Here is an 82,898-nt window from a genome sequence, read left to right as displayed (position 1 = left end):
GTATTGACGAATTCGTCAGGTATAATCCAATATGTGTCACCCGTGAATGTGATGAGTATAGCGAATGTAAGTGCTAATACTTACCAAGCCGTGGCGGTGACGTATACCAATAGCGTTTCTCCGAATTTAACAGTAGGAGGTGATATCAACCTTGTGAGTTCATGTAGCAAAACAGTAGCCGTCCCTATCTCGATATGTGATTGTAACAATGCAACAGGCGTGTTCACGGTTGGTCAAACAGGGAAGACGAATTTACCAGGACAGACTAACGTATATGTTTTGACAGATGGAAAAGGAAGAATACTCTCTATCTCGAATAGTCCAAGTTTCAGTGACAATGGCAATGGAGTCTACAATGTGTATGGCGTAAGTTACACAGGAAGTGTATCAGGGCTAACAGTAGGAGGAACCATCAATGGTGTTAGTGGAAGTTGTGTAGACATCACCAATGCAGTAGGCTATGTGGTATGTGTACCAGAATTAGCGATTGTTAAATCAGGACCAAGTGTAGCAGAGAAAGGTACCAACTATAACTATACCTTAACAGTAAGCAATAGCGGAACGACAAGTACCTTTGGAACAACCGTGGTGAGTGATACCTTGGCTACGGGATTGAGTTTTGTATCAGGCTCAGGCTCAGGTTGGAGTTGTAGCAGTAGTACGCTAGCAGGTGGTAGAGTGTTGGTAAGTTGTACAACTACGACAGGTATCGCCGCAGGTGGTAGTAGCTCATTGAACTTGACAGTGGTAAGTTCGGTGACGGGTACCGTCGTGAACAAAGCTTGGGTAAGTGGTGGTGGAGACATCGTAGCCAAACGACCATCGAATCCAGTAACGACAGTGATTAATGAACCAGCTAAACCAAATCTAGTGATAGCTAAAGCAGGACCATCGTCAGTAACCGTGGGTAGTAACTTTGATTATACTTTAACGGTAAGTAATAATGGTACAGCAGGTACCAGTGGATTAATCACCGTAACAGACAATTTACCAACAGGCATAGCCTTTGTAGGCTCAAGTAGTGCGGGTAGCGTTTGGAGTTGTAGTGCGAGTGGTCAGTTGGTGACTTGTACGAGTAGTGCATCCATCATTGTGAATGCCAACTCAAACATCATCTTGACAGTACAGGCAGTAAGTGCGGCGAGCTCACCAGCCATCAACACAGCTTATGTGAGTGGTGGTGGAGACCCAAGTACGACACCAAAACCATCAAATCCAGTAACGACAACGATTAACCCAACACCGAAACCAAGTATTTCGATTGTGAAGTCAGGTCCAGTAACGGCGACAGTAGGCACGAACTACAACTATACCTTGACGGTAAACAACACCGGAAATGCAGCGACGAGTGGTACGATAACGGTAACGGATGTTTTGGCGACGAACTTACAATATGTAGGCTTCAGTGGAACAGGTTGGAGTTGTAGTGCAGCAGGTCAAACGGTGACGTGTATGACGAGCAATGTTGTAGCGGTGAATGGTAGCAATGTATTAACCTTAACAGTGAAGGCATTGGATGCAGCGAGTGGATCATCAGTAGTTAATACGGCAAGTGTGATCGGAGGTGGAGATCCAAGTACGACACCAAAACCATCGAACCCAGTAACGACAGATATCACCCCAGCACCTAAACCAAACTTGTTGATTAGCAAGTCAGGTCCAGTAACAGGAATTGTGAATACGAACTATGATTATACTTTGGTGGTGAATAACTCAGGAACGGCATCAACTGCAGGAGTAATTACCGTGACAGATAATCTACCAAATGGTTTACAGTTTGTGAGTGGTGGTGGCAATGGTTGGAGCTGTAGTGCTTCAGGACAATTGGTAACTTGTACAAATAGTGGAGTGATAGCAGTGAGTGGCAGCAGCTCGATGAGTTTGACAGTGAAACCAACGCAAGCAGGAACTTACACCAACGTAGGTAGTGTAGTAGGTGGTGGAGACATTAGCACTGAAACGTCCAATAGTGTAACGACGGTGATTTCGAACCCACCAACACCAAACTTGGTGGTAGTGAAAACTGGACCAAGTGTAGCGACGGTAGGTACGAATTTCAACTATACTTTGACGGTAAACAACACAGGATTAGCAGCAAGTACAGGTACGATAACAGTAACGGATAACTTACCAAGTGAGTTGAGTTATGTGACCTTCAGTGGATCAGGTTGGACTTGTAGCGCATCAGGTCAAGCAGTGACTTGTACAACAACAACTTCGATAGCAGCGAATGGTAGTAGTACGATAGTCTTGACGGTAAATCCAACGACAGCACCAGCTTCGGGCTTACCAGTGAAGAACACGGCTTATGTAACAGGAGGTGGAGATCCAGTAACGACCCCTAAACCATCGAACGAAGTACCGACGACCATCAATGCTTTACCGCAGGCAAACTTAACAATCACGAAGAGTGCTCCAGTGGTAGCGACAGTAGGCACGAACTTTGCTTATAGTTTCAATATTGCCAATGGCGGAACGGGAGCTACGACTGGTACAATAACAGTAACAGATAACTTACCGATTGGCTTACAATTTGTGAGTGGACCAAGTACAGGCGGCTTTACTTGTAGTGCAGTAGGTCAGGTGGTGACTTGTACCAACAATGGCTCAACGCAGATTCCAGCAGGTCAGAGTGTAGGCTTGAGCATCAATGTGAAGGCTAACTTCAGTGGTGTGTTCAAGAACACAGCAGTGGTAAGCTCAAATGGAGGAACACCAAAAACCTCAAATGAGACAACCACAACAGTGAACTGTCCAACAGATATTAATCCAGGGGTGCTTGGATTCTAAACAAAGTCTAAGGGGAAGCTTAGACTTCCCCTTTTTTCTTTACTTTGAGTTGGCTAGAAAATTTGCTAAAAATAATCTTATGAAAAATTTAATACAGAAATATTTTGTCACAGTAAGAGCTTTACAAATAATCTTATTTGTAGCTGTAACAAGTGCTGTCTCACTTGGACAAAATTTAGGCTGTAATTTTAAGCCAGGAACAATCACATTGAACTTGACAGGACAGAGCCAAGGAACGAATATTGTAACTTATATTGTGCTGGTTGATGGAGGAAATATTATTAAGTACAAATCGGCATTAAATGCCACCACCATTGATAATGTAGCAGTTGGAAGTTACAAGGCTGTGGCTATTACATGGGACAATTCACAAGCAAATGCCCCAGTGGTAGAGGTAGGTTTGAACCTAAACAATGTTGATCACTGTTGGAAAAGTACTGCGGTAGATATGTCAATTTGTGATTGTAATACCACTACCAATAGTATTACAGTACCTATTTCAGCAGGAGTAAATCCTCAATATGTATTAACCAATGGGAGAGGAGTAATTCAATCTATTCAATCTTCAACAACATTCTCTGGTTTAACAAACGATGTATATAATGTGTATGTAGCTTGTGGGATTGGAACAAAGCCCAATTTGTTAGTAGGTAGCAATATTAAACTCGTCACAACAAGTGACTTGTGCGAACCTATTCCGTTACCTTATGTAGTATGTGTAGCCGAATGTGCCCCAGTGATTTGTATGCCAATGACAGTGATGAAGCTAGTCAAATAGCGTTCAGTTTTGAAAATATACCTTACTTAAAGTTAACAAATCAAAACTTCTGCAAAATGTTTATTCTGGTTCAGAACTACACAATCTGATAGGCTATCAAAAAATATCCCAAGTTGTACATGAAAGGCATCAGCTCATATCTCTTATTGATTCTTCTTTTAGTCATTAATACCAAAGGTTTTTCACAACAAAAAACACAAGTAAAATGGTTGACCGTAGAACAAATGGATAAACTATATACCAAAAGTCCTAAAAAGATTTTGTGGAAAGTATATTCAAAGGATTGTCATTATTGTCATGATTTTGAAGAGAAAGTTTTGAAAATACCAGCCATTGCAACTTATATTAACCAGAATTATTACCCCGTTTTATTAGATGCTTTTGATGCTAGCCCTGTTACCTTTGCAGGTCATACTTACGAGTCAAAAGACAAAATGAACCCGATGGCAACACATTTACTAAAAGGGACTATTAAATTTCCAACATTAGTATTTGTAGATGAACAGCTCAAAATGCTTAACTTTCTCCAAGGGTATTATGAAGCTCCAAACATAGAGATGGTACTTCATTATTTTGGAGACAATGCTTATAAAACTGTTTCTTGGAATGATTTTCAAGCGAATTTTGCCAAGAAAAAATAAGCCCCAAATTAGAAATTTCAATTCGAGAGAATTAAAGATATATACAGTATTAGTGCTAAATGATAAATGTGATTTTCACGATCAATATTTTACATTCAAAATATTTTACACGAGTACTAAGAATAGAATTTTCTTATGTCAAAATCTGAAAATTAAACAAGGTCTAAAGTAGGTAAAGGAGTAAATATAACTTAAGTAAGAATTATAGAAAACATTTACCGTATCTCAACGCATTGAAGTCATCGTAAACTGAAAATAGTGAAAACTAATCAGTGTGGGATATTCGTTTACCTTTATGATTCTCTGTATTATATTACTCACTCATTATTCAATTATGACCTATGAGGCAATCAACTGGCCTAATCTTGCTATTTTTATTGAGCTATACCAGCTTTACACAGTATAGACCACCTTTTAAAAAATATACCTCGATTGAGTTTGGAGGTGGCGTTTCGAGTTACTATGGTGATTTGGCACCTATGAATCAATTTGTCAATTCTACGGCAAATGCTTTACGCTGGACTGCTACCGTTGGAGTAAGCCGACAAATCACGCGCCAATTAGAAGCTAGCATAAACCTTTCATGGGTTGCCCTAGGAGCTGATGATTACTACTCCAATAATCTATCAGATTTTCTAAGAAATTTACATTTTAGAAATAACGTAAAAGAAGTTACGCTACAAGGAAGATGGACACCCTTTAACATTGCCAGCACACCTCAAAAACGTGCTACTTTCGAACCATTTATTGGTATAGGAGTGGGAGCTTTTTTACATAACCCACAGGCAAAATTACCTACATCGATGGGCAATGAATGGGTTGATTTAAGACCCCTGACAACAGAAGGACAAGGAAGCCCTAATTATCCTGATATAAAAGAATATAAAAATTGGGGAATTAATATACCCATTAGTGTAGGCTTAAAAACAAAGCTTACGAAAAACTTAGATTTAATCGCAGAACTCAACTATAGAATGTTGTTCTTTGATTATATTGATGATGTGAGCGGCTTTTATGCACAACCACTTGTAGTATATAGTCGTTTTACCGAGCCAACAAAAAGTATCGGTATTGCCATGTCTCAACGTACAACTGAACGTATTGCTGCCTCCACAGGAGGAGATAGATTAACAAAATTAAACACCTTTGTCAACGACCCAACTGGTATTGCAATTAGTCAAAATCCAAGTGTTAATTCACCAAGAGGTACAGTCGACGGGAATGATTCGTATGCAACATTTACAATTAAACTGAGGTATATCTTCATTCCAGGGATTCAATGTCCTAAGATTTATTGAAAGAAAATAGAAAACTCAGTTACATTATTCCATAATGAAATACAACTTTACATTCCTACAGAATGTCCATTACTAAAATATAGATACAATAAGTATAGGAAGGAATGAACCATGCGAGCGGAGCGTCCTTCAAGTCCGATGATAAAGCCTCTGATTTCTAATTGGGGGCTTATTTTAGTAAGAGTAACAACATGAAAATAATTATTCCTTTACTAAATCCGTTAAGTATAAGTTGAAGGTTTAAAAATGAACAAATCATGACTAATCTCATGAAAATAGTACTCAGTTGTATGCAGTAGGCTAAAATTTTAAAATATATTCCTAGGGAAATAATGAAAATATTTTTGCCAAATGCCTATAGTTGATGACCAAAAGCGAAACGATGTAAAATATTGATAATTCAAAATTTACATGCACAGTTCGCCACTCATAAATCAGCACTAACACTAAGTAGTCCTTCTTTATAAAAACTCGGAACGAGTACATTGCAATAGCTATGATCACTAGGTTTGATGTACCATTTCTAACAGATTTGTCTGAATTACTCCATTTGCTAAGACACAAAAGTCAAGGTAAGGTTGGAGCAAATATTTTCCCCTTCCAAACAAATACCATGTTTGGGCAGGTTACTTATGAGCAGCAAAATACACAATATGAATCATGGGAAGGAAAATTTTTCACTTCAGATTCGGTCGTATTGACCCACCCCAATCGAGTAAACCATCGAGCATTCACGATGATATTTTTTCAGTCGCTTGCGCCGATGAAACTTCGAATGAATCATCATTGTCTTCACGATATTACCCTAGATTCTGAGGGAAAAGAGGGTGTGCTTTTTTTGAGTTCATTTACGAATCTCTCCATCATGATACCTCAGAATGCCTTTGTACAATTTAAGGTAGTGACTATCCGAAATATTCACTCTTTAGATCATTGGATAAATCAATGGCCATTTGGCAATATCGTGCAAGCAAGAATGCCGTTTTTCTATTATTGGCCACAAAGAATTGCTTTTCACGAAAAAGCTAAGCTTTCGCATATAGATGTGTTTTATCCCAATGCCTACCAATCACCTTTAAAAATGTTAGACGATTTGTTTGCTAATGCAGCGAGAGGCCGTAAAATGAAACAGAAAGCGATTAATCTTTGGCAAATGTATTGTTTGCTCAGAGCAGAAGGGCTTTTACGAAATACCATAACGATGTCTCCACATCAGTTGAGACCTATTATTGCTCAATCAAAACTATCACCTGTTTTGTTTTTTCTACGATTCAAACAACTGTTTGGTTTTGAAATAGAACAATATCACGAGTACGCCCGCAACGAAAAAATCAAGGCTTTACTCTACGATTTGAGATTACCTATCGAAGAGGTAAATAGTATCTTTTACAAGTAGGAAGACGTTATTAGTTAATAGAATATCGGTTATTGGATTGTGCTCATAATCTGCATCCTTGGTCAGAATTTCACTGACCAATTGACGCCAGCAAAAACTCATATATGAATTTTGAAGTATCTTTGGAGTTGAAAAAGTAGATTGTTGTACGGACGTAAGGGGTCGAAGGATTTTCAATAATTTCAGATTTTGGATATCGGATGTTAGATTTCGGAAGTGTAAATTGCTATATTTTTTTAAAAATAAAAGTTTTACTTTATTTCCGAAATCAGAAATCCCAAATCAGCAATAGTTTGGAATCCTTCGTACATTACTGATTAGTAATCATAAAATTATACTCAAAACTCTGCATTCACAATTCAGCACTCATAAGTGCCTAATTCTTCCTCAATGAAACAATTTATCATCCTAATTGCTTTAGCTACTTTGGCATGTGCCAATCGTGAAAGTAAGCTTGAGCAGAACGAACCTATTCAGCCCTGTTCTTGTGACGGAAAGCCTTTTTTTAAAGTGCTAAAAGTGCAACAAGTTTATAACTCTAATTTTGTTAATATTTACTTTGGTTCCTGCGAAGCGTATCAAGTCAAATGGGAAATCCTGAAAGAGGGAAAAGTACTTTTGACTGGCTCAGTAAAGCCAATAACTTCGGCAGTGGGAGCCTATTTGGGTACATTACCCGAAGGAAATTATATTGCCAGACTTAGTGGCGTAAATTGTAGTGGAAAAAGCGAAATACCTTTTCAATTTCGTCCTATCAATGATAAAAGAAGCTTGTCACAGCAATCGCTGGTAGTGTATGATAGTTATCCTAATTTCTTCGAAAATGTTCCTGTCGAGACACAAACAGACACTTATTCTCCTGAAAAGTTTCCTGCAACACCAATCACCTTATCACCAGACTCATTAATGGGAGGGATGCCTACCCCAGCTTTTGCTGTAGTTTTCGATAAGCCTATTGATGTTTTTCAGAAAAAAGGAATCGACCATCGCACAAGAGGAATATATGTGAGCTTGGTTCACCCAGAATATCGTCCTTGTCAAGAGCGGTACCCCAATATTCAGTATGAAGCTCCCTGTAAAGATGCAACAGGAAAAGAAATTTCTTATGAAGATTTTATTTCAACTATCGAGCCTACACGTCGTGGCTTTTTTGGGTACCCACCTAAAGGGAATTCTGCTGAAGGTGAGCAATATTTTCTCAACGAGTCTGAACAAAAGCTATACGAAGCGGGACTAAATTATCATGGAGCATTTGGTAGGGGTGATGCTGTAGGAGGCAAAACTCAAATGATGTTCCAAACAATGGACACAGAGATGAATATCTCGAATGGACCAGATAATAAATCGAAGAACAAGTACATGGCCTTTTTAAAGGGAATGGGAGATGCCATTACAGGATATGCTCTCATTATGTATTCCAATACGTTCCCTGGTTTTGGTAACTTTCAGCAAGAGCGTTATCCCATTGACAGATCTGAATACTCAGGAATTCGACAAAATCCAATTTGGACTGAAGCTGGTGATGTAGGTTTAATAAAAGGATGGCGTGTATCTGATAATAAAAGAATTGTAGAAACCGAAGAAATTTCTTTTCATGCAGAAGATGGTTACGATCAAAACCTTATTTTGAAGGATAAGTCTGGAAGAGTATTAAGAACCTTAAATCATTTCGGTACCCAAGCGAACACAGGTCACAATCTGGCGAAGGTAATTCATTTAGTAGAAACAGGTGCCTATCGGGCACATCTAGATCAAAGAAAATACTGTTCTCAAGCCAAAGTGATCGCTGACAGAAATCCACCATTTCCCAATACCTCTGGAGGCTATTTATTTAATGATTATATAGGCTACGACCCTCAAGGATTCGGCGCTTTTCTGCCTCGTCATTTAGCATTTATGCAAGGTATGATGATTTTTTTTTCTGGCGCAGATTATTGGAATATTTGGGATAGACCCAAAGATGGTCTCAATCAAGACGCCTACAATGGAACGATTGGCGCTTTGACTTATTTGGGAGCCAAAATAAAAGTTGCTAATTCAAATATCTCACTATTAGACTTAAAACCGACACTTAATTTTACCCTGTGGGATACAGAAGTTTCTTATAATAATGGACAAACGTGGCAAAAGCACAAAGGCATAGATTTTAAAGACTCTCCAAATATCTTACCTTTACGTATAGGCTATACAAATGAAGGAAGAGTTGCTATTTTTGCTTGTAGACCTTACGGTGTAGAGCCAATCAATTGTCAATGGCGTGTAAAAATTAATAATCGTTGGATTACAGGTCGAATCACAGAAAAAGATTGGAAATCATGCTATCCTGCACAAAAAGAAAGGAAGGATTTCTATTTGAAAATAGAGTAAATTGATAGTAATTTATATGATTTTAGTTATGATTATACAGAAGAAGATTCATGGTGTCTTCTTCTGTATAATCATAACTAAAAAATCGTAAAAAGAAATGAATTCAGGAACTTACTATGAGAATCAAAACTATCCACTAAATCACTAAATCACTAAATCACTAAATCACTAAATCACTAAATCACTAAATCACTAAATCACTAAATCACTAAATCACTAAATCAATAGCTCGGACATCTAACAGCATTAGGAAGATGATAAATCAAATGAATGCTTAGTGTCATATAGCTGTCTTTGAGTTGAGAACTTCCTCTTAATTGTCCTGTACGACCATAACTCTGCATAGTAGTAGAGGTGAATGGATCTTGGGCAGGATCAAAATTAGGTTGTTTGTCTAGAACATACTCTCGGACACCTCCTGTACGATTTTTTCCTGTATATGCATCTACTACTTCTCTCGAACGATTAGCCATTGTTACACTCAAACTTCCATAAACTGCCAAATCATTAGGGTTTGCGTAGCTACCTTTAATATCATCTAAATAATCAGTAAAAGTATATTGTAATAAACCTTCTAATCCTAGATCCCACTGCTCATTGAGTCTGAAGCGTACACCTGCCCCAGCTACTCCAGCAGCGGCCCATGCCTTGTAAGGACTGTCATAGCCTGGCAATCCCTGTCCTTCGGTATTGAGTGGGCGTAATTTGACCCATTCACCTGTAGGTGCTTTTGCCATTGGATCATGTAAAAAAATAGAAAGGCCTCCCAGCAAATAAGTACTAAAAATTTGACGTTTGCTGTAGTAGCGTGGACTTGGATTGAGATTATAAATTCCTACAGTACTTAGTTCCTTTAAATCATTTCTAAAATGAAGATTGCGAGCAAAACGATCTAATTTTCCATCGACACCCTGCATATTAAAATCATTACCTGCTATACGCACATATCGTAGTCCTACACGTGCTCCCCAACGACTGGTAAAATAATGGGTATAATAACCACCCACATTCCAACGAATTTCATCGAGGGTTGATTGAACAGGACGGCTATAACTTGACAAATCGCCATAATAACTACTTGTACCAATACCGAAAGTGAGGGTATTATGTGGTACAAAAAACTTATTCTGCGCCCACGAGATATTAGGTAGTAATAATAATAGCAGAATGTACTTACAGATACTATTCTTTGTACGTGGCAACATATACATAAATGATAAAGTCTTCAAAAAAAAGCAAGAGCCTATACGACCAAAATGAATTCAAATATAATCACAAACATTAATAAAGCAGATAATATGGCTTGTCTTCTACATTACCGTTGAATCACTTATCCTGTTATTTGCTCAATAATCTAACAAAGGTATGACTTTTTATGTGTACTTTCGTTTGATAAATCGCAAAGAGTTTTAAGAAAACCAAAGAGTTGGATGGCCATAAATCATCTATATTTTTTTATTCTAAGTACCTCTAAATAGCTTAGGTATTAAATTTTTTTTAGTTGATAACGTCAATACTCAATAGCATAGTGTAAGAAAATAAATATAAAATATTCGTTTTTGCACTTTACCAATACTATTTAGACTTTTGTAGATAATGTATTGCCGTTTAATAAATATGCGTAGGAGTTGTAGTTGAAAATTAAAAGTGTATTCTTAAATTTGATTAAAGAAAAACAAAATAAAGCATTAGCAATCTATTGATTTGATGATGTTTTATTTTGAATATAATCAGCCATACAATAGAATATTGTTAATAAGGCAAAATTAGGTTTTTTGAATTATTTCAAGAATATTGCACAATATTTAATCACAATACAACCGAAAAAATCGAAGTGATTGGCTTCTTAAACTAAGATTAATTAATAAATCCCTAAAAGCAAGGTATCTTTGAGGGTAAATTACATCTCCTTTCCACAAATTGCAAAATTAAATTTATTCAAAACAATATTTAATCCTGAATCTCAAAAAGTATTATAAGGTTACTTTCGAATACTTTATGGCTTCTTAACAAACGTTCGTTTGAGTAATGTAATATAAGTCATATAATCTATCCATAAATTCATTAACATAAAAAAGCTCTAATAAACGTATGCAGTGGTACAAAAAAGCTCTAGGCATTTTGTTATGCTTAACCCTCACATGGAATACCCACGCACAAGTGGTTTATGAGCCTACCTACCATACCGTTTACCCATACCTTAGCCGTTTGGCACAAAAAGGAGTGATTGAGTTAAATGATGTTTCGTTGCCACTATCCAAAGATTATATCTATAAAAAGCTCGACGAATTATCTAAAAATATCACAGCTTTAACTCCCTTAGAAAGAGAAGAGTTAGCTTTTTATCTGAAAGAATATACCTTATGGTGGCGCAAGGATCCTAAATCTGGTTTCGAAGGAGAATATAAAAGTATTTTAAAGTCCAAGATTGGAGACCGCTTTAGATATGCAGCGTTTCAGGATGAGAATTTTACCATGAACGTGCAACCAATTATTGGCTACGAAACAGAAAGTTCTAATAGATATTCTACTACCAATTTCTATAAAGGTATTTGGGCTTACGGCTACATTGGTAAATCAATAGGTTTTTCTGTAGATTTTAGAGATTATGTTCTTAGCGGTCCATTAGATTCTTTAGATTATAAAAAAGATTTTAGCCCAGAGCAAGGACGTGTTGGAATACGTTGGGACAACAGAACTTATAAATACAATGTTTTGAATGCCCAAGTGACAGCTCAGTGGAAATGGGGGCATGCCTCTATGGGTAAAACACCTGTGGTACTGGGATATGGCGAAGGTGGTAAAGTAATTATGTCCGAAAAAGCACCTTCATACCCAAACTTTAGGTTAGAGCTGGCACCCGTTAAATGGCTAAGTTTAAGTTATGTACATGGATGGTTGAATTCTGATGTGGTAGATTCTACTACAATCCGACCTACTTCGGTAAAAGGAATGAATGATTATGAGTTTCGTCCTAAATACTTGGCTATGCACGCGCTTACATTTAGACCTATCAAGGGTTTGTATATTACGGCAGGCGAATCGGTTATTTACAGTAATAGTCATTTTAACCCTGTATTTTTTGTTCCTCTTATAACTTACGTTGGTATAGATCATTACTTGGGAGGGAATAAAAACAACACAACCTCTAACTCTCAATTGTTTTTTCAAGTAAGTTCTAGAAATCATTTGAAGAAAACGCATTTGTACGGAAGCTTTTTTATAGATGAAATTCGCTTGGGTGGAATCGCTGGAGACTCAGCAAATACACGTAACCAAACAGCCTACCAAGTAGGTATGAGTGTGGCAGATTTCCCTTTTAGAAATATCTCATTAACGATGGAATATTCTAAAATTAGACCATTTGCGTACGAAAACTTTTTTAATGTACAAACCTATACCAATAGTAGTTATAATTTGGGACATTGGTTAGGGACAAATGCCAGTCAAGTATATATGAGTGCACTTTGGCGCATTAGAAGAGGTTGGCATTTGAAAACCACTTATCAATATGTACAAAAAGGAGACAAAGGAACAGGGTATATGCAACAATACGAAAGAGCTACTCCTTTTCTCTGGGGTAAGGTCAAACGGTACGGTGAATGGAGTGTAGAAACTTCGTACGAAATTATTCATGATATATTCTTAAGAATGTCATACAAAAGCAGACAACACCAGTCAGACGATTTTCCAAGTTTGAACTACAAAGAAAACATATTTAGTATGGCATTGAATATCGGTATTTAATCTTTGCTATTTATTTCACCAATTAATTATTGATCCAAGCTAATGAAGACAAATTCATTTAAACGCTTATTAACGATTTACCTTTTAGTGATATTTGGTATTATTTCTACTTTGACATCTTGTGTCCAGACTAAACAGATTGTGTATTTTCAGGGGGATACAACAAGATATATTTCATTGAAAGGTTCTGCCCCATCTATCAAGACAATTCAACCTAAAGATATTTTAGCGGTTATGGTGAGTAGTTTAAGTGAAGAATCGAATGTTATCTTTAACACACCTAATATTAATAATTTGACGGTAATGAACTACTCTGTCTCAGCGGGTGTTGGGAGAAATCAACCAATTGGATACTATGTAGATTCTTTGGGGTTTGTAGCTATGCCTTTAATTGGTAAAGTCTATTTGAAGGATAAGACCCTACAGGTAGCAGCTGATACAATTGAACGACGACTTGAAATGTTTTTGAAGGAGCCAACTGTGAATGTTAGAATTCTGAATCATAAATTCTCAGTATTAGGAGAAGTGAATCGTCCAGGTGTTTTTAACCTTTTAGAAGAGAGATTGACTATTCCTGAAGCTTTAGGAATGGCAGGAGATTTAACCATTTTCGGAAAACGAGATAATATTCTTTTAATTAGGGAAAAGGTTAAAGGACAAAAAGAACTTGTTAGAATAGATTTAACTTCTAGAGAAATACTTTCTTCCCCATACTACTATATTGAACAAAATGATGTAATCTATATCGAACCATTGAAAACAAAGGCAACTTCCACTGATCAAAATTATCAGCTAGTTCCCATATTTACAGGAATAGTTTCTGCATTAGGTATTCTAATCTTGAACTTAAGAAATTAGATTCATTTTACAACTTGGATTAACAATTATAATTATGTCAAACTCATTTAATATTAAAGAATTAGAAACAGAAGAAAATATAGATGTAAGAAAGATTTTAGGGAAATATATTCACTATTGGTACTTATTCTTATTTAGCTTCCTCTTGATTGGATTAGGTACACTTGCATACTTGTGGTATGTTAGACCTGTTTTCGAGGTGTCCTCTGTGATACTTATCAAAGACGAAAAAAAAGGGCTTGGAGCTGGGAATGATGTTTTAAAAGATTTGGCATCTTCTTTTGGTGGAAATAAGATTGTTGAAAATGAGATAGAGGTATTAAAATCTAGAACCTTAATGGAAAAGGTTGTTGAGGATCTAAATTTAACAACAGGGTATTACAGAGATCTAAAGTACAAAAGGGATGAGGAATTGTTTGGAAATTCTCCAATTTGGATACAAGCAGAACGACTTACTGAAGATGCGTTCTTGGACCCGTTAATAATTGAAGTTCTAGATAATCAGCATTTAAGGATAGAAAATAAGTCTAATTCGATAAAAGGAACTTTTCTATTTAGTCAACCAATAAAGACTAATTTTGGTCAATTTAGGGTTTTTTTTAATTCAAGATTTTATGTAAAAGGTCAAGAACCTACCAAGGTGGCTTTTTATAGAAAAGAAACCATAGTCGATAGATATCTTGGCTTGTTAAAAATAAGTCAATCAAACCCCAAAAGTACAGTTTTAAGCTTATCTTTGGAAGAAACCTCTCCTCAAAAGGGCAAATTAATACTAAAAAAACTCATAGATGCTTATGTTGCAACTTCCCTAGAAGACAAGAATAAAGAGGCTGCAACTACTTTGAGATTTATAGAGGATAGGCTTAAGTTAATTACTGGTGAACTTGTCAATGTTGAAAAGGATGTAGAAAACTATAAAAGTGAAAAAGGAATCACTGATTTGAGTGCTGAAGCCAACTTATTCCTGGAAAAGGTGAAAGAAAATGATACTAAAATGAACGAGGTCGATATCCAGTTAAAAGTACTAGACAATCTGGAATATTATGTAAATAACAGCTCAAATACTATTGCCCCAGCAACGTTCATTAATACAGACCCTGTATTAATTGGTCTAGTAACTAAACTTTCAGAGTTAGAATTACAAAGAGAAAAATATGCAAAAACAATGCATGCTAGTAACCCTTTACAAGAGACAATTTTAACTCAAATAGCACACACCAAACAGGCTTTAAAAGAAAATATTCAAAATCAGAAGAGGAATATAATTGCTACCAAAAGAAGTCTATCTTCAATCAATACGCAAATTGAGAGTGCAATTAAAAAGATTCCACACAAAGAAAGAGAATTTGTAGGTATAAAAAGACAACAGGTGATTAAAGAAAGCTTGTATCTATTACTTCTGCAAAAAAGAGAAGAAACTGCTATTTCTTATGCTTCCACTGTGTCTGATAGCCGATTAGTTGATCAACCATATGTATCTACAACTCCCATAAAACCTAAGAAAAGTATTGTATATACAATATCATTACTATTGGCATTTGGCCTTCCAATAGGTCTTATAAATCTATTGTTTTTATTAAACAACAAGGTAATGTCAAGAATGGAAATTGAGGAATTAACCAAGGTTCCAGTGCTCGGAGAGATAGGTCAAAAGCCTAAAGAATCATTGTCTCCACTGATAGATATGAAAGGAAAAAGTATAATTTCTGAACAGTTCAGAATGCTTCGTACTAATCTACAATTTTTGGGTGGAGGAGCTAATCAGCATAAGGTAATTTTATTTACGTCTTCTGCTTCTGGGGAGGGAAAAAGTTTTATTAGCCTAAATTTAGCGTCAAGTCTGGCGATTCTAAACAAAAAAGTTGTGATTTTAGAGTTAGATTTAAGAAAACCTAAAGTATCTGAGTATTTAGGAATTAATCGAGATTCAGGTATCACTAACTACCTAATTGGTTCAAAGTCTAGGGAAGATATTATTAAAATGACCAATATTGATCCAAATTTGTTTGTCATAAGCAGTGGACCAATACCGCCAAATCCTGTTGAATTATTGTCGATGCAGAAATTCAAAGACTTAATCGTATATCTGAAAGAAACCTTTGATTATGTTATTTTAGATACTCCCCCCATTGGATTAGTAACCGATTCAATCGTAATTGGTGAGAATGCAGATTTAGCAATTTACGTTGTTAGGCAGAATTATACGTTTAAAGGCCAGCTCAATATAGTTAATGATTTAGAAAAGCAGGGGAAGATTAGATCATTGAATATTATTTTTAATGGAGTTAACTTTAAATCAGGTGGATATTACGGCTACGGTTATGGTTATGGTTACGGCTATGGTTACGGCTATGGAGATTATGCCAATGATGCATCTAACAATTAGAACTCAATTATTCCAATAATCCTATTAACATTATAAGAAATGGCAAAAATTCTTGATTGTACTTTAAGAGATGGTGGATATTATACCAATTGGGATTTTGATAAATCTCTTGTTAATCAATATCTTGAATCTACGAATAATCTACCTATTGACTATTTAGAAGTAGGTTATCGTAGTATTCCAATGAAAGGTTATTTAGGTAAGTACTTTTACTGTCCTATTTATGAGCTTGAGGACATAAGAAAGAGATCCCTAAAAAAAATCGTAATTATTCTTAATGAAAAGGATATTAGAGTAGAGCATATTAAAGATTTACTTGGGCCAATAGTTGGATTAGTGGATATGGTTAGAATTGCCATTGATCCTGAATATTTAGGAAGAGCCTTAGTATTGGCTGAGGGAGTGAAAAAGTTAGGGTTTGAAGTAGGATTTAATGTGATGTATATGTCGAAATGGAAACAATATGGAGATTTTATAAAAGAATTGAAAAATGTTGATGGAATAGCCGACTATTTCTATATGGTTGATTCATATGGTGGTGTTTATCCTGAGGATGTAATTGAAACAATGAATCTAGTTAGAGAGAATACAAAATGTAAATTGGGTTTTCATGGGCATAATAATCTTGAACTAGCACTAATTAACTCTCTAACAGCAATATCTCAAGGAATAGATATCATTGATGCTACAATCTGGGGTATGGGACGCGGTGCAGGAAATTTAAAGACCGAGCTATTGTTAACAGCACTTAATTCAAAGGAGGGGCTGGATGTAGATTTTAATGCACTTGGGACTGTTGTCAATTCCTTTGATACATTACTAAAAAAGTATGAATGGGGAACTAATTTGCCTTATATGATATCTGGTTCAAACTCTCTGCCACAAAAAGATGTGATGGATTGGGTAACAACACGTTTTTATTCTTTCAATAGTATTATTCAGGCTCTTCAGAATCAAAAGGCAAAAGTTGAGGACAATGAAAGACTACCTATTTTTGAAAGTACAGAAAGTATAGATGAGATATTAATTATAGGTGGTGGTAAAACTGCTGTGGACCATGCCGAAGGGGTTATGGAATTTATTCTAAGTAATCCTAATATGACAGTAATTCATGCAAGTTCTAAAAATGCTTCTCACTACAACACAATCCCCAATAAGCAGGTATTCTGTTTAGTAGGAAATGAGGGACATAGAATGGAACAAGTTTTTGATAACTTTGGTAATTTTGAAGGAATATGTGTTTTACCTCCTTTCCCTCGCAAAATGGGTACTTATATACCAAGCACTGTTAGAGAAAAATGCTTTGAGCTTCCCAGTGTTGAGTTTACGGATAAATTTAAGGACTCACATACGGCATTAGCCCTTCAAACGGCAATATTCCTTAATTCTAGCAAAGTTTTTATAGTAGGATATGATGGCTACCAAGATGTGCAGCTTTCTCAAAAAGAACGTGATTTAACAGAGGAAAATGAAACACTTTTCTCCTTATTTAACGATAATATATCTCCACTAACCTCTTTGACTCCAAGCGTGTACAAAAAGTTGAAGTTTGATTCTGTATATTCTTACATTTATGAAAAATAAGATATCCTTTTTTTTACCTACCAGAAAGGGTAGTGAGAGAGTAATAAATAAAAATACAAGAGATTTTGCAGGTATAAGTGGCGGAATTTTAAAAATAAAACTAGAACAATTGCTCAAAGTTGAATCCGTACATGAAATCATTGTATCCACAAATGACCCAGATACAATTTCAGTAGCAGATAGTTTCAATTCTCAAAAGATTAAAATTGTTGAACGTCCTGAGCATTTGTGTTTATCTTCTACTAATATTGAAGAATTTATTAATTATATCCCAAGCATTATAAATTCTGAACATATTTTTTGGGTTCATGCTACAGCACCATTTGTTACAGAATACGATTATGAGCTTGCAGTGAAGCAATATTGGAATGTTTTGGCATCTCAAGAATTTGACAGTTTATTTAGTGTAACTAAAATACAACAATTTTTATGGGATGAAGAATCTAAAATGTGTATTAATCATGATAGATCGCAGGTTAAGTGGCCAAGAACTCAAGACTTAAAACCACTATATGAAATAAATCATGCATTTTATATCAACAGTGTTTCCAACTACTACAAGTATAGTGATAGAATCGGTTTGAACCCGGCTTTTTTTGTTTTAGATAAAATAAAATCATTTGATATTGATTGGGAAGACGATTTTAAATTAGCGGAGATAATCTATGAAAAGTATTTTAAAGTTTAAAGTTTTATTGTGGGATTTTGATGGAGTAATCATGGATTCCATGCCTATTCGAGGTAGAGGTTTTGAAGAGGTTCTTTTAGAGTATCCAAAAGAGCAAGTCAAGAAGCTAATGGCGTTTCACAATAGCAATGGAGGACTGTCTCGTTATGTTAAGTTTCGTTATTTTTTTGAAGTCATTAGAGGTGAGGTAGTTAGTGAAGAACGGGTTTTACAACTAGCAGGCTCATTTTCTAATATCATGTTTGACCTACTATTAGACAAAAGCTTGCTTATAAGTGACAGTGTAGAATTCATCAAAGACAAATCGGATAAATTTCAAATGCATATTGTTTCAGGGTCAGATGGAAAAGAATTGACCTCTATCTGCGAAGCAATTGGTCTAGCTAATTTTTTTAAAACAATAAACGGTTCACCAACTCCCAAAACAGAACTTGTAAAAAATATTTTACAAAATTTCAATTATAATCCACAAGACGTTGCTTTAATTGGGGATTCCATTAATGACTTTGATGCTGCAGTAGCTAATGGTATAACATTCATTGCCTACAATAACATTGAGTTATTTAAGATGACTGATAATTATATCAAAAGCTTTAAAGATCTTGATAGCTAAAAATTGATAGTTTATACTATTTAACGAAATAAAATATGGTACAACAGAATAATGTAATAGTTTTTGATATTGATGGTACAATTTGTGGAAGTCCTAAAGCAGGGGAAACATATTTAGATGTTGAGCCTTTTCCAGATATGATTCAAAAATTAAAGGAGTATAAAGATAATGGGTATTATATTATATTGAGCACAGCGAGAAATATGCGTACCTACGAAGGTAATTTAGGCAGAATTAATGCTAATACTGGTAAAACATTATTTAAATGGTTGGAAAAACACGATATTCCATTTGACGAAATATTTTTTGGTAAACCTTGGTGTGGGCATAATGGTTTTTATGTTGACGATAAATCTATTAGACCAGATGAGTTTTTAAAGTATAGTCATGAAGAAATTAATGAACTTTTGAAAGCTAAAATATAGTTATGGCAAATATTTTAATTATTCCATCTGCTCGTTTTATTGCTGCTGAAATGCAATTAGATTACGGTCTAATACCCCCTGTGTTATTACCACTTGGAACATCAACCTCTTTGGATTATATTCTTAGCTCCTTTTCTTATGATAGATGTTTGATTGGTTTACATGACGAGTTTAATAGAGTTGATGATTATATCAAAAATAAAAATATTGAAGCTGAATTAGTATATATTGAATCAGATAACCAATTGTTAAGTAATCAATTAGGTTTTTCTATCCTTAAAATATTAGAATCATGTAAACTTAAAGATGGTGACAATCTTATCATTAATTTTGGAGATACAATTGTCTTTAACAGGTTAAACTTAATATCAGGTTTTGAAGAACAAACCGATTTTATTTTTACTTCAAGTATTGAGGATCAATTTAGATGGACAACAATATCTGCTGATGCAAAAGTTCATATTTATGATAAAAACATTATAAATCGCCCTCAAGTTGGAAATGTTATAACTGGTGTTTTACATATTTATGATGCATTTCTTTTCCAGACAATCTTAAGAAAAGAGTTAGAGAACGAATTTGTAGTTTTTACGCAAACAGACTCATTTTACTTAGCTTTAGAAAAATACTTAAATTATCGCTCCAAATTGGAATTGGTACCAATTAATGATAATGATTGGATTGATTTGGGGCATTTAGATACCTTTTATAAATCAAAGGCAAGATTTCTTAACGCAAGGCATTTTAACTCTTTCGAAATCGACCTATTTTGGGGCAAAATAAAGAAACTTAGTAACTATACAAAGAAATTTATCGATGAAATAAATTGGTATGTGAATTTGCCAGCAAGATTGAAGTCTCTCATACCAACTATATATTCCTACTCAGTTGATGTCGAGCCTTTTTTTGTAGAGATGGAGTATTATAGTTATCCGACACTAAATCAGTTATATCTATTTAGTAACATATCAATATCTCAATGGCGTGAAATTTTTAAAAAGCTTTTATCCATTCAAAGAGAATTTAGTAAAATAGAAAGACGTGTTGATGATGTTTTTATAAAAGCCTTTTATTTTGACAAAACGAAACAGCGACTATTAGAATTAAAAAAAGATTCTAACTTTCTACGTTTTTTTGAAAGTAATATAGTTTTGAATAAAAAGGAATATCCATCCTTAACCACTTTACTTGAAAATTTAGAATCGTTTATTGATTCTAATATTACCTACTTTACAACTACTGCTGGGGTGATACATGGAGATTTTTGTTTGAGTAACATTCTATACGATATCAAAACAGGAGTAGTAAAGTTAATTGACCCTAGGGGTAGTTTTATTGATTCCTCAGTATTTGGAGATCCTCGCTATGATTTAGCAAAAATATCGCATAGTGTACATGGTTTCTATGATTTAATCTTAAACGATAGCTATTCTTTACTTGAACATGACAATGCAATGTCGTTTGAACTAACTATATATAAATCATCTCAACAAGAGGAGTTATCCTCGTTATTTTTAAACTTAATGGCCGAAAATGGTGTAGTTAATAGGCAAATATTAGCTATAGAAAGCTTACTTTTTTTAAGTATGGTTCCCCTACATTCTGATGATTTGAAACGTCAAAAAGCATTTTTGATGAGAGGCTTAGAACTTTATTATTCTTTGTAAGATGAAAATTGTTATAACTATGGCTGGGCGAGGGCAACGTTTTCGTGACGCTGGATACAATTGTCCCAAATATATGATACATGCATTAGGAAAAACTCTTTTTCATTGGTCGATGTTATCATTGGATGATTTTTTTACTGATGATTTTATTTTTATTGCTAGAAATGAGGATGAGCCAGTAAGCTTTATTACTGAAGAGTGCAAATTGATTGGTATAAATAACTTCAATATAGTATTAATAGACCATACAACTGATGGACAAGCAACAACTGTATTAAAAGCAAAGGAGTTTATTGGAGATTATGATGAGTTAATGATATATAATATCGATACGTTTGTCAAGCAACATAATATTCTTAGGAATCAAATTAAAGGTGATGGTTATATTCCTGGCTTTTATGCTGAAGGTGATAAGTGGAGCTTTATAAAGCTTGACGACAAGAATAAAGTTATAGAAATAGCAGAAAAAAAACCAATATCAACAGTAGCTACTTTAGGATTGTATTATTTCAAATCTTTTGCCGATTACTATAAATATTACATCAAAACATTTCAAGATGGGAGAAATTTAGTAAATGGTGAAAAGTACATAGCTGAAATATATAATATAATGCTCAATGATCATAAAGATGTTTATGGTACTGTTCTTCCAAATAGTGCAGTATGGGGATTGGGTACTCCAAATGATTTAAATTATTTCATGGATAATTATGAATAAAGTAAAAGCGTTTTTAATTCCTGAGGAATGCAGCTTACAGTTTTCGTCAGATTTTGTGAAATTGAATACAGAGTTATTTGTTCCATCTAAGAGTATCGTGGGCGACTACGAAGGAAGTAAATTTGAAGAGATTTTCACATTTGCTTTTCTTGAAAGAACTGATTTTTTAAGAGATACACTTAAAAAGTTAGATTCACTTTTGAAAGTTGGAGGTAATCTTGTAATAGACTATTATACTGTCGGGCAGTTATATTCTGGAGGTCATTATGTAAGACCATTATCATTTTTTTTGTATGAATTATCATTGTCTTTAGGTAAGAGATTTAAACTTATTTCGAAAGATCAGAAAGATACAATAACAAAGTTTATTTTTGAAAAGGTATCTGATGGTGCAAATGTGGGAGGGAGTATTTATTCTTGGAGTTTCGGTATTGTGAGTGATGGAAAGAAAGATGATAGAATTTTTAATATTGTTAGGCAAATTCGAGAATTCAAGATTCCAAATTATGAAATTTTAATTTGTGGACCACAACCAAAGTTTGATTTAGGAAAAGATATTGTGTGGTTAGATGATTCGGATTTATACTGGGATTTAAGAATACCCATTACAGCCAAAAAGAATCGTATAATATATAACGCTAGTTACAATAATTTAGTATTACTCCATGATAGGATTTCTTTCTCAGAAGATTGGTATGAAAAAGTTAAGAAGTACGGGAATACCTTCGAAATTTTAGCAAACAAAGTTTTTGATGAAGAAACTCAATCATTAAGAGTCCAAGATTGGATGCATTACGAAAGGGATTTTACTGATTTTTTAGGCATTAAAGCTGGCGCATTATCATATTTAGAGTGGAATCCTACAGTTTATGTTGATGGTGGATTTATTATAGCTAAAACATCAATTTTAAAATCTATAGATGGTTATAATGAGTCACTTCATTGGGGAGAGGCTGAGGATGTGGATTTGTCGAAAAGATTATATCAAGCGGGATATATGACAAATATAGATACTAATAACATAGTTTTCACTCAGACGCATCGACATGTAGGCATTTCTATTAATCGCAAGAAAAAGAAATTTTTTTATAAGTTATATAATTTCATCCGTTTCTATTTGAATACTCAGAAGCAAAAAAACAAATATTTGATTGATATAAATAACTTATTTAAGAACAACTAAGAAATTACAAAACAATATGAAAATTTTCAAGAAAATATGTAAATTTTTATTGCTAATAAGGGATGTAAATATTTTATCAAGTTTAAATATATCGCGTATATCAAAAGGTAAGCTTTTGATTGGCAAGAATTCATATATTAATTTTCGTAAAACCGCTAAAATTGACGTTGTTTCTGGAATCTTTATGTTTAATGCCAAATGGTTTCATAATGAACCATTTTCGTCCTTTTTTTATCTGGGGAATAATGCAAAGGTAATTGTAGAAAATGGATTTAGAATTTATTCGGGGAGTAGAGTTTATATCAATGATAACGCTTTGTTAAAACTTGGTGGAGGCTACATAAATAATAATTTAAATTTAAGCTGTTTTGAGAGAATAGAAATTGGAAATAATGTAGTGATTTCTGAGAATGTTTGTATTCGTGATTCAGATAACCATGACATCTTAAATATTTCACATGAGAAAACAAAGCCTATAATTATAGGTAATCATGTTTGGATTGGAATGAATGTGACTATACTCAAAGGAGTACATATTGGAGATGGTGCAATTATTGCAGCGGGCGCTGTTGTAACCAGTAATGTGCCTGAAAAATCAATCGTGGCTGGTGTCCCAGCTAAGGTTATTACTCGGAATATCGAATGGCAGTAGGCATAATGAAAGGCTTTAGATATTAAAATATTATCCCTATAACTTGAAATACCCTATTAATAGGGTACTTCGTACTAGCATATTCGAAACTATTTCAAAGTATGATCCAATTTATTAAAAGACTTTTAGCAAAGTCACTTGTAAAAAATTTTTCAGTATTAGCTATTTCTAATATTCTTATACAATTCTTGACAATACTTAGTAGTATTAAAATTGCGAAGTTTTTGCAACCCAATCTTTTTGGATTGTACAGCCTAATTATATCTATTGGGGCAATAAGTGTAGTATTATCGTCTCTTGGATTAAGGAATGTAATCATACGAAATATTGCACAAGGGATGGCTCCCATACAACTTTTGATTAATGGTACTCTCAGCAGAACCTTAATGTTTTTATTAGTATCTATTTGCATTTTTTTTTATATAAGGTATTTCAGTGAGATAAAATTAAATGATACGAATATTACATTATTATATGTTTACATCTTTATGATGCTGCATTGGGATACAATGGAGTCAATATCATTTGGCCTTCAAAAAATGAAGTTTTCAGCCTATATAAATGTGACTTTATCTTTTGTTTGGACGTTTGTAATAATTTGGAGTGATGAAGTATATTTGACTTTGGATAATGTTTTTCATTTTACAGTTATTATTCAAATATTGAAAACGCTTAGCTATGCTACACTATTATCAAGAAGTAATGTTTTAGTAGGTTCTATAAGTTTTTCTTCTAAAAGTGTATTAACCTCATTGAAAGAGGGTTTTCCATTTTACATTCTTGCGGTATTTACGCTGTTTTCGTCCCAATTCCCAGTGATGTATTTAGAAAAACTATCCACATCTGATGAAATTGCTTTTTTTAACATAAGCTTCAGAATACTATCTCCAATACAATTATTATTAATGACTTTACTGAATAGTCTTTACCCTAACTTGTCTAGATTATTTGTAAAGGATACAACTAAATTTAACCAACTCATAAAAATATCTTTTTTTCTAGTTTTTATTTTGGGTATTTCTGGTGCGTTAGTAATTAGCACTTTTAGAGAAGAAATGGTACAGTTATTATATGGCGTAAGCTATAGAAGAGCAGCAGATGTTATATCTTTACAGTGCTGGTTTACGGTATTATTCGGACTTTTTTGTTTAATAGGTACTATATTAAGTGCAGCAAATAAGCAAGTTTTACTATCAAAGTTATCATTACTGTACGCATTTGTATCTGTTCCTTTCCTTTTATTTGGGGCAATGTATGGAGCAAAGGGATTGTCTATTGGATTTATTGTTTCTGGAATTCTTAACATAATCTATCATTTTTATTTCCTCGAAAGAGCTATAAGTATTAGGTTTAAAAACAAATACTATGTTCTAGCTTTGTTGATTTATATCACAGTATTTGCTTTTTCATTTTATTCTTATTTTTTAACTATATGGATACGAGTGGGGTTACTTTCGATTGGGGCTGTGATAGCCTTGCTTGTTAGTATTAAATACAAGGATAAAGTCTTGAAATTTACAAACTAAATTAATTATTGAGAATATGCAACTTACAAATACGAGAAATGCTATGACTGGGAAAATGAAGTATGTATTCATTTTTCTATATACATTCTGCTCTGTTAACTTTATTTCTCCATCATTAATTGAGATGTCAGATATTAGTAAATATCTATATACTATTTTGAATCTTGTTGTAATTGAGTCGACAGTATACTTTTTTTTGAAACAAAAATATCAACTTTTATTGAGCAAGGGAGTTAAAATTTTAATAATAAGTATAGTTATTTCTTCAATTTCTTCTTTTTTTTTTTGGGAGCAATCCTTCTCCGATTCATTATACGCATCTCTGTTCCCTGTTTTGGGATACAATCTTTATTTCTATTTACTAAGGAGCCGAATAGAAGTTAATCAAATAGAGTTTCTAATAAAAGTGTTAGGGATAGTTTCTGTTTTTGCATTTTTGATAAGTTTTACAATCTATCCAGTTGAAATATTTAGAAATTCATTTTCTGAGCATGATCTTTCCAGAGGGTTTCAACGAATTCAACTTAGAGGGTTCGGCTTTATTTATTTGTTTTATTTTATGTCATTGAATAAGATTAGTAATAAGGAAGGTTCCTCATGGTTCATCTGGATGGGACTTTCTTTAATTTGTATTATACTTAGTCTCACTAGGACATACATTATCTTTACATTGCTTCTTTCTGGAATCTATATTTTGAGAAACTCCAGCATTTATATTAAAATTATACTGGTTATTGTATTGTATTTAGGAGGTCAAACCATATCTGATTCAAAAATTTTTCAGAAACTAAGTGAAACAACATCAAAAGACTTAGAATCTGCGGAGGATTATATTAGAATCAAAGCTGCAACCTATTTCATTGGGGATTTTCAACCATCACCATACACTAAAATATTAGGAAATGGATTTCCTTACGGTACAAAATCTAAATTTGGTAGATTTACTGAAAATTTAAAAAAAACAGATTGGTTTTTTATTGATGATTTGGGGCTTCTAGGGTTATATATCTATTTAGGTCCATTAGCTATAATTGCTTACCTCGTTATTTTTTATAAAACATTTAAAGTAAAATTACCATCTGAGTTTTTATACCTAAAGCTTTTTATGGTATTTATATTCCTTATTGGGTTAAATTCATATGCGACATATAATTCAGACTTTTTAATAGCAATTGTTTTTGTATTCTATCTGTATGAATGTGTTTACGTTGAGAAGCAAATATCAAAGTGAAATATCGAAGGTTCAGAAACCAATTAATAGATTCAATGTTATGAAATCATCAGTAAAAAAAATATTAGTAGTATATCCTGCTTCTTCTCATCCAGCCCATAATGGTAGTAGAAGTATTTTGTTGGATTATACGTCATACCTAAAGTCGTTAGGACATGATGTGTTTTTCATGTGTGTTAGTGATAGTGTTTCTCCTGAAGAGGTAAAATTAATGCAAAATTATTGGCAGGATAATCTCCTAATTTACAAGCCACCATATTACAAACTATGCAAACGTTTCTATAAATTTTTAAGAAGATATATTTTACTCACTCATGAATATAGAGTTGATGATTGGTTTCCTATTGGTTTGGGAAAAGCAATTTCTAAATATCAAAAATTATACAATTTTGATATTGTTTGGGTAAATTATATTTGGCTTAGTAAACTCTTCAATGTCCTAGAACAAGTAAAAAAAGTATTATATGTTCATGATGTATTTACCAATCGATTCAAAAGAACAGGAGTGGACTGGTTTTCTACTACAAAATTGGAGGAACAAAAAGCATTAAATAGATCAGATTATATCGCCGTATTGCAGGATGAGGAGGCTTCTTTTCTACAGACATTAACAACAAAACCTGTTTTAAGTGTTTTTGGGAAATTTGATATTAGGCAGAGTACTATTGTGAGAAGTAAAAATGTATTATTTTTTGGAAGTTCCAATAATCATAATATAGAGGCTATAACTTGGTTTATAGAAAATGTATTAGGAATGATCAAATCTTTTGACAGTAGTATCAATTTAATCATTGGGGGAAGTATTTGCAATGCACTTGGAAAGTATTCAAATGTTGTGTCATTAATTGGTCGCATTGAAGAAATTGAAAGCTTTTATGCTCTCGGAAATATCACAATAAATCCCGTTTTTCACGGAACTGGTTTGAAAATCAAGACATTTGAAGCATTAGCTCATGGTAAGCTATTAGTAACGCATCCTCACAATGTAATTGGTGTTCCTTATAAAAATGAGATTCCTGTACTTATAGCGGAAAGTGCCAAGGAATATTGTGATCTAATTCTGAGGAATATTTCGAATTACAGTTTTTTCGAAGATAATTTGATAGCAACAAGGATTTATATGGAAAAATTTAACTCGCTCTTTGAAAAGAGCTTTAATACAATATTAACGTCATGAAAAAGAAAATAATATGGGTTACTCCGGATTACTTCATTGATTGCGATATAGATATTATCCCTAAATTACTAGAAAAATATGATATTTATTGGACAGTAATGATTCCTTCGAAAGATGCGCGTTATAATAGAGCTGACTTTGAAAAATTTAATGGTATAGATGGACTTTCTGTAAACTATATTTTTTGCAAATATAGATATAGAGATCCAAGATATTTATTCACGTATTTCGCTGTTTTTTTTAATTTAATTAAACAAAAGGGAGATTTATACTATCTTAATTATGTACCAACCCCTTATTTTTCTATTTTAGCTATACTATTTTTCAACAGAAAAAAAACTATCTTAACTGCACACCAAGGAGAAGTTCATTCAGGATTTAATCTTCAGCTGATTTACAGAGTAGTTTATTCTATAACCTACAATTGGTTTAGAATTAATAACCTATTTTCACTATCACAATCTAAGCTTTTTCAAAATAAATATCCCAGTAATAAGGTATTTATGATTCCGCTAGCATTAAAATCTTTTGGTAAGGCAACGTTACCGAAAGACAATAATGTTGTTTCTTTTTTTACTTTTGGTAGCATTAGACCTAAGAAAAATATTGATTTATTAATTGATGCTGCATGTCTCGTATATGAAAAAGGGTTTGAATCTATAAGGGTTGTAATAGCAGGTGCATGTGAGAACTGGGATTTCTATCAAAAAAGAATAAAATATCCTGAGATTTTTGATTTAAATATTAGGGCTATAGACAATAGTGAGATTCCAAATTTATTCTCTGAGAATCACTATTTAGTATTACCTTATACAGTTGTTACTCAAAGCGGGCCGTTGAAAATAGCATTTAATTATAATGTTCCAGTGATTGCCTCTGACCAACCTGGATTTAGTGATGAGATAATAGATGGAGTTAACGGATATCTATTTAAAACTGGTGATGTTAAAGACCTTTCAAGAGTATTGATAAATGTTATCCAAACACATAATGAAAATTATGAAAGGTTAAGAATAAGTCAAGATAAATGGGTTCAAGATATGTATTCGGATGATGTAATTTTGAATAAATATGTTGAAATGTTTGAAAAAATAATGCTAAATAAATAGATAATGCGACATTTATTTTATATCCATTCGCATACAACTTTCTTGACAGCTTTGGGAACTGTATCATTTCTCAATTTGAAAAATGAGGATGTTGTATTTGTATATTCAAGAAATTATAAGAATACGATTATCCCAATCACCTTTGCTCAAGTTGATTTTTCTGATCTTTTTGCCAGTTCAATGAAAAGAGGAGAAGAATTTTTCTTTTGGAAACTTAATAAATTAGTTGAGCAAGTAGATCACAAGCTATCAACAGTGATTAACAATGATTATGTTGCTTATCTCCCACATGTTGGTGTTTTTCTCCTTCAAGCAATTGCAACAAACGAACATTGTAAAGGAATTAAGTTTATTGAGGAAGGTATAGGGTGTTATTCATCTTCAATAGGTCTCAATAAATTAACATTCAGAGAGTCCCTGAAAAAACTTTTTACTTATTTTACCTCAGGATTCAGGCGTTATTGGTTTACAGACAATATGTTCAATGTTTCAACATTAAAAAAAGAATACAGAAATCATGTTGAAACATTTGGCATTTCTGCAGAAACATTTAGCGCTTTGCCACATAAATCTAATATCATTACTTGGCCTAGTATCGATGTTGAAGTTCACATCGATACTGATTTCCCTGTTTTTATATTTGATGCAGCTATAGAGCAGAAATTTGCCTCTAAAGAAGCGTATTTAAGTAATACTAAATTGATAATTGAAAAATTTGCTAAACATAAAAATTTTGTAAAATTTCACCCCGCACAAAGTGAAGATAATAAACGCATAATAAAGGACTATTTCTTCGTTAATAATTTTGTACTAATAGAGCTACCTGGAAATATCCCTTTTGAGTTAATCCTGTTGCAAGTAAACAAGTTTAATATTATTGGTTTTGGGAGCTCATTATTATATTATGCTAAAAGACTAGGGCATAGTGTGATTTCGTGTGAATATTTGTTGATGAAAGATCCAAAGTATATTCGATATAAGAAATTAATAGATTTTAGAATAGATTAATTTTAGAACTATGCTTATCTTTTGGTTTTAGAAATTAAAAGGTACACTTAAATTCTTAGTTTAATGACTGAATATATAAGTTATGTCATGGAACTTATTTGTCACAATATATTTTTGTAGAACAAAATCGTATCCAGAATTATTTTGAGGTTGGTTTATAATTTCCTTATACATAGTTATCCATACTTCCTAATTTAGATTTTTAGAGATTGATAATGCGAATGAGAACATTGTTTCATTTTTAATCTCTGAGAACATATCTTTTGTATTATTCAGTCCTTAAGAATGTAATCAACTGATATAAGATCTTATAATGTGTAAAAGTTAAATAAAGCGAAATGAGTTTTAAAAATCTATCAACTCAAGCCATAGCACTAATTATTCCAGACTTTGATTTTGGAGGTGAGGAGAAGCGTGTACTCTTTTTTGTAAATAACTATGTGAACCATTTTAAAGAGGTTTTTTTATTTGCACCTAATGGTAAAAGTGCTGCTTCGTTGGATAAAAGAGTGAAACATATTATAGTTGAGACGCGTAAGTATAAAAATATATTTCGGATAATAAAATCTTTGAAAGATAATAATATTACTTTTTTACAAGGACATAAAAGAGCCACTTTACCTTACTTGGTTGCAGCAGAAAAGCTGTTAGGGATAAAAAGTTGTTTTAATTTTGACAACATTTATCTTAATAACGGTGTTAGTAATCTTCTAATGCCCAAAACTATAATTTATCTATCTGATATTTTAAAGGCGCATTATCTTCCATTTTTCCCAAACCACGATAATAAGGTTATTAACATGGGAGGTGATTTTCTGACTCCGATTGAAGGAGATGATATAGAAAATGTAAAAATAGAATTAGGCATCAAGAATAAATTTACTATTCTTAGTTTGGGGCGCCTGTCTTCGCAAAAAAATCAAAAAATGCTTGTCGAAGCTTTAACAATTATCGCTGACATCGATTTTAAAGTATTATTTGTTGGAGAAGGCCCTCTGGAGAATGCGTTGAAAAATATGTGTCTAGAAATGAATTTATTGGATAAAGTTCAATTTTTAGGGCACCGTAAAGATGTAAATGTTTTACTAAGTATATCCGATGCTTTAGTGCAGTCATCAATATTTGAGGGCTTTCCTAATGTATTCATAGAAGCTACATCCCTAGGTATTCCGATTATTGCAACCAATGTAGGATCTTCAAAGACTCTTGTTCAGGATAATGGTATTCTGATTGAATCTGGAGATACATCTGGATTAGCGAATGCTATTAAGAAAATGGCTCAAAATTTAGAGCGCTATAAATTGAATGCTATTTTAATGAAAGAGAGTGATTTCTTTAAACAATTCCATAAGTCAGTAATGCTAAACGGGTATCTATCTCACTATGCCTCAAGTGCTCTCTAATTTTCGATAGTTAACGTGTAATTGATACAAGAAGCTTCAAACAAATTATATGAAGGAAATTAAAATATTAAAAACAAAGGTTAATGCTTTGACATTGAGTGAGTTACATGATAAAATTAAAGGGCTGATTGTTAATGAACAAAAGGCTACTATAGACTATTTAAATATTTATTCTGCAAATATTGCTTATGAAGAAGAGTGGTTCGCCAATTTTTTGAACTCCTGTTCAATTGTACTTTGTGATGGAAAAGGAATACAGATGGGTGCTTATTTTCTTGGAAAAGAAATACCTTCTCAAATTGCTTACAATAGATGGTTATGGGACTTTTTTAGATTCTGTCAAACGGAGCATTACTCGATATTCTTACTTGGGTCAAAGCCAGGTGTTTTCCAAAAGGCAATTGAAAAAATCAATGAGAATGGTTATAAACTAATTCTCGATGGTTATCATGGTTATTTTAATAAATCAAACCATGAAAATGACAAGGTTATTGATATAATTAATGAATTCTGTCCTGATATTTTGCTGGTCGGCTTTGGAATGCCGATTCAAGAAAAATGGATAATAGAGAACCGAGAGAGGCTAAATGCGAAAGTCGTTATTCTAGGTGGAGCATTCCTTGAGTGGATTAGTGGTTCAGTAAAACTCCCTCCTAAATTTGTAACTAAATTTGGTTTAGAATGGCTTTATCGTCTTGTACTAGAACCAAGGAGATTGGCTCATCGATATCTGGTTGGTATCCCTTTATTTTTTATTAGAATTTTTTTTTATAGATTCTTGAAAAATAGATCTAATTTTCCATAACAATCCTCTAAAAGTTTGATATTCATGTTACTTCATACCAGACTTCATTCTTGCGCATAACTTTTTAATGTATAAAACATGTATTTCCTAATAATTATATTAGGAAGAGTCGTCTTACTGAATAATCTTATTCATTTTCAAAAAATCATGAAAATCGCTGTAATTGGAACGGGCTACGTGGGTCTTGTAACAGGGACTTGCTTCGCCGAGACAGGAAACCAAGTAACCTGTGTGGATATCGACGAAAAGAAAGTCGAAAAAATGAAGAATGGCATCATCCCTATCTATGAGCCAGGCTTGGACGTATTGTTCAACAGAAATACTGCTGAAGGGAGATTGAAATTCACGACCAATTTGGCAGAAGGAATCAAAGATGCTAAGGTAATCTTTTTGGCATTGCCAACCCCTCCAGGTGAAGATGGCTCAGCAGATTTAAAATATATCTTGAAAGTTGCTGATGATTTAGGTCCAATCCTAGACCAATATGTAGTGGTTATTGATAAAAGTACTGTACCAGTAGGTACAGCCGAAAAAGTACACGCTGCGATTGCTAAAAATGCTTCAGAAGAACTTTTTGATGTAGTATCCAATCCTGAGTTTTTGCGTGAAGGTGTGGCTGTAGAAGACTTTATGAAGCCTGACCGCGTGGTAATTGGTACTCGTTCTGAGAAAGCAAAAGCTGTGATGAACAAGCTATATGCACCATTGGTTCGTCAGGGTAATCCTGTTATCTTCATGGATGAGCGTTCGGCTGAAATGACTAAATATGCTGCAAATGCGTTCTTGGCTACTAAAATCACGTTTATGAACGAGATTGCCAACCTTTGCGAAAAAGTAGGAGCCAATGTAGACGATATTCGTCGTGGTATTGGTACGGATTCTCGTATCGGGAAACGTTTCTTGTTTGCAGGTATTGGTTATGGCGGTAGTTGTTTTCCTAAAGACGTTCAGGCTTTAGCAAAAACTTCTTCTGACAACCAATATGACTTCCAGATTTTGAAGGCTGTCATGAACGTAAATGAAGGTCAAAAGACGAAGTTAATCCCAACCATTAAAGAACACTTCGGTGGCGATTTGAAAGGTAAAGTATTTGCGATGTGGGGCTTAGCTTTCAAACCATATACCGACGATATTCGTGAGGCTCCAGCCTTGTACAATATCGAAGAATTATTGGCAGAGGGCGTAACTATCAAGGCATTTGACCCAGAGGCTATGGAAAATGTGAAGGGTATTATTGGCGACAAAATTACCTACACAAAAGGTCCTTATGAAGCAATCAAAGATGCGGATGCAGTATTGATTATGACAGAATGGCCACAATTCCGTACCCCAGAGTTTGAGGTAATGGATGTGTTGTTGAAAAACAAAGTAATCTTCGATGGTCGTAACTTGTATGAATTAGACCAAATGAAAGAATTAGGCTATACTTATTACTCAATAGGTAGAGACGCAGTTAAATAATGGTGAATTGTGATTTAGTGAATGAGTAAATTATAAAGATATTCGTTCACTAAATCGCGAAATCTAAACAATATGAAACGAGTATTAATCACAGGTGGAGCAGGCTTTTTAGGCTCTCACCTTTGCGATAGATTTATCAAGGAAGGTTATCACGTTATTGCAATGGATAACCTCATTACAGGTGACTTAAAGAACATTGAGCACTTGTTCAAATTACCCAACTTCGAGTTTTATCACCACGATGTATCGAAGTTTATTCACGTTCCAGGTGAATTAGATTATATTCTTCACTTTGCTTCACCAGCGTCTCCAATTGACTACTTGAAGATTCCAATTCAGACCCTTAAAGTAGGTTCATTGGGTATCCACAACTGTTTGGGGTTGGCTCGTGTTAAGAATGCAAGAGTATTGATTGCTTCTACTTCGGAAGTTTATGGTGACCCAACGGTACACCCACAAACAGAGGAATATTGGGGTAATGTAAACCCAGTAGGTCCACGTGGAGTATATGACGAAGCAAAACGTTTCCAAGAAGCAATGACGATGGCATACCATACGTATCATGGCTTAGAAACTCGTATCGTTCGTATCTTCAATACTTACGGACCTAGAATGCGATTGAACGACGGACGTGTATTGCCAGCATTCATTGGTCAAGCGTTGCGTGGAGAGGATTTAACGATGTTTGGTGATGGTTCACAAACACGTTCATTCTGTTTCGTTGACGATTTAGTAGAAGGTATCTATCGTTTGTTGTTGAGCGACTATGCTTATCCAGTAAACATTGGTAATCCAGATGAAATTACAATCAAAGAATTTGGTGAAGAAATCATCAAATTGACAGGTACAAACCAGAAGTTGATTTCGTTACCATTACCAAAAGATGACCCGAAACAACGCCAACCAAACATTACGAAAGCGAAGGAGCTTTTAGGTTGGGAACCAAAAGTAAATCGTGCAGAAGGTTTAAAGATCACTTACGAATACTTTAAGTCATTACCAAACGATGAGCTATACAAAATGGCAGATCACAGAGGTTTTGAAGATTACGAGAAGAAATAACCAACTACTTTTATGAATTATGTAATAATATAATTTATATATATAATATTTTTTTGATTGGACCAATACAACATAAGATATATCGAATATATTACTGTTAATCTATCAAGTGTGATATACTTTTAAGTTATATTTGATTTTATTTTCAGACCTAAATAGAATTTTCATCAAATTCTATCATTCCTGTATGGCCTTATAGTAGCGCTTAATTTCAGATACAACGTAGTTTATTAGCAAAAAATTAATGTAAATTCTAATCTCTATAAAACGCTTAAAAATCACCACTAATGAAACTCAGACAATTATTTATCCTTTCCGCAATTGTAGTTGGCTTCATAATAATATCGTGTAATGGTTACAATGGGACTGTAATACCAGTAGATATAGATGAAAAATACAGTAGTATTCTTATAGATTCTTCTTCAAAAGCACTTTTTTTATACGATTCGAAATCTAATCCTAATGGTAAAGTTAGAGGTTATCAGGGATGTTCGTCAATAGGATATGATAAAGGTATAATATATGCAGCATGGATATCTGGCGTTAAGGATGAAGAAATCGGAAACTATATTTCGGTGGCAGCGAGTAAAGATGATGGTAAGAGTTGGGATTTAGATAAATTAACAATAGCTCCAATTCAAGATAGTGTAAGGCATTTTGACCCTTCGTTTTGGTCTGATAGATATGGAGTACTAAGAATGAATTGGACAACCTCTACTGGTATGTGGGATGGAGGAATTGGAGGTACTTGGAGTATTCGAATGAAATATGAATTAAATGAGATTAAAATTTCTTCACCACAAAAAATGTTTAACGGGGTAATGAATGTAAAACCTATACATCTAGGTGTAGATAGTTCATCAATTTTATTTCCAGTTTCAGGGTGGAACATAACAGAGGGTATTTATAATGGTGAATTTTTTAAACAGACTTTACCTCAATATAATGGAGTGTTTCTATACAAATCAGTTTATCGGAATACTCCCAAGCTTTTATTGGCTCCTACAAAATTTGTAAAAATACCAACTAGCCAGCCACGAGTGCATGATGAGGCCATGGTTCTAGATTTAGGTATGAACACTCTAAAATGTTTCTTTAGAACACAAAAAGGTATTTTTACGAGTGTAAGTACAGATGGTGGTTTGAACTGGTCTAGCCAAATTGCATTCAAAGATTTAGGGCCAACAGCTGTAAGTCGTTTCTATGTTGGTAGATTAAAATCAGGAAATATATTACTAGTAATGAATGCAAGTACAGAAAGAGAAATGTTGACGGCTTTTTTATCTAAAGATAACGGTGAAACATGGCCATATAAATTATTAATTGATCGAAGGAAAGGGGCGTCATACCCTGATATAATTCAGAAAGAGAATGGGGTGATTTGTATGATACATGATTATAAAAGATACCCTAATGGAGAAATTAAATTTACACAATTCACTGAAAGTGATATTATTTCAGGTGACGTAAGCAAAGTGGTTTCTACTACTATTAGTTCGTTAAGGTAGGCTTAGTCTCAATGTAATGCTTATTTATAGAACTAGTAAAAAACCAATTGAACATTAATCGAAAACATGAATATACTTGTATTTGGAGGCGTTGGACAATTAGGACAATGCATACAGAAAGTTGCAGAGCAAAAGAATATCAGTGACTTAATTTACTTAGATGAAAAAGAGGGAAATATCCTTGATTTAGAGCTGTTAAAGGCATTGTTCCAACAATATACCCCAAGTTATGTAATCAACTGTGCAGCTTATACTGCGGTAGATAAAGCTGAAGATGAAGTAGAAATTGCTCGAAAAGTCAATAAAGACGGTGCTGCAAATTTGGCTATATTAAGTGCTGAGTTTGATGCTACATTGATACATATTTCTACAGATTTTGTCTTTGAAGGTAATCAGACAGGCTTGTTAACAGAAGAGGACATTGCAAATCCAGTTGGTGTTTATGGTTTGACGAAGTTGGAAGGGGAAATAGCTATTCAGGAAACAACACAAAAATATTTTACGTTAAGAACTAGCTGGTTGTATTCAGAGTTTGCCAATAATTTTGTTAAAACGATGATCCGTCTGGGCAAAGAGCGTTCGGAGTTAGGCGTAATCGTTGATCAGGTGGGTTCTCCTACTTATGCAGTTGATTTGGCTGAGGTTATAATCCATATCATCGAGTCAAAATCTGAAGCGTATGGCTTATATCATTTTAGTAACGAAGGGGTTACTTCATGGTATGATTTTGCTACTGCCATTTTTGAATTGGCTGATTTAACGGTAAAAGTGAAAGCTCTAAAAACCTCAGAGTATCCGACCAAAGCGAGAAGACCTTTCTATTCTGTGATGGACAAAACTAAGATTAAACAAAATCTAGGGGTGGCAATTCCATATTGGAGAGATAGCCTTAAGGTTTGTTTAGAAGAATTAGGTAATTAAATTGTATTTTATTGTGATTGATATTTTTTTAGGGTTTCAAGAAAATTTAAACTTTCTTGAAACCCTATTTTTTTAGCGTTCTCTAGAATTTTGAGCATACCGTTTACGCATTTTCACCTTCAATTAAATAATTAGGAAAGTTAAGTATTTGTACAATTCTAAGAATTAGCCTATCTTTGATTAACTCAAATACACATAATATTCTTGCTACTAAATAGCCTTTCCAATAACAAGTAATTGTATTAAAACAGATTTTAAGTTCATTTATCAAAAAGCCTTACTTATGATGCCTAAAATGAATCAATTTTCATTGATGCTAATATTTTGTCTTTTAAGTACCGTGATGGTTAATGGGCAAAAGTTTACTCAAGATATAGGGTTAGGGGTATCTGCATCGACCATGGGAGTTGGACCGGAAATCTCGTACTATCCAGAAAAGTACCCTCATTTTGGAATACGTTTTCACTGGGTGCAGTTTGGTTTCAATGATTCTGTACATATCAATTTGGCTGACAAAAAAAGCTTGGATATAAAACCAACTATTCAAAAGCAAGTAGGAGCATTTTACTTTGACTACTTTCCCTTTAAGAAAAAGCGGTGGCACTTATTTGCTGGGGTATCATATAATCTAAAACAAGATTACCTGTTCAATGTAACTACCAAAACAGGAGTGTCGTTAGGAGGAATTGATATACAAGCAACAGATTTTGGGAGTATCAATCTCGGAATTAAATGGTCTGATTGGATGCCTGCGATGGGTTTTGGTTATTTGGGGAATATATACAAAAATAGAGTATTACTAGGAATAGATTTTGGATTGAGCTATATGGGAAGTCCAAAATTACAAGTGAGCTATGAAGGTTTTTTAGAGACTACTACTTTAGACCAGCAAATTCCTAAACTAGAGCGTAATATTCGAAATTATTCGTACTACCCCAATTTGAATTTTCAATTGAAGTACTTATTAGGAAAAAGCGAAAACTCCAAAAAGGAATAAATATGAAAAAGATATTCATCTTATGTATGATAGCCTTGGTTGGTTTTTGGGCTTGTCAATCACCTCTGGAGGGTTTTGAGCTAGGTTTTAAAGATCCCATTGAAAAGGCTAAAATTGAGATTCATTTTTACAATCCTTCTGGCACATTGCCATCGGATTTAAAAATTAGTTTTGCAGGACAAGATTCAAATTTGGTGGTGACCAATTTGAATACCAAAAAATTTAAAGTTAGCCCAGAAGGCCTCTTAATAGTGGCAGTATCCCCTGAAGTAATTCCTAGTATCGATAAACCGATTAAGTTTACGATAGTGGCAGATGCCAATGGATATACCAAAGCTACTCGAATGGTTGTTTTTAATAGTCAATCAAATCAAAGCGTTTGGATTCCTATATTTAATGAAAACACCCCGCCATCTGGTGTAACTAGTAAAGAGGTAAGCATTCCGAACGTACAAAGTGGTGGATTATCCGCTAATCAGACAATATCTACTGGCACACAGAAAGCAGAGAATGCCAGTTTATTACTACAAGCAGGAACGCAATTTACAGATATAGATAACAAATCAGTGTCGGGTAATATTAATTTGTCAATTCAACACTTTGATAACAGAGGAGCTACAAGAGGGTTTCTACCAACCAACGGCATTGCGACTAATCCTGTGGATGTAAATGGGAAATCCTTACCTAATCCTTTTGATTTACCTTACTTGGCTGGCTTTGTTTCGATGGTGATGAGTAATGAGCAGGGGCAGATTGTAAAGTATCTTTCAAAACCGATTACACTAACTTTAGAGTTGAATTCTGCGACTTATAATCCAAGAACAAAAGTCAATATTAAAGCGGGTGATGGGATTCCTATATTTAGTTATGATGCGGATAAATACCTATGGAAGGTGGAGGGGGAGGCAAAAGTAGTGCAAGAAGGAAATAAGTTGGTAGCAAAGGTTAATATCACACATCTTACTGACTGGGTGCTTGGCTGGGATAGAGAAATATGTAGACAAGGACCTACCTTCGTATTTAAAAGTAATTTTAATGATGTAGATATGGGTTACTATTGTCAACTTGTCGATTCAAAAACAAATCAAGTATTACGAGAGTATTATCCGGGTATTGGTAATGGCTGGTCATTTGCGCTAACTTATCTACCCAAAGATGCAGAATTTATACAATTGAAAGTGTATAACTATAACGGGTATTGGGGCGGAAATAAGACGACACCAGTAGCTACTACCAAAGAATTGGAGTTTTGTAATCCGCAGTCGGTGGAAGTAGATGTTCGTAGTATTCCGACACCACCGTCTGTGGAAGTGGCATTTGATATAGTCTGTTCTGCAGGTAAATCAATTGATGTGGAGGCTCTGCCAGCAACTTTTAAAATTCAATATTCTGCTGTGGGTAAAAATAATTGGCAAGACTTGATTGAGATGAGAAGACCCAATACTAAAGCCAAAACCTATAAGGTAAGAGAAAAAAACACGTATGACTTTAGAGCCAGTACTGATGGAGGAGTAACATGGCCATACAAACAGTTGAATAAATACTTGGAATCTACTCGAATTGCTTATAGAATCGAAGATAAAGGCTTTTGTAAATAGAGGTTAAAGAATACTTATTAGTTATTTACCTATAAATAACTAATTGAGCTTAAATTTGTTCCAAGTAAAGGTTATATATAAATTAGTGGAATATTTTTGTTGGATGTTTTCCAGAAACATATTCAATCCAGCAGTTTAGAATTATGAAAAGTTTAGGGCACTATCGGTTATTTTCAGACATACTTTTTGTTGCAGTGTCATTTGTAATGGCAGCAACGATTAGTGGTCGAGAGCCTAGTAAATTAGATGGGGGAATTGTTATTTTTTTGATGGTTGCTTGGTATTTTTCAAGTAAAGCAACTAACCTCTATGATGATTTTCGTACAGTTAAGTTTATTGATGAATTTCTATTGGTATTACCTAACATCATGGTACAAATGATGGTGTTGGTTACGTCTTTCTTTATGTTGGATGATCGTATGCATGCTCGTAAAGTGGTTTTACTTTTTGTTGTAATCGCTACAATTGTCTTAACAATCAAAAAATATTTAGCAAAAAAAATAGCACAGTTTCGTAGAATCAATGGCAAGAATGTTCGTAAAGTAGTTATTGTTGGAGCTAGTGATACAGGAATGTCTTTTTATGAAATGCTTAACAAAACCTCACATTACGGCTATAAAGTAGTAGGTTTTGTAGATACTTTTAAGCCTGTGCATCTCAATGGAATGTATAAGGGAACTCCAGATGAATTAGAAAGAGTTTTACATGATACAGATGCCGATGAGGTAATCATTACTCTAGAGAAGTTTGACCAAGAGCAGTTAGATACTATTATCAAAACTAATGATAAATTAGCAGTACGTACTCGTATTATCCCTGACTATTTCCGCTTTAACTCAAGCCGATTTAGTGTTGAGATGTTTGGTAAGTTTCCGATTGTTACCGTACGTCATGAACCTTTGGATTATTTACATTGGAGAGTCCTCAAGCGAGGTTTTGATATTGTTTTTAGTTTATTGGTATGTGTATTGGTATTTTCGTGGCTGTTTCCGATATTGGCTATTCTGATTAAATTGAATTCTAGAGGACCTGTCTTTTTCATTCAAGAACGTTGGGGAAGAGGAAGTAAACCAATCAAATGTTTTAAGTTTAGATCTATGTTGGTAGATGCCCCAGATATGGATAAATCAGGTAAGTTTATGCAAGCAGGGCAAGATGACCCACGAATCACAAAGATTGGAAGATTCTTGAGAAAGTCAAACTTTGATGAGTTACCTCAGTTTTTAAATGTTATTATGGGTGATATGTCGGTGGTTGGTCCACGACCACATGCCGTAAAACATAATATTGAGACCATGGGTAAAATCGATAATTATTTGGTTCGTCACTGGGTAAAACCAGGCATTACAGGCTTAGCGCAGGCTAATGGATACCGAGGAGAAACGACGGACTTTAACTTAATGAGAAAAAGAGTACATTTTGATATTTGGTATATCGAAAACTGGAGTTTTTGGTTAGATATCAAAATCATTTTTATGACAGCTTATAATATGATTAAGGGTGAACCTAACGCCTATTAGTAATAAATATAAATGGATACTCTTAATTTTAAATATTGAAATTTTTAAGGTATGACCAATAATAATTATGTAATCATCATGGCTGGCGGAGTAGGAACAAGATTCTGGCCTTTCAGTCGTATTACTAATCCAAAACAGTTTCATGATGTACTTGGTACAGGTAGAACATTGTTGCAACAGACAGCAGATCGTTTTGAGGGAATATGCCCTCATGAGAATATTTATGTAGTAACCAGTGAAGATTATGTAGATTTGGTATTAGAACAGTTACCATTTTTACGTAAAGAACAAGTATTGGCAGAACCTATTCGTCGTAATACTGCCCCTTGTGTAGCTTATGCTTCGTACAAAATTGCCAAAGCAAATCCTGATGCCAATATTGTAGTCGCGCCAGCCGATCATATTATTCTCAAGGAAAAAGCCTTTGAGTCTAAAATCGTGACAGCGCTTGAGGCTTCAGCAAAAGGTGATGTATTAGTAACTTTAGGTATTAGTCCAACTCGTCCTGATACAGGTTATGGGTATATTCAATATACTCAAAACGAAGGAGAGGTAAAGAAGGTGAAATCCTTTAGAGAAAAACCTAATTTAGCGCTAGCACAAGAGTTTTTATCTAGCGGAGAGTATGTTTGGAATGCGGGAATTTTTATTTGGACAGCTAAAAGTATTTGCCAAGCGTTTCAAAAGCATTCCCCTCGTTTGCATGAAATTTTTGAGGCTGGTAACGATGCCTATTTTACAGAACAAGAAGAACATTTTGTCCATAATGCCTACCAAAGTTGTGAGAGTATTTCGATAGATTATGCCATTATGGAAAAATCTGACAACGTACATGTAGTGTTAGGAGATATAGGTTGGTCTGATCTGGGAACATGGAAGTCATTGTATGAAGTGTCTGAAAAAGATGATTTAGGTAATGTAATAGATGGAAATACTATGCTTTATGATGTGAAAGATAGTATTATCAAAACGCCTCAAGGTAAATTGGTTGTGATTAAAGGCTTAGAGAACTTTATTGTAGCCGAATATGACAATGTTTTAATGATTTGCCCTAAAGATCAGGAACAAAAAGTAAAAGACTTTGTGGCAGATGCAGGAGAAAAAGATAGCTGCTTTATATAGGTATGCTAAAGAAGGGCTGATTTGAGGCATTTAATAGGCTTGCAATATTAATTTTGCTTAAAGAAGGGCGATAGATTTATATTTCTATCGCCCTTTTTATTCTATAATAACCTTTGAGCAACTTCCTTCCAACGACGTTTTGCAATTGGAACAATGGTGCCATCAGATAGCATCAAAGAGGTTTTATTGTAAGAGACCACAAATTTTAGATTAATGATAAAGGCTTTATGAACTCTAATAAATTGATTAGACTTGGCTACAAGTCTGGGTAATAATTCTTTTAAAGTAATTGAGAAAATCTCAGGAGGACGCTCAATTTGCTTAATGATTGAATAATTAATATTTGCCTGAATATAAATGATGTTTTCGAATGGAATAGTTACATCATAACGCGGTCGATCTTTAAACTCAGGAGGGCAAGGATCTAGTAAGTATGGGTAACAATTTTTAGTCATATAATATTAGGTGTTAATGAGGTAGAGCTGGATATTCTAAAGTAAAATTAGTCTAGACATCCATAAATAATTGTTTGTTTTTAAAGTTGTAGTTTTCCAAAATTTGCATTTCCTTATTTAGTTCTCCAAGTTTTTTCAATCTACCTAAATGGCGCTCATGATGTAAATCGGTACCGATTAAATCATACAACTTATTTTTAAGTAGATATTTGGCACAGTCTTTAATATCTGGTCCATAATAGCCCTCTATGGCAAGTATGTTTAATTGTAGGAGACATCCCAAATCCTTTAACCTTTCAAAAGCTTCAGGTGTTTTATGCCAATATCTATATCGTTCTGGATGAGCAATAATGGGTGTGTAGCCTCTTTTGGTCATCTCAAAAACCCTCTGTTCGAAGTTCATTAAGGGCGCAATCATAGGATATTCAGCCAAAATATATCGAGGTTGAGGAAATGGTATAATTTCTTCGTTTTGAAGTAATTCTGTGAAATTATCATCAATGTAGTATTCTGAAGAAGCATCTAGTTCGACATTTAAGCCTTTCTGAAGAGTTGCTTTTTTTACATCAGCCAATTTTTCTCGAATAATAGTTGGGGTATTTGGATACACTTCCATTCGAATATGAGGCGTTGTAATGAGCTTTTTAAATCCCATATTTTGAAGCCCTTCTATCAATAATAAACTAGTTTCAATATCGGGAGAACCATCATCAATGCCAGGCAAAAGATGAGAGTGAATATCAACAGCCACCTGATTGGATAGAAATTCGATAATTCGATTTTGTTTACTTTGTTGGGATTTGAAAAAAGAGAACATAAATTTAATGAAAAGGAAAAGTTTACTTAGTATTTTAATCGTCTGTATGGTAATCAAAGATAAAGCAATCAGAGCAGAAATATCTTACCTATGGCTAATTGAGCAATGGTTATGGAATAATAAAACTTATTAGTACCAATAAAACTGTAAAATTAGTAAAATATCATTTTTGTCACTAAGATAAAATATTAGAAGCTAATTAGAATTTAGGGGCTTACTGACGAATAATAAGTGTTGATACGTTTTTATAAAAGTTAAAGGAGAATTTTAAATTAGAGATGAAATATGGTTTTGAGTCGATAAAATTATCCTAACTATAGGGCTTGCAAGTATTTTTTTACACATTTATCCTCATGATTACCAATATTATAGGGAATATTCTTCGATAGCATAAGAAATATTGCAAATATCAAATAACTAATGGCAGACTAAATATCATCATTATCAAATAAATATTTTTTTGTAATATTGTATGAAATATTTGTACAATTTGATTTGAGAAAATTCTTGCTAGATTTATAGATATCCAAGTAAATAATCACTAAATAATATTTTAAATAATCACTAAATAAAATGACCACAGTAATTGTTTTACTTTCAGCTATTGTTGCTTCTTCATGTATTGAAGCGATTATAGAGACAAGCGATTTGTTTACATCTCGTCGCTCTAGATAGTGAAGAAAATTTCAGAAAGCCAATCGGGAGTGATGGTGAAGTATGAAATGAAATTTTGACGTAAACGTTCCTTAGTATTTAATAAACGCCGCCTTCGTCAGTATTTCATATAGCACGCAAACGAGCTAATAAACATCAAGGCTTCCTTCATGTTTAATAGCTCGTTTTTATTTTGAGAAATCTCAAATGATTGAAAACCATAATCACTATTAATAGAACTCCTAACTTCTTGCAAAATCGTCGTACCGTGTCGTGCTATCGACTAATTGACGAATATTCTTCCAATTTTTTTTCTCAGATGTGTATCTTTAACTTTCGATGAAGAGATAGGGGATAACCACTGATTACCATGAGTTTACTTGCTAAAAAATTAAATATTCTAATTGTCGAGGATCATGACGAGGAGTATAATCTTTTATTGGATTGTATTCAGAATTCTGGTGTTCTGACTGAGCATATTGTACATGCTAAAACTGTTGCAAAAACCAAGGATTTTTTGCTCGGTGAAATGAAGTTCGACTTGGTGTTTGTCGATTTGAACTTGAAGCATCATCAAGATGCAGAATTTTTCTTGCAAATTATGGACTGGGTCGATCACAAATTACCCATTGTGGCTTTGTGTGAAGTGGCTTCGCCTGAAACTACCTTGTTGGCGTTGATCAATGGTGCCAAACATTATTTGATAAAGGGCGATTATGATGAGCAAGGTGTTGAGAAAGTGATTAAAGATTGTTTTTCTATTGTTGATTCTACAGGAGGATATTTTGAAAATAGAGAGTTTTTAGGTGATGGCCTTGCCCTTGGTGCTGTATGGGATATAGATTTGATTCATCACCAAGTTAAGCGCTCTGGGAAGCAATTTTATGAATCTTTAGGATACAACAATGATGAATATAATAAAGAATTTGATTTTTGGGAAGCAAAACTACATCCTGACGATTCTCAAAGGGTAGTTAGTACCATTCAAAAATCATTGGCCGATAATACCAAACGCTATTGGGAGGTTGAATATCGTTTTCGTAAATCAGATGGTTGTTATACTTGGGTCAACGAGAGGGGTTATATATTAAATGATTCGTTTGGTAGACCTTTTCGCATCATTGGTGCGATTATTGATATAAATGATAGAAAGGAAAAGGAGGGGCAAATCCAATTCCTCGATCACCAACTGGGTGCGTACTTTTTTCATAATCCTTATCCTATGTGGATTTATGATAATGAAAGTTATGCATTTTTGGAGGTAAATACGGCCGCTATTCAAAAATACGGCTATACTCGTGAAGAGTTTCTCCAAATGACCTTAAGGGATATCCGACCAGCACAAGATTTGGTGCAACTCAAAAATCTTCCGAAAGACATTGTTTCATCAAACCCTGTCAGACATTGGCAGGTAAGACACCTGAAAAAAAATGGTGAAATCATAGACGTGGAGGTTACCGCAACGGATATTCAGTTGACCAATGTAATGGCAACCAAAGTGATGGTTATTGATATTACAGAGCAGTTGCGGGCTCGAAATGAGCGTACGTTTGTGTTGGAGGTGGTAGAAAAACTTCGACAAGAAGCTCATTTATTGGATGGACTCAACGCCATTCTCAAATATGTAAGAGAATATATTCAGTGGCAATACGGTGAGATTTGGCTTACTGATTCTTCATGCGATAGTATCAAAATGATAACTCATGATTTTGATACCAATGCTCCTGTTGATTTACAAACTTTTGCTACCCCAGTTGCATTTACTTCTATCCCTATCGAACAAACGGTGTTTAGACGCAAATCTAAGCATCAGAAAACGTATTGGATTGAAGATTTGAATACAGAAGAGTTGTTTCAACGAAAACAACTGGCCAAAGAACTGGGATTACGTTCTGCGTTTTCGGTGCCCATTAGTTATAAAGATAATTATGTGGCTTGGGTGGTTTTTTTTAGTGATAAGTTTAGTCGGAAAGATATTGCGTTAATCAATTTAGTCGAAAGTATATGTCGCCAATTGGGCTACGAAATCCGCAGACGTAACTCCGAAGAGCAACTTCAGTATATCTTCAAATTTAGTCGAGATTTGATGGGTATGGCCAATCCTCGTGGATTTATGACGCAGGTCAATAATGGTTTCAAGAAGGTATTGGGTTACGATGAGCATACTTTGACCACCAAACCGATTCATCGATTTATTTATCAAGAAGATTGGCCGATTTTACAAAACGCCCTAGATGAATTACGTAATGATAGGGTCAGTTCGCCGTTTGAACTACGCTGTGTGGCGGTGGATAATAGTATTAAGTGGATTAATTGCACAGTGACTCAAATTCCAGCAGAAGATTTGATTTTTATTTCGGGTAGAGACATTACTCGTAGAAAAACAAGCGAAGATGAACGTGAAATGCTCATTAAAGAGTTGCGAGAAAGTAATAAGGACCTAAAGCAGTTTTCCTATATTACGTCGCACAACTTGCGAGCACCGTTGTCTAACCTTTTGGCAATATTAGACCTCATTAATCCTAATAATGTCAAGGATGAAATGACTTTATTTTTACTTGAAAAATTTAAAGAGTCAACTCATGCCTTAAATCATACGGTAAATGATTTATTGGACATATTAGTTATCAAAAATAATGTTAATATTGAGCAACAATCCTTAGATTTAGAAAATGAGCTTCATAAATCGTTAGAAAGATTGACTTATTTGCGTCAAGATAAAGAAGTAACGATCACAATGGATTTTTCGGGTGGAAAAGAAATCTATTTTAATGCTACTTATCTGGAATCCGTTTACCAAAATTTGATTACGAATGCTTTTAAATACCAATCGCCTGATCGTAATCTTGAGCTAAGAATCTTTACTAAAGAAACAAAGGGCTTTTTAAAACTTTATTTTGCTGACAACGGAATAGGTATCAATTTACAGCGCCATGGCGATAAAATCTTTGGTTTGTATCAACGATTTCATCATCACCCAGACAGTAAAGGCTTAGGGCTATACATCATTAATTCGCAGATAAGAGCTTTAGGAGGAATGATCGACGTACAAAGTGAAGAGGGAGTTGGGACTACGTTTATTGTTTCTTTCAAGAAAAATTAATTGATATTAGTGTTAAATGAGAATTACCTTTTTTGTGATTAATTGATTAAATAAGATAAACGAAATCGCTTTACTGTAAGACATGATTTTGAGATAAATGAAAATCTGGTTTATACACGAAAATCCTTCGCTTATACGATTTTGTATGAAAGTCTAAAATAGTATTAGTTAATTAGTAATTCAGAATAAAAGTTAGGTTTTATTGATGTAGATATAACAGCAATATTTCATAAATAAGTATTGATAAAATACCTTATTAGAAGTGGGTACTTATTTTGCGCTGGAAAGACCTTCATTTTACCCTAACTTAATTATTTGAGGTTCGTAAATTTATAATTTAAAATGATGATTGAAAGTGTACTCGTTGTAGATGACGATTTGATAGCACTCTCACTTTGTGAGTTTGCCATCAAGAATAGTGGCTTTTCGAAGAAGGTTCAGACAGTAAAAAATGGAAGAGAAGCACTAGACATATTTTATGCACTAGAAGATGGTACATCTCCAGACGGAATTGTTCCTACACTGATTTTTTTGGATTTGAATATGCCCGTAATGGATGGATGGGATTTTTTGAAAGCTTATCTTCAAAAATTCGCTACTCAATATCCCGAAACTAAGGTGTGTATCCTTTCTTCGACTATCGACCCAGAAGACTTTGTAAAGGCTGGAAAGTATAAGATTGTACTTGAGTTTATTAGCAAACCTCTCACCATGGAGATTTTGAATGAGCTCAAAAAAAGCAGCCAATTGAAGAAATACTTTAATTAAGTTTGCCCGCAATAGGCATTAGGCTTTATGCTGTACGCAAAAAGAATCAAAGCTTCTTGCGAAATTATTAATGCATTTTTGCTTAGTGCCTATGGCTTTTACCAAAAGAGTAATAATACAATTTAATTTTTCATTGTCTCTAATTGAATACCATATCAGATGTGTTATACTGAAGACTTGAAATTTTCTTTTTGTTGGAAATTCCAAATCATAAATCTGAAATTGTCCTACTCAATCGGAATACACAAGGTAGCTATAACCATACCTTCTTGTTCGCTAAAAAGCAATTTCGCTTTGCCATTATACATGTGATTGAGCCTTCTTTCAAGATTTTTTAGGCTTGTTCCATAAAAATTATCCTTCTTTTCAAGAACTCCCGTATTTCTGACGATAATATACAAATGAGTTTCTTCGCTTCGGGTGTGAATAAAAAGCTCACCGCCTTTTCTCAACTTACTTACTCCATGCTTAATGGCATTCTCTACAAGCAGATATAAGGACATGGAAGGAATACGAAAATTCAAGGATTGATTTTCGAGCTTGAAATGATAGGTAAGTCTTTTATCAAATCTAATTTTTTCTAAATCAAGATATTGTTGCATCATCAGTAGCTCATCCATGAGCTGTATCATTGGCGTTTCGCTGATGGTTAGCGACTTTCTGAGAATATCCGATAATTGAATAATGGATTTTTGAGCTAAGGGAGGGTCTATTCTAACTAAAGCTTTGATAGAATTTAAGGAATTGAATAAAAAATGAGGATTCAATTGACTTTTCAGGCTATCTAATTCGGTGCTTCGGATGAGATTTTGAACAGTTGCTTCTGTACGTAGATCCACGTAAAACTGTTTTACTGTACGAATAGACAAGTATAAAGAAAGCCAAATACCTGCGCCTAATAGACCAATAGCTGATGTTTGGGTCCAAGTAATGCTATCTAGAGAAGGTAAGATAAGAGTCAAACATCCTTTGTAGGCAAGCGAAAACAGTAACGCAGAAACAATCAGAAAGCCAAAACTATACTTGATATTGCGATTGAGCAAATGTAAGCTGAATTGAAATTTGGCAAGAATGCTATACAGTGCATAGCCAATAGCATGCCCAATAATATTAAAAGGTATGACAAGCATCATCCATTCCCAAATCGTAAGTGGCGATTGGAGAATAGCCAAGAGCATACATACGCTAAAACCTAGCCATCCAAAAATTTGGGCAGACCAGTAAAGGCGGTTCATTTTCATCGAATCAATTAGTTGTAACTAAGAGCGTTTCTTAATGGGTTTGATAAAATGCGGTATCAGTGCACCAGAAACTCGTCAATAGAATTGCTTCTATGACTCATAACAAAATAGCATAAATCAACTCTGGGTTTGGAAACCAAGAGTAAATTCTTTGGTTAGAGATAAAAAACCGAGTGAAATGTCATAATTACATTGCACTCGGTTACAAAAATAGAATAAGTATTGAAATATCCGAATCCTTAGAGAAGGAAATAAAATCAAAAAAAATCTGTAAAATACTTCTGTTAACAAGAATTTTATGACAATAGTCTAGTTAACAATCTGTAGTATAGAGAAGTATAATGACAAGTCGGCTATCTTGGTTTTGTAATATTTAAGAGAAATGTGGAACTAACACAGAGTGCTGTTTGATCTCTTTAATCACTTTCAAGGTAAGGGGCTTGCTGATAAATTCGATAATGATGTCGTAATTGCTGGCTCTCTGTATATCTCTTGGGTCGATACTCGATGAAAGAACAATGATGCGAGTTTCTGGAAAAAGTTTATTAAATCCTTTACGGATAAATTCATCTAGAAAATCCCAACCATTCATAACAGGCATATTCAAATCTAAGAAAATGATTGCAGGCACACTAATATTCGTATTGTTAGAATCATCTACAATATCGTTGAAATAATCGATTGCTTCCTGCCCATTTTGCGCTTTATCGACCTCTTCGGCAAAGGTAAAGCGTTTTATGACCATATCACAAAGTGATAAAGTGACAGAGTCATCGTCTACAAGTAAAACTTTCTTCAACATGTTGGTAATCATAATTTGACAGTGGTATATGAGGCTGAAGCGCTCTTGTAACAAATTAAAAGGTGTTAGCAATCACATCTTGCCTTATATACGAAGATTTTTGTTGGGCGGACTTTTCGTAAGAAATTTAATATCAATGATTTTATGGGTATGGCTGAAAACCACATAAAGATATTAATTATTTACAATAAACCAGAAAAATTTTAGTGGTTATATACAGATTGTTTTGCTAACTGAGTAAATGGTAACACTAAAACCTTGCCAAAGTGTTAATGCAATATAATTTTTCGTGAATTGGGCAAGAATAACGGTTGGCTGACAAGAAATACTTATTCACTAGCAGATAAACGCGGTTGAGTTGTTTGTAAATTCTCATCAGCCTATGACTAATTATTATTATAGTTCAGTCAACGGAAATGTATGTTCAATTTTGAATCCTTTTTCTGTTGAAACGACCGTTGCGCAGTCATGATTGGGGTCATGGTCAAAGAAGAGCACCCATTTTTCCTCAGCTGCTTTTGAAAGAATACTTGTCTTTTCTTCCATCGTCTGGAGCGGTCGGATATCATAGCCCATCACATAAGGTACAGGAATATGCCCTGCCGAAGGAATCGTATCCGCCACAAACAAAACAGTTTGTCCTTGGTAATTTATTTTGGGCATCAACATTTTTTCGGTATGACCATCAGCCAATAAAAACTCTATGTTCTCAAATGAAGGTTGGTCTTTATCGATACAATAAAGCTGTCCTGCTTCTTGTAGCGGTAAAATATTGTCTTTGAAAAAAGTCGCTTTTTCACGCATATTGGGGTTTAGTGCCCAATCTAGGTGCTTCGAATGTGTCCAATATTTAGCATTCGAAAATGTGCTTTCGAAGCCTGTTTGGGCTTTATTCCATTGTACAGCGCCTCCACAATGGTCAAAATGCAAATGACTTAAGATTACATCAGTGATGTCGTTTTCCGAAAATCCTGCCTTCCGAATAGAACTGATTAAGTCTGATTCGCCATGTCGATAATAATACGATTGCCATTTAGCATCCTGTTTATCGCCCATACCTGTGTCAACCAATATAAGCTGATTTCCTTGCTCGATAAGTAGACATCGCATCTTCCATGTACAAAGATTATTTTCGTCGGCAGGTGACCATTTGTTCCAGAAAGTTTTTGGAACAACTCCAAACATTGCACCTCCATCTAATTTGAAGTTGCCAGCATCGATACTGTAAAGATTCATAACTGTTCTTGAGTTTTGTCTTGTTAAACATTTGCAAGATAAGAGAAGTTGAGTAAATTATAGATGGAATAGAGAAAAAGGGAATAGGGACGAGGGCATAGGGGTTAGGGGATAGTGAAAAGAAGATAGGTGTGAGGAAGAGGATAGTGAAATGAAATTAACAGATAACAAATACACAAATAACGGATACACAGATAACGGATACACAGATAACATCTATATGAAAAAAATTGGCTTAGTTTTATCTGGAGGAGGAGCAAGGGGTATTGCTCATTTGGGAGTACTCAAATCATTAGTTGAGCAAAAAATCCCTATTGATTACATTTCAGGATGTAGCGCAGGTTCTATTGCTGGAGTAATGTTTGCCGCAGGGTATTCTCCTGATCATATTTTTGAAATAGTGGTTTCCTCCAATACCCTCAAGGCTTTTCGTCCTGCATTTAGCCGATTGGGTTTGTTGCGTATGCAAAAAGCAGAGGAGATATACCTCAAATATCTTCCACACAATTCGTTCGAAAATCTTAAACTGCCTTTGTTTGTGAACGCCACAGACATTATGCAGGGAGAAAGTGTATTTTATTCTTCTGGAGAACTCATCAAGCCAGTCTTGGCATCTTGTAGTATTCCTGGCTTGTTCGAACCTGTAACGTTTGATGGGCGAGTACTTGTTGATGGAGGGGTGTTGAATAATATGCCTATTGAGCCGCTTCAATCACGTTGTGATTTTATCATTGGAAGTCACTGTAATCCTTTTGGTAAAAATCCGAATATCAAATCAATACCAAGTGTACTTCAAAAAAGTCTTTATTTAGCCATTAATAATAACTCCAAACCTCGCCTTGCACAGTGTAATTTACTGATAGAACCGCCTGCTCTAGTAAATTTTGAACCTCAGGACGTGAGAAAAGCGAAAGAGATTTTTAAAGCGGGTTATGACTTTGCCTCCTCACTCGATTTACCTCAATTGCTGAGTGTTTAATTTGTTTTAAATAAACTTTGAATAGTACAATATTTTGTTGTTGTGAAAATTATTACTTTTTAATAGTGAATTAACATTTGGTAATAAATGTGAGAAATCGATAAAAAAATTGCTTTTTTTGAAAAAAAACTATGATAAAAAACCCTTTGAGTGAAATTACTTGGACACATATTGGTTATTCGTCTACAAAAAATGCCAATTGGTAGTAATTACTCAAAATGTCGGCAATAGATTGCCACTTTGATTTTTACCTCTTTCCAAAATCTCTTCAAAACCCCTTTCTACTTATTCAAATTTCTTAAAAAGTCATTTTGTCTCTTATTGGAAAAGTTATAATTTGAGACTGCAATACAAATTTTTAACCTTTACTAAATACTACAATTTATGAAGAAAAGTCTCCTCTTGACTTTTCTCGCTACCTTATTGTCCTGTGCGTTTTTACAAGCACAAGAACGTAAGGTGGTGGGAAAGGTGACGTCTGCCGAAGACGGAACGAGTTTACCAGGAGTATCTATTACACTGGTCGGCACTACCAAAGGTGCTCAAACTGATGCTTCGGGCAATTACTCTCTTCCTGTTAGTGGCGCTAATGCCGTTTTACGTTTTTCTTTTGTGGGTTTTGAAACCAAAGAAGTTCCCGTTGGAACACAAACAACTATTAATGTGCAGTTGGGAAGTGACACCAAGCAACTTTCGGAGGTAGTCGTTACAGCACAAGGAATCGTGCGCGAAAAACGTGCCTTGGGCTATTCTATCACCACGCTCGACAAGAAAGTAATGGAAGACAGACCCCAAGCGGATGTTGGTCGGGTTTTACAAGGAAAAATTCCTGGGGTAAATATCACCTCAACTTCAGGGGTATCGGGTACAGGAACCAACATCACGATTCGTGGATACTCGTCTATTACGGGTTCGGTACAACCTTTGTTTGTGGTCGATGGTGTTCCATTTAACTCCAATACTAACACTCGTGGAGGCTTTACTGGCGGTGGACAATCTTCTTCGAGCCGTTTCTTGGATATTGACCCTAACAATGTTGAAAATGTAACAGTATTGAAAGGCTTAGCCGCAACGGTTACGTATGGCGACCAAGGACGAAATGGCGTAATTTTGATTACGACTAAAAATGGTACTAAAAAAGCTCGTAAAACAGAGTTTTCAGTAACGCAATCTTTGTTTACCAACACGGCTCATTTACCTCGTTACCAAAATACCTATGTTGGTGGCTTTCAGCAAAACTTAGGATATTTCTTTAGTAACTGGGGACCATCCTTGGCTGAATCGTATTTGTATCCTTCTCAAAATACCAATACAGCCTTGACAACTCACCCTTATGCGTTTTTTACTAATACCACAACTCGTGCTGCAATGGCTGATTATGTGGCGTCGGTGAGTCCTTACAAAATGGAAATTTTTCCCAATAACGTAAGCGATTTTTTCAGAACAGGACTTATTTCGAATACTTCCCTGAATATTTCAGGAGGAGGCGAAAAAGTGAGTTACAACGTATCAGCAGGATATAATGCAGAACAAGGTTTTATTCCTGAAAACGGGCTGAAAAGATTAAATATTGGTTTGGGTTTGAATGCTCAACTAACTAAAAAGCTTTCAGCCACTACGTCATTTAATTTTGCTAATACCGACCAATATGCACCACCGTTGAGTGCTGGACAAGGTAACAATGCCAATGATTTCCCTTCTGTGTTGGCCAACGTTTTGTTTACACCACGCCAAGTAGATTTGATGGGCTGGCCTTACGAAAGTCCAGTCGACGGAAGTTCGGTGTACTTCAGAAGTGGTAATGATATTCCCAATCCACGTTGGATTTTAGCAAATTATAAAACCACAGGCGTAGTAAACCGCTTTTTCGCAGCTACTACTTTCAACTATGATTTAGCGAAAGATTTACTTTTGTTATATAAAATAGGCTTGGATACTTATGACGAGCAGCAAGAATATATGTTGAATAAAGGAGGTGTATCTTATGTGAATGGTTTGTATAATACCTTAAACTTTAAGAATACCATTTGGGATAACTCGTTGATATTGTCGTATAATAAAACATTATCTGACAAATTGACCATGTCAGGTAAAATCGGTGGTAATATGCGAAATGATAGATTTTCATCATATAGTATTACCAGTCAAAACCAATTGGCGAGAAACTTGTTTCGTCACTCTAATTTTATTGACAACGTAGCAAGTAATTATACAAGTGAGCAAACTCGTTTGGGGGTATTTGGTGAAATAACAGCCGATTATAACAACTATTTGTTCTTGAACTTGGCTGGTCGTAACGATTGGACATCTACTGTAGAAAAAGAAAATAGACAGATTTTCTATCCATCTGCCAGTTTGTCTTTTGTACCAACAACTGCTTTTGAAGGTCTTGCCAGTAATACAGTCAATTTCTTAAAAGTGCGTGCAGGTATTGGTACTTCAGCAGGTTTTCCTAATCCTTACCAAACACGTAACATCCTAAATCAAAATGCCAGAGGCTGGTTTACAACAGGACCAATTCAGACCCACTCTGTAGACAATACTTTAGGTAATCCTAACCTAAAACCAGAGCTTCATACTGAAACAGAATTTGGTTTGGAAGGTAAATTGTTCAACAACAAATTGAGCTTCGATTTAACGGTTTATCGTCGTGATACCCGTAATCTGATTACTTCAGCACCATTGGATGCTGCCACAGGTTATACCAGTACAACCATCAACGTAGGTAAAATTCGTAACCAAGGTATTGAGTTGAGTTTGTCTGGAACACCATTTACTAAAGGAGATTTTAGTTGGGATGCAACTTTCAATTTTTCAAGAAATACGCCTGAAGTATTGGATTTGGGAGGGACTATTCAAGAGGTACAAATTTCAGGTTTCGGTTCATCGTTGGGTAACTATGCGATTGTTGGAAAGCCTTTTAACATTATTAAAGGTACGGGCTTCCGTAGAGATGCACAAGGACGATTGTTGATAGATGCTTCAGGTAACTTACAGGCAACAACTACTCCTGTGATTTTGGGTGACCCTAACCCTGCTTTTGTAACCAGTTTGATTAATACCTTCAATTACAAGAAGTTTTCTTTGAACGTCATGGTATCGTATCGTCATGGAGGCGCTATATACTCATCTACGGCAGGAGCTTTATTGGGTAGAGGTCTGACTATCGAAACGGGTCCAGAAACAGGTTATGACCGTGCACAAACCTTTGTTTTTCCAGGGGTAAAAGCAGATGGAACACCTAATAATATCCAAATTACTGGTTCTGACGTGTACTTCAACAACGTATTCTTCTTTGGTGACGAAGGTCGTATGTACGATGGCTCTACGATTCGTTTGCAAGAAGTAGCACTTTCATATAGCCTACCTAAGAATTTCTTAAATCGTTTTGGTATCAAGGGCGCAAGCTTGTCGGTAACTGGTAATAACCTTTGGTACAAAGCCCTTCATATTCCAACTGGGTTGAATTTGGATACAGACAACCTTGGTTTAGGAGTAGGTAATGGTCTTGGTTTTGACTTCTTGACAGGACCAAGTGCACGCAGAATCGGTGGCTCTCTCAAGTTATCGTTCTAATATTCTTACACAGAAATTTGGTGTAGAAATTACTTTAAATCTGATTAGATGATGATAAAGAAAATACATTTTTTATGGCTCGCGTTGATGTCGATAGTCATAAGCTCGTGTAAGCTCGACTTATTAGACAACCCCAACGCTGTGACTACCAATAATACAGATATTAACTATTTGGCTAGTCAAATTCAAGTGAGTTATGCTACTCACTTCAACCAAGTGGGCGACCCAGGAATGCGCCTTACTCGTATGCTCAACGCTGGTGCAGCCATTTATGATAATGCTGTAACGCCAGGAGGTATGGACGGAGCTTGGACCAACGCTTACGCTGGAATTTTGAATGATATTAAAACGCTGATTCCTTTAGCAGAGCAAGGAGAGTTTTTTGTTCATGCAGGCGTAGGACGTATATTGAGAGCGTCTGTATTGATGAACTTCGTAGATATTTTTGGCGATGTTCCTTATACCGAAGCACTTGATCCCGCTAATTTTAACCCAAAAGTAGATGGGGGTGCAACTTTGTACACAGTTGCATTAGCAGATTTGGATAAGGCTATCGAAAACCTTAATGCCAAGTCAAAATCAGGTTTGACTGTGGATCTTTATTATGGTGGAACAATTGATAACTGGATTCGTGCTGCGAATACTTTGAAACTGAAAATCTATTTGAATAGAAAATTGATAGATGCTGCAGGTTCAAAAACAGGAATTAATACCTTGATTGCAGGAAACAAATTGATTTCGACAACTACTCAAAACTTAACTTTTAAGTATGGAACAACTCAGGTAAACCCTGATAACCGTCACCCACGTTATGCTGGTCAATATTCACCAACAGGCGGAGGCGATTACCAATCAAATGCTTATATGGGTTTGATGTATGATAAAAAAGACCCTCGTATTAGAGCCTATTTTTATCGTCAGGTAACGGTTAATTCAAAAGACGTGAACGAAATCCGTTGTATTACCAATCAGAAACCTAATCACTACGCTGCTACTGATTACTACTGTTTACCAACAAATGTTGGTTATTGGGGACGTGACCACCTAAGTAACGAAGGTATTCCACCCGATGGTTTGAAAAGAACCGCTTGGGGGTTATATCCTGCGGGGGGATTATATGACAATGATGCGGGCAGACCTGTATCTCTTGTAGCAGGAGCGGCAGGAGCAGGGATTCAGCCTATATTGATGTCGTCTTTCACCGATTTTATGTTGGCCGAATCGGCTTTGACTTTAGGTACTACTGGCGATGCAAGAGCTTTGTTAGAATCTGGATTACGTAAATCAATGGCGGATGTTCGTGCGTTTATGTTGGCATCGGCTGAGTCGAGCAAAATCACTGCATTTGAAACCAGTAATAACATTGTGTGGGCTGACCAAGTAAATAACTATGTACAAGCAGTGCTTGCTGCCTATGATAGTGCTACAACAAGCTCGGCTAAACTCAACGTGATTGCAACAGAATATTGGTTTGCTTTGTACGGTAATGGAATAGAGGCTTACAACTTATATCGTCGTACGGGTATGCCACTCAATTTGCAACCAGCACTTGACCCTAATCCAGGACCGTTCATTCGTTCATTCTACTATCCAACGGCGTTTGTGAGTAGAAATGTCAATGCCAAACAAAAAGCCAATATGACTTTGCCTGTGTTCTGGGATAATAATCCTGCGAGTTTATTCAAATAGGCGATAATTTTTTAAAGTTTAACAATTGATACAATGAAACATTTAAAGATATATTCAATTTTGTTGGTTTTGGGGCTTCTGGTAGGAGCTTGCAAAACCGAAATGATTGAGCCTATCGACTTGAATGCCTTAGAAACAGGAGGATACATTCGTACAGTGTCTCCGTATCCGGTAAGTTCAAGCTCGTTTACATACAAAGTATCAGCCATAACTACTAGTAAAATGGAGTTTTTGGCAGAGGCTGTTACCCCTAACTTTGGAGCCTTGTTTTCATCTTATGACTTGGTAATCAAATTTGTGGATGCAACGCCTGCTAATGGTACTAAGACTACGGCACAATTAACTTTGAAGAGCATTGCTGCTTCAAGTTTTACGAAAGACCCAACTTCTGGTTATCCACGTGCTACGATTGCTATTACGGCAGCCGAAGCGTTGTCAGCAACCAAACTTACGGCAAGCGATATATCAGTAGGAGATAGCTTTGAGATTACAGGTACTATGAAGCTTACTAATGGCCAATCATATACTAATACAAACACTGGACCCAATATTACAGGTGGAGCTTTTTATAGTTCACCATTTTTTTACAAAGTAAACGTGATTCAATAACTGACAATTGAATTGTACCTAAAACCGAGCCTATTTTGGGCTCGGTTTTTTGTTTTATGGGCTATCTCAAACGAGCGTTTGAAATGAATGGTCTTACATTGGAAATGTTCAATTTTGAGAAAATGTATATTTGATTTAGCATAATATAGATGCTAAAAATGACTATACAAGTCTACACTTTTAAAAAAAATTAAGATTTGATTAGAATTTTTTTTAAACGGTTATTAGACTACTTAAGTGGTATATTTTATAGTAATTAATACTTATAAAAATGCTTGAATTTGAATCGTATATAGAAAAAATTAGGTACTAACGCATTAAAATACACAGGAATAAAATTGGCTAATTGGTAGATTTTAAGGAAAAAACGAAGGTAATTTTGAAAAAATGCAAAATATCATTTTGAAATCCTATTGTGAGTTTCTTGATAATTTTATAATTTGGCACAAATAACCTTAACAAATATTATCAACCTTAACTAAATTAGTTCATGAGAAAAAGTCTATTAATGACTTTCTTGTTGACTATGCTTTCTAGTGTCCTTATTATGGCACAAGACCGCAAAGTAACAGGAAAGGTGACATCTGCTGAAGACGGTTCTAGTCTTCCTGGAGTAACTGTTCAACTCAAAGGAACAGCTAAAGGTACCCAAACTGATGCAAATGGAGTTTACTCTATCTCAGTGCCTTCAAGTGGTACACTTTCATTCTCTTTTGTAGGTATGGCAAGTCAAGATGTAGCGATTGGTAACCGTTCGGTTATTGACGTAAAATTGGCTGTGGATGCAAAACAACTTTCTGAAGTTGTGGTAACGGGTACAGGTGCTGCGGTAGACAAAAGAAAATTGGCTATTGACGTACAGTCTGTAAGTGCTAAAAATTTACCATCAGTACCATCAGCATCTATCGACCAAGCTTTGGTTGGTAAAATTGCAGGTGCTCAAATCACTTCTGGTAATGGTATGCCAGGTCAGCCAGTAAACATCTTATTGCGTGGTATTAACACGATCAACCGTGGTACTACTCCAATGATTTTGTTGGATGGTATCCAATTAGGTACTACTGACTTAAACTCAATCGATTTGAATACCATCGACCGTGTTGAAGTTGTTCAAGGTGCTGCTGCTGCTACAATTTATGGTGCGCAAGGTGCAAACGGTGTTATTCAGTTGTTTACGAAAAAAGGTAAAAATGGTCAATTGACTATCGACGTATCTTCTAGCGTAATCCGTTCTGAATATTTGAACGTGGGTGGTTTGAAAAAAGCTAATATGCATGGTTTTGTGACAAACGCTAACAATGAAGTTGTTGGAGGTTCTGGTAAACCATTGACATTGGATCCTACTTACGGTTCTTATTCAGAAAACGTTATTTGGAACTCGACTGACCCAACTGTTCAAATCAACAAGCCTTACGACAAAAACTTGCAGTATTACGATCACTTCTCGATGTTCTTCCAACCTTCAACTAACCACCAACATTCGGTGTCAATTGCAGGCGGTACAGCAAAGAGTGATTTCAGTATGTCATTGTCACACGCTCAACAAGAAACTAACTTCAAAAACTTGGGTGGTCTTGGTAGAACAAACTTTACGTCAAATATCGGTACAGAATTGGCTAAAGGCTTGAAATTGCGTTCAATTACTCAGTTGATTTATACAAAAAATACGATTAATGACGCAACAGGTAGAAGTATCATCTACTCAGTATTCAACTCTCGTCCATTTGCTAATTACGATTTCAAAGATACTGATGGAAACTATCCTGTGTATTTTGGTGATGCTGTAGGGGTAAACGGTGCGAACCCTAACTTTGTGAATCAATATACTTCTTCATTGATTAATAAGGTTGATGTAGTTCAAAATTTCTCTTTGAACTATCAGTTTCCAAAATTTGTAGAATTAGATGCTAAATATGGTATCAACTATCAGCATCAAGAAAATATCTATACTTACCTAAATCAAAACGGAAATAAAAATGCTGTAGATCAACAGTTTTTCTACAGTAATTATGGTACAGATGGTTCAGGTGAATTAGATAACTATACTTATAATACAACCTTCCAAAACTTCTTGGCATCAGCTTATTTTAAAACTGATTTCCAAAAAGATTTTGGTTTGAGTTTGCCAATTCGTACTTCAACGCAAGTATCATTTGACTGGAGAGATCGTTATTACAAAGAATATGTTACTTATGGTTTAGGCTTGCCTACGTACACGCCATTTAACGCGTCACAGACTCCTACAAACCGTATCGCTAGTGATTACAAAATCCCATTCGTTACGTATGGTTATTTAGTAAACCAACGTGTTGATTACGGCGAAGTAGCAGGTATCTCTGGTGGTTTCCGTACTGACTACTCTTCTGCGTTTGGTGCTGCTTCAACACCATTTACTTTCCCTCGTGGTGATGGTTATGTTCGCCTTTCAGCATTTGATTTCTGGAAAGATTCTAAAGTGGCAAGTACTATTGAAGAATTCAAACTTCGTGCAGCGTATGGAGAGGCTGGTATCCAACCAAACCAATTTGACCGTTATGTAACTTTGAATACTAAAACAATCGGTACAAGTAACTCTTTCTATTTCCCATTATCACAGTCTAACCCAGGCTTGAACGTAGAGGTTTCGAAAGAACTTGAGATTGGTACAGATATTGGCCTATCATTAGCAAAAGGTACACCTTGGATGAATGATTTGTCTATCAACGCTAGTTACTGGAAAAGAAGTACAGACAATGCGATTTATAACATTGATGCTGCTCCATCAACAGGGGTGGGTACTTTGAAAGATAACGCATTCTCTTTAGCATCACATGGTTTCCAATTCTCATTGAACGCTTCTATCTTCAAGAACAGTGATTTCTCATGGAACTTCACTACCAACTTCGGTAAGCAATCTTCTGAAATTACAGCTGTACGTGGTGGTGCTGAGGTGGTTATTACTTCTGCTGCTGGTTCGACAGGTTATGTATTGAAAGCTGGTGAAAAAATCGGTCAGTTGTATGGTTTCTTTGGTATCCATAGTTTAGATGAAAAATTGCCAGACGGAACTTTCGCAATTGCAGAAGCAAACCGTGGTAATTATGAAGTAGCAAGTAATGGTTGGGTAGTAAACAAAACTACAAAAGCACCGTATTTCTCAACAAAACAATTCGCTTTTGGTGATCCTAACCCTAAATTCAATATGTCGTTTATTAATGACTTTAGCTGGAAAGGTATCGTTAATTTCAACTTCCAAGTTGACTGGGTATATGGCTCACACTTGTACAACCAAACGAAAGAATGGATGTACCGTGATGGTATTCACGCTGATTACCAAGTGCCAATTACTATCAATGGACAAACTGGCGCATGGTCTGCATTCTATCGTGGTGTTTATGCTGAGGTTTCTCGTAACGGTACGAAAAACTATTTCTACGAAGATGCTTCATTCGCTCGTTTGCGTAACCTTTCTGTTGCTGTTGACTTAGTAAAAGCATTCGGTATTAAAGGTTTCAGAAAACTACAATTGGTAATGACTGGTCGTAACTTGGCTACTATCACTAAATACACTGGTATGGATCCAGAGATTTCTTCTGGTTCAAACGGTTCTGCTTGGGATAGAGGTACAGACCACAACACTATGCCTAACCTTCGTTCTTACCAAGTTGGTTTGAATATCGGTTTCTAGTCAGCCAAATTTTCTCCAATAGAAGACGCTATTTTTAGTCTTCATTTTCAGAAATAAGTATTCAGTTTAAACGACACAAGGAATGAAAAAGATAAAAATTACTGCACTCTCGGTACTACTCATGGGTAGTATGATGATGTCGTGCAAAGACCAACTCGATATTCAAAACCCTAACCAACCAACACCTGCCAGTGCTGCAACAGAATCTGGGGTGATTGGTTTGGCTCAAGGTGCAATCTATATTAATGGTTTCACTTCATCTGGTGACAAATACTATGATGGCGTTGTAGGAGCTTTCTACAATGGCGTTGTAGGTTTTCATGAAATGATGGGTGATGTAGTAGCTGCTGAAGCTGCTAACACTTACATGAACAACTTGTCGGCACCAAACTCAGTAACTTTGGATGACGGCTCAGTTGTAGCAAACCCTAACTCTCCGAGCCAGCAAATTACGTTGCTTCGTAATATTAACGTAAATGCTCAGCAAGGAGGTAACCCTGGTTTCCATGAGTGGGCTTTGATGTACGGTTTGAACAATGCTGCAAACTCTATCTTGGAAGTTGTTGAAAAAACAACATTCTCTGGCGATGCTGCAACGAAAAAGAACACTGTTAAAGCTTGGGCTTACCTTTGGAAAGGATTTGCTTATTCTCGTATCGGTTCTATCTACTATGCTGGTTTGATTAATAATGCTTCAAGCTCGACAAATGGAAATTACCTAGCGAAGGAAAAAATCATTGACGAGTCTAACGCTAACTACGACAAAGCTGCTGCTTTATTAGGAGCAATCACTAATACCGCTGATTATTCATCAGTATTGGGTTCTTTGATTCCAAGTTATTTCCAAACAGGAAAAGGAGTAGTTCCTACAACAGCACAGTTTATCAAGAACTTGAACACTTTGAAAGCACGTAATATCATCGTAAACACGCCTGTGGCTTCGATGACTGCTGCTCAATGGAATCAAATTCTAACATTGACTAACGCTGGTGTTGGTTCTTCTGACCCTGTATTTGCTGGTAACACTAACACTGCTGGTGATATTTTCTCACCATTGAGTTACTCTGTAGCGGCTCGTTGTGTAGGTGCTAACGCATCAGGTGGTACCTTCAAAATCTCTGAACGTTTGATTCAAGATTTTAATGCTGGTGACAAGCGTTTAGCTAATAACTTCAACCAATTTGCTGTTTGGGTTGGTAACTCTGACCGTGGTAATGCTTTCAACACTCGTTGGGGTATCAAAGATGGCGGTAATGGTTTGGCTGGCGTTATGGTTTATACAAACCGTACTGCTGGTATGGCCGAGTTATACATGTTGGGTAGCTATGAAGAAAACGAATTGATGAAAGCTGAAGCTAAATTGTACACTGGCGATATTGCTGGTGCAGCTACTAGCATCAATAATATTCGTACTTACCAAGGTGCTGGCTTGGCAGCTCTTGCTTCGACAGACTTGGCTACAGTAAAAGAAGAACTTCGTAAAGAAAGACGTGTGGCTTTAGCATTCCGTGGTTTAGCATTCTACGATGCACGTCGTTGGGGTGTATTGGATAGTGGTCGCAAAAATGCAGTGGTTATTTCTAAAGATGGTAAAACTATCAATACAAAGGCGTCTATTACTTACGGATACTTAGATTACTGGGATGTACCAGACAATGAGTTGGCTTACAACCCTGCTGCTGCTGGTAGTGCTCCAATCAAGAACCCTAAACAATAAGATTGAGTGCTGAGTTGTGAGCGTTGAGTTTAGAAGTTTGAAGCTCATACAAATCAACTTAATCATTTATTGCTTTTATTCAAACGCCTCTTCGCTACGGTGAAGGGGCGTTTTTGTTTATTCTGCGAAGTGAGAATTTAAGTTAATTTTTCGCTTTTTGTCATATCGACATTCGCTTTTAGTCATCTAAAAGAATGCTTATCTGAGCCAATTTTGTACTATCAAAACAAACAAAACTATGAACTCAGATATTCTTATTTTAGGTGGAACAGGAAGCATCGGATATGCTTTTACCATGGAACTTGTAGCGCAAAAAATCCCTGTAACTTTGTTGGTTAGAGATATACATAAAGCTCAACAAATTTTTGATCAAACGCCATTGATTGAATTTGTAGAAGGAGATGTACAAAATGGTGCTTTATTGAAAACTCTTGCCCAAGATAAAAAGGTGATATTCCACGGAATTAATTATTCTTATGAAGCGTGGAAGGGTAATATGCAACAGGCTACACAAAATGTTATCGAAGCAGCCAGCTTAAATAAAGCTCAAATTATTTTCCCTGGTAATATCTACAATTATGGATTGATTCAGACTCCAATTATGGAGGAAAGTCCAGAAAACCCTTGTGCTGTAAAAGGTCAAATTCGCGTAGAATTAGAAGCCATGATGCGTACTGCCGCGCAAAATAACCTATGCAAATTACTCATTGTGCGTCTTCCAGACTTTTGGGGTCCCAATGTAATGAATGAAGGTGTTCGTCCCATTTTTGCGAATGCTCTCAAGGGTAAGCCTATGCGTTGGTTGTGCAATATGGATATTCCTCACCAGACGGTTTATACGCCAGATGCTGCCAAAATCATGGTTGAATTAATGAAGATTAAGCAGGTAGAGGAGGTGTCAGTATATAATTACGGAGGGCAAGTACACGCATCTATGCGAACACTATTTGCCAAAATTGCTGAGCAAGCTGGACAGCCAGCCAAATATCAATTAATGTCAAAATGGATGATAAATTTGTTGGCTATTTTTATTCCTGTCCTAAAAGAGATTAAGGAAATGACCTATCTCTATGAAAATACAGTGGTATTGAATGATGATAAGTTGAGAAGACTTTTCCCTGAATTTAAAGAAACTCCGTTGGAGGAGGCAATAAAAACGGCATTGTCATGGAAAGGATACCAATCATAGGTATTAATGCAAAATAAAATTGTAAGTAACTAGTGTGCGAAGGATTTCAAACTATTGCGGATTTGGGATTTCTGATTTCGGAAATGAGAGATATATACCTTATATTTTGGAATCCTTCGGACATCTCTACTGAGGGTAAAATTAATCACTCATTTACCCAGTTAAGGATTATTTATTACGCCCTAAATGCACTTGGCGTCTGTCCAGTCCATTTTTTAAAGGAACGATAAAATACACTTGGTTCAGAATAGCCTAACAAATATGCAATATCAGTCGTACTAGAATAAGGCTGTTTCAAATGCTTGATAGCTAATTCTTTTCGAGCCTCATCCAATAATTGCTGAAAGCTTTTACCTTCTTCTTTTAATTTTTTCTGGATATTTCTTATTCCAACACCCAAGGTCATCGCAATGTGATTGAGAGAAGGTTCTTGTCCAACCAAACATTTGACTATTTCTGTTTTTACAACATCGCTAAACAAAACTTTGAGTTGTAAAGGAGCAAGTAAATCTTGGGCATGTTGTTCAAAAACAGGAAATAGGCTTGCATTGGCATTGAGGATAGGTTTTTCAAGCTGAGAACTTTCAAATACCATCCAATTTTTGCCACTTTCAAAAAATACGGGACAATGGAAAATTCTCTGATATATTGCTAAATCGCTTGTGGGGCTATGTTCAAAGTGGACTTCCGAAAGTTTGAATTCTGAAAGTGTAAGTGCTCTGAAAGCACTAGCATAGACTGACATTTCGGATTCGAGTGCAAACTCAGGGTAAATCATATCCTCAGAATTAACTCGTAAGTCAATAACTGATAGTTTTTCTTTTTGATGAAATGTTGTTTCTACAGCATTACAAACAATGTCTTGATACTGACAAAGTTTTTCGATAGACTTACCCAAATTGGGAGCGTGCATCATCACGTATGCCAAAATACCCACAGAGATAGGGCTGATAATTTCGCCCATTTGTAAAGGAAGTGAGCGGTCACCGAGCTTTTCGACAATAGCTTTCCAAATAGTTTGTACTTTAGCTATTTCGATTCTTTCATCAGGGTTTTGTAAACTTTGTGGCGAAATCCGCAGGCTTTTTAAAATATCAGAAGTGTCTAATCCTCTAGTATTGGCTGCCCAAAGAATCATATTTACAGAACCTATTGCTAAAGTCTTTTTCATAGAATAATACAAGTTGGGTTGAGAAGGTAAATTGTGGAGGCATCACAAAGAAGTAAAGTTACAAATAGTCGTTTGATAATTGGAACTATACGAAAGTTTTCAAACACCACCGCTTCCAAATATTAAATCAAAACCCGATTGCCTGTACCCAAATGCTAAATGCCAATCCGCGAAACAATCTTTCCTACAAAAAGTCCTAATTGCCCAATTTTCTTCTGTAAAAAGTACTTAGTGCCAATATTTTCTTTTACAGATGTCGATAAAAGCCCGCATTTTGTCGAATAACGTATTGGATAATAGTCCAGATTTTGTATTTTTATTGTTAAGCATCACACAATAACATGGCAACACGACCTACATGTTCTCTTTTAGGTCGAAAATTGAAAATTAATAAATCCACATACCAATAATTATTAATACGAAATAATGTTGTCTTGTGTTTGGGCTTAAAACCGTAAAAGTAACTATTCAGAAATACTTTCAAACTGATAACCTCTTTTACAGAATCTATCTTATTTCAAAATTTATTTAACTTCAATCAGCAAACCCCAATATGAGAAGAAGGGATTTTATCCAGTTATCTGGTATGGGCTTAGGTGCGCTTATGGGTGCATCAGCTATACCTGTCTTGGGAAATGTTGTTCCAGCCGAGCACTTAATAGGTTCGGGTGTCGACGTAGCAACAAAGAAACGTTTAGCAGACGTAGCTCTAAACGCTGCTAAATCCAAAGGCGCCACATACACCGATGTTCGTATCGGTCGTTACCTCCAACAGTATTTATTTACCCGTGAAAACAAAGTTCAAAACGTAGTCAATGCCGAATCTTATGGTGTAGGTATTCGTGTGATTGCTAACGGAACTTGGGGCTTTTCTGCTACAAGCGATGTTACGCCTGAAGGTATTGCCAAATGCGCGGAAACGGCTGTTTCTATTGCAAAAGCAAACTCGAAAATCCAGAAAGAACCTGTAGTTCTTGCGCCACAAAAAGGAGTAGGAGAGGTATCTTGGAAAACGCCACTCAAAAAGAACTCATTCGAAGTTCCTGTTCAAGAAAAAATCGATTTGTTGATGAATGTAAACGGTGAAGCTATGAAAAATGGCGCTGCCTTCGTTACATCCAATTTGTTTTTCATCAACGAACAAAAATATTTTGCCTCAACTGACGGGTCATATATCGATCAAGATGTTCACCGTATTTGGCCAACATTTACCGTAACTGCGGTAGATAAGCAAGCTGGTAAATTCAAGACCCGTGATGCGATTTCTTCGCCAATGGGTATGGGTTATGAGTATTTAGATGGTTTAGCTTCTGAAAAAATCCCTGGACCAAATGGTTTGGTAGGATACCGCAATTCTTATGACATGGTCGAAGATGCGATTTTTGCTGCTAAACAAGCCAAAGAAAAATTGACTGCCAAGTCGGTAATGGCTGGGAAATATGACCTCGTGCTTGACCCAAATCACTTAGGTTTGACAATTCACGAATCAGTAGGTCACCCTCTCGAACTTGACCGTGTATTAGGATACGAAGCCAACTACGCAGGTACAAGTTTTGCTACGTTGGATAAATGGAAAACCAAATCATTTAACTACGGTAGCAAATTAGTGAATATCGTTGCTGATAAAACTCAACCATATACTTTGGGTACAGTTGGTTACGATGATGAAGGTGTACCTTGTAAAGAATGGGATTTGATTAAAGACGGCGTTTTGGTAAACTACCAAGCGATTCGTGACCAAGTAAATATCTTGGGTGAAAAAGAATCTCATGGCTGTTGCTATGCCGACAACTGGGATTCAGTACAATTCCAGCGTATGCCAAACGTTTCTTTGCGTCCGGGTAAAGAGAAGTTGAACGTACAAGACATGATTAAAGGTGTTGAAAAAGGTATCTATATCATTGGACGTGGTTCTTACTCAATTGACCAACAGCGTTATAACTTCCAATTTGGTGGACAGTTATTCTACGAAATCAAAAATGGTCAAATTGCAGGAATGGTCGATGACGTAGCGTATCAGTCAAATACACAAGAATTCTGGAACTCATGTGCTCAGATTTGTGATAAAGATGATTATCGTACATTCGGTTCATTCTTCGATGGAAAAGGTCAGCCTTCGCAGGTGAGTGCTGTGTCGCATGGTAGTGCCACTACTCGCTTCAACGGGGTGAATGTGATTAATACAGGAAGAAAAATCTAAAACTTACCTTAAACAGCATCAACAATGACGATTTTAACGAAAGAAGAAGCTAAAAAAATCATAGATAAGGTTTTGTCTTTTTCAAAAGCAGACGAGATGAGTGTGGCACTTTCAGGAGGTCGCACGGGTAATATCCGTTATGCTCGTAACTCGGTTTCGACGAGTGGAGAATCATACAACTTATCACTTTCTATTACCGCAGTATTTGGCAAGCGTTCGGGTACTTCTACGATTAACGAATTTGACGATAAGTCTTTGGAAAAAGCCGTAAGACGCGCCGAAGAAATTGCTCGTTTAGCACCAGAAAACCCTGAATTTGTTCCTGCCTTAGGACCACAACAATATTTAGAGCCTGCAAGTTTTTCACAAAAAACAGCAGATATTTCTCCAGATTATCGTGCCAATGCGGCATTTGATAGTATCGACCCTTGTAGCAAGAAAAACTTGACTGCTGCGGGTTATATGGAAGATCGCACAGGTTTTAATGCCATTGGCAATAGCAAAGGACTTTTTGGATACAACAAAGCTACTTCGGTAGATTTCTCTATCACAGTACGTACCGCCGACGGTTTAGGTTCAGGCTATGCCATTCGTGATTTCAATGATGTATCAAAATTGAGTACAAAGCAAGCGACTGAGATAGCGATGCAAAAAGCAATGGCATCTACTTCAGCTCGTGCTTTGGAACCGGGTAAATATACAGTAATCCTTGAGCCAGCGGCTTCTATTGATTTGCTTCAAAATATGATGAGAAGCATGGATGCACGTAATGCTGACGAAGGTCGTAGTTTCTTGAGTAAAAAAGGAGGAGGTATTCGTTTAGGCGAAAAACTATTCGACGAAAGAGTAAATATTTACTCAGACCCAATGAATCTCGAAATTCCAGGTTCTCCATTTGCTGGTGATGGTCGTCCACAAGAAAAAGTATATTGGATTGAGAATGGCGTGGTGAAAAACCTAACTTACTCACGTTATTGGGCTGAGAAAAAAGGCGTAAAAGCTGTGCCAAATCCTGGTGGTTTTATCATGGCAGGTGGCACAGAATCTTTGGCAGATTTAATCAAAGGTACCGATAAAGGGATTCTTGTGACTCGCTTCTGGTATATCCGTGCAGTTGATCCACAGACATTATTATACACGGGTCTTACACGTGACGGTACTTTCTATATTGAGAATGGTCAAATCAAATACCCAATCAAAAACTTCCGTTTCAACGAAAGTCCAGTGATTATGCTCAACAACCTTGAGGCTATGGGCAAGCCAACTCGTATTGGCGGGTCGTTGGTACCACCTCTCAAAATCCGTGACTTTACCTTCAGTAGCTTATCGGATGCAGTATAGGTATTATAGCTTTTAGCTATCAGCTATCGGCAGTCAGCTTTATATTACCAAAAGCTGATTGCTGACAGCCGATGGCCCATTGCCGAAATCCTTTTCCGCTTACAACGAAAAAAAGCCATTCATCAAAATCAGCCATTGGCTAGCTGGGCATCTTCTTGAAATTTTGGTAAATTAAGATTGGGAAAACCTCTCAATTAGGCTCTTATTGCCTTTTGTAAGCGTTTTATGGTCTTAATAGGTTATTTGTGATAAGTTGATTTGTTAAACGAAAATTTCCGCAAGGGTAAAAAACTGGTCAATAATTGATATTTTAGTTGATGACTGACTGAAGGGTTTGACTTTCTAATAACTAATAAACATTTAACAAATAACTACTTACAAAAGATTTTTGAGAGAACGCCTCTTTTAAACGATTTTTCAATTAATAAACTAAAAAAAACTTGAAAAGAAGAGATTTTATCCAGATGTCGGGTCTAGGTTTAGGAGCAATGATGCTTCCTAATATTCCGATTATGGGCAGGTCCGTTGCTGCCGAATCCTTTCTCAATGAAGGTATCGATGTAGCCGTGAAAAAACGTTTGGCAGATGCAGCGCTCAATGCTGCCAAGGCAAAAGGTGCAACTTATACGGATGTTCGTATTGGTCGTTATCTCAACCAGTTTGTGATTACTCGTGAAGACAAAGTGCAAAACATCGTCAACACCGAGTCGTATGGTGTAGGTGTGCGTGTGATTGCCAATGGTTGTTGGGGGTTTGCAGCGGTAGTAGATGCCAAAACAGAGGCAGATACTGCTAGAGCGGCAGAGCAAGCAGTTGCCATTGCAAAAGCCAATGCAAAACTCATGAGTCAGCCTGTGGAACTAGCACCACAAAAAGGTTTTGGTGAAGTAAGCTGGAAAGCACCGATCCAGAAAAATGCTTTTGAAGTACCTATTCAGGAAAAGGTAGATTTATTATTGGGCGTTAATGATGCCGCTATGAAAAATGGCGCAAACTACGTTAACTCTCTTTTGTTTTTGGTAAACGAACAAAAATACTTTGCTTCATCGGATGGCTCGTATATCGACCAAGATGTACATCGTATCTGGCCTGTATTTACGGTAACGGCTATTGATCCGAAAACAGGTAAATTCGAAAATCGTCAGACTTTGAGTGCTCCTTCGGGGATGGGTTATGAATACCTTCAAACTAACCCTAAGGATAAGGTAACAGGTGTAACTACTCGTTACAACAAAGGCTATGATATGATGGAAGATATCATCGCTGCCTCGCAACAAGTAAAACAGAAACTTTCGGCTAAATCTGTGGAGGCTGGCAAATATGACCTTGTCCTTGACCCTTCTCACCTTTGGTTAACTATTCACGAGTCAGTAGGGCACCCGCTCGAGCTTGACCGTGTATTAGGCTACGAAGCAAACTTTGCGGGTACTTCTTTCGCTACTTTGGACAAATGGCAAAGCAAGAATTTTAACTATGGTAGTAATATCGTCAATTTCTTCGCTGACAAAACACAAGTTGGTTCGTTAGGCGCAGTAGGTTGGGATGACGAAGGTGTTAAAACCAAGCAATGGGATTTGGTCAAAGATGGTAAATTAGTCAATTATCAAGCCATTCGTGACCAAGCGAAAATCATTGGTGAAACTGAATCTCATGGTTGTTGCTATGCCGATAGCTGGTCTTCTGTTCAGTTCCAACGTATGGCAAATGTCTCGCTTGCGCCAGGAAAAGAACCTTTGTCGGTTGACGAAATGATCAAGGACGTTAAAAAAGGTATTTATATCATTGGCGACGGTTCGTTCTCTATTGACCAGCAACGTTATAACTTCCAATTTGGTGGACAGTTATTCTATGAAATTAAAGATGGAAAAATTGTGGGTATGCTCAAAGATGTAGCTTACCAATCTAACACACAAGAATTCTGGAATTCATGTGCGAAGATTTGTGACGATCGTGATTACCGTTTAGGTGGTTCGTTCTTCGACGGAAAAGGTCAGCCTTCTCAGTCTAGTGCCGTATCACATGGTAGTTCAACGGCTCGTTTCAATGGCGTAAATGTCATTAATACAGCTCGTAAAATCTAGTAGCAACCAACCTTTAATCCACTTTAACTTCTCAAGAAAACTATGTCAGTAATATTAACCGAAGAAGAAGCAAAAGCCTTGTTGAAAAAGGTGATGAGCTATTCAAAATCCGACGAATGTGAGGCTAATTTGCTAGGAAACATTCGTGGAAATATTCGTTATGCACGTAACGAGGTTTCGACCAGTGGTGCATTAATCAATCAAAATCTCCAAGTGCAGTCTGCATTTGGCAAAAAAGTAGGTGTGGCAACCATCGACGAGTTTGACGATGCTTCATTAGAAAAAGTTGTTCGTCGCTCGGAGGAATTGGCTCGCCTAGCTCCTGAAAATCCTGAGTATGTAGGACTTCTAGGACCACAACAGTACAAAAGCCACTCATTGGGCTACGTTGAAGACACTGCAAATATCACCCCAGATACACGTGCAGAGATGGTCTTCAAAAGTTTGGAGTTGGCACGTGCGCAAAAATTAGTAGCAGCAGGCTTTTTAGAAGATCAAAAAGGCTTTTCGGCCATGATGAATTCGAAAGGATTGTTTGCTTATTATAAAGACTCAGGTATTAATTTCTCCCTGACCGTTCGTACTGAGGACGGTACAGGTTCGGGTTATGTAACTAGAGGGTACAACGACGTTAAAAAATTGGATACGGTAGCTGCCACAAAGATTGCGATGCAAAAAGCAGTTGGTTCTAAAAATGCCAAAGCATTAGAGCCTGGTAAATACACGGTAATCCTCGAACCAACAGCCGCAGCGGTATTGCTCGAAAGTATTTATTTTGATATGGATGCTCGTAGCGCCGACGAAGGTCGTTCGTTTTTTAGTAAACAAGGTGGAAAAACTAAAATAGGAGATAAGATTGTAGACGAACGTGTCACGATTTTCTCTGACCCTGCTTATCCTGCGCTCCCTGGGGCTCCTTGGGCAGGTGATGGTCAACCACAAGAGAAAGTGTCTTGGATAGAAAAAGGTGTGGTTAAAAACCTTGCCTATTCAAGGTATTGGGCTCAACAGAAAAAAGTTAAACCTCTTCCTTTCCCAAGCAACGTGATTATGGAAGGTGGCACAGCTACGCTAGAAGAAATGATTAAGAGTACTAAAAGAGGTATTTTGGTCACTAAACTCTGGTACATTCGACCTGTTGACCCGCAGACTTTATTACAAACTGGTCTAACACGTGACGGTACTTTCTTGATAGAAGATGGAAAAATTAAGTATCCAGTAAAAAACTTCCGCTTCAACGAAAGCCCTATCATTATGTTGAACAACTTAGAAATGTTGGGTAAAACGGAGCGTGTTGTAAGTACTGAATCAAACGCCAACTATATGGTACCTCCAATGAAGATTCGTGAGTTTACGTTCTCTTCATTATCGGATGCAGTGTAGTAAAGTGATGAATTGATGTCGGATTTCTGATTTTTGATTTCGGAAGTAAAAGAGACTTTCTAGGATATTACGGTAAAATTGAAGGTTTTTATATTTCCGAAATCAGAAATCTCAAATCCAAATTAGTTTTTAAACTATAGAGAAAATTTGAGTATAAAATTAGAGAATCCAAATTTTCTTAAGCCCAAAGCCCAAAGCCCAAAGCCCAAAGCCCAAAGCCCAAAGCCCAAAGCCCAAAGCCCAAAGCCCAAAGCCCAAAGCCCAAAGCCCAAAGCCCAAAGCCCAAAGCCCAAAGCCCAAAGCCCTTACAGTATCACGACTCTCAAAATTATGAAACCATTTGTATTTACTCGTATTCAATATAACTCAGGCGACTGGGATACCGATCAACGAATGCCCTCCAATCTGCTTAATTCGTTGGTTGAGTACACCACTATTCCAATCGATGAAAAGGAAAAAGTGGTTTTATTGAGTAGTAACGAGATTTTTAAAAGCCCTTTCTGCTATTTGAGTGGTCATAAATTAGTAGAGTTTTCGAGTAAAGAACGAGATATTTTTCACCGATATGTACAAAACGGTGGATTTGTATTCGTAGACGACTGTAATCACGATATTGATGGGCTATTTGCAAAGTCATTCGAGCAAGAAATGGCTAAAACTTTTGGACAAAAGGCCCTTCAAAAGATTCCTAATACTCACGAAATTTATCGATGTTTCTTCGAATTTGAAGGTCCGCCCACAACTAGTTTCGAACTAAATGGCTGGGGTGACGACCTTGTGCATGATTATCTCAAAGCTGTTACCATCAACGGACGTATTGGCGTATTGTATAGCAACAAGGATTATGGTTGCGAATGGGACTATGATTTTCGCAATAAACGCTGGCTTGCCGAAGATAATACTAAGTTTGGCGTAAACATCATCAATTACGCATTGACAATTTAAGATTTTACGAATCCTAATTTAAAGTCAAATCAGTCATTAGTGCTTCTTATCTACTAAAGACTGAAGTCGTTTTGACTGACTATTTTACTTACGACAATTACCCATGGCTAAATATTTAGAGCCATCTCACTATATTTTCATTAACAAATGACACTGGAAACAAAAGAGCTTCAATATTATAAATCCTTGGTAAGCAAATTACCTCTACTCAAAAAGGAAATCGCAAAAGTCATTATCGGACAAGAAGAGGCTATTGACGAGATTATTATTTCCCTTTTGGCTGGTGGACACTGCCTACTAGAAGGTGTGCCAGGATTAGCAAAAACCCTTATGGTAAAAACGATTTCGGAGGCACTTGAAATGCAATTCAAACGTATCCAATTCACCCCAGATTTGATGCCAGGGGACATTGTTGGTACGGAGATATTGGAAGAAGATCATGAAACGGGTAAGAAGTTCTTTAAATTTAGCAAAGGACCTATTTTTGCCAATATCGTTTTAGCCGATGAAATTAACCGTACGCCACCCAAAACGCAGGCTGCTTTGCTCGAAGCCATGCAAGAATACAAGGTGACTTATGCGGGTACCAACTACGATTTGCCAAAGCCTTTCTTGATTATTGCTACGCAAAACCCTATCGAACAAGCGGGAACTTATCCATTACCAGAGGCACAACTCGACCGCTTTTTGTTATATATCAAATTAGGATATCCTTCCGAAGCTGAAGAATTACAAGTATTAAAAAGTACGACAGGTTCAGGAAAGCCAACTTTGTCAGCAGTAATGAGCGATAAGGACATTTTGGATTTACAAAAACTAACACGTCAAGTTCATATTAGTGATGAATTGATAGAGGAGGTTAACCGTATTGTAAGAAGTACTCGTCCTGATACAACTAGCTCGGCTTTTGTAAAAGAATGGTGCGACTGGGGTGCTGGACCCCGTGCGGGGCAAGCCTTGGTATTATGTGCCAAAGCCCGTGCAGTCTTGAGCGAACGTTTTGCTGTTATTCCTGAGGATATCCATACGCTAGCTTATCCTATTTTACGCCATCGTATTTCCCTAAATTTCCGTGCAGAGGCCGAAGGAATTGCTCCTGATGATGTAATCAAAGCCATGCTTTCAGGAAAATAGTGTAACTCAACAGATGATAATTAATGGGCTAATGAGTTGAAGGACAAACTGTAATTCATCACTCAAAACTCATCACTCACAACTCAAAGAATGGCTTTACTCAGTTCCGAATTAGTAAAAATTACCAATCTCCAATTAGCCAGCAAATTGGTAAGTGAGGAACTTATGTTAGGGATTCACGCCAGTAAAAGATATGGCTATGGGATTGAATTTGAGCAATATAGACATTACGAAATAGGGGACGACCCCAAACGCATAGATTGGAAGCTTTTTGCTCGTACTCAAAAACATTTGGTGCGAGAGTCTTCTACAGAAAGTAATTATCATATCCGTTTTGTACTCGACCTTTCTGGTTCGATGAACTATGTCGAGGAAGGGGTAAGTAGATTACAATATTGTAAAATCTTGTTGGCCTCTATTGCTTACATGGGTTTTCGACAAGGCGATCAACTAAGTTTATATGTACTCAAAGACAATCAAGTACATACTTTGGTAGCCTCTGGAAAGCAAGCTTTTCAACGGATTTTGTACGCTCTAGAAAAAGCAGAAGCCTCAGGAAAATGGACAAGCGATACCAAGAGTTTTCCCGTTTTTCAACAAAAACAAAAAGAGATACTCTTTTTTGCTTCAGACCTTTTACAGTTGGATAATGAATGGATTCAATTGTTGAAAAAATTAGCGAATCCACGACGAGAAATCTATGTTTTTCAGGTACTTGGACAACATGAGCTAGATTTTGATTTAAAAGGATTTTACCGCTTCAAAGATTTGGAAACAGGACAAGAAGTGGAGCTTCAGGCAGAGCAAATTAAGGACGAAGTAAAAGCCAATGCCGAATCGTTTTTGTCACAAATCGAATCAGATTTAAAAGTGCCTTTTGTTTACTGGAAAAAAATCAGTCTTAAAGACCCTATTGCGGGTATCATAAGAGAAATACTTTGATGTAAAATGAATCAAGCTGATTTTGAACTTTCAAATTTTGACTATTCTAATGATAGATTTTAATACGCCAACATTGCTTTGGGGCTTGTTGGGTCTAGCGATACCGATTCTGATTCACTTTTGGCATCAGAAACAAGGTAAACGACTAGACTGGGCTGCTACTCAGTGGTTAAGCGAAAAAAACTTACAACAAGCTAGAGGCATACGATTAGATAATATTTGGCTATTAGTATTGCGTTTGGCAATTGTGCTATTGCTGTGTTTGGCTTTAGCCAAGCCACTTTGGAATACCTTACAAACGTCTTCATCTTTCTCTAAAATCCATCTGATAGAGTCGAATACATTGGTTACCAATAACTTTCGATTTGAAATAGAGGAGGCTCTCAAAAAAGGCGAACCGTGTTTTTGGATAGAAAATTCTCCAACTGAACTGAAAGATTTGTCCGAACAGCCTAAAGAAGCTACTAAGGCAAGTGTATTACAGAATGCGCTTGTAGAGTTAGGAAAAAAGTATCCAAAGCAATCTGTGGAATTGTATGTGGTGAACCAACAGTCATTGACAAATTTGCCTGTAATTTATCACCCAACGCCACTGAATTTACACGCTATTCCTGATAGTACTAGACAACATCAAGCAAAGGTTTGGCAAGTAGATGGACAGAAAAATGTAGGTATAAATCCCGAAGGACAATTAGGAATAGTAACCGCCAATAATCCAGAAATAGTACAAAAAGGCGCTTTGAAAGTTTGGATTTCAACTTCTGAATCTGCTCAGAAAACGCTGAAAGCGAGTTTGAAAGCAATTGAAGAAGTGTATCAACTTCCGATTCAACTTTTGGATAAAGACCGAAAGGAACAAGCACAATTAGTTTGTACTAGTCAACTTCCTCAAGTGTTAAATCCTGAAGTACTCTATTTGATTCCAGAAAGTGATAAGTATTCGCAAAAGTCCTTGGCTTCGAATGTCATAGAGTGGTCAAACTCAATGAATCCCCAAACCGATGATGCGGTCTTTGAAGGAAAATTTCCTGCATGGTTATTAGAGAAAATTCTAGATTTTCAAGGAATCAAAGCTGAGAATAACACCATTTCAAATCGCCAGTTGAAAGCCTTATTTAAGGAACAAAAATTAGTCAAACCGCTCGAAACAGAGTGGTTTACCGCAGTATTAATCACTCTCTTGGTTTTATTGCTTAGTCTTGAGCGTTGGCTCGCAATTCACCGAAACGCATGAATCCTTTCTCACAAATCATATCAAAAGTTAAATGGCAATTGCATACCGAAGATTTACTCAGAGGGCTATCTGTTTTCGGCGTGATTGCGATTTGGCTTCATTACTATTTTCCCGTTGCAATCTGGACATGGGCTTTAGCTTTTGTGGTTGCTTTGGCTTGGTCTTTTTGGAAAGGTTTCTTTTCCAGAAAACACCAACAAGCCATTCGCTTAGTGCATCAAAAAATCGATAATACTGAATATAGCCTAGATTTATTGGAGAAAAACGAGCTTAATATTGCAGAGCAACTCCAGCTTAATCGCTTATTCGAAAAAGGAAATCTGCAAACACCTTGGGTTTTTACACACCATTTATGGTATTATCTGGGAGCCGTTGGTATATCAATTTTATTGACTGTATTGTTTGACCAATCTTTTGTTCAAAAACTATCCGAAAAGTCTTTGACAGAAATTGTTTCAGGAAAAAAAGATACACCAGCAGTACCACCCCAATTTGAAAAAGCAGTGTTAACAGTCGTTCCACCAGCTTATACTGGTTTGCAGACCGTTCAATCCGAGCAACTGAATGCCTCAGCAATTGTAGGCTCAAATTTGACTTGGCAGTTGACATTTTCACATCAAGACCAACTCAAAGTTAAGCTTAGTAATGCCAGAGGCGTTGAACTTCCTTTTACACAGAAAGAAAATAAATATGTTTACCAAGATCAATTGTTGAGCTCAGGATTATATGCCATAAAAGCCTATTGGAAAGATTCATTGATTTATGCTTCAGACTATTATCGCTTGGAGGCCTTACCAGACGCAGCTCCTAAAATTGAGCCAAGCAGCAAAGAATTATATAGTTTTCATTACCTCAAAGACCCGAAAACAGTACAGTTGAACGCCAAAGTTTCGGATGATTTTATGGTAAATGAGGTCTATATGATTGCGACTTTGGCAAGAGGTAGCGGTGAAAATGTAAAGTTTCGTGAAGTAAAAATGCCTATCACACAAAAGGCATTCAAATCAGCACAGTTGAGCAAATCTATTGACTTAAAAGCGCTCAATTTTACGCCAGGAGATGAATTATACTATTATTGGGCTGCAATAGATAATCGTAAACCTAAGCCTAATTTTACAAAATCAGATACATATTTTATTGTTTATAAAGATACGACCAAGGCAGAGGAATCAGATTTGGCAACAATGGCTATGAATATCATGCCTGAATATTTTAGAAGTCAAAGACAGATTATTATTGATACTGAAAAACTGATTGCCAAACGTAAAAAAATCGGAGATAAGGAGTTTAAAAGTGCTTCAAACGAGATTGGGTTTGACCAAAAAACGCTGCGTTTGAGATACGGACAATATTTGGGTGAGGAGTTCGAAAATTCGATAGGAGGAGGCAATCCCCTGCCAGACAATGCTGACAAAGATGGCGATATTCTAAAAGGTTTTCGTCATGCACACGATGAAGGTGAGCATGATCATGACCAAGCCGAAAAACATGAGGAAGAACATCATCATCACGAACAGTCCAATGATGATAATAAAGATCCATTGGCAAGTATGTTGGCGGATTATGTACACTCACACGACGATGGAGAAGCTAATACCTTTTACGAACAATCGACTAGAAGTTTGTTGAAGTCTTCATTAGAACAAATGTGGCAATCTGAACTTCATTTGCGCATGTATGAACCAGAAAAGGCATTGCCGTACGAGAAAAAAGCTTTGGAGTTTTTGAAAGCAGCACAACACAAGGCCAGAACTTTTGCCAAGAAAACCAGCTTTGACCCGCCTCCAATCAAGGAAAAAGAAAAGAGACTATCAGGCGAGTTGACCAAGTTCAATGCCAAGTTTAGTTATGCAAAAAACCTCTCTCAAGCACAATTAACCACCTTAGCTGCCGAAGTAATGGGCTATTTGCAAGAAGAAAAATCGCTAAATGGTTTGCAAAAACAAAAGGTACTTACGTTAAGCATGGCATTGAGTCAAAAGGTTTTGAATACAGGCATGAATCAATGGAGTATTTTGTCGGATTTACAAAAACTGGCAAGTGGTAAGGTTTTAGATTCAGCTCAGGCTAAGCGCTTGAATACTCGCATTTTTGCCTTACTCAATACAGATTTACCCAAACCGTCTTCAGCAACGCCACAAGGAAATGTTTCTGAAAAAAGATTGGAAAAATCCTTTTTCAAAAATTGGGCAAACAATTAGGTAGAGATGTTGCATGCAACGTTTTCAGGTAGATAAACCAAAAATCAAGGATTGTTCATCCCAATAATAATTTATTGGAAAATCAATCTCCTGAGAGAACTTTGCTCGCAATGGCTCTATAGAAAAATATTAAAAACCAGATGATATTACAGATCAACTTTCAATTCCAACTCAACACTGCATCCAATATAATCTTATTGGTAGCTGTGTTGATTATGGGAATAGTACAATTTTTAGCCCTTTGGAGAAACCGCTCAAAAGGAAGATGGGGTTTAAAGGTCTTACTTAATTTTTTACTTTGGATAAGTGTATTGGGCTGGATATTACAACCCACCATTACCCGTTCATCAGATTCAAATCAGATATTACTTTACCAGCAGAATATACCACATACAAACCTTCAACATTGGCAAGATAGTCTTCATATAGCTGAGAGTTTTACAGAAAAAGAAATTCTACAAGCTATTAATGAGCATCCAGCATGGATCTCAAAAATAGGTACTGTTTATTTGGCTGGGACGCATTTTGAGCCAACGTTATTGAATCAGCTGCTCGATAAAGAATGGAAATGGTTGCCGACTTGGGAAAATAATCAAGTTGAGTCTATTCGATGGGAAGGTGTTTTGTACCGAGGAGATTTGCAACGTGTGAGTGGGAAGATATTGAGTGAAAAAACACAAGTATTGAGCCTGAAAATTGGAGAACAAGTGTTGGATAGTATTTCTCTTAAAAAAGGCTTAGTAGATTTTAATCTTAAATTTCCTGCCTTTGTCAAAGGAAAAGCGAAATGTGAGTTATGGCTTGGTGAAAAGCTTTTACAGCCTATACATTTTGCAGTAATGGAAAAACCGAGTAAAAGTGTATTGGTATTACAAAGTAACCCCGATTTTGAAAGTAAAACTTTGGCCGACTGGATGGGCAAACGTGGATACAAAGTAGAAACTTGGACCAAAGTAGCCAAGAATACCCAAAATCAATTTCAAATTAACACCAAACAATCCATCAAATCTTATGACTTGATTGTGACTGACCCTAGCTTAGCAGGCGATGCAAGAGTCAAGAAGGTATTGGGGGAAAATAAAGGCGTTTTGATTATCAATTTGACCAATCCCGAAACAGAAACGCGTATCATCAATCAGGCGTTAGGAACACAATGGCGACTGACAAAAAGTTCGACACAAGAAGCTATCCAGTTATCCAATGATTTGACTGCATTGCCTTACCAAATCCAACCAAATACGTGGCAAAAAAGCTTGAAGGAATATCCCATTGCCGTACAACGCCAGAAGGGGAGAGTAGGGCTGAGTTTGCTCAACGAAACCTATCCTTTGATGCTCAGTGGTGATAGTGTTACCTACAACAAAATTTGGGCTTCAACCTTGGAGGCTGTTCTGCCTTCCGAACCAGTTTCTATACAAGTTAACGCCCCTGTTTTTGTTAATATTCCCACACAAATCAGGCTGAATACGCTTAAGAAAAATGTAAATTGGCAAGTAGGGGAAGATACCCTTAAACCGTCGGTATCGTCATTGAACTCGCAGAATGAATATCAAAACTACCGATTTATAAAGGCTGGTTGGCAGCCACTTTTTGATAGTTTATCGGTATATGTCGAAGATTCAACACCGGATTTAGCGTATTTGCAACGACTAAAAATGTATGTTGGAAATAATTTTTTAGAAAAAAAACAAAAAAATATAGATTTTTCAATTGCCCGACAATCTAGCCTTTCTCCATGGCTTTGGTGGGCGCTTATCCTATTCATTCTTACGGCTTTATGGGTAGAACCAAAATGGTGAAAAAGCCCTTGAAATAGATAAAAAAGCTGTTTTTTTACCGTAAGAAAGAAAATAATTATTAATTTTTCTTTAGATGAGATTTGGAGGATAAAGAAAAACTCTCTACCTTTGCATCACGAAACGAAAGAACAACGATTCGCATTCAAGTTTACTTGAGTACCAAATGCCCAGATGGCGGAATTGGTAGACGCGTTGGTCTCAAACACCAATGCCTTCATTGGCATGCCGGTTCGACTCCGGCTCTGGGTACTAAGAGGAACAAAGAAATTTGTTCCTCTTTTTTTATATCTATTCGATACTTAAAAGTCTGCTAAGAGTGTACTCTTCATGTTTCTTATCTTTTTTCTCTTTTTGGATTTCCCACAATTTACTTTTAGCCTCAATCCTAAGCCAATATTCAGGATTTGTTTGGGTCAATTCGCTGATTTTTATAATAAAACTACTATTCAGTTTTCTCTCGCCATTTATATACTTACAAAAATTACTTTCTTGCATCTGAAATAATTTTGCGACTTTACTTTGTGAGACATTAAATGCTTTGATATAGAGTTTGACAAAGTAGGCAATTGACTTAATTTCATCTGAAGGGTTTGATTCAAGGTAGTCTTCGATTTGATATTGAATAGCAAGCATTTTATTTCTAATCAATCTCTCAGGAGTTTGAAGGTCTGATTGATTTTCGATAAAATTGACTAAAAAATCTGCCTTGTCCTTACTCCAAATATCAGAAGGATGTATTTCATTATGTTTTGTCATGATTTTCGTGTTAAATATTTTTGAATCAATTTCTCTCCATTTTCAGGGTCTATATACATGGTAGAACGACCTGGAATTTCTATGGCTCCATATTTTTGCTTGTATAACGATTTCAACTTTATCTCTTCCTCGGTGCTATCTTCTAGGACATCAAAGGTAAGCCATCCCTTGAATCTATCATCCTCATGCAAAAAACTTAACTTACAGGCATGAGCAATTAAACAACCTGCAACATCATCATAGACTTGGTTTGAAGAACTACTTCTGTTATGTGGGGCAATTTCGATATAGGCCATGTAAGGAATACTTTCATCATAAATTAAACATCCTTGTATAATGGCTGGTTCTTCATCTGTAACTAATGAATATGTCTGCCTCGTTTTCATGCGAGCATGTTTTCGGAAGTTAAACCTCCATCCATCAGTAATGCTTGGGAGTATATGAAAGTTAGTTACTTTTATGATTGATGCATCAATATATTTGTTATCTAATAGGAGTTTGATTAGAACTTTTTTAGGCTTCATAGGCTCGATTGTTTTATATAAAATTATACAAAATGTATAAGAAAATCAAGGTGATGATGGAAATAAGTTTTACAAAAACTTAACTAGTTTAATAGCAGTAAAACGAATTGATGAGACACTTAATATTTGATATCTATTGATTAAAAAGCAATTCAATTTTTTTGATAATAGAATTAAGAGATAGGTATCTTAAATTTCCGATATTCGCCCTTGCAAACCACCAGTATGCACAGCCACCACTTGACTTCTTTTCTTGAAATATCCTTTTTCTGCTAAATCGATGATGCCATAGAGCATTTTGCCTGTGTAGACTTGTTCGAGTTGGAGGTTGGGATTGTAGCTTTCAAGTTGTCGGATAAAGTCTAGTAATACAGGAGTATGTTTTGCGTATCCACCAAAATGATAGGCGTCGAGTAGGGCAAAGCGCGTAAAATCAACGGTAGAGT

At 35.8% G+C, this 82,898-nt stretch carries 62 protein-coding genes and 1 tRNA gene (1 of these 63 running past the window's edge); 52 read left to right on the top strand and 11 right to left on the bottom strand.

Features of this window, described 5'->3' with window-relative positions; genetic code table 11:
- The 6 genes from QM481_RS02525 to QM481_RS02500 form a co-directional block, all read left to right on the top strand.
- Positions 1-2,790, top strand: a 2,790-nt coding sequence (locus QM481_RS02525) for a beta strand repeat-containing protein (protein ID WP_283380542.1), incomplete at its 5' end; no start/stop codon positions are given.
- Positions 2,791-2,869: 79 nt separating this feature from the next.
- Complete coding sequence (locus QM481_RS02520; protein WP_283380541.1) at positions 2,870-3,568, top strand: hypothetical protein; 699 nt, start codon at positions 2,870-2,872, stop codon at positions 3,566-3,568.
- Between the two features lie 119 nt (positions 3,569-3,687).
- Positions 3,688-4,209, top strand: a complete 522-nt coding sequence (locus tag QM481_RS02515; protein ID WP_283380540.1) for a thioredoxin family protein — start codon at positions 3,688-3,690, stop codon at positions 4,207-4,209.
- 341 nt (positions 4,210-4,550) lie between these two features.
- Entirely contained in the window at positions 4,551-5,507 is a 957-nt protein-coding gene (locus QM481_RS02510) for a hypothetical protein (RefSeq protein WP_283380539.1), read from the top strand.
- Between the two features lie 496 nt (positions 5,508-6,003).
- Complete coding sequence (locus QM481_RS02505; protein WP_283380538.1) at positions 6,004-6,903, top strand: hypothetical protein; 900 nt, start codon at positions 6,004-6,006, stop codon at positions 6,901-6,903.
- 390 nt (positions 6,904-7,293) lie between these two features.
- On the top strand, positions 7,294-9,270 hold the full coding sequence (locus QM481_RS02500) for a hypothetical protein (RefSeq protein WP_283380537.1): 1,977 nt from the start codon (positions 7,294-7,296) through the stop codon (positions 9,268-9,270).
- Between the two features lie 221 nt (positions 9,271-9,491).
- Here QM481_RS02500 and QM481_RS02495 read toward each other — a convergent pair whose 3' ends face one another.
- Positions 9,492-10,475 (bottom strand): hypothetical protein, encoded by a 984-nt coding sequence (locus QM481_RS02495; protein WP_283380536.1) that lies wholly within the window; start codon positions 10,473-10,475, stop codon positions 9,492-9,494.
- A gap of 886 nt (positions 10,476-11,361) precedes the next feature.
- Between QM481_RS02495 and QM481_RS02490 the strand changes: the two genes are divergently transcribed.
- The 26 genes from QM481_RS02490 to QM481_RS02365 all read left to right on the top strand — a co-directional run bounded on the left by QM481_RS02490 (position 11,362) and on the right by QM481_RS02365 (position 42,239).
- Entirely contained in the window at positions 11,362-13,017 is a 1,656-nt protein-coding gene (locus QM481_RS02490) for a capsule assembly Wzi family protein (protein ID WP_283380535.1), read from the top strand.
- A 42-nt stretch (positions 13,018-13,059) separates the two neighbouring features.
- Complete coding sequence (locus tag QM481_RS02485) at positions 13,060-13,875, top strand: polysaccharide biosynthesis/export family protein (RefSeq protein ID WP_283380534.1); 816 nt, start codon at positions 13,060-13,062, stop codon at positions 13,873-13,875.
- 34 nt (positions 13,876-13,909) lie between these two features.
- Positions 13,910-16,261: a GumC family protein gene (locus QM481_RS02480; protein ID WP_283380533.1), complete on the top strand. Its 2,352-nt coding sequence runs from the start codon at positions 13,910-13,912 to the stop codon at positions 16,259-16,261.
- A gap of 39 nt (positions 16,262-16,300) precedes the next feature.
- Positions 16,301-17,845: an aldolase catalytic domain-containing protein gene (locus tag QM481_RS02475; RefSeq protein WP_283380532.1), complete on the top strand. Its 1,545-nt coding sequence runs from the start codon at positions 16,301-16,303 to the stop codon at positions 17,843-17,845.
- Positions 17,835-18,533, top strand: a complete 699-nt coding sequence (locus tag QM481_RS02470; protein ID WP_283380531.1) for an acylneuraminate cytidylyltransferase family protein — start codon at positions 17,835-17,837, stop codon at positions 18,531-18,533. The genes QM481_RS02475 and QM481_RS02470 overlap by 11 nt, the downstream gene beginning before the upstream one ends.
- The gene (locus QM481_RS02465; RefSeq protein ID WP_283380530.1) at positions 18,511-19,146 is read left to right on the top strand and encodes an HAD family hydrolase; all 636 of its coding nucleotides are present in this window, start codon (positions 18,511-18,513) and stop codon (positions 19,144-19,146) included. The genes QM481_RS02470 and QM481_RS02465 overlap by 23 nt, the downstream gene beginning before the upstream one ends.
- A gap of 35 nt (positions 19,147-19,181) precedes the next feature.
- Entirely contained in the window at positions 19,182-19,571 is a 390-nt protein-coding gene (locus QM481_RS02460; protein ID WP_283380529.1) for an HAD hydrolase family protein, read from the top strand.
- Between the two features lie 2 nt (positions 19,572-19,573).
- Entirely contained in the window at positions 19,574-21,238 is a 1,665-nt protein-coding gene (locus QM481_RS02455) for a hypothetical protein (RefSeq protein ID WP_283380528.1), read from the top strand.
- A 1-nt stretch (position 21,239) separates the two neighbouring features.
- Positions 21,240-21,956, top strand: coding sequence for a sugar phosphate nucleotidyltransferase (locus QM481_RS02450; protein WP_283380527.1), 717 nt, complete (start codon positions 21,240-21,242; stop codon positions 21,954-21,956).
- Positions 21,949-23,139: a hypothetical protein gene (locus QM481_RS02445; RefSeq protein ID WP_283380526.1), complete on the top strand. Its 1,191-nt coding sequence runs from the start codon at positions 21,949-21,951 to the stop codon at positions 23,137-23,139. The genes QM481_RS02450 and QM481_RS02445 overlap by 8 nt, the downstream gene beginning before the upstream one ends.
- Positions 23,140-23,155: 16 nt before the next feature.
- Positions 23,156-23,791 carry an acyltransferase gene (locus QM481_RS02440; RefSeq protein WP_283380525.1) on the top strand — a complete coding sequence of 212 codons (636 nt, stop codon included), beginning with the start codon at positions 23,156-23,158 and terminating at the stop codon, positions 23,789-23,791.
- 101 nt (positions 23,792-23,892) lie between these two features.
- Positions 23,893-25,317 carry an oligosaccharide flippase family protein gene (locus QM481_RS02435; RefSeq protein ID WP_283380524.1) on the top strand — a complete coding sequence of 475 codons (1,425 nt, stop codon included), beginning with the start codon at positions 23,893-23,895 and terminating at the stop codon, positions 25,315-25,317.
- A gap of 559 nt (positions 25,318-25,876) precedes the next feature.
- Positions 25,877-26,548 carry a hypothetical protein gene (locus QM481_RS02430; RefSeq protein ID WP_283380523.1) on the top strand — a complete coding sequence of 224 codons (672 nt, stop codon included), beginning with the start codon at positions 25,877-25,879 and terminating at the stop codon, positions 26,546-26,548.
- 40 nt (positions 26,549-26,588) lie between these two features.
- Positions 26,589-27,725: a glycosyltransferase gene (locus QM481_RS02425; RefSeq protein WP_283380522.1), complete on the top strand. Its 1,137-nt coding sequence runs from the start codon at positions 26,589-26,591 to the stop codon at positions 27,723-27,725.
- On the top strand, positions 27,722-28,834 hold the full coding sequence (locus QM481_RS02420; RefSeq protein ID WP_283380521.1) for a glycosyltransferase family 4 protein: 1,113 nt from the start codon (positions 27,722-27,724) through the stop codon (positions 28,832-28,834). The genes QM481_RS02425 and QM481_RS02420 overlap by 4 nt, the downstream gene beginning before the upstream one ends.
- A 3-nt stretch (positions 28,835-28,837) precedes the next feature.
- Complete coding sequence (locus QM481_RS02415) at positions 28,838-29,842, top strand: polysialyltransferase family glycosyltransferase (protein ID WP_283380520.1); 1,005 nt, start codon at positions 28,838-28,840, stop codon at positions 29,840-29,842.
- A 338-nt stretch (positions 29,843-30,180) separates the two neighbouring features.
- Positions 30,181-31,245: a glycosyltransferase gene (locus QM481_RS02410; protein ID WP_283380519.1), complete on the top strand. Its 1,065-nt coding sequence runs from the start codon at positions 30,181-30,183 to the stop codon at positions 31,243-31,245.
- Between the two features lie 49 nt (positions 31,246-31,294).
- Positions 31,295-32,050 carry a WecB/TagA/CpsF family glycosyltransferase gene (locus QM481_RS02405; RefSeq protein WP_283380518.1) on the top strand — a complete coding sequence of 252 codons (756 nt, stop codon included), beginning with the start codon at positions 31,295-31,297 and terminating at the stop codon, positions 32,048-32,050.
- A gap of 147 nt (positions 32,051-32,197) precedes the next feature.
- Positions 32,198-33,511 (top strand): UDP-glucose dehydrogenase family protein, encoded by a 1,314-nt coding sequence (locus QM481_RS02400; RefSeq protein WP_283380517.1) that lies wholly within the window; start codon positions 32,198-32,200, stop codon positions 33,509-33,511.
- A 72-nt stretch (positions 33,512-33,583) separates the two neighbouring features.
- Entirely contained in the window at positions 33,584-34,573 is a 990-nt protein-coding gene (locus tag QM481_RS02395) for a UDP-glucuronic acid decarboxylase family protein (RefSeq protein ID WP_283380516.1), read from the top strand.
- Positions 34,574-34,860: 287 nt separating this feature from the next.
- Positions 34,861-36,081 (top strand): sialidase family protein, encoded by a 1,221-nt coding sequence (locus QM481_RS02390; protein WP_283380515.1) that lies wholly within the window; start codon positions 34,861-34,863, stop codon positions 36,079-36,081.
- Positions 36,082-36,147: 66 nt separating this feature from the next.
- Positions 36,148-37,002: a dTDP-4-dehydrorhamnose reductase gene (rfbD, locus tag QM481_RS02385; protein ID WP_283380514.1), complete on the top strand. Its 855-nt coding sequence runs from the start codon at positions 36,148-36,150 to the stop codon at positions 37,000-37,002.
- Positions 37,003-37,297: 295 nt separating this feature from the next.
- On the top strand, positions 37,298-37,999 hold the full coding sequence (locus QM481_RS02380) for a hypothetical protein (protein WP_283380513.1): 702 nt from the start codon (positions 37,298-37,300) through the stop codon (positions 37,997-37,999).
- A 2-nt stretch (positions 38,000-38,001) separates the two neighbouring features.
- Positions 38,002-39,597, top strand: coding sequence for a hypothetical protein (locus tag QM481_RS02375; protein ID WP_283380512.1), 1,596 nt, complete (start codon positions 38,002-38,004; stop codon positions 39,595-39,597).
- Positions 39,598-39,740: 143 nt separating this feature from the next.
- Positions 39,741-41,117, top strand: a complete 1,377-nt coding sequence (locus QM481_RS02370) for an undecaprenyl-phosphate glucose phosphotransferase (RefSeq protein ID WP_283380511.1) — start codon at positions 39,741-39,743, stop codon at positions 41,115-41,117.
- A gap of 51 nt (positions 41,118-41,168) precedes the next feature.
- The gene (locus tag QM481_RS02365) at positions 41,169-42,239 is read left to right on the top strand and encodes a mannose-1-phosphate guanylyltransferase (RefSeq protein ID WP_283380510.1); all 1,071 of its coding nucleotides are present in this window, start codon (positions 41,169-41,171) and stop codon (positions 42,237-42,239) included.
- Positions 42,240-42,340: 101 nt separating this feature from the next.
- Here the strand turns inward: QM481_RS02365 and QM481_RS02360 are convergent, their stop codons facing one another.
- A complete protein-coding gene (locus QM481_RS02360) occupies positions 42,341-42,694 on the bottom strand; it encodes a LytR/AlgR family response regulator transcription factor (RefSeq protein WP_283380509.1) in 354 nt (117 codons plus the stop codon).
- A gap of 52 nt (positions 42,695-42,746) precedes the next feature.
- Positions 42,747-43,511, bottom strand: a complete 765-nt coding sequence (locus QM481_RS02355) for a tyrosine-protein phosphatase (RefSeq protein WP_283380508.1) — start codon at positions 43,509-43,511, stop codon at positions 42,747-42,749.
- A 1,024-nt stretch (positions 43,512-44,535) separates the two neighbouring features.
- On the opposite strand from QM481_RS02355, the gene QM481_RS02350 reads away from it, so the two are divergent.
- The gene (locus tag QM481_RS02350) at positions 44,536-47,268 is read left to right on the top strand and encodes a PAS domain-containing protein (protein WP_283380507.1); all 2,733 of its coding nucleotides are present in this window, start codon (positions 44,536-44,538) and stop codon (positions 47,266-47,268) included.
- Positions 47,269-47,610: 342 nt separating this feature from the next.
- Positions 47,611-48,036 (top strand): response regulator, encoded by a 426-nt coding sequence (locus tag QM481_RS02345; RefSeq protein WP_283380506.1) that lies wholly within the window; start codon positions 47,611-47,613, stop codon positions 48,034-48,036.
- 227 nt (positions 48,037-48,263) lie between these two features.
- On the opposite strand, the gene QM481_RS02340 is transcribed toward QM481_RS02345, so the two are convergent.
- From QM481_RS02340 to QM481_RS02330, 3 genes are all read right to left on the bottom strand, one after another.
- Entirely contained in the window at positions 48,264-49,277 is a 1,014-nt protein-coding gene (locus QM481_RS02340; protein ID WP_283380505.1) for a sensor histidine kinase, read from the bottom strand.
- 373 nt (positions 49,278-49,650) lie between these two features.
- Positions 49,651-50,091 (bottom strand): response regulator, encoded by a 441-nt coding sequence (locus QM481_RS02335; RefSeq protein WP_283380504.1) that lies wholly within the window; start codon positions 50,089-50,091, stop codon positions 49,651-49,653.
- A 384-nt stretch (positions 50,092-50,475) separates the two neighbouring features.
- Positions 50,476-51,315, bottom strand: a complete 840-nt coding sequence (locus QM481_RS02330; RefSeq protein WP_283380503.1) for an MBL fold metallo-hydrolase — start codon at positions 51,313-51,315, stop codon at positions 50,476-50,478.
- A 151-nt stretch (positions 51,316-51,466) separates the two neighbouring features.
- On the opposite strand from QM481_RS02330, the gene QM481_RS02325 reads away from it, so the two are divergent.
- The 7 genes from QM481_RS02325 to QM481_RS02295 all read left to right on the top strand — a co-directional run bounded on the left by QM481_RS02325 (position 51,467) and on the right by QM481_RS02295 (position 64,741).
- Complete coding sequence (locus QM481_RS02325; protein ID WP_283380502.1) at positions 51,467-52,294, top strand: patatin-like phospholipase family protein; 828 nt, start codon at positions 51,467-51,469, stop codon at positions 52,292-52,294.
- 384 nt (positions 52,295-52,678) lie between these two features.
- The gene (locus QM481_RS02320) at positions 52,679-55,870 is read left to right on the top strand and encodes a SusC/RagA family TonB-linked outer membrane protein (RefSeq protein ID WP_283380501.1); all 3,192 of its coding nucleotides are present in this window, start codon (positions 52,679-52,681) and stop codon (positions 55,868-55,870) included.
- Between the two features lie 48 nt (positions 55,871-55,918).
- The gene (locus tag QM481_RS02315) at positions 55,919-57,559 is read left to right on the top strand and encodes a SusD/RagB family nutrient-binding outer membrane lipoprotein (protein ID WP_283380500.1); all 1,641 of its coding nucleotides are present in this window, start codon (positions 55,919-55,921) and stop codon (positions 57,557-57,559) included.
- A gap of 33 nt (positions 57,560-57,592) precedes the next feature.
- Positions 57,593-58,168, top strand: a complete 576-nt coding sequence (locus QM481_RS02310; RefSeq protein ID WP_283380499.1) for a hypothetical protein — start codon at positions 57,593-57,595, stop codon at positions 58,166-58,168.
- A 490-nt stretch (positions 58,169-58,658) separates the two neighbouring features.
- On the top strand, positions 58,659-61,835 hold the full coding sequence (locus QM481_RS02305) for a SusC/RagA family TonB-linked outer membrane protein (protein ID WP_283380498.1): 3,177 nt from the start codon (positions 58,659-58,661) through the stop codon (positions 61,833-61,835).
- Positions 61,836-61,917: 82 nt separating this feature from the next.
- Entirely contained in the window at positions 61,918-63,552 is a 1,635-nt protein-coding gene (locus QM481_RS02300; RefSeq protein WP_283380497.1) for a RagB/SusD family nutrient uptake outer membrane protein, read from the top strand.
- A gap of 238 nt (positions 63,553-63,790) precedes the next feature.
- A complete protein-coding gene (locus tag QM481_RS02295; RefSeq protein ID WP_283380496.1) occupies positions 63,791-64,741 on the top strand; it encodes an NAD-dependent epimerase/dehydratase family protein in 951 nt (316 codons plus the stop codon).
- A gap of 175 nt (positions 64,742-64,916) precedes the next feature.
- Here QM481_RS02295 and QM481_RS02290 read toward each other — a convergent pair whose 3' ends face one another.
- Positions 64,917-65,912 carry an AraC family transcriptional regulator gene (locus QM481_RS02290; RefSeq protein WP_283380495.1) on the bottom strand — a complete coding sequence of 332 codons (996 nt, stop codon included), beginning with the start codon at positions 65,910-65,912 and terminating at the stop codon, positions 64,917-64,919.
- A 553-nt stretch (positions 65,913-66,465) separates the two neighbouring features.
- On the opposite strand from QM481_RS02290, the gene QM481_RS02285 reads away from it, so the two are divergent.
- The 4 genes from QM481_RS02285 to QM481_RS02270 all read left to right on the top strand — a co-directional run bounded on the left by QM481_RS02285 (position 66,466) and on the right by QM481_RS02270 (position 72,917).
- Positions 66,466-68,112 carry a TldD/PmbA family protein gene (locus QM481_RS02285; protein WP_283369762.1) on the top strand — a complete coding sequence of 549 codons (1,647 nt, stop codon included), beginning with the start codon at positions 66,466-66,468 and terminating at the stop codon, positions 68,110-68,112.
- Positions 68,113-68,136: 24 nt separating this feature from the next.
- Positions 68,137-69,453, top strand: coding sequence for a TldD/PmbA family protein (locus QM481_RS02280; protein ID WP_283369761.1), 1,317 nt, complete (start codon positions 68,137-68,139; stop codon positions 69,451-69,453).
- A 440-nt stretch (positions 69,454-69,893) separates the two neighbouring features.
- The gene (locus QM481_RS02275) at positions 69,894-71,534 is read left to right on the top strand and encodes a TldD/PmbA family protein (protein ID WP_166552659.1); all 1,641 of its coding nucleotides are present in this window, start codon (positions 69,894-69,896) and stop codon (positions 71,532-71,534) included.
- A gap of 42 nt (positions 71,535-71,576) precedes the next feature.
- Positions 71,577-72,917 (top strand): TldD/PmbA family protein, encoded by a 1,341-nt coding sequence (locus QM481_RS02270; RefSeq protein ID WP_166552658.1) that lies wholly within the window; start codon positions 71,577-71,579, stop codon positions 72,915-72,917.
- Positions 72,918-73,076: 159 nt separating this feature from the next.
- On the opposite strand, the gene QM481_RS02265 is transcribed toward QM481_RS02270, so the two are convergent.
- On the bottom strand, positions 73,077-73,277 hold the full coding sequence (locus QM481_RS02265; protein ID WP_283327678.1) for a hypothetical protein: 201 nt from the start codon (positions 73,275-73,277) through the stop codon (positions 73,077-73,079).
- On the opposite strand from QM481_RS02265, the gene QM481_RS02260 reads away from it, so the two are divergent.
- The 7 genes from QM481_RS02260 (at position 73,248) to QM481_RS02230 (ending at position 81,421) form a co-directional block, all read left to right on the top strand.
- Entirely contained in the window at positions 73,248-73,862 is a 615-nt protein-coding gene (locus tag QM481_RS02260) for a DUF4159 domain-containing protein (RefSeq protein WP_166552657.1), read from the top strand. The two genes, QM481_RS02265 and QM481_RS02260, sit on opposite strands and share 30 nt — an antisense overlap.
- A 147-nt stretch (positions 73,863-74,009) precedes the next feature.
- Positions 74,010-74,996: an AAA family ATPase gene (locus QM481_RS02255; protein WP_374760862.1), complete on the top strand. Its 987-nt coding sequence runs from the start codon at positions 74,010-74,012 to the stop codon at positions 74,994-74,996.
- Between the two features lie 90 nt (positions 74,997-75,086).
- Entirely contained in the window at positions 75,087-75,938 is an 852-nt protein-coding gene (locus QM481_RS02250) for a DUF58 domain-containing protein (protein ID WP_283380494.1), read from the top strand.
- Between the two features lie 49 nt (positions 75,939-75,987).
- A complete protein-coding gene (locus QM481_RS02245) occupies positions 75,988-77,172 on the top strand; it encodes a BatA domain-containing protein (RefSeq protein ID WP_283380493.1) in 1,185 nt (394 codons plus the stop codon).
- Positions 77,169-79,373, top strand: a complete 2,205-nt coding sequence (locus QM481_RS02240) for a hypothetical protein (protein WP_283380492.1) — start codon at positions 77,169-77,171, stop codon at positions 79,371-79,373. Before QM481_RS02245 ends, QM481_RS02240 begins: the two co-directional genes overlap by 4 nt.
- Before the next feature lie 140 nt (positions 79,374-79,513).
- Complete coding sequence (locus QM481_RS02235; protein WP_283380491.1) at positions 79,514-81,172, top strand: hypothetical protein; 1,659 nt, start codon at positions 79,514-79,516, stop codon at positions 81,170-81,172.
- Between the two features lie 165 nt (positions 81,173-81,337).
- Positions 81,338-81,421: transfer RNA gene (locus tag QM481_RS02230), tRNA-Leu, on the top strand.
- 39 nt (positions 81,422-81,460) lie between these two features.
- Here the strand turns inward: QM481_RS02230 and QM481_RS02225 are convergent.
- The 3 genes from QM481_RS02225 to QM481_RS02215 form a co-directional block, all read right to left on the bottom strand.
- Positions 81,461-81,928, bottom strand: a complete 468-nt coding sequence (locus QM481_RS02225) for a helix-turn-helix transcriptional regulator (RefSeq protein ID WP_283380490.1) — start codon at positions 81,926-81,928, stop codon at positions 81,461-81,463.
- Entirely contained in the window at positions 81,925-82,314 is a 390-nt protein-coding gene (locus tag QM481_RS02220) for a hypothetical protein (RefSeq protein WP_283380489.1), read from the bottom strand. Before QM481_RS02220 ends, QM481_RS02225 begins: the two co-directional genes overlap by 4 nt.
- Positions 82,315-82,641: 327 nt before the next feature.
- Positions 82,642-82,898, bottom strand: the 3' portion of a protein-coding gene (locus QM481_RS02215) for a 1-aminocyclopropane-1-carboxylate deaminase/D-cysteine desulfhydrase (RefSeq protein ID WP_283380488.1). It continues 667 nt past the right edge of the window; 257 of the gene's 924 nt are visible here — the last part of the coding sequence; the start codon falls outside the window, past its right edge — the gene reads right to left on this strand; the stop codon is at positions 82,642-82,644.

The sequence above is a fragment of the Flectobacillus rivi genome, assembly GCF_030056655.1.
GTDB classification, from domain to species: Bacteria; Bacteroidota; Bacteroidia; order Cytophagales; family Spirosomataceae; genus Flectobacillus; species Flectobacillus rivi.
Note: the sequence above shows the minus strand (reverse complement) of the source record. Positions and strands in the feature narration are given on the sequence as shown.

Excerpts from the sequence above, each read along its gene's own strand:
- QM481_RS02250 (WP_283380494.1), top strand. The coding sequence starts at position 75,087 with ATGGCTTTACTCAGTTCCGAATTAGTAAAAATTACCAATCTCCAATTA.
- QM481_RS02270 (WP_166552658.1), top strand. The coding sequence starts at position 71,577 with ATGTCAGTAATATTAACCGAAGAAGAAGCAAAAGCCTTGTTGAAAAAG.
- QM481_RS02390 (WP_283380515.1), top strand. The coding sequence starts at position 34,861 with ATGAAACTCAGACAATTATTTATCCTTTCCGCAATTGTAGTTGGCTTC.
- QM481_RS02305 (WP_283380498.1), top strand. The coding sequence starts at position 58,659 with ATGAGAAAAAGTCTATTAATGACTTTCTTGTTGACTATGCTTTCTAGT.
- QM481_RS02280 (WP_283369761.1), top strand. The coding sequence starts at position 68,137 with ATGACGATTTTAACGAAAGAAGAAGCTAAAAAAATCATAGATAAGGTT.
- QM481_RS02465 (WP_283380530.1), top strand. The coding sequence starts at position 18,511 with ATGAAAAGTATTTTAAAGTTTAAAGTTTTATTGTGGGATTTTGATGGA.
- QM481_RS02235 (WP_283380491.1), top strand. The coding sequence starts at position 79,514 with ATGATATTACAGATCAACTTTCAATTCCAACTCAACACTGCATCCAAT.
- QM481_RS02330 (WP_283380503.1), bottom strand. The coding sequence starts at position 51,315 with ATGAATCTTTACAGTATCGATGCTGGCAACTTCAAATTAGATGGAGGT.
- QM481_RS02510 (WP_283380539.1), top strand. The coding sequence starts at position 4,551 with ATGAGGCAATCAACTGGCCTAATCTTGCTATTTTTATTGAGCTATACC.
- QM481_RS02340 (WP_283380505.1), bottom strand. The coding sequence starts at position 49,277 with ATGAAAATGAACCGCCTTTACTGGTCTGCCCAAATTTTTGGATGGCTA.
- QM481_RS02435 (WP_283380524.1), top strand. The coding sequence starts at position 23,893 with ATGATCCAATTTATTAAAAGACTTTTAGCAAAGTCACTTGTAAAAAAT.
- rfbD (WP_283380514.1), top strand. The coding sequence starts at position 36,148 with ATGAATATACTTGTATTTGGAGGCGTTGGACAATTAGGACAATGCATA.
- QM481_RS02405 (WP_283380518.1), top strand. The coding sequence starts at position 31,295 with ATGAAGGAAATTAAAATATTAAAAACAAAGGTTAATGCTTTGACATTG.
- QM481_RS02515 (WP_283380540.1), top strand. The coding sequence starts at position 3,688 with ATGAAAGGCATCAGCTCATATCTCTTATTGATTCTTCTTTTAGTCATT.
- QM481_RS02445 (WP_283380526.1), top strand. The coding sequence starts at position 21,949 with ATGAATAAAGTAAAAGCGTTTTTAATTCCTGAGGAATGCAGCTTACAG.
- QM481_RS02505 (WP_283380538.1), top strand. The coding sequence starts at position 6,004 with ATGATCACTAGGTTTGATGTACCATTTCTAACAGATTTGTCTGAATTA.
- QM481_RS02440 (WP_283380525.1), top strand. The coding sequence starts at position 23,156 with ATGAAAATTTTCAAGAAAATATGTAAATTTTTATTGCTAATAAGGGAT.
- QM481_RS02420 (WP_283380521.1), top strand. The coding sequence starts at position 27,722 with ATGAAAAAGAAAATAATATGGGTTACTCCGGATTACTTCATTGATTGC.
- QM481_RS02350 (WP_283380507.1), top strand. The coding sequence starts at position 44,536 with ATGAGTTTACTTGCTAAAAAATTAAATATTCTAATTGTCGAGGATCAT.
- QM481_RS02290 (WP_283380495.1), bottom strand. The coding sequence starts at position 65,912 with ATGAAAAAGACTTTAGCAATAGGTTCTGTAAATATGATTCTTTGGGCA.
- QM481_RS02430 (WP_283380523.1), top strand. The coding sequence starts at position 25,877 with ATGTCATTGAATAAGATTAGTAATAAGGAAGGTTCCTCATGGTTCATC.
- QM481_RS02240 (WP_283380492.1), top strand. The coding sequence starts at position 77,169 with ATGAATCCTTTCTCACAAATCATATCAAAAGTTAAATGGCAATTGCAT.
- QM481_RS02245 (WP_283380493.1), top strand. The coding sequence starts at position 75,988 with ATGATAGATTTTAATACGCCAACATTGCTTTGGGGCTTGTTGGGTCTA.
- QM481_RS02320 (WP_283380501.1), top strand. The coding sequence starts at position 52,679 with ATGAAGAAAAGTCTCCTCTTGACTTTTCTCGCTACCTTATTGTCCTGT.
- QM481_RS02260 (WP_166552657.1), top strand. The coding sequence starts at position 73,248 with ATGAAACCATTTGTATTTACTCGTATTCAATATAACTCAGGCGACTGG.
- QM481_RS02520 (WP_283380541.1), top strand. The coding sequence starts at position 2,870 with ATGAAAAATTTAATACAGAAATATTTTGTCACAGTAAGAGCTTTACAA.
- QM481_RS02285 (WP_283369762.1), top strand. The coding sequence starts at position 66,466 with ATGAGAAGAAGGGATTTTATCCAGTTATCTGGTATGGGCTTAGGTGCG.
- QM481_RS02450 (WP_283380527.1), top strand. The coding sequence starts at position 21,240 with ATGAAAATTGTTATAACTATGGCTGGGCGAGGGCAACGTTTTCGTGAC.
- QM481_RS02370 (WP_283380511.1), top strand. The coding sequence starts at position 39,741 with ATGAAAAGTTTAGGGCACTATCGGTTATTTTCAGACATACTTTTTGTT.
- QM481_RS02300 (WP_283380497.1), top strand. The coding sequence starts at position 61,918 with ATGAAAAAGATAAAAATTACTGCACTCTCGGTACTACTCATGGGTAGT.
- QM481_RS02295 (WP_283380496.1), top strand. The coding sequence starts at position 63,791 with ATGAACTCAGATATTCTTATTTTAGGTGGAACAGGAAGCATCGGATAT.
- QM481_RS02325 (WP_283380502.1), top strand. The coding sequence starts at position 51,467 with ATGAAATTAACAGATAACAAATACACAAATAACGGATACACAGATAAC.
- QM481_RS02355 (WP_283380508.1), bottom strand. The coding sequence starts at position 43,511 with ATGTTCTCTTTTTTCAAATCCCAACAAAGTAAACAAAATCGAATTATC.
- QM481_RS02380 (WP_283380513.1), top strand. The coding sequence starts at position 37,298 with ATGAATCAATTTTCATTGATGCTAATATTTTGTCTTTTAAGTACCGTG.
- QM481_RS02475 (WP_283380532.1), top strand. The coding sequence starts at position 16,301 with ATGGCAAAAATTCTTGATTGTACTTTAAGAGATGGTGGATATTATACC.
- QM481_RS02460 (WP_283380529.1), top strand. The coding sequence starts at position 19,182 with ATGGTACAACAGAATAATGTAATAGTTTTTGATATTGATGGTACAATT.
- QM481_RS02220 (WP_283380489.1), bottom strand. The coding sequence starts at position 82,314 with ATGAAAACGAGGCAGACATATTCATTAGTTACAGATGAAGAACCAGCC.
- QM481_RS02425 (WP_283380522.1), top strand. The coding sequence starts at position 26,589 with ATGAAATCATCAGTAAAAAAAATATTAGTAGTATATCCTGCTTCTTCT.
- QM481_RS02395 (WP_283380516.1), top strand. The coding sequence starts at position 33,584 with ATGAAACGAGTATTAATCACAGGTGGAGCAGGCTTTTTAGGCTCTCAC.
- QM481_RS02410 (WP_283380519.1), top strand. The coding sequence starts at position 30,181 with ATGAGTTTTAAAAATCTATCAACTCAAGCCATAGCACTAATTATTCCA.
- QM481_RS02315 (WP_283380500.1), top strand. The coding sequence starts at position 55,919 with ATGATGATAAAGAAAATACATTTTTTATGGCTCGCGTTGATGTCGATA.
- QM481_RS02495 (WP_283380536.1), bottom strand. The coding sequence starts at position 10,475 with ATGTTGCCACGTACAAAGAATAGTATCTGTAAGTACATTCTGCTATTA.
- QM481_RS02490 (WP_283380535.1), top strand. The coding sequence starts at position 11,362 with ATGCAGTGGTACAAAAAAGCTCTAGGCATTTTGTTATGCTTAACCCTC.
- QM481_RS02470 (WP_283380531.1), top strand. The coding sequence starts at position 17,835 with ATGAAAAATAAGATATCCTTTTTTTTACCTACCAGAAAGGGTAGTGAG.
- QM481_RS02255 (WP_374760862.1), top strand. The coding sequence starts at position 74,010 with ATGACACTGGAAACAAAAGAGCTTCAATATTATAAATCCTTGGTAAGC.
- QM481_RS02415 (WP_283380520.1), top strand. The coding sequence starts at position 28,838 with ATGCGACATTTATTTTATATCCATTCGCATACAACTTTCTTGACAGCT.
- QM481_RS02480 (WP_283380533.1), top strand. The coding sequence starts at position 13,910 with ATGTCAAACTCATTTAATATTAAAGAATTAGAAACAGAAGAAAATATA.
- QM481_RS02365 (WP_283380510.1), top strand. The coding sequence starts at position 41,169 with ATGACCAATAATAATTATGTAATCATCATGGCTGGCGGAGTAGGAACA.
- QM481_RS02310 (WP_283380499.1), top strand. The coding sequence starts at position 57,593 with ATGAAACATTTAAAGATATATTCAATTTTGTTGGTTTTGGGGCTTCTG.
- QM481_RS02335 (WP_283380504.1), bottom strand. The coding sequence starts at position 50,091 with ATGATTACCAACATGTTGAAGAAAGTTTTACTTGTAGACGATGACTCT.
- QM481_RS02360 (WP_283380509.1), bottom strand. The coding sequence starts at position 42,694 with ATGACTAAAAATTGTTACCCATACTTACTAGATCCTTGCCCTCCTGAG.
- QM481_RS02500 (WP_283380537.1), top strand. The coding sequence starts at position 7,294 with ATGAAACAATTTATCATCCTAATTGCTTTAGCTACTTTGGCATGTGCC.
- QM481_RS02375 (WP_283380512.1), top strand. The coding sequence starts at position 38,002 with ATGAAAAAGATATTCATCTTATGTATGATAGCCTTGGTTGGTTTTTGG.
- QM481_RS02485 (WP_283380534.1), top strand. The coding sequence starts at position 13,060 with ATGAAGACAAATTCATTTAAACGCTTATTAACGATTTACCTTTTAGTG.
- QM481_RS02225 (WP_283380490.1), bottom strand. The coding sequence starts at position 81,928 with ATGACAAAACATAATGAAATACATCCTTCTGATATTTGGAGTAAGGAC.
- QM481_RS02455 (WP_283380528.1), top strand. The coding sequence starts at position 19,574 with ATGGCAAATATTTTAATTATTCCATCTGCTCGTTTTATTGCTGCTGAA.
- QM481_RS02345 (WP_283380506.1), top strand. The coding sequence starts at position 47,611 with ATGATGATTGAAAGTGTACTCGTTGTAGATGACGATTTGATAGCACTC.
- QM481_RS02400 (WP_283380517.1), top strand. The coding sequence starts at position 32,198 with ATGAAAATCGCTGTAATTGGAACGGGCTACGTGGGTCTTGTAACAGGG.